This window comes from Deinococcus sp. YIM 134068 (assembly GCF_036543075.1).
In the GTDB taxonomy this organism is placed as follows: Bacteria; Deinococcota; Deinococci; order Deinococcales; family Deinococcaceae; genus Deinococcus; species Deinococcus lichenicola.
In genome coordinates this window covers 1-89258 of sequence record NZ_JAZHPF010000015.1, presented here as the reverse complement: position 1 = coordinate 89258, position 89258 = coordinate 1, and the positions used below count along the sequence as shown (strand labels likewise).

General features: G+C 65.6%; 76 protein-coding genes and 1 pseudogene. 38 read left to right on the top strand and 39 right to left on the bottom strand.

Annotated elements, in window-relative coordinates; translation table 11 throughout:
• From rhaD to V3W47_RS14180, 9 genes are all read left to right on the top strand, one after another.
• Positions 1 to 1538: bifunctional rhamnulose-1-phosphate aldolase/short-chain dehydrogenase (gene rhaD, locus V3W47_RS14220; protein ID WP_331825882.1), on the top strand; the 1538-nt coding region annotated here is incomplete at its 5' end.
• Positions 1528 to 2994: a rhamnulokinase gene (locus V3W47_RS14215; RefSeq protein ID WP_331825881.1), complete on the top strand. Its 1467-nt coding sequence runs from the start codon at positions 1528 to 1530 to the stop codon at positions 2992 to 2994. The genes rhaD and V3W47_RS14215, both read left to right, overlap by 11 nt.
• A gap of 91 nt (positions 2995 to 3085) precedes the next feature.
• Complete coding sequence (locus V3W47_RS14210) at positions 3086 to 3829, top strand: (Fe-S)-binding protein (protein WP_331825880.1); 744 nt, start codon at positions 3086 to 3088, stop codon at positions 3827 to 3829.
• A gap of 67 nt (positions 3830 to 3896) precedes the next feature.
• The gene (locus tag V3W47_RS14205) at positions 3897 to 5399 is read left to right on the top strand and encodes a LutB/LldF family L-lactate oxidation iron-sulfur protein (RefSeq protein WP_331825879.1); all 1503 of its coding nucleotides are present in this window, start codon (positions 3897 to 3899) and stop codon (positions 5397 to 5399) included.
• Complete coding sequence (locus tag V3W47_RS14200) at positions 5396 to 6040, top strand: LutC/YkgG family protein (protein WP_331825878.1); 645 nt, start codon at positions 5396 to 5398, stop codon at positions 6038 to 6040. Before V3W47_RS14205 ends, V3W47_RS14200 begins: the two co-directional genes overlap by 4 nt.
• Entirely contained in the window at positions 6027 to 6851 is an 825-nt protein-coding gene (locus V3W47_RS14195) for a class II aldolase/adducin family protein (protein WP_331825877.1), read from the top strand. The genes V3W47_RS14200 and V3W47_RS14195 overlap by 14 nt, the downstream gene beginning before the upstream one ends.
• A gap of 180 nt (positions 6852 to 7031) precedes the next feature.
• Positions 7032 to 7391 (top strand): helix-turn-helix domain-containing protein, encoded by a 360-nt coding sequence (locus tag V3W47_RS14190; RefSeq protein WP_331825876.1) that lies wholly within the window; start codon positions 7032 to 7034, stop codon positions 7389 to 7391.
• A gap of 37 nt (positions 7392 to 7428) precedes the next feature.
• Positions 7429 to 7974 carry an IS630 family transposase gene (locus tag V3W47_RS14185; RefSeq protein ID WP_331825875.1) on the top strand — a complete coding sequence of 182 codons (546 nt, stop codon included), beginning with the start codon at positions 7429 to 7431 and terminating at the stop codon, positions 7972 to 7974.
• Between the two features lie 285 nt (positions 7975 to 8259).
• Positions 8260 to 9264, top strand: coding sequence for an aldo/keto reductase (locus V3W47_RS14180; RefSeq protein ID WP_331825874.1), 1005 nt, complete (start codon positions 8260 to 8262; stop codon positions 9262 to 9264).
• 404 nt (positions 9265 to 9668) lie between these two features.
• Here V3W47_RS14180 and V3W47_RS14175 read toward each other — a convergent pair whose 3' ends face one another.
• From V3W47_RS14175 to V3W47_RS14140, 8 genes are all read right to left on the bottom strand, one after another.
• Positions 9669 to 10601 (bottom strand): hypothetical protein, encoded by a 933-nt coding sequence (locus V3W47_RS14175; protein ID WP_331825873.1) that lies wholly within the window; start codon positions 10599 to 10601, stop codon positions 9669 to 9671.
• A 74-nt stretch (positions 10602 to 10675) separates the two neighbouring features.
• Positions 10676 to 11638, bottom strand: coding sequence for a threonine/serine dehydratase (locus tag V3W47_RS14170; protein WP_331825872.1), 963 nt, complete (start codon positions 11636 to 11638; stop codon positions 10676 to 10678).
• A gap of 413 nt (positions 11639 to 12051) precedes the next feature.
• A complete protein-coding gene (locus V3W47_RS14165) occupies positions 12052 to 12615 on the bottom strand; it encodes a hypothetical protein (protein WP_331825871.1) in 564 nt (187 codons plus the stop codon).
• The gene (locus V3W47_RS14160; protein ID WP_331825870.1) at positions 12612 to 13847 is read right to left on the bottom strand and encodes an ImmA/IrrE family metallo-endopeptidase; all 1236 of its coding nucleotides are present in this window, start codon (positions 13845 to 13847) and stop codon (positions 12612 to 12614) included. Before V3W47_RS14160 ends, V3W47_RS14165 begins: the two co-directional genes overlap by 4 nt.
• Positions 13844 to 15235 (bottom strand): hypothetical protein, encoded by a 1392-nt coding sequence (locus V3W47_RS14155; protein WP_331825869.1) that lies wholly within the window; start codon positions 15233 to 15235, stop codon positions 13844 to 13846. The genes V3W47_RS14160 and V3W47_RS14155 overlap by 4 nt, the downstream gene beginning before the upstream one ends.
• The gene (locus tag V3W47_RS14150) at positions 15232 to 15867 is read right to left on the bottom strand and encodes a hypothetical protein (RefSeq protein WP_331825868.1); all 636 of its coding nucleotides are present in this window, start codon (positions 15865 to 15867) and stop codon (positions 15232 to 15234) included. Before V3W47_RS14150 ends, V3W47_RS14155 begins: the two co-directional genes overlap by 4 nt.
• Positions 15868 to 17021: 1154 nt before the next feature.
• On the bottom strand, positions 17022 to 18398 hold the full coding sequence (locus V3W47_RS14145; RefSeq protein ID WP_331825867.1) for a J domain-containing protein: 1377 nt from the start codon (positions 18396 to 18398) through the stop codon (positions 17022 to 17024).
• Positions 18399 to 18601: 203 nt separating this feature from the next.
• Positions 18602 to 19210 (bottom strand): hypothetical protein, encoded by a 609-nt coding sequence (locus V3W47_RS14140; protein WP_331825866.1) that lies wholly within the window; start codon positions 19208 to 19210, stop codon positions 18602 to 18604.
• Positions 19211 to 19424: 214 nt separating this feature from the next.
• On the opposite strand from V3W47_RS14140, the gene V3W47_RS14135 reads away from it, so the two are divergent.
• Together V3W47_RS14135 and V3W47_RS14130 are read left to right on the top strand one after the other, a co-directional pair.
• Positions 19425 to 19697 carry a helix-turn-helix transcriptional regulator gene (locus V3W47_RS14135; RefSeq protein WP_331825865.1) on the top strand — a complete coding sequence of 91 codons (273 nt, stop codon included), beginning with the start codon at positions 19425 to 19427 and terminating at the stop codon, positions 19695 to 19697.
• A complete protein-coding gene (locus V3W47_RS14130; RefSeq protein WP_331825864.1) occupies positions 19694 to 19990 on the top strand; it encodes a helix-turn-helix domain-containing protein in 297 nt (98 codons plus the stop codon). Before V3W47_RS14135 ends, V3W47_RS14130 begins: the two co-directional genes overlap by 4 nt.
• A gap of 117 nt (positions 19991 to 20107) precedes the next feature.
• Here the strand turns inward: V3W47_RS14130 and V3W47_RS14125 are convergent, their stop codons facing one another.
• Both V3W47_RS14125 and V3W47_RS14120 read right to left on the bottom strand, forming a co-directional pair.
• Positions 20108 to 21199, bottom strand: coding sequence for a transposase (locus V3W47_RS14125; protein WP_331825863.1), 1092 nt, complete (start codon positions 21197 to 21199; stop codon positions 20108 to 20110).
• 86 nt (positions 21200 to 21285) lie between these two features.
• The gene (locus tag V3W47_RS14120) at positions 21286 to 23475 is read right to left on the bottom strand and encodes a hypothetical protein (protein WP_331825862.1); all 2190 of its coding nucleotides are present in this window, start codon (positions 23473 to 23475) and stop codon (positions 21286 to 21288) included.
• An 881-nt stretch (positions 23476 to 24356) separates the two neighbouring features.
• Here V3W47_RS14120 and V3W47_RS14115 point away from each other — a divergent pair.
• Positions 24357 to 24785: a DUF3006 domain-containing protein gene (locus tag V3W47_RS14115; protein ID WP_331825861.1), complete on the top strand. Its 429-nt coding sequence runs from the start codon at positions 24357 to 24359 to the stop codon at positions 24783 to 24785.
• Positions 24786 to 25089: 304 nt separating this feature from the next.
• On the opposite strand, the gene V3W47_RS14110 is transcribed toward V3W47_RS14115, so the two are convergent.
• Positions 25090 to 25356 carry a hypothetical protein gene (locus V3W47_RS14110; protein ID WP_331825860.1) on the bottom strand — a complete coding sequence of 89 codons (267 nt, stop codon included), beginning with the start codon at positions 25354 to 25356 and terminating at the stop codon, positions 25090 to 25092.
• Between the two features lie 426 nt (positions 25357 to 25782).
• Here V3W47_RS14110 and V3W47_RS14105 point away from each other — a divergent pair, with 426 nt between their 5' ends.
• On the top strand, positions 25783 to 27168 hold the full coding sequence (locus V3W47_RS14105) for a replication initiator protein A (protein WP_331825859.1): 1386 nt from the start codon (positions 25783 to 25785) through the stop codon (positions 27166 to 27168).
• A gap of 22 nt (positions 27169 to 27190) precedes the next feature.
• Entirely contained in the window at positions 27191 to 28021 is an 831-nt protein-coding gene (locus V3W47_RS14100; RefSeq protein WP_331825858.1) for a DUF4238 domain-containing protein, read from the top strand.
• Between the two features lie 418 nt (positions 28022 to 28439).
• Here V3W47_RS14100 and V3W47_RS14095 read toward each other — a convergent pair whose 3' ends face one another.
• Both V3W47_RS14095 and V3W47_RS14090 read right to left on the bottom strand, forming a co-directional pair.
• Positions 28440 to 32210, bottom strand: a complete 3771-nt coding sequence (locus V3W47_RS14095) for an SIR2 family NAD-dependent protein deacylase (protein ID WP_331825857.1) — start codon at positions 32208 to 32210, stop codon at positions 28440 to 28442.
• A gap of 173 nt (positions 32211 to 32383) precedes the next feature.
• Positions 32384 to 34087: a hypothetical protein gene (locus V3W47_RS14090; RefSeq protein ID WP_331825856.1), complete on the bottom strand. Its 1704-nt coding sequence runs from the start codon at positions 34085 to 34087 to the stop codon at positions 32384 to 32386.
• A 142-nt stretch (positions 34088 to 34229) separates the two neighbouring features.
• Between V3W47_RS14090 and V3W47_RS14085 the strand changes: the two genes are divergently transcribed.
• On the top strand, positions 34230 to 35768 hold the full coding sequence (locus tag V3W47_RS14085) for a S1 family peptidase (RefSeq protein ID WP_331825855.1): 1539 nt from the start codon (positions 34230 to 34232) through the stop codon (positions 35766 to 35768).
• 20 nt (positions 35769 to 35788) lie between these two features.
• Here the strand turns inward: V3W47_RS14085 and V3W47_RS14080 are convergent, their stop codons facing one another.
• The 3 genes from V3W47_RS14080 to V3W47_RS14070 form a co-directional block, all read right to left on the bottom strand.
• A complete protein-coding gene (locus tag V3W47_RS14080; RefSeq protein ID WP_331825854.1) occupies positions 35789 to 36574 on the bottom strand; it encodes an IS5 family transposase in 786 nt (261 codons plus the stop codon).
• A 581-nt stretch (positions 36575 to 37155) separates the two neighbouring features.
• Positions 37156 to 38040 (bottom strand): integrase core domain-containing protein, encoded by an 885-nt coding sequence (locus V3W47_RS14075; protein WP_331825853.1) that lies wholly within the window; start codon positions 38038 to 38040, stop codon positions 37156 to 37158.
• Positions 38041 to 38042: 2 nt separating this feature from the next.
• The gene (locus tag V3W47_RS14070; RefSeq protein ID WP_331825852.1) at positions 38043 to 38330 is read right to left on the bottom strand and encodes a transposase; all 288 of its coding nucleotides are present in this window, start codon (positions 38328 to 38330) and stop codon (positions 38043 to 38045) included.
• A gap of 76 nt (positions 38331 to 38406) precedes the next feature.
• Here V3W47_RS14070 and V3W47_RS14065 point away from each other — a divergent pair, with 76 nt between their 5' ends.
• Positions 38407 to 39042: a hypothetical protein gene (locus V3W47_RS14065; protein ID WP_331825851.1), complete on the top strand. Its 636-nt coding sequence runs from the start codon at positions 38407 to 38409 to the stop codon at positions 39040 to 39042.
• 37 nt (positions 39043 to 39079) lie between these two features.
• Positions 39080 to 40033, top strand: a complete 954-nt coding sequence (locus tag V3W47_RS14060) for a tyrosine-type recombinase/integrase (protein WP_331825850.1) — start codon at positions 39080 to 39082, stop codon at positions 40031 to 40033.
• Between the two features lie 107 nt (positions 40034 to 40140).
• Here the strand turns inward: V3W47_RS14060 and V3W47_RS14055 are convergent, their stop codons facing one another.
• Entirely contained in the window at positions 40141 to 41058 is a 918-nt protein-coding gene (locus V3W47_RS14055; RefSeq protein ID WP_331825849.1) for a hypothetical protein, read from the bottom strand.
• 111 nt (positions 41059 to 41169) lie between these two features.
• Positions 41170 to 42870: a type I restriction-modification system subunit M gene (locus V3W47_RS14050; RefSeq protein ID WP_331825848.1), complete on the bottom strand. Its 1701-nt coding sequence runs from the start codon at positions 42868 to 42870 to the stop codon at positions 41170 to 41172.
• A gap of 582 nt (positions 42871 to 43452) precedes the next feature.
• Here V3W47_RS14050 and V3W47_RS14045 point away from each other — a divergent pair.
• Positions 43453 to 44934: an SEFIR domain-containing protein gene (locus tag V3W47_RS14045; protein ID WP_331825847.1), complete on the top strand. Its 1482-nt coding sequence runs from the start codon at positions 43453 to 43455 to the stop codon at positions 44932 to 44934.
• 262 nt (positions 44935 to 45196) lie between these two features.
• On the opposite strand, the gene V3W47_RS14040 is transcribed toward V3W47_RS14045, so the two are convergent.
• From V3W47_RS14040 to V3W47_RS14020, 5 genes are all read right to left on the bottom strand, one after another.
• On the bottom strand, positions 45197 to 48154 hold the full coding sequence (locus V3W47_RS14040; protein ID WP_331825846.1) for a Tn3 family transposase: 2958 nt from the start codon (positions 48152 to 48154) through the stop codon (positions 45197 to 45199).
• Between the two features lie 111 nt (positions 48155 to 48265).
• On the bottom strand, positions 48266 to 48646 hold the full coding sequence (locus tag V3W47_RS14035; protein WP_331825845.1) for an ArsR/SmtB family transcription factor: 381 nt from the start codon (positions 48644 to 48646) through the stop codon (positions 48266 to 48268).
• Positions 48643 to 48897, bottom strand: a complete 255-nt coding sequence (locus V3W47_RS14030; protein WP_331825844.1) for a glutaredoxin family protein — start codon at positions 48895 to 48897, stop codon at positions 48643 to 48645. Before V3W47_RS14030 ends, V3W47_RS14035 begins: the two co-directional genes overlap by 4 nt.
• A gap of 52 nt (positions 48898 to 48949) precedes the next feature.
• Positions 48950 to 49579, bottom strand: coding sequence for a cation efflux transmembrane domain-containing protein (locus V3W47_RS14025; protein WP_331825843.1), 630 nt, complete (start codon positions 49577 to 49579; stop codon positions 48950 to 48952).
• An 80-nt stretch (positions 49580 to 49659) separates the two neighbouring features.
• Entirely contained in the window at positions 49660 to 52044 is a 2385-nt protein-coding gene (locus tag V3W47_RS14020; protein ID WP_331825842.1) for a heavy metal translocating P-type ATPase, read from the bottom strand.
• 117 nt (positions 52045 to 52161) lie between these two features.
• Between V3W47_RS14020 and lnt the strand changes: the two genes are divergently transcribed.
• Positions 52162 to 53559, top strand: coding sequence for an apolipoprotein N-acyltransferase (gene lnt, locus V3W47_RS14015; protein ID WP_331825841.1), 1398 nt, complete (start codon positions 52162 to 52164; stop codon positions 53557 to 53559).
• A gap of 241 nt (positions 53560 to 53800) precedes the next feature.
• Here lnt and V3W47_RS14010 read toward each other — a convergent pair whose 3' ends face one another.
• The 4 genes from V3W47_RS14010 to V3W47_RS13995 form a co-directional block, all read right to left on the bottom strand.
• Entirely contained in the window at positions 53801 to 54529 is a 729-nt protein-coding gene (locus V3W47_RS14010) for a DUF4386 family protein (protein WP_331825840.1), read from the bottom strand.
• Positions 54530 to 54571: 42 nt separating this feature from the next.
• Complete coding sequence (gene lspA, locus V3W47_RS14005; protein WP_331825839.1) at positions 54572 to 55096, bottom strand: signal peptidase II; 525 nt, start codon at positions 55094 to 55096, stop codon at positions 54572 to 54574.
• 121 nt (positions 55097 to 55217) lie between these two features.
• Positions 55218 to 55409: a hypothetical protein gene (locus V3W47_RS14000; RefSeq protein WP_331825838.1), complete on the bottom strand. Its 192-nt coding sequence runs from the start codon at positions 55407 to 55409 to the stop codon at positions 55218 to 55220.
• Positions 55410 to 55700: 291 nt separating this feature from the next.
• Complete coding sequence (locus tag V3W47_RS13995; RefSeq protein WP_331825837.1) at positions 55701 to 58163, bottom strand: heavy metal translocating P-type ATPase; 2463 nt, start codon at positions 58161 to 58163, stop codon at positions 55701 to 55703.
• Between the two features lie 227 nt (positions 58164 to 58390).
• Here V3W47_RS13995 and V3W47_RS13990 point away from each other — a divergent pair, with 227 nt between their 5' ends.
• Positions 58391 to 58813 carry a four-helix bundle copper-binding protein gene (locus V3W47_RS13990; RefSeq protein WP_331825836.1) on the top strand — a complete coding sequence of 141 codons (423 nt, stop codon included), beginning with the start codon at positions 58391 to 58393 and terminating at the stop codon, positions 58811 to 58813.
• A gap of 16 nt (positions 58814 to 58829) precedes the next feature.
• On the opposite strand, the gene V3W47_RS13985 is transcribed toward V3W47_RS13990, so the two are convergent.
• From V3W47_RS13985 to V3W47_RS13975, 3 genes are read right to left on the bottom strand one after another with little or no spacing between them, the layout of a single operon-like run.
• Complete coding sequence (locus tag V3W47_RS13985) at positions 58830 to 59945, bottom strand: sensor histidine kinase (protein WP_331825835.1); 1116 nt, start codon at positions 59943 to 59945, stop codon at positions 58830 to 58832.
• Positions 59946 to 59958: 13 nt separating this feature from the next.
• On the bottom strand, positions 59959 to 60627 hold the full coding sequence (locus tag V3W47_RS13980; RefSeq protein WP_331825834.1) for a winged helix-turn-helix domain-containing protein: 669 nt from the start codon (positions 60625 to 60627) through the stop codon (positions 59959 to 59961).
• Between the two features lie 54 nt (positions 60628 to 60681).
• Entirely contained in the window at positions 60682 to 61257 is a 576-nt protein-coding gene (locus V3W47_RS13975; RefSeq protein WP_331825833.1) for a DUF305 domain-containing protein, read from the bottom strand.
• Positions 61258 to 61508: 251 nt separating this feature from the next.
• Here V3W47_RS13975 and V3W47_RS13970 point away from each other — a divergent pair, with 251 nt between their 5' ends.
• The gene (locus tag V3W47_RS13970) at positions 61509 to 61715 is read left to right on the top strand and encodes a hypothetical protein (RefSeq protein WP_331825832.1); all 207 of its coding nucleotides are present in this window, start codon (positions 61509 to 61511) and stop codon (positions 61713 to 61715) included.
• A gap of 94 nt (positions 61716 to 61809) precedes the next feature.
• Positions 61810 to 62121 (top strand): hypothetical protein, encoded by a 312-nt coding sequence (locus V3W47_RS13965; RefSeq protein ID WP_331825831.1) that lies wholly within the window; start codon positions 61810 to 61812, stop codon positions 62119 to 62121.
• Positions 62122 to 62130: 9 nt separating this feature from the next.
• On the opposite strand, the gene V3W47_RS13960 is transcribed toward V3W47_RS13965, so the two are convergent.
• The 6 genes from V3W47_RS13960 to V3W47_RS13935 form a co-directional block, all read right to left on the bottom strand.
• Positions 62131 to 63309 (bottom strand): MFS transporter, encoded by a 1179-nt coding sequence (locus tag V3W47_RS13960; RefSeq protein ID WP_331825830.1) that lies wholly within the window; start codon positions 63307 to 63309, stop codon positions 62131 to 62133.
• A complete protein-coding gene (gene arsN2 / locus V3W47_RS13955) occupies positions 63309 to 64307 on the bottom strand; it encodes an arsenic resistance N-acetyltransferase ArsN2 (RefSeq protein WP_331825829.1) in 999 nt (332 codons plus the stop codon). Before arsN2 ends, V3W47_RS13960 begins: the two co-directional genes overlap by 1 nt.
• Entirely contained in the window at positions 64301 to 64780 is a 480-nt protein-coding gene (locus V3W47_RS13950) for a MarR family winged helix-turn-helix transcriptional regulator (protein WP_331825828.1), read from the bottom strand. Before V3W47_RS13950 ends, arsN2 begins: the two co-directional genes overlap by 7 nt.
• A gap of 60 nt (positions 64781 to 64840) precedes the next feature.
• On the bottom strand, positions 64841 to 65428 hold the full coding sequence (locus tag V3W47_RS13945; RefSeq protein ID WP_331825884.1) for an MIP/aquaporin family protein: 588 nt from the start codon (positions 65426 to 65428) through the stop codon (positions 64841 to 64843).
• Positions 65429 to 65543: 115 nt separating this feature from the next.
• A complete protein-coding gene (locus V3W47_RS13940) occupies positions 65544 to 66005 on the bottom strand; it encodes an arsenate reductase ArsC (protein ID WP_331825827.1) in 462 nt (153 codons plus the stop codon).
• A 4-nt stretch (positions 66006 to 66009) separates the two neighbouring features.
• Positions 66010 to 66330 (bottom strand): ArsR/SmtB family transcription factor, encoded by a 321-nt coding sequence (locus tag V3W47_RS13935; RefSeq protein WP_331825826.1) that lies wholly within the window; start codon positions 66328 to 66330, stop codon positions 66010 to 66012.
• Positions 66331 to 66626: 296 nt separating this feature from the next.
• On the opposite strand from V3W47_RS13935, the gene V3W47_RS13930 reads away from it, so the two are divergent.
• The 4 genes and pseudogenes from V3W47_RS13930 (at position 66627) to V3W47_RS19710 (ending at position 69829) form a co-directional block, all read left to right on the top strand.
• Positions 66627 to 67193, top strand: a complete 567-nt coding sequence (locus tag V3W47_RS13930) for a recombinase family protein (protein ID WP_331825825.1) — start codon at positions 66627 to 66629, stop codon at positions 67191 to 67193.
• 112 nt (positions 67194 to 67305) lie between these two features.
• Positions 67306 to 68943 (top strand): hypothetical protein, encoded by a 1638-nt coding sequence (locus V3W47_RS13925; protein WP_331825824.1) that lies wholly within the window; start codon positions 67306 to 67308, stop codon positions 68941 to 68943.
• A 100-nt stretch (positions 68944 to 69043) separates the two neighbouring features.
• A pseudogene (locus V3W47_RS13920) lies at positions 69044 to 69316 on the top strand (transposase family protein); the annotation flags it as partial.
• A 195-nt stretch (positions 69317 to 69511) separates the two neighbouring features.
• The gene (locus V3W47_RS19710) at positions 69512 to 69829 is read left to right on the top strand and encodes a transposase (protein WP_442877230.1); all 318 of its coding nucleotides are present in this window, start codon (positions 69512 to 69514) and stop codon (positions 69827 to 69829) included.
• An 18-nt stretch (positions 69830 to 69847) separates the two neighbouring features.
• Here V3W47_RS19710 and V3W47_RS13915 read toward each other — a convergent pair whose 3' ends face one another.
• A complete protein-coding gene (locus tag V3W47_RS13915; protein ID WP_331825823.1) occupies positions 69848 to 70849 on the bottom strand; it encodes an IS110 family RNA-guided transposase in 1002 nt (333 codons plus the stop codon).
• Between the two features lie 237 nt (positions 70850 to 71086).
• On the opposite strand from V3W47_RS13915, the gene V3W47_RS13910 reads away from it, so the two are divergent.
• The 3 genes from V3W47_RS13910 (at position 71087) to V3W47_RS13900 (ending at position 73629) form a co-directional block, all read left to right on the top strand.
• Complete coding sequence (locus V3W47_RS13910) at positions 71087 to 71887, top strand: IS3 family transposase (protein ID WP_331825883.1); 801 nt, start codon at positions 71087 to 71089, stop codon at positions 71885 to 71887.
• Positions 71888 to 71977: 90 nt separating this feature from the next.
• Entirely contained in the window at positions 71978 to 72745 is a 768-nt protein-coding gene (locus tag V3W47_RS13905) for a ParA family protein (protein ID WP_331825822.1), read from the top strand.
• Positions 72742 to 73629, top strand: a complete 888-nt coding sequence (locus V3W47_RS13900) for a ParB/RepB/Spo0J family partition protein (protein ID WP_331825821.1) — start codon at positions 72742 to 72744, stop codon at positions 73627 to 73629. Before V3W47_RS13905 ends, V3W47_RS13900 begins: the two co-directional genes overlap by 4 nt.
• Before the next feature lie 256 nt (positions 73630 to 73885).
• Here V3W47_RS13900 and V3W47_RS13895 read toward each other — a convergent pair whose 3' ends face one another.
• Positions 73886 to 74935, bottom strand: a complete 1050-nt coding sequence (locus tag V3W47_RS13895; RefSeq protein WP_331825820.1) for a nucleotidyl transferase AbiEii/AbiGii toxin family protein — start codon at positions 74933 to 74935, stop codon at positions 73886 to 73888.
• The gene (locus tag V3W47_RS13890) at positions 74932 to 75558 is read right to left on the bottom strand and encodes a DUF6088 family protein (protein ID WP_331825819.1); all 627 of its coding nucleotides are present in this window, start codon (positions 75556 to 75558) and stop codon (positions 74932 to 74934) included. Before V3W47_RS13890 ends, V3W47_RS13895 begins: the two co-directional genes overlap by 4 nt.
• Positions 75559 to 76418: 860 nt before the next feature.
• On the opposite strand from V3W47_RS13890, the gene V3W47_RS13885 reads away from it, so the two are divergent.
• The 9 genes from V3W47_RS13885 to V3W47_RS13845 all read left to right on the top strand — a co-directional run.
• The gene (locus V3W47_RS13885; RefSeq protein ID WP_331825818.1) at positions 76419 to 77606 is read left to right on the top strand and encodes an ROK family transcriptional regulator; all 1188 of its coding nucleotides are present in this window, start codon (positions 76419 to 76421) and stop codon (positions 77604 to 77606) included.
• 69 nt (positions 77607 to 77675) lie between these two features.
• The gene (locus V3W47_RS13880) at positions 77676 to 78896 is read left to right on the top strand and encodes an ABC transporter substrate-binding protein (protein WP_331825817.1); all 1221 of its coding nucleotides are present in this window, start codon (positions 77676 to 77678) and stop codon (positions 78894 to 78896) included.
• A 132-nt stretch (positions 78897 to 79028) separates the two neighbouring features.
• A complete protein-coding gene (locus V3W47_RS13875) occupies positions 79029 to 79994 on the top strand; it encodes a carbohydrate ABC transporter permease (protein ID WP_331825816.1) in 966 nt (321 codons plus the stop codon).
• 13 nt (positions 79995 to 80007) lie between these two features.
• Positions 80008 to 80889 (top strand): carbohydrate ABC transporter permease, encoded by an 882-nt coding sequence (locus V3W47_RS13870; protein WP_331825815.1) that lies wholly within the window; start codon positions 80008 to 80010, stop codon positions 80887 to 80889.
• Between the two features lie 2 nt (positions 80890 to 80891).
• The gene (locus V3W47_RS13865) at positions 80892 to 83252 is read left to right on the top strand and encodes an alpha-L-rhamnosidase-related protein (protein ID WP_331825814.1); all 2361 of its coding nucleotides are present in this window, start codon (positions 80892 to 80894) and stop codon (positions 83250 to 83252) included.
• 439 nt (positions 83253 to 83691) lie between these two features.
• Complete coding sequence (locus tag V3W47_RS13860) at positions 83692 to 84567, top strand: alpha/beta hydrolase (protein WP_331825813.1); 876 nt, start codon at positions 83692 to 83694, stop codon at positions 84565 to 84567.
• Between the two features lie 153 nt (positions 84568 to 84720).
• Positions 84721 to 87318, top strand: coding sequence for a family 78 glycoside hydrolase catalytic domain (locus V3W47_RS13855; protein WP_331825812.1), 2598 nt, complete (start codon positions 84721 to 84723; stop codon positions 87316 to 87318).
• Positions 87319 to 87432: 114 nt separating this feature from the next.
• Entirely contained in the window at positions 87433 to 88425 is a 993-nt protein-coding gene (locus tag V3W47_RS13850) for an alpha/beta hydrolase (protein ID WP_331825811.1), read from the top strand.
• An 86-nt stretch (positions 88426 to 88511) separates the two neighbouring features.
• Positions 88512 to 89258, top strand: a 747-nt coding sequence (locus tag V3W47_RS13845; RefSeq protein WP_331825810.1) for a TIM barrel protein, incomplete at its 3' end; no start/stop codon positions are given.

The window sequence follows — 89258 nt, the reverse complement described above, 5'->3', positions numbered from 1 at the left end:
CGGCGGTGCGGGACAATCCGGGGCTGGAGGCCGTCGTGATGGGCAAACACGGCCTCGTCACCTGGGGCGAGACCTCGAAGGAGAGCTACGAGACGACTCTGCGGATCATCGGGGAGGCGCAGGCGTACCTCGACGCGCACCGAGACGAGCTGCCGTTTGGTGGAGCGGCGGTCGACAGTGTTGAGGCGGCGCAGCGGGATGACCTCCTGACCCGTCTGCTGCCCGTCCTGCGCGGCGCGATGCGCGGCGCTCGGCCGGTGATTCTCAATGTGGACACCAGCCCCGAGGTCATGGAGTTCGTGAACTCGAACGTAGCGGCGGAACTCTCGCAAGTGGGTGCCGCGTGCCCCGACCACCTCGTGCACACCAAGCGCACACCGCTGTTCATCAACTGGCGCTTCGGAGAAGGCGAGGAGGTGCTCCTCCAGAAGGCCAAGGACGCAGTCGAGCAGTTCAAGGGCGAGTACGCCGCGTACTTCGAGGAGAACAAGGGCGAGGGCGACGTGATGTTCACCCCCAGCCCGCGCGTGGTGCTCATCCCCGGCCTGGGGATGGTGAACAGCGGACCCGACGCACAGGGAGCCGACGTGTCCCGACAACTGTACCTGCGTGCCATCCAAGTGATGAAGAGTGCAAGTAGCCTCGGCGGGTTCGTCTCCCTCACCGCCGCCGAGAGTTACGCGGTGGAATACTGGCCGCTGGAACTGTACAAGCTCGCGCAGAAGCCCGCCCCGAAGGTGCTGGAGGGGCACGTCGCCCTGGTGACGGGCGCTGCCAGTGGTATCGGACGTGCTATCGCAAGGCGGCTCGCGGCTGATGGTGCGCACGTCGTCATCGCGGACCTGAACGCGGAAGGTGGGGGGCAGGTCGCGGCGGAGATCGTCGGGGAGCGCGGCTATAAGCGGGCGACTAGCGTGGGCATGAACGTCACCTCAGAAGAGCAGGTGCAGGGTGCCTACACGCACGCCGCCCTGAATTATGGCGGCGTGGACATCGTGGTGAACAACGCGGGCATCGCCTCCAGCGCCCCCATCGAGGAGACCAGTCTGGAGATGTGGAACAAGAACCAGAGCATCCTCTCCACCGGCTACTTCCTCGTGGCGCGCGAGGCGTTCAGGGTCATGAAGGCGCAGGGCACGGGTGGCAACCTCGTCTTCATCGGCTCCAAGAACAGCCTCGCCGCCGGGAAGAACGCCGCCGCGTACAGCGCCGCGAAGGCCGCCGAGATTCACCTCGCCCGCTGCCTGGCGGAGGAGGGTGGGGCGCACGGCATCCGGGTGAACTCGGTCCTGCCCGACAGCGTGCTCTCCGGCTCGGCGATCTGGGACGGCAAGTGGCGGGCCGAGCGGGCGGCGACGTACGGCATCCGGGAGGACCAGCTCGAAGAGTTCTACCGCCAGCGCAACACGCTGAAGGTGAACATCCTGCCCGAGGACATCGCGGAGGCCACGTTCTACTTCGCCACGCCCGCCGCGAGCAAGACCACGGGCGGCATCCTCACCGTGGACGGCGGGGTGCCCATCGCGTATGTCCGCTGAGGTCAAACGTCACGTCGCCATTGACCTGGGCGCGTCCAGTGGGCGGGTCGCGCTGGGGACCATCCGGGACGGGCGGCTGGAGGTCGAAATCCTCCACCGCTTCCCGAACGGTGGGGTGCCCGTGCGCGGCGGGCTGTACTGGGACGTGCTCGGCCTGTGGCGGGAGATTCTGCATGGCCTGCGCCTCGCCTCGCAGCACGGCCCCATCAAGAGCGTCGGCGTGGACTCCTGGGCGGTGGACTACGCCCTGCTGGACGAACATGACCTGCTCCTCGACGGGGTTCACCACTACCGCGACCGGCGCACGGACGGCGTGATGGACGAACTGCTGACGGTCCTCCCCCGCGACGCCGTGTATGAGTTCACGGGCATCCAGTTCCTGCCGTTCAACACCGCGTACCAGCTCGTCGCCCACGAGCGGCAGGCACCGGGCATCCTGGGCCGCGCCCGCTGCCTGCTGATGGTGCCGGACCTGCTGCATTTCTGGCTATCCGGCCGCCGCGCGACCGAACTGACCAATGCCAGTACCACACAGCTCTACGACCCGCGCGAGGGGACCTGGTCCGGGCCAGTCCTGCGCGCCTTCGGCCTGGCTGGCGCACTCCTTCCCGAGATCGTTCCTCCGGGCACGCCCCTGGGGGACATCACGCACGAGACGGGTCTGTCAGGGACACAGGTCGTGGCACCCCCCACCCACGACACCGCCTCCGCCGTGGCCGCCGTGCCCGCAACGGGTGAGGGCTGGGCGTACCTGTCGAGTGGCACGTGGTCCCTCGTGGGCGTCGAGACCCCGACGCCCGTCATCACGCCCCAGGCCCTGACGTACAACCTCACGAACGAGGCCGGAGTGAACGGCACCACCCGGCTCCTGAAGAACGTCATGGGGTTGTGGATCGTGCAGGAGTGCCGCCGCGCCTGGGGTGACCCAGAGTACGCGCAGTTGTACGGCGACGCGGAGGCCGCACCGGCGGAAGGTCCCCTGATCGATCCGGACGATCTCCGTTTCCTGCCGCCCGGCCTCGACATGCCCGAACGGGTCCAGCGGGCCTGCGAGGAGACGGGTCAAGCCATCCCGCGGACACCTGCCGAGATCACCCGTTGTGTTCTGGAGAGCCTCGCCTACCGTACGGCGGAGGTGCTCTCACAGCTTGAGGACGTGACCGGGCAGGCCATCTCCACCCTTCACGTGGTGGGAGGAGGCGCGCAGGTCCGCTTTCTGAACCAGCTCCTCGCGAACGTATCCGGGCGCGTCGTGATAGCCGGGCCGGTCGAGGCGACCCTGATCGGCAACCTGCTCGTGCAGGCGGAAGCGTGCGGCAGTATTCCCGCCGGAAGCTTGCGCAACATCGTCCTGGCGTCCGGGGGCCTGGAGACATTCGAGCCTCTCACGCCCGTTCCTCCCGAACGGCTCGCCCTCTTTCGTCGAGTGGGCCGTTTCCAATCCATGCAGCCCTGAAGAGTCCGTCGATGATTGGGACGGGCAAGTTGGCTTGCGATGTCCGTCCCGGTCCCCTTGATCACCCACGTTAACCGTTCGAGGTTTCCTTGTGCAGATCGACCTGTTCATTACCTGTCTCAATGACGCCATGTTTCCCCGTACTGGCGAGGCGACCGTCAAACTCCTCGAACGCCTGGGGCACACGGTCCGCTTCAACGCGGCGCAGACCTGCTGCGGCCAGATGCACTTTAACTCCGGCTATCAGGAGGACGCTCTGAAGCTCGTCCGCCATTTCGTAGAGACCTTCCGGGACGCGGAAGCCATCGTCGCCCCCAGCGGCTCGTGCGTCGGGATGGTCCGCGACCTGTACCCCCGCGCCGCCGAGTGGGCCGGAGACGAGGCGCTGCTGGAGGAGGTCAACGCCCTCACGCCGCGCGTCTTCGAGCTGAGCGAGTTTCTTGTCAAAGAGTTAGGAGTTGAGGACGTGGGCGCCTACTACCCGCACCGCGTCACCTACCACCAGACCTGCCACGCGATGCGGATTCTGCGGGTCGGGGATGCACCCTTGAGGCTCCTGAAGAACGTGCGCGGCCTGCGGCTGGTCGAGTTGCCCGACGTGGACCAGTGCTGCGGCTTCGGCGGGACCTTCAGCGTGAAGAACGCGGAGACGAGCACGGCGATGTTGGCAGACAAGGTGCAGAGCGTCCTGAGTACACGGGCCGAAGCCTGCACGGCGGGCGACAACTCCTGCCTGATGCACATCGGCGGGGGGCTCTCGCGCCTGCAAGCGGGCACCCGCACCGTCCACCTCGCCGAGATTCTGGCGAGCACCGAACAGGAAGTGTTCGCGTGAGCCCGTCGTTGCCAGGCAGGGCGGCCTGCCCGTTCGGATGTGGGCCGATGTCGCGCGAGGGGTCCTCATGAGCGCGGGCGGGATCATTCCGAGGAAGACCTTTCAGGACGCGGCCCACGAAACCCTCTCCAACGCGCAGATGCGCCGCAACCTCCAGCACGCCACCACGACCATCCGTGACAAGCGGCTGCGGGCCGTCTCTGAACTCCCCGACTGGGAGGAATTGCGGACCCAGGGCGCGGCGGTCAAGGACCACGCCCTCGCTCACCTCGGCGACTATTTGCTGGACCTGGAGGCCGCCGTCCAGAGGGCGGGCGGGCAGGTCCACTGGGCGCGCGACGCGGCGGAAGCTCGGGAGATTATCGGGAGCATCGCTGAGGGCCACGGTGTCCGCGAGGTCATCAAGGTCAAGTCCATCACCACCGACGAGATCGAACTCAACGGTGGCCTCTCGGAGCGCGGCATCCACGCCATCGAGACCGACCTCGCCGAACTGATCGTGCAACTCGCCGAAGACCGCCCCAGCCACATCCTCGTCCCGGCGATCCACCGTAACCGGGCGGAAATCCGGGACCTCTTCCGGCGCAAACTCGGCGCCGACCTCCTCACCGACGAGCCTAAACAGCTTGCCGACGCTGCCCGCCTTTACCTGCGCGAGAAGTTTCTGAGTACGAAGGTCGCCGTCTCGGGCGCCAATTTCGCCATCGCCGAGAGCGGCACGGTCTGCGTCGTGGAGTCCGAGGGCAACGGGCGCATGTGCGTCACGATGCCGGAAGTCCTGATCAGCGTCATGGGCATCGAGAAGGTGCTCCCGACGTGGCAGGACGTGGCGGTGTTCCTCCAACTGTTGCCCCGCTCCTCCACCGCCGAGCGCATGAACCCCTACAACTCCTTCTGGTCTGGCGTGCGGGAAGGCGACGGCCCGCAGGAATTCCACCTCGTCCTCCTCGACAACGGGCGGACGGACGTGCTCGCCGACGAGGTGGGGCGGCAAACGCTGCGCTGCATCCGCTGCTCCGCCTGCCTGAATGTGTGCCCGGTGTACGAGCGCGCGGGCGGCCACGCTTACGGGAGCGTGTACCCCGGTCCCATCGGCGCGATCCTGACGCCGCAACTGCTGCACCTGGAGGACAAGAATGCGAACACTCTTCCCTGGGCCAGCAGCCTGTGTGGCGCGTGCTATGACGCCTGCCCGGTGAAGATCAACATCCCCGAGGTGTTGCTCTACCTGCGTGGGAAGATCACCGAGGAGAAGCCCCTGAATGCGGAGGCCATCGCCTTCAGGACCGCCGCCTGGGTGATGAGCGAGCCGCACCGCTTCGAGGGGGCGATCAAGCTCGCGCGGACAGGGCAGGGGCCGCTCGTGAAGCAGGGCGCCATCCACACTCTGCCGGGGATGCTCGGCGGCTGGACGGACACCCGCGACCTGCCGCCCCTCGCCGCGCAATCCTTCCGCGAGTGGTGGAGGAAACGGCCCGCTCCTCCAACCCGTGAGACCGACGGCGACGCCCAGCTCAGCGAGGGCGAACTCCTCGGCCCGCAGCGCACGGACGACCGGGGGCCGGTGTGAACGGCGGGGCGAAGCTCGACATCCTGACGCGCATCAACCGCACCCATGCCCGGCAACAGGAACCGTTCGCGCGGGTACCCGTCCGTCCCTCGGCCCGTCCCCATGCCGAGGTCGTGGAGCAGTTCGCCGAGTTCGCCGCCGAGTACCGGGCGAATGTCGTGCGGGTGGACGCAGGCAGATTGCCAGAGGCCATCCGGGCCGCTCTCCTCGTGCATGGGAACGAACGGGCGGTGGTTCCGCACGACCTCCCGGAAGAGTGGCTCCCTGCCGGGCTCGCCGTGACCCGGGACATAACCGGAGTGACGGACCTGACACCCTTTCAAGCGGTGATCACGGGTGCGGCGGTCGCAATCGCGGAAAGTGGCACGGTGGTCCTCGACCACGGCCCTGGGCAAGGCAGGCGGGCCCTGACGCTGGTGCCCGACCATCACCTCTGCGTCGTGCGTGAGATGCAGGTCGTGGACAGCTTGCCGGAAGCCGTCGCACGCCTTCGAGAGAGCGTCCTGGCGGGCCAACCCCTCACCTGGATCAGTGGGCCGAGCGCGACCTCGGACATCGAACTCAGCCGCGTGGAGGGTGTGCACGGCCCCCGCGTGCTCGACATTCTCCTCGTGCAGGAGGACACCCATGCCACTTCCTGAACCCTTTCCGGAACTCGACGAACTCATCACTTCCATCGGCGAGGCCGGACACCGTGTGGCCGCGATGGACGCCAGTGAAGGGGGGGCCGGGAACCTCTCGGTCTGCCTCGGCTGGCCGGTCGAGGTGCGCCGCCGCTTCCCCAACGGCGAGGACTTCACCCTGCCGCAACCCGCCCCGAACCTCGCCGGACGGGTCGTGCTCGTCACCGGCTCCGGGCGCAGGTTGCGCGACATCCGCCAGGACCCCGAGGCGAACCTGGCAGCCGTCGTGATGGGTGAGGATGGCCGCACCGCCCGGCTGTACACGTCCCCGAGGCGGCTGTTCGAGCGGGTGACGAGCGAGTTCAACTCGCACCTCGCCGTACACGACGACCAGGTGGGGCGCTCCGGCACGAACTTCCACGCGGTGGTGCACGCTCAGCCGCCGCACCTGACCTACCTAAGCCATATCGCCGCCTACCGGGACATCCGCACCCTCAACGAGAAGCTGCTGCGCTGGCAGCCGGAGACCATCGTGAACCTGCCCGAGGGCGTGGGCGTGCTGCCGTTCATCCTGCCGGGCTCCCCGGCCTTGATGGCCGCGAACATTGAGGCGCTCCGCGAGCACCGGGTGGTGCTGTGGAGCAAGCACGGCGTGATGGCGCGCTCGGACGTGAGCATCACCCGAGCGGTGGACCGGGTGGAGTACGCGGAGACGGCCGCGAAGTACGAGCACCTCGACCTCACGAGTGGGGGAAAAGGCGAGGGCCTTTCCCGGGACGAACTACGTGAAGTGGTGGAGGCCTTTGGCGTGCCCACCAAGCTGATCTGACGAGGAACACGACTCGCCCCTCCGGATAAGAAAGCGCGGCCTGAACGCGCCTCCCCCCTTGACGCACTCAAACTTCTTGATCCCGTCCTAAGGGACGGATAAGCGCGTTATAGCCTCAATCGCCCGAAAACCCCCGTTAGGGCGGAGCGCAGAAAGGTTGCCGGAGGCGTAAGGTGGGGTATGAAGCCGTACTCAGAAGACCTGCGGCAACGTGTGATGGCCCGGTTACAGGCAGGAGATCGGGTCAAGGTGGTGGCGCAGCGGTACAACGTCGATCCCCGAACGGTGGAACGCTGGCGTACACGCCAGCGAGAGGAGGGCCATGTGCGTCCTCACCCCATCCCGGGACGACCCCGCAAACTGGACGCCGCTCAAGAGCAGCGCCTGGCAGAGCAGAGCGACCAACATCCCGACGAGACGTTGGCCCAGCACACCCAGCGGCTGGCACAAGAACAGCAACTTCAGGTGTCACGGCAGACGGTGGGACGACTGTTGTTACGCCAGGGACGGACGAGAAAAAAAGACGCTGTATGCCAGTGAACGCGATGAGGTCGTGCGCCAGGAGTGGCGCACGACCATGCAACAACACCCCGCAGACCAGCTCGTGTTCGTCGATGAAAGCAGTACGCATCTGGCCATGACGCCGCTGTACGCGCGAACACCACGCGGGAAGCGCGCCTATGGTGCGGTTCCCAGAAACAAGGGTGCCAACATCAGTCTGCTGGCCGCCCTGACCCGTCAGGGGATGACGGCGGCCCTGACCGTCCCCGGGGCCGTGGATGGGATAGTCTTCGAGCGCTACATCGAACACGTTCTGCTTCCTGAGTTGTCTCCTGGACAGACGGTGGTGATGGACAATCTCAGCGTGCACAAGAGGGCACGCGTCGCGCAACTCCTGCACGACCACGGCTGCACCCTCCGGTTTCTGCCCACCTCCTCCCCCGACCTGGCCCCCATTGAGGGTGGGTTCAGTAAGGTCAAGACGCTGGTTCGCCGTGACCAACCCAGGACCAGAGAAGCGCTCGACCAATCGATTGGTCGAGCGCTGGCTGCCGTTTCCACGGACGATGCCCAAGGCTGGTTTCAACGCTGTGGCTACCTCCTGACTCGGCAACCCTTATGATCCCCGCCCTAAGAACTCAAATGCTGTCCCAGTCGGCATTTCTATCCACTGTCCCCAAAGAAGCGGTGTGGCGAACCTGGGCGGAGTTCATTCGCCGCACGTCCATACAGCCCAAGCGACCAGAGATTTGCCTTTCAGCCTTGGAACAAGGTGACGCTTCTGGTAGCCTGACTCATCAATCCGTCATATCCCCAACAGAGCGTCGAACACTCAACCTGACCGAACCTTCCAATATTCTCACCATCGACAACGCTTGATCCGTTTCGCACGCGAGGGAAATTATTCATGCAGTACGCCATCCTCGGTTCCAGCGGCATCAGAGTCTCCCGTATCTCGCTCGGCACCGCCACTTTTGGTGTAGCACCGACGGCGGAGCATACCGACCGGCTCATTGGCGAAGCGCTCAACCTCGGTATCAACTTCATCGACACCGCCGACGTCTATGGAAACATGCCTGTCTTCGACCGGCCCGGTGCCCCCGCCGCTGCCGACCGGGAACCCGCCGAACGACTCCTGGGCCGGGCCCTTCGTGGTCGCCGCGACGAGGTGGTGATCGCCACCAAATCCAGTGGAATCGTCGGGCACGGAGTCAACGACCGCGGCTTGTCGCGCCGCCATATCATCCGCCAGGTCGAAACGAGTCTGCGCCGCCTGGAGACCGATTACATCGACCTGTACTACGCCCACGACCCCGACCCGGACACGCCGCTGGAGCAGACCCTCGCGGTGTATGACGATCTCATCCGGCAGGGCAAGATCCGTTACGTCGGCCTGAGCAACCACCCCGCCTGGCAGGTCACGCGTGCCCTGTGGATCGCCGACGATCGTCGCCTGAACGCGCCCGTCGCAGTGCAGGTGAAGTACAACCTCATCGACCGGGCCGCTGAACGCGAACTCGCGCCAGCCTGTGCGCAGTTCGGGCTGTCGATCATCCCCTACGCACCGCTGCACGGCGGCCTGCTCGCTGATCTTGGTGTGCTCAAGCGCGACGTCGTCGGCGACCAGCGGTTCCAGGGAATGGGGTTTCCCGAGTCCGAGATCGCCGTTGCTCGCACGGTAGAGCGGCTCAGCCACGAATGGGGGCACCAGCCGTATCAGGTCTCGCTCGCCTGGCTGCTGTCGCGCCCGGCGGTCGCGTCGGTGATCGTCGGTGCCGAGACTCCGGACGAGCTCCGCGCGAACGCGACCGCGGCCGATGTCCAGCTCGAACCGGCGCAACGCGACGCGCTCACGGCGCTCGTGAACGAACCGGCAGCCTTCGAGCACCGAGCTGGTGACGGGCCGGAATAGCCGCCTGTCGAAGCCCAAGCCGAAAGGTCTGGCCCGCTTGCGGGAAGCCAGGACAACGACGGGCCGGGCCTGCCGGACTTCGTGCCCGGGGTGAAGGGTGTTGAAGTGGGAGGCGTGGGTGTCCCCTGCTGGAGAAGGAGGGACATCGACAGCCCTGACAACTCGAGCCTCACTGAGACGGCGGCTAAATCCTTAACGGGTGTTTCCGGGCGAATGTGGTTATTACCCGATAAGGCTAAGACTCAAGGGCGAATTTCGGATGGACCGTATCTCCTTGACGAATGGTTGATCGTGTCGGCAGACTGTTCCAACGCTGACGCACGCCTTGGCTTGAGGTAGGATGTGGGCAGACGGGGGCCGCGCTGAAAGAGTGCGGCTCCCGTACATTTGGCAGCGGTCCCGGCTCAGCGCGTGCCCGGGAAATCGCCATGTGCCTGAATCGAATCGATCCCGCGGACCAATTGCTGGCGCAAGTTCTCCCGTTCCGAGGGCTCTACCACGGCGAGGCCGTGTTGTGCCAGGGCGAGGTCCACCGTCAGAGCCCACTCCGCCTCCCGGTCGTCAGTCACGTCGACGGCCAGCAGGCTGGGTTGAACGTAGGTGTGCCACCAATCCTCGATGTCCGGTGGGACCTGCTCCGTCAGGACGCCATAGAGGTACCGCCCGGCTACATAACCGAGCACATCGGCGAGGCCCAGAAGAGGCTCCTGCCGCACGTCGGAGAAACTGGGCTGCGTTGTCCGCTTGAAGTGCCCCTGGGCTTGCAGGGCCTGATACACGCCCAGATTCTGGAAGCCGCGGCTGTCATGGTCATCGTCCCACACGATGCCGACGGTACGCTCTCGCTGGAGGGCGGCCCGATAGAGGCGATGCAGCAGCGGGGGAATCAACTGCAGGTAGGGATTGGTCAGCGTGCGCGCCAGACGCTGGGCCGCAGCCTCACCGCGGGTATAGGGACGGAGGGTGTCCACCAGGGCTGTCGGCGTAACTTGGTCCTCAAGCTGCGTCCAGACACACAGGAATTTGACCTCGTGGGTGCGTGTCAACCTCAGGGCCTCGTGCAGCCAGGCCCGGTTGCGTCGCCAATAGTCGGGGTCGCTGGGCCGCAGGATGCGGTAATACCCCTGGCTCTGATACAGCCCTGACGCCTGCACGTCCGGCAGTCCTTCCCCGTGCTCGCGCCGGTATCGGTCGCGGGTGGCCGGGTCGTTCAGCAGCGCATCCCGAATGTTAGCCCGCAGGGCGTCCCATGCGTGGCGCAGGTCCCGCTCCTGCTCGTGGCCCACCAGAGCGGCCCCCAGCAGGAAGATGGGTTCCCGATTGGTCAGGGAACACACACCGCAAGGGTCCTGGCCCGCGCGGTGAGAAGGGCGGTCAGCAGGGCCGGGGACAGGAGGGAACACTACCTCCTTCAGGAGGCCCCCTCCTCCCCTGAGCGCCCAAAGTCCACGGCCGCCGAGTTGCCGCCGCAGAGCAATACCCCCACCCGCTCTCCCGGCCGCGGCTGACACCCTCCCGACAGCAACGCGGCGAAGGCGGCCGCCCCACCCGGCTCGGTGACCAGGCGCGTCACATCCCAAAGGGCTTGCTGCGCCCGCACGATGGCCTCGTCGGGCACCAGCACCACCCGCTCCACATAGGCCTGTGCCAGGGGGAACATCCGTTCTCCCACCCGACGCGGGGCGAGCGAGTCCGCCGCGATACCCCCCGCCTCCGCATCCACCGGCCGCCCAGCCTCCAGCGCGCGGGTGAGGGTCGGCGCCCCCTCCGGTTCGACACCCACCAGCCGGACCCGTCCCGCAGACCACGCGGCGATGCCCCCGATCAACCCACCCCCACCCACGGCCACCAGGAGGGTGTCGAGCCCCGGGGCCTGGTCCTCGAACTCCAGGCCCACCGTCCCCTGCCCGAGCAGCGTCTCCTCCTGGTCGAAGGCGTGGACCGGCTGTCCTCCCGACTGGAGGAGCCATTCCTCGCTGGCGGCGAGGGCGTCCGCGTACCGTTCGCCACCCACCTTCAGCTCGGCCCCGTAAGCCCGAATGCGCGCCACCTTGGCCGGGGAAGCGACCTCGGGCACGAAGATGGTCGCCCTCACCCCCAGTTTCATCGCGGCGTAGGCGACGGCGGCGCCGTGGTTGCCGCCGGACGCGGCGACGACTCCCGCCGGTCCGGGGGGGTGGGCGAGCAGGTTGGCGAAGGCGCCACGGACCTTGAACGACCCCGAATGCTGGAGGTGTTCGAGCTTCAGGACGAGGGGTGCGGGCGGGAGGCCGAAGTCCGCAGCGTCCACCTCGACCACGGGGGTGCGGCGGACGTAGGGCTGGAGCTGCCGAAAAGTGGCGGTAATCCGTTGAGGAGAGAGGGAAGACGACATGCCCGACGCTAACAGCAGGAGGAAGGGGATGAGAGGTGGGCCGATGCTTCGGCCCTCCGACCGCCTGCTGAGGAGCAGCGTTGGCAGCTTCTGAGGCGGCTCAGGGACCATGAGGCGCACTCCACCAGGGACCGGGACCTCGCTGCGGCGCGTTAAGCAGCAGCCTTGGCCCTGAGCAGTCGATCAAAGGAGGACCCAACGGGCAGCTCACTTCCACCGGGGCCCCCTCGTCAGGGTCGTTGTGCTGCTAGAGGTCTCCCTCGATCACCTGGAGAAGTCCTTCCGGGGCTCCTCCGGCCGTGACGCAGAGGAGCCAGAGGATGGAGATCATGTCTGTGCTCTCACCCGGAGGGCGCGGTCCCACTCTCGCGGGCATGCTCGTCAGGTGCTCCCTCGACGGTCCGGAGAACGGGTCAGTCTACCTCACGGCTTGCCAGCCACCAGGCGTACTCCGGATGACGTGGACCGGGGCGATAGCGCCCGCGAACCTCCACGTTATGCAGAGCGGTCCGGATCTCCGGTACCTCCACCGCCGCGACCTCACTCCAAAGGCGCAACAATGAGAGGCTCGTCGTGAAGGACGCGTCGTGTTCGCCCCTCAGCAGCCTAAGCGCGGCCTCGTCGTCAGTCACCACGCCTGCGGGACGAGGTACGGCGGTCAGGGCCACGGCCATCGTCATCGCCTCTCCGTCGTCGACCTGAGCCGCGAAGCGGACGAGTGCGGCGACTGCGGCGCCCCGTGGAGCGCCGGTCTGAAGAACGACGCCCCTCTGGATCATGGGCGAGAGGTCGATGCGTTCCCGTTCCCGTCGACCGTCCGGCTGCGGTGAGAGGATGTACCCGGCTTCTTCCGGATACACCTTCGGCACGACGTGAAAGCGGACCCCCAGCACTCCCGCCACCTCGGCGAGGCGGCCTGAGGCGTACAGGTTGATCAGCGCACACGCGTCGAGGTACCAGTCGGTCTCCCCGGTCACCTGGACCTCACGGCGAGGTCCTCCCCGACCTGCCAGCGCACCCAGCCGACCTCGCCCTCGGCGTTCACGCTGGACTGCCCGCTGGACTGCTCCAGCAGCTCACGCACTTCCAAACGGTCCACCTCCAGCAGGCGGGCCGCGCGCCCCTCGGAGATCAGCCCCCGCTCCAGGGCCTCCAGCGCGAGGAGGGTATACCGCTGCGGGAACTTGGGCGGCGACGGCTCGTCAGGGTTGGCCCCCACCAGGTCCTGTGCCTCGCGCACCTTGAAGCCCTCCAGCTTCAGTCGGTCGAAGGTGCCGACGCCGAGCACGCCAAGTTCCTCCAGGCGGCGCACATAGGCCTCGAAGGACACGTGGAAGTAGAGCGCGAGGTGGACGAGGTCAGCCACCTTGGGTTTGCCGTTGTGGCGCATGTGGTTGCGCAGGTGCCGCAGCACGGCACTGGAGGGCAGCAGCAGTCGACGGGCAAAGGCCTCGGCGAAGCGCTCGCTCTCGGGCAGGCGGCCCGCGCGCAGCACCTGCACGTCCGGGCGCTGGCGTTGGGTCAGGAAGTGCGCGTACTCGTGCGCGAGCGAGAGGCGCTGGCGGTCCGGTGGATGCTTGGCGTTGATGGCGACGCAGCCCCCGAGTTCCTCGGTGTAGCCGAACAGGCCCGCCACCCGCGAGTCGAGGTCCAGAAAGAAGATGCGCAGGCCCACTTCGGTCTCCAGCACCGCCCGCAGGTCGGCGATGGGACTGTCCCCCAGCCCCAGGCGCCGCCGCTCGGCCTCCGCCACCTCGTCAGCCGCCGCCTCCACCCCGATGCCGCGCACGTCGTACTCGCTGGGGTAGTTGCGCGGGAGGGGCGTCTCTAGCGTCTCCTCCAGGTCGAGGTAGTTCTCCGCGTACCCTTGAAGCAGCGCCGCCGCCTGTTCGAGCCGGTCGCCCTCCTCGGGGTTGGCCGTGCCACGCCCCTTGAAGTACGCCTTGAACTGCACGTCGAGGCCACCGGCGGGCGCGCGGCGGCGCAGCAGGTCGTGCAGGTTCGCCCCGTAGAGCTCCGCGAGCGCGACGAGTTCCTCGGGGGTAATTCGACGCTGGCCCTTCTCGATGGCGACGAGGGTCGTGCGGGCCACGCCGAGTGCGTCGGCGGCCTCCTGCTGGGTGCGGCGCGCGGCCTTGCGCGCGTTTTGCAACCGTGCGCCCAGCGCCGTGAGGTCGGTGTTGCCGAGGTCGAAGTCGGGTGCCGTCATGAGGTCCTCTCCCTTCCGGCGTGAGCCCGGTCCTGAAACGTCGCCTGAAAACCACTCCACTCCCGGGCGTACCGCCCGTACAGGGAGAGCAGCTCCGCATCCACCTCGGCCAGAGTGAGACGTTCCGAAGCCGCGATAGCGTGCCGGGCGCGCTCGATCTCCGGGAAGGCGCGCTGGAACGCTCGGGCGGGGTCCGGGGCGTGCACGGCCTCCGAGAGCCGCCGTACCTGGTCGGCCATCAGGGAGGCGGGCAACGTGTCCGTCTCCTGGAAGCTCTCGTGGGGGGCAGCGACGTCGAGGCGGTAGTGCCGGTCTGCTTGGTCAACGTGCGCGAGGCCGCCCGCGAGCAGGGAGAGGCGGCGCAGGAGGCAGGAGGTGCAGGTGCCGCACTGCTTGCGCGCTTCGCGCAGGGGGAAGCTGTCGCACGACACCGTGAGTTCCGCCAGGTAGCCCAGGCCGCGCCGGTTCAGCACCGCACACATCTCCCCCTTCGTGCGCCACAGGGAGGCGTTGACGATGCGGAACTCGGCCCCGAACAGCCTGCTGAACAGGTTGCTCAATCGCAGGAGGGTCTCGGGGTGCATGGCGAGCGTCTGGTCGGCACCGCTCGCGGCGGGCGTGAGGGGCAGGTTGATCGCCCCGACGCCGTTCTCGTACACGTGAAGGGTATTCACCCCGCAGACATGCGCCGTGGCGGCCCCGAAGGCCAGGAACAGCAGGGCACGCGAACGCTGACTCTTCTCCTGCGCCTGCTCCACCCGGTACCAGTCCCCGAGGGCGCGTTTATTCAAGGGGTGCCTGAAGGTAAGTGCCCCATGCCAGTCGAAGTCGGGCATCGCGGCCTGCACCGCCTGCCACTGCTCACGTTGCTTAGCGGTCAGGGCCGGGCTGCTGGTGGCGCGCACCAGGATGCCGCTATCGAAGTTGGGATCGAGGGCCTGGATGACCGCCCCCGCCAGAGAGTCGAGGCCACCGCTGTACAGCCCCACGAACGGGTGGCCGGACGGCGGGGGGTAGAGGCCGCCCTGCGCGCGGACACGGGGGGCACCCGGCACGAAGGTGAGCCGCCAGTCGTCTCCCGTCAGCCAGGCCAGGAAGTCGGCGAGTTCGCTCTCCAGGGCCCGCCAGCGGTCCACCTCCACGACCGGCACCACGAGGTCCAGCACCCGCGCGCCGAAGTGCCCGTGCAGGCGCGGCCGACGGAGCAGGCGGTCGGCGGCGTACACCGCCACCGCCACGTCGAGCAGGTCGTCCACGACACGGGGCACGCCCGGCCGCAGGGTCCACAGGTCCTCCACGCCGACCCGCAGCGCGGCCAGGCGGGTGCGCGAACCGCGCCCAAAGGGCTCGCTGAAGTCGAAGCGGCGCATGGCAGGGGCGCGGCTCACGGCTCGTCCTCGAAGTCGCCGAGGGCATCCAGGTTCAGCGGAGCGTCCTCCTGCAACAGGATGCCCGTGTCGCGCCGTTCCACCTCGGGCTCGGGAACCCGCGTCAGGCGAGCTTCCCAGAAGCCCTGGGCGAACTCGCCCGACAGGCCGTCGAGATAGTCCTGCAACTCCCGGCGGCAGTTCAGCACGGCTTGGCGCCCGCCCTCCTCGCTGCCGAATACCATAACGAGGGTCTTGGGGCTCAGGTGGCCGAAGAAGTTGGCGTCGGCCACCTCCTCCAGGAACCGCCGGGCGAGGGCGCGCGTCACGTCCCCTGGCTCGCAGGTCAGCATGGGATCGCGCAGGTCCGTGAGCACCTGCTGCGCCGCCCGCCAGGCGAGGATGCCGTCTTGGAGATGCTCACGCGGCAACTGCACCCGGCAGGCCTCGCGCTCGTGAAAGGGTCGGGCGGCGATGTCCGCGAGCTGGGCGGCCAAATCCGGGAGTGACCTCACTCCAGCGGCCACGGTGACACAGCGGGACAGATTCGCCGCGATCTGCTGGGCGAGCGCGGCGGGCTCCCTTCTCGCCACCACCAGGGCCGTCTTCCACCTTCCTTGAACTTTGAACCCTACGTTGTCGAGGTCCGGCACGCTGCCCTCCTGAGAGCAGCATACACGATGGTTCTGACATTGTTGGAGTACGAGAACGTTCTTTCTAACCAGAACCTGACATCTTACGAAGGAGCTGCTCGGCGATTTGTGCGTGAACGGCGTCCGGAACCCGCCATAGGTGTCGAGCGCCGCGACAGGCTACTGGCTCCAGGGGGATGACCTGATCGAAGACCCATCCATACGGTCCGGAGAACCAGGGATCGACGCGCGAAGAAGCTACTTCAGTCACACGAGTGAGGGCCACGATGGCCCCGGCGGCCGTGTTCCGGGTCGAGTAGGCTGCCCCGAAGTGAGCCTCAATCCACGCGGCACCACGCTCGTCGAACGTCTTGCCCGCGTGGATGGCGAGGTACTGGCCCAGCACGTGGGGGGGCGGAGGCCAGCCCCGGTTTTCCACGCGCTTGTCGAGGTCACGGACAGCCGTCGCCCAGGGCTGTTGCAGCGTGAGGGCCAGCAGCGGCGACGGGAGAGTGACTGTCACGCCCGCTCACCTCGGGGCGTGATCACAGGGGGAGTGTCAGGTTTGAAGTGCTCGGGTCGGTTCAAGGCAGGGCACTCTAGCGTGCGGTTCGTCCCTCCTCGTGCTGTGACTCCTGTGCGAGGAGGTCCTGAACAGTGTCCGCCAGGGAGCGCGGGCTCTCGCGGCATGCCAGCTCCTCGGGCTGACCATCCTAGTCCTGGCTGTAGGCCCGGCAGTCGAAGGCCCCATCGCTCCACCCCGGGATTAGCAGCACGCCGCCGTCATCGAACAACCCCAGCTTCTGGCCTCGGCGAAAGCGGCGGTGGTCCCGCTCCCCTGAGCGCGACTGACCGCCCCTGTAGGCGACGCAGTTGCCCACCCAATCCACTCGCCACCCCACAGCCCGAACAGGGCCTCGCTCCAGCCCAGCGCAAAGCGGGGTCCACCGCCAAGTCCTCCCGTCTGGAGGAGTCGTACTCCCATCGCAGGAATCGGACGTGCTCGCCGGAAGCAGGTGCATGATGTCCACCGCCTGATTGCCGGACAGCACTCTGTGCGGACTCTCGACGGCGTAAGGAATGGCTCATCCAGCCTGCCGAAGGAGGTTGACCAGGGACACCCACGGGGTGCCTTCCAAGCGAGTGCCAAAGAGTGCCTCCCCTCCCAGCGCCCGTCACCCCATCAGCTCCCGGTAGGCGGCATTGATCTCCTTCATGCGCTGCTCGGCGAGCTGACGAAACTCCTCCCCCAGATGCCCCACCCGGTCGGGGTGGTACTGCTTGACCAGTGCCCGGTACGCCGCCTGAATCTCGTCCGGCGAGGCCGAGGGCCGCACTCCCAGCACCTCGTACGGATCACGCCCACGCCCCGACGCCTCGCGGCCCGCGATGATCTCCAGTGCCTCGTGCAGCCCGTCCGGTGTCCCACGCACACACCAGACCTCCCCGACCTGCTGGTACCGCTGGTCCCGGGCCCGCGCCTGCCACACCACCGGCACGGCGCTCAGTTGCCGCGCTGCCCGCACCACCTGATCATGAATCTCCTGCCAGCTCTTGGCCCGTTCGCCCTGGGGGGTGTCTAGGTCCATATAGTCCAGCCGCGCTTTGATATCTACCGCAAAGCGCGTCCCCGCCGGGGAGGTCAATAGTAGGTCGGCGTCCCCGCCGACCGCCAGCAGCCGGTTGCGCTGGAGCTTCCAGCCCGGCGGCAGGAGTGCTTCCAGTTCATCCGCCGCCTGCGCCTCGACCTGACGCCCGAACTCGGAGGGTGACAGGGGAACAGGTGACGGAGAAGACGCAGAACCGCTCAGGTTCTGGCGCATCTGCGCCCAGTCCTTGAGCTGAGCGGCGAGGTCAGTGGCGCTAGCGATGACGGTGGTCACCCCGTGTTCGGCGGTGGGGGGGTACTCCCCCTGTGCTTTGCGGGGACGCACCACCCACAGCACCTTCTGGCCGTCGCTGGCCACCCCCCAGTCCCGCGAGGCGAGGTCCCGGACGATCTCCTGGGTCACCCCCTGCCAGTGGATGTGGGGACTGCCGTACTGCTGGGTGGCGCGACCGAAGGTCACGCCCACAAAGAAGGTCTGCCCCTGTGGGCTGACCAGCACCCGGGCGTCATGCTGGGCCTGTGAGTCACGGGGCAGGTACGCCTGCCAGCCCACCCCGAGCGCCTCACGCAAGCGGCCCAGCTGAGCGTCGAAGGGCAGGGCACGGCGCTGACTGATCAGGGAAGTCAGGGCGAGTACGGCGACGAGGGGGGAGAGCAGCAGAACCCAGCCACTCTCCGAGACGAGGCTGGTGATCACGAACGGCAGCACCGCCCACCCCAGGGCGAGGAGCCGCTCGGCCTCGGGGAGCAAGCGCAGTGCGGGGAGGAAGAAGGCGAGCGCCAGTCCGAGGGCCAGCCAGGTGTCCAGTTTGAAGATCAGTTCGGCGACGAGGGCGACCGTGAGCGCTGCACTGGCGGCCAGGAGAGGACGGGCCAGCCGGAGACCGGGGGCATAGAACATCCGGTCGCGTCGGGCCCCCAGCCGACCGAGCAGATGTGACACCCGCCCTCCAGGGGAGACATGGTGGGCCGCCATCAGCAGGACTCCGGGGGGAGGAAGCTGGACAGGGCTGGGAACGGCTGAATCAGGACGGGCATGGTTCCCCCAGACAAAGGCAACAGGACGCTCCAGGAACAGGGCATGCACACGGGCGGGACCAGGGGGCGCAAGGGTCCACAGCGGGCGCCGAGGGGTGCACCCCTCGGCTACAGGTCGGGGATCAACTCCTCCAAGCCAAGAGTCAGCAACTCCTGCACGGGGACGACCTGCCGAGTGCTGTCGTCGAGTTGCCCCAGGCGCAGCGTCCGACTCGAGAGCGCCACCGTCAGGGTGATCAGGGAGACGACCTCTGCTTGCACTGCCACGTCGAGCGCGAGGTCGTTGAGCAGACCAAACTGGATCGTGTGTTGCTGGCGTCCCGGCCCCGGCCTCCAGGTCGCGTCAATCTTGACCCCCATGAGGCGCAGCAGCGACTGGTGCAGTTGCTCGTCCGTGAGCCACAGGTTTGGAGCCAGGGCGAGGACGGCCTCCCGCAGAGCCTGACCGGTGCACGTCACCTGTCGGTCGGGTCGGGGATCGCGGTCGTAGAGCATCAGCAGGGCTTGCAGGACGAGGGCATCGGGACCGTGAGGGAGCGTGCGGACCGAGCCACACCGGACCGTTTGGGAGCCATTGTCCTGGACAGTCTGGGACTGCCATGCGTGCAATGGGGTGGGGAGGTGGGGGAGGGCGCTGATGAGGCCGTAAAAGGCAAAGCCTCCCTCGAGGACGATCTGCTGGGCCTTCAACTCTTCGGGGCTGGGTCGACGTGCCATGAACTTTTCTCCTCTCGGGTGCGGCTTGGGGCAGATCGCTCAGCTCAGACCTGCGATAAGTGGAAGAACGTGCCGTGCTCCGCGCCTTCGGAGCCTCGTTTCTCCGACACCGAGGTCTGATGAATTCCTCGTGCTCTGGTTATATCAGGACGGAGATTACAGGGCCGGATTAGATCAAGTCGCACTTGACTTGGAGTCCACCCAGGCTACGGGCGTGACCAGACGGCCCCGCAAGAAGCGTGAAGTCAGCCCCGAAGTCCAGGCCTTCCAGGTCGCCCTCGGCCAGCGGGTCCGTGAACTTCGCAAACCGAAATACAGCCAGGACGAGTTTGCTGCGGAGGTCGATGTGTTCCGCAGTCATATGGGGACCATCGAGCAGGGCAAGAGCGACCTGCGCCTCTCGACGCTGCTGCGGATCGCCGCCGCGCTGGGCATGACGGTGAGCGAGCTGCTCGACCTGTCAGTGAAAGGCGGCGGGTTGGAATGAAGGTTCCCCGCAAACGCCAGATGCCCGACCGCATCCAGGGCGCCGAGGGGAGCAACATCATCGGACCTCGTCTGAAGCAGGCTCGCCGGGCACACCAGCCTCGCTGGTCGGGCAAACAGTTGTGCGACGTGTTGCACGCTGACTATGGACTTCCAATGACTGTGGGAACCTTGAGTAAGATCGAGACCGGTCGGCGCGGCGTGTTGGATTACGAGCTTCGCGCCTTTACCCTTGCCTTGCAGGTGACCAGCGATTGGCTGCTGGGCATCAGCTCGGGAGTGGCGTCTGCCTGAGAACACGCGGCGTACGTCTCCTGCTGGCGTTGTCACTTCCTCAAGGCGTCAGGATGGTTCGGATATTCGAGTCAAGTGCGTCCGCCCAGGGCATCCCCCCCAACTTGTAGGTCTATCTCAAGTCTTGCACCTGGATAGGGTGAGTGAATAGCCGTGCTGGCGCAGGAATTCCTCCTCTTGCCAGACCTGTACAGCAAGTCGCTGAATGACCAGCAGTGGCAGAGCCACCCGGGCAGCGACCTCCGCCGCTTGTTCCAGCGACAGGGCATCGGTGCGGCAGAGCATCGACAAGGTGAACGCGGCAAAGACCAGCAGGACCCAGCGGTCGAGGCCCTGAGCGGTTCGCGTTGCGAACCGCTTCAGCCCAAAGCCGTGCTTCGCCTCTTTGAAAAACGACTCGATAGCCCAGCGTCGTCCCCCCTCCCGGGCGACATGGTCGCCCGGGAGCAGTTGTGACGCCACCGAGAAAAAGGTGCGTTCCCCTCGGTCAACTCGGGCCAGCGTCAGGGTCTCCCACGGCCAGTTGGTAAGGTTCACCCAGCTCCCGTGGTCGCAGTCCTCCACCGTGACGTGACCGGGATGGTCGGTCCGACGGGTGGAACGCACGCCCACCACGAACTCGAAGCCCAGGTCCCGCACGCCCTGGAGAAAGTCGGCCGACTCGAACCCGCTGTCCGCCAGCACCCAGACATCGAAGCGGCGGCTGACTTCTGCGGGAACGGTCGCCAGCAGGTCCAGGGCGAGACGGACGGGGGAAGGGGTTCCCTTCCCCCGGTACACCCGGTAGCCCACGGGGAACTTCAGGTCCCCGTACACCCCGTACAGCACCACCAGATGAATGCCGTAGACCTCGTTATAGACGCGCACGAAGGGCAGGTCGCGTCCCGTTTTCGGGACGCTGGTGAGGTCCACGCACAGCCGCAAGCGAGGGTGATGTTTGTGCTGTGCTGCAAGCAGCAGGGCGTCCCATTGGGCCTGGACCAGGGTCGTCCAGCAGGCGGCGGTGTCCCACTCGTACACATTCAGCAGGCGACTCAGCGCACTGGCACTAACCGTGTGGGCTCGGTGGAGCGCCTTTTTCGTCTTCAGGTCGAGAAAAAGTCCCAGCGCAGCCTGGAGGCTGCGCTTCTGGTAAGGACTGATGGGGATGGAGAGGAGCGCGTCTGCCAGAATAGACGCGCGCTCCCCGCGAAGTTTGAGGTTCCACACACCCTCTTTCTCGCGTCTGGGAGCGCTCTTTCGCTACCTATCCAGGTGCAAGTTCTAAGTCTATAGCTTTATAAGCTGTCTCAGGCTCAAATAATACCGTGAATCCCTGATTGTCTTGCCTTGTTTGATGCCTCGTAGGCTCTACGCAGCTTATTTTTTATTGGATCGACAGAGTAAAATTTCCGTACAGTTTCAACTGTATCAAGCAGCATTACAGCAGCGTGATCGTACTGGCCTCTCTTGGCAAAGTCAGTTGCTATAATGTATCGAAAAGCGTGTAAACCGAACGGCTGCACACCCCGGACAGCGGACGTGTGAGAGGAGAATTCTGATATGTACTCTCTCGTCCAACTCCCCACAAGATGCCGTAAACTTATATCAGTAGTACGTTCTCCTTCCATATTTGTGAATAAAATATTAGATGTAGTCAAAAGAGGTCTGTAATCCCGTATGAAAATATCAAGAAGTTCGAGATGTTCGTTCATCCAAGATAACATCCCTAGTTCTACTTCGACAGAGCTCAATTCCCGCAATTCGGGATTGCTGTACCCATTTTTCAATTCTGCAGTTGGAATGCGCAAGAGCCACTGTCCATCCCTCTTTTGTAAGTGGTCCTTCGTGACATCTTTGGAGCCGTAAGTCAGGAGTGTCCAATTTTTGGTGCGTAGGGGACAGCAGCTTAGAAGGCTCACAAGAAGATGTTTTTGCAGGAGCCACGCATCTTCAAAAGTAGGTGGACCTCCAAGCTTCAAAGACGCTTTGGACTGCTTTAATGCGTCTATGATTGAACTAAGTGGGCTGTCCATGTCAAGCAGCGGCTGTATCCTCTCATGCGGATCGCGCGACGGTTTGACTTGGGGCTTGATGTCTCGTAACGCATTCTTGAGAATATTTCGACTCTGAGTGCATGCTTCTTCCCAGCCCCCCTGCAATTTAATCTGCTGCTGTAAAAGAGTCGGCAAGCGTAACATCAGCTCGGGCTGTTGCCAGATCCACCCAAACTCGGGGCGGAGCAGGCTTTGAGCAAGAGTAAGAGTATTTACTACGCCCTCGTGGTAAATACCAGCTCGTTTGTACATGTAATCGACATAGTCCAAGATAGTTTCGGAGTCTATAATATAAGCAAGAGACAAAGCTTCAGCTGGAATTCCTCTCCCAGAGTATGGAGTAGTAGGATCGTTTCTCAGAACAAGAAATTTGATGTACGATTCTATCGCTCTTCTTCTCATATTGGCTGTAGATAATTTCCATGAACCATCTCGTTTCAAGCCACGGGCGTATAAAGCTGTTTTAAAAGTGATCAAGGAATTCATCTCTTGAAGAAGTATTTTATTCGCATTGTATAATGAGTCTATCTTGAATTCCATCTTAGAATTTCTGGCCCGCTTATAATACTCAGGGAGGTGTTCTTCGTTTCTTACTTTATTCACTGCGGTAGTAAAAATTTCGTATTGTTCTGACGCATTAAGCTCGCTGAAATTTTTGGGTAGCATTAGGTAGACACTTCTTTTAAATCTTGCTTTGGCAGCTTTATCCATCGATTCGTACGTAACGTCAAGCCACCAGGTGGGCTCCACCTTCCTAGAGCTGCGCCTTTTGGAGTGCCTAGTTAATGTACCCGCGGGAAGACGCAGTTCGGATTCCATTCTCTCTAATAAGTTGTGTTGCTCAGCAAACTGCTCTCCTGAAACTAATTTATTCACTTGATCAACAGAAGATTGAAGTAGGTTTGGTAGCTCGCTCAAATCCAATTCGTGAAGAACGATAGTTTGTTTTATTAATTCTCTTAGGTCATCGGTTTGATATAAATTTAAACACATAACATAGTATACTCTTTTGAATGCGCTTAAAATACTCTTTAAATACGATTCCTTACGCGCGTCTAAACCGTCAGGATGGTACTTCGCTGTTTCACGAACATCAAAAATTTTTAGTTCCACAACGCTGCTAAAATCTATTTTCAATAAAAACAAATGCTTTTTGAAGGTGCTGAGGTAGGTTTCAACACTTGATAATTTTAGATCAGGACGTATTTTAATTAGCAGTGATTTGCTCTGTATTATAAGTTGGGCATACGTGACGCCCTGTAATTCAAATATATCAAGTTTATCCAAAATTTCTGATGGTCCTTGTTCTACGGCTTTCACGGATAGACCAAGTTGGTCTGCCAGGACAAAGCGATTGATACGCCGATCAGGAAGATATGGTATCTGGATCGCGTCTGTACTGAGATGATCGAAGTAATGCGTTACCTGATTGATTCGAGCACGTGACACAAACGCCTCCTAAGTGGTCCTTGAGCCAAAACAGGGGCACTGCCAGGTGAGCGCGTGTGGGAGAAAAGAGCGATCCACACGACCATCTGCTGTTTTGGTTCTGGATCAGCCAGTCGTCAAAACATCACTCACTACCACCTACGCTGAGTGCGCTGCAGCCGATGAAATTATCTAATTAGGATAATCGTGTCGTCAAGCCTCTGGTACTGGGCTTGTGACTATGTTTTGAATCTCAGCATTTCTCAGCCCAAATTAAGTCCAAACTGCTTGCTTCAAACTAAAGCAACTTCAGAAATGAGTTACTCACAACACTGCTCTCAAAATGGAACTATATTCGTCAAGAATAATACAGGCGTTCAGCTATCGTCACGCTGGTATAACTCAACGCCTAGTAATACAAGGTCGCTGAACCACCCCAAGCGCACACACGGATGCAGGTATAGGCAGTGCCCTCCTCAGTGCACTGTGATGCCAATGACTACGTAGGATAAGCAGGAGGTCTAAACCTCATGCTCTCTGTTCCCTGTTCCCTGTTCCCGCAGAAGCGAATCGCCAGATTCAATCGTTATAGTACGTCATCCATCAAGGAACCATTGTCTCGGCCATTAAGAAATTCTTGAACATCATATCCGTGAGCCTATCCGACCTCACAGGGCCAACTTGGAATAAGCGAGGAATCAGCATCATTTCGGGGGGACAAGGGATTCAGAAATCCTGCTCGGAGGTCTACTGGCGCCTGAAGCGTTTCGTGCATTGTCCGCTCCCCGACCTCCTCATCGCGCGCTTCGTCAGGCGACCAGATACGTCACAAGCCACTGGGCCTCGAAACCGTGAAGGCAGTGGTCCACGACGGGCGCACCCCGCACGTTACGGTGCCGTCCATGAGCAGCCGGAAGGTCCTGAACGTCCAGTTCGCCAAGTTCCGGGCACAGCATCCCCAGCAGCTCCTCGTCCTAGACCGGGTGCACGAGGAGAACCCGCCCATCAGCAGGGCGGGTCCTGTGCGTTACGGTGCGGCCACGACCTCAGGGACGCCCGAGCCGATGCTCATCGGCGTCCTGAGCGTGGACGCCATCGAAGGCGGCCTCGCCCGTGTCGAACTGGACGACGGTGAGGTCGAGGACTGGCCCCTGGCGAGCCTGCCCAGAGGCGTGCGCGAGGAAGATGTCATGCGGATACACGTACACGTCGAAGGCGGCGACCTCACCGTCGAGATGGACAAGGAAGCGACGCGGGAACTGCGGCAAAGCGTCCAGGCCCAACCCGACGCCTTGAACCTGACCGCACCGGTCGGGGAAATCGATCTGTGAGGCGTCTGCTCGCCTTGCCGCACTGTTCCTCAGTGTGTCTATTCAGACTCCTGACTGGCGGTCGCTGCTTAAATCAGTCCCTGAGGGTATCAGCCAGCAGGCTGCGCTAGAGGCTGACGCTGCGCCACTGCTCCGAAGCACACTCCTCCCTTCCCTAGAATGTCGCCATGCCCCGGCAGAAGCTTCCCACCGCCACGGAGATGGCACACCTCGTGGAAGCGTGGTCCCACCGCGTTCGGGCAGGGGAGCACGCTCCCGGACTTCCTGCGCGAACGCCGGTTCCGACCTCGACCGGTTGAAGGCCCTATACCAGGGATGGGCCGCCGTGGGGTGGGTTGAGGAGCACGGCGAGCAGGTGAGCGCCGAGCACCTCGCCCTCCTGCTCGGCGGCACCCGCGTCCAGGCGGGCAACAGCGCGGACAAGCGCCTGTGGCGGGAGCGCGTCCTGTATGTCACGCCCCTCCAGGCCCACTCCCGCCTGCCCGCCAAGGTCTGGCCGTGGGTGCTGCACGCCGGGGTGGCCGCCGGACACTTCCCGGTCGTGATCACCCCTCCGGCTGCTCCAACGCACCTTTCAACCCGCTGTTCGTCGGTGGGACACCTTTGGGGGGTAGTTGCAAATCTCCTGAACCAGGCGCGTCCTAGACAGCAAAATTTCCTTTTTGAGCTGTTACCTCTCTGCTGGGACACTTCTGGGGGAAACCCCTTCCCCGGGTGGGATACTTTTGGGGGAAGATGACGTCGGTACGTGGGATACTTTTGGGGGAAACCGACTTTTTGTCGTGTGGAACGTTCTTTCTATTTCCTATGGTCAGAACTGCTTCAGTGAGACACCTTTGGGGGAAACTGGGCCATCCCCTGGGATACTTTTGGGGGAAACTGCCCTTCAAGTGGGACACCTTTGGGGGAAGACCGGCGAAAAAGAGCGGCTATAACGAGAAATGCGCCCCCGCCTGTTGTTGTCTTCTTTTATCTTTTAAGCAGTTAAAAACACAACATGAACAGAAAACGCCCCAAGCCGACCGCCCCCCAGATCGAGAGGAATCTCGACCGGCTCGGGCTGTTCAGCATTCAGGCCCGATTGACCGACACACCGAACTGGCAGGCCGCCTTCGTCATCGGGGGCCGCACGGTCCGCGTGCAGGGCGACTCCAGCCGAGGCCGCCCTCACGGTGCGGACGCGGACCTTGTGCTGGGCTTGCAGCAGCTGTTCCTTCAACAGGGGACCTCGGAGGACAACTGGGTCCACACGAGCGCCAACGCCCTGCGCGAGGCCTCGCTGATGACCAAGAACGGCCGGGCCTTTCACCGCATGCGCGAGGGCCTGCTGCGCATCTGGTCCACCGGCTTCATCGTGAGCGAGGGCTGGCGGCGGCCGGACGGCAGTGCGGTGCGCTTCAACGATGCCTTCCGGGTGGTCGATCAGATCCGCTTCTGGGACCAGGAGAGCGTGAATGATCCCCCGGAGCTCGTCCCCGACAGCACCCTCAGCGTGCGCCTCGGTGCCCCCATCGCCGAGAGCCTGCGGGCGGGCTTCATGCACCCCCTGAACCGCACGGTGCTCGAACGCCTCGAACAACCCCCCTCACGGGCCCTCTATCGTCTGTCCGAGGCGCACCGTTACGACGACGAGGGCAGCATCCGCTCCACCCTGATCGTCAACCTGATGGATTGGCGGGCTGCCTGCGGGATCAACAGCACCGACACGGACAAGATCCGCCGCGTCCTCGAACCTGCCCACGAGGAACTGATCGCCAACCACTACCTCCAAGACATCCACATAACCGGCCGCGGGCAGAACACACAGCTGGAGTACGTGTACATGACGGAGGCGGACCCGGACCCGGGGCTGGTGCGGCTGCTGCGCGAGCAGGGGGTCGGTGGGCCCCGTGCGGTGCAACTCGCCCGGGATCACGCGGACCGCATCCACGAAGCCGTGGAGTTCCTGCAACACCGGCGGATGGCTGGGGGCACGCCCATCCGCAACCCGGGAGGCCTGCTGTCCGACTTCCTGGTGAACCGGGAGAAGTACGAATTCGACCCGGGCATCCTGGCGCCCCAGGGTGACCGCACGGTCCAGTCCTCTCTCGCGCTCGAACGCCAGCGGGAAGCCGAACGCCAGGCCGAGCAGGCGGCGGCGGCCAAGCGGGAGGCGCTCTCGCGGCTGCCCCCGGCCGAGCAGTGGCGGGAGGAACGTGGGGCGCTGCTGTTCATGCTGCGCCGGGTGCTGAACGGGGAGGAACTCGCGCTCCTGGAGGCCCAGGCCGTGGCGGGCACGCTCCTGGCGACGGAACTCTCGGGGCAGGCGACCGCGGCGCGGGCGCGCGGGGAGTGGGAGGGGTTCGTCGAGGGATTGCGGCGGCGGCTCCATTCTGGTGGGTGAGAGTCGACGTTAGGCTGACCGGATGCCCAACCGTCAGCAACCTTCAAAGTGGCACCACTACGTTCCCTCAGGGTATCTGGCGAACTTCACGACTTCTATGGGCGGGTTGTACGGGTACAACAAACGCACCGGCAGGTCCTTCCAACACGCCAAACCACGGGACGTAGCCGCCGCGGACCATTTCCATACAGACCCCAGGCGCGAAGACCCGCTGGAGCTTGAGCGTCGACTCGACCGGGAGTTCGAGGCGCCCTTGCTCAGGGTGATCAACCGGGTGCTTGGGCGTGTGCGGCTGGAGCGGGCGGGTTTGCCGCCGCATGGACCGTTGGTCACCGCTGACGAGCAGTTCGAGTTGGCGAAGTTCGTGGCCCTCCAAATGGTCCGGACCCAGAAAACACGGGCCGAGATGGAGCAAGTCGCCCCCAAGTACCGCACCAGTGGCATGACCCTGAACGATGAGGACGTGGGACGTTACGCCCACCTGGGGCTCTTGGAACAGCACATGCAGGACGACTTCGCGTGGTTTGGTGGCACCATCGCCCAGAATCGGCTGACCTTCCTGGTTCCTTTGGATAATCAGGCATTCTGGGTCAGCGACCATCCAACCTTGGTGGGACGCGGCACCGATGACGGGCGGGCGTTCTGGGGCGGGGTTGGCCTGAAGGACGAGCGTCTGGAGCTGTACTTGCCGCTCGCCTGGGATGTCACCGCTGTTTTCGTCGGGAAGCATGTTCGCCGCCTCCCGAGGGTCATTGAAATGCGGGCGGAACAGGTAGAGCAGCGCAACCTGATGACCTTTAAGGCCGCCGACGTGCTGGTGCTGGGGCGTTCCCCCATCGCTCCGGCTCCATAGGATGCGCGCACGATCCTGAAATTGCCTGCTGCGAACCTTGGGGCCCGGGTAGGCCAGGAATCGCGTTGAACCCGAACGTGCTGAGTCGGGAGGCGACAAAGGCGGTGCGCGACACGACTCGGGAGCTTGTGATCGCTTGTCGAGGCCTACCTCCTAACCTGCACTCGCACGTGTTGATCACCCATACCCAGTTGGAGTGGAGCAGGCGCTCCCGTACGCGCACAGTTATCACGAGGGATGTACGTTTGGACGACGTGCTTCCGGTGAGGCTGGCGCTCTACCGCGTCAAGGGGAGAAGCGAGCCTAAAGCGGGCAGCCGTGTGGGGGACCTGTACGAGTTGAGGGTGCCTCCGTGGTTGGTCCAATTGCACTTCGAGCGTCCTCAGGGGTCAGCGCTGGACCCCAAACGGGGGCAACGTCACTTCCAGGGCTCACGTACCTCGGGCAGTGAGTCGCTACGGCCAATCTCCGCCCAGGTCACCAAGGTGGGAGGAGGCTCATCCTGAGCTTGTTGGTAAAGGGCGGCGGCGAGGGCGGAGGCGGCGGCGCGCAGGTCGGCGCGCTCGCTGCGTTGCTCGTTCGTTGGGCCTGTCTCGGGTCGGGGCGCCGTTTCATACGCAAGATGGAAGAGGCTCAGCAGCACTTGCCGCAGTTCCCCCGGCTCAAGGATCATGCCTTGCTTGATCAGATGCGCCACGGCACGTAGGGGGGCGTCCAAATTTGGGGAGGCCCGGTAGATGACCCGGGCCAGCAACGCTCCCCGCAATTCACGGAGGTCTTCATTCAACGCCTCATTGTCTTGGCTGGCGGCAAGCAGGGTACGAGCGGCGCGCTGGGTCACCTCCCTCAACACACCAGGTGCCGCGCCGATAAGCCCATCGACCAGGGCTCGCGCCGCCTCTTGGTCATTAAGGGTGGTCCCACCAGGGGACACAGCAAAGCCGTGGGTTTGGAAATATTGCGCCACCTCATGGATGAACGCCCCGACGGCCTCTCGATGTGTTCCTGCGTGGGGCAAAAGCACTTCTCTGAGAACGTCGAGCAGCGGCGTGGCCGCCCCCCTATCCACCCAGTCCTCAGGAAGGAGCTCCCAGGCCCGAATCATGCCGGGCCACCACGCCTGGAGGCGATCAAGGAGCCTGCGTATGTCTTCGGGCGTCCAGGGCAGGGGGGCCTCTCTCAGACTGATCAGGTCATTGCGCATCCTGGCCTGGGGGTCGGCCTTGCCCAAGTTGACCTCTTGTGCATCCTCCGCCACGGGTTGAAAGGCACCGCCTTCGAGGTACCGTGCTTTTAACAGGGTATCGGGCTCGACGCCCGGGGGATGCGGCAGCTTTAAGAAGGCGAAGCGGTAGAAGGGCGTGTCCCGAGGCAGGCCCTGGTCGTCCCGGTCGCGCCACAGGGTTTGGGCGAAGGCCTGTTGATGCTCCGGGTTGAGGAACCCCAACCTGAAGAGGGCGGCCAGGCGAACGAGCGCGGTGTGTCGCTCAAAACTTGATGTTGCGCCTGCCTGAGCGAGCAGCCGCTGAGGAACGTCCGCTGGCAGGGGCGCCAAATCGGCAGGAAGTTGAACGGAGAAGTGCTGTTCTGAGAAAGGGTCGGGCCAACGTTCACCGAGCGAGATGTTACCTGCCGGAATAGGAAACGCCGCGAGGTTGGGCAAGACGTCGAGCTTTTCCTCATTGGACATCACCCCTACACCGCGGCGCAGCAGGTGGCCGAGGGGCTCGTAGAAGTTGCTGTCCCACTGAATCGCGTGTACGCCAGCCAGGCGTATGGCGAGTTCGACAGCCGCACGGCGTTGCTCAGGGTCGGCGTGCAGCATCAACCGTGAGAGAGCCTCCAGTCCGTGCTGAAGCACTTGATATGAGAAGTGGTGCTCACCGTACCGAATGCGCTCCCGCGCGCGCTCGGCCTCCTCTCCCGCCTGGCTTAGGGCATTCAGGAGCAACCCGATGAGGGTTGAGGCGTCCTCCGGCACCATGTTCGCCACGGTGTCCCGGCTCAGCGACACCTTGAGAGCATCGCCCGCTCCTGCCCGAACCGCGGTGAGGGCGCCAAGGCGGGGCGCGGCCCCACGAAGCAGCGGCACAATCACGGGTGTCAGCTCGCCAGCACCGAAGGTCACCGAGCCGACCCGCAGTGGATAGGCGGCCCACTCAGGTAGGCGCAGCAACCGGAGCGCTGGCTTAGCGTCACGCCCCGTGGCGGACCCACCAATGACGCGGACCCGCTTGACCCAACCGGCGTCGAACTCCCGTTCCTCGGACAGGCTCTCCTGCTGGGCGTTCAACTTCAAAAACGCTTCCGCGGCCTGGGTTTTCAGACGCGTGAGGTCTTCCCAGGGGTCGCAGTCGTACTGACGGAGGGTGCTGAGGCGACCTATGCGACGGTCGTTGGCGGCGACCTCTGCCTCCCACTCCTCGTACCGTTCGATGCCGATGAGGCGCGCCTGGACCATCAACCAGCCCTCCTGGGACAGCAGGCGGTAGTCCGCCTGGCCGGGCACCTGGGCGGCGCGGACGCGATTCAGGGTGCGCTGGTTGAGGTCGCGGGCCGCCTCGATCTCGCCGACCTCTGCTAGGGCCGCGGCCCTCCGGCCCTCCCAGAAGGGGTCGTTGTGTTGCTCGGGCCAGCGGCGCAGGCGCTGGAGTGCGCCCTCGCGGTCAAGTATGGTGATGGCCCAGCGCACGCCTTCCCAATCCCGCCGGGCCTCCCAGTCCGGGTGGCCCTGCACGATGCCCCGCAGGGCCTCCTCCCACTTGAGGAACCGCTCCTCGTGAACGTCCTCGCGTGCCTCGACCAGTTGCGCGAACGCGGCCTCGACCCAGGCCGCCTTCACCTCCAGCCAGGGCAGCACCTCGCCTTTGTCCGAGGGGCTGAACTCCTTCGGAAGGACCACGTTTGAATCGCCGTCCGGTGGCGTGCTGGGATCGGTGCGAGTCAGGATTGTGTCGAGGGCCTTCACGCCAGTCGGTGTAAGCGGCTCACCCGCAAGCGCCAACTGCCACACGCCCTCTCGTGCAATGAGGAGGTCCAGGGGGGCTTCCTGCTCCACAGCCTCCTCGATCAGGACCCGGCCAAACCACCCCCGGGAGGTCAGGTGAAGCGTTTCGCGCTTCTCCACCGGGCAGACTTCCCAACCTGGATAGGCAAGGCGCAGGGCGCGGGCTTGCCGGTAGGCACCGCTCAACGTCCGCTGACCGTCCTCATCCCTCTCGGGCATGACGTGTGGACTGCGAGAAGGAAGCGGCTCATGAGGTAGCCCGTGTGGTTGGGGACGAACAGCGCCGCCCGGCCACCGGCGAAGGTCAGGCGGCTCCCCGTTGGCGAGCGAGCGCAGGAACCACTCGGTCGCCTGCTGGTGACGCCTGCCGCTGTCCTGATCCGCCCTCCAGGGGAACAGCTCGGCCAGATCAACGGGGGTGATGCCGAGTTGTTCCAGGTAGCGGCGCCGTCCGTCCTGAAGATCCAGCACGCCCACGAGGTAGATCCGGGGACGGTGGGGGCCGAGTTCGTCCCGCACCCATCCGGCCCAGCGCAAGAAATTCGGGTCGTCGCCCGAAAAGCCCAGCAGGCACAGGGTGTGCTCCATCATGCCCTGCTGCACGAGGTTCACGAACGGCGCGAAGCGGCGTGGATAACTTCGGAAGTCCTCCTCCGTGAAGATGAAGGGGCGCATAGAGGGAAAGCTGCCGTGCAGTTTCACGATACGCGGCGGGCTAGCGGTCGGTATGTCGTCCGGATTCAGCACAAGGTCGTACTTCCGGCCGTGTACGAGCGCGCGCGTATCCTCCAGCAACGGGTCGTAATTGGTGGTGAACACGTCCGCCCAGGGCAGCTCAAGCAGCAACTGGTGCAGGGGCCCCGGGTGGTACTGCCGCCAGGGGATCAGGCGGGTGATGGCGTCGTTGAGGGTCTCACGCCCGAAGGACGCCTCGTACTCACTTGCCAGGCGTTCCAGGGGCAGGTGGGCCGCCACCGAGGCACCGAGATTCAGGTGTTCGGCCAGCGCCGCACGGTAGTCCTCCAGCAGTGGGAAGCGGGGAGCACTCGGGCTGCTGGGCTGTGCATTCCGGCTAAAGCCCGCACCGATCATCACAGTGGCGCGTCCGGATGCCCCTCCGTCCCATAAACGTGTGCGGATATGTTCAACGAACGCCGCCCCCCGGAAGATGGGAGCGGTCAAGGTCGGCCCCCTATGAGCTGAACACCTGGATAACGGGACGTGGAGGACTCAGGAGTGGAATAAATGATTAGCAGCACGGTCTTGCTGTATTATACGCGCTTCCTTGCAGCTTGCGAGAGCGGGAAAAGTAGAGGTACGGGCATTTACCGGACAGTTCCCTGTAGTCGACCGCGCTAACTCTTTGCCTTGAGCCATTGTGCTTCTACTGAGTCCATAAAGGTCATCAGCTGCTTGCGCCAGACGCTTTCCTCATCAATGTTCCCAAGCCCCTCCAACACGGACTGATCAAAGCCGATGTCTTGGAGTTCGATGACGTCAATCTGCTCCCGCAGCAGGTCGTGCAGGGAACGGCCTGATTGGCGGGCGCCGTCGGCGAACCGCGCGAACTCCTCCAGGCTGAGAGCGATGAAGTTCGGCGTGTGCCCGTGCAGGACATGCCCCTCGCTTCGGCGCCTGGCCCTCCAGGTCACGTTATAACCGTGCAGATGCTCGGCGTGAACGATGACCGTCACGACCCGCGAGGGGTCGACGACGGACAGGTCAGCCCGAAAAGGATCGTACGTTCCGACTCTGGCGTCGAGGAGATCGGCCGCCTTCCAGTCGGCCTTGAGCACAACCTCCGACATGCGGTCGTCCACGTTGGCAAAGGGCTCTATGCCCGCTCCCACGCGGGCCTCGTCGGCGAAGAGCATGGCCTTGCTCTCGACCAGAACCGCGCTTCTGCTCGTCGGCTCAACGACGGTCAGATCGGGACCCCGGGCGGGGTTGCCTGTGCTGGGGCGCCGGTACTCGCGCTCGGGGATCAGGGTGGCGCTCCCGGCAAGCGCCTGACCCACGAACTCCTCCAGGTAGGTCTCCTGGATGTAGCCCAGCGTGGTGCGCAGCCGGTTCTGCTCCGGTCTCGGCCAGTTGAGCATGGCATGGAGTTCGGGCAGGTGTGGGAGGCCCGCCACGAAGGAGTGAGCGTTCGGCACGATGAAGCGCCCTCCTCTCAACCGGACCACCGGGGTCGCTTCCAGGGGCAACACCTGGAAGGTCAGTTCCCCCGAGTTGTACCTGCGCTCCTCCTCGGTTCTCCGCTTCAACATGAGGGGTGGCGCGCTGAAGGTGTTCAACCAAACACGGGCCCGGTGGGGGGTCTCGTCCTTGAGAACCCGCTGGAGGTCCTGGACGGTAAAGAAGGCCCCCATTGGCCGTCCCTCCCGCCTGGCTTGGTCGACAAACCACAGCAGTCTCTCGTGAGGTGCGGCGAAGTTGGGCGTTGCCTGCAACTCCTGAGAGAGGGCCCTGGTTCCCGCCATGTTCATCGAATAGACAGCGCAGGCCACGGCGTACACATCCTCAATCGGCAGACCGGTCCGCTTACCAACCTCGGCAGGAATATCGAGATATTGCCCGCCCGCCCTCTTCGCCAGGAGCGCCGCGTCCCGGTGGGGGATGACGTTGAAAAGCTGCCACTGTTGGGCGGCGCTCCAGAAGAAGTCGGGGTTCTGCAACCGGCCCTGATGACGGAGCATGGGAGCGAACAGGTCTGTCGTCAGGCTTTGCAGAGACATCTTGCTGATGACGTCGCCGGGCAAGTGTGGCGGGGAGAGCACGTCATGCCCGAGCTGGACCGCTTGGCAGATGCCGTCGCCCGAGAGCCGAGGGGACCGGCCTTGATCGGAACCGGCCAGGAGGGCTGCCTGGGTGACGTACTGAAGCACCGGAGCGTTGGCGAACGGGTAGAGGACGTCGAGGTTCGGGTCCCTGATGTGGTGCATCTCGTGCCAGGTAAGCAGGCTCAGCATGCCGAGGGTGTCGGCCGTATCCACTTTGTCGAGGAACCGCTTCAGGCGGAGGAAAGCAACGGTGGGATTGACTTCTTGCTCGGGCACTCGACTCGTACGCCCGGAGACGAGAAAAAGTTGCTTTGGGTGTCGCGCCATATGGACTACGGGGAACCGGACGCGCGGGCAAGCTTCCTCGACGGGTGAGTTCCGGCAACCAGCAGGGCGTCCACCCCGTAGGTTGACCTTGATGTCGAATCTTCCCCAGGTGGTCGAGCAGATTCACTCCGGCGTCGTTCATCTGCAACTGGTGCTTCGGGGCAAGGTCGAGGCCAGCGCGACCGGGTTCATGGTGCAGCGCCACCTGATCACGAACAACCACGTCCTCGCCCCCCTGCGGGCCCAGCGGGACGAACCGGAGGCGCGGGTCGTGGTGCGCTCCAGCAGTCTGGGCAGCCGCGCCACGGCCGCCGCCGTCGAGCTGTCCCTTCCGGCGTTTCTGGCGGGCTTCCAGGAGGGTTCTCCCGAGGAGGACGCCGACTTCGCCGTGCTTTTCCTCTCCGAACTCGCCGCGCAGGAGAGATACCAGTTCACGTTGGGCTCCGGGCAAGGCCGTCGCCTGGGCGAGCGGGTCGTCTTCCTCGGCTACCCACTGACGCACGAGAACCTCTGCGTGCACGAGGGCGTCATCTCGTCCCTGTATGAGCGCAACGGTGTGACCGTGATCCAGCTCGGTGCCAGCGTGAACCCGGGCAATTCCGGTGGCCCCCTCATCGATCCCGAGACCGGCGAGGTCATCGGCATCGTCAGCCGCAAGGCCGACGGCCTGACCAGGGCCATCGAGGACCTGGAGGCCGAGCACGCCTTCCTCCACGGCCACCTCACGGCGCGCCCGATTCCCCAACCCGGGGTGGATCGCCTGATCGCCATGCACGGGTCCTTCATCGCCCTGACCCGGGAACTGCGCCGCTCCGCGAATGTCGGCTTCGGGTATGCCCTCGCGGTGGACCGTCTGGCAGCCTCCTCCTTTCTGATCCATGAGCCGCAGGTCCCTATAGAGCATCAACCTTTTGGGGAGCGGGCTACTCCTGCCCCTGTAGGTGGCCGGCTGCGGCGGGTGGTGCGGAGCGTGCGCCGCGCTTCCACCTGGCTCCGTGTCCGCACGGCGAAACCACGCGCCCTGCTCGCCGAACTCCACCGGGCGTGGCAGGAGGCCTACCTGACGCTCGTCGTCGGCCTCTCGGTGTTCTCCACCTTCTGGCTGGCAGCGATCTCCTACGTCTCGTTCTCCCAGAAGGGCGAGTTGCCCAAGAACATCTTCGTGACCGGGGTGAACGACCTCGCCAACCTGACCTTCCTGGGCCTCGGGGTCTTTGCGGCGCTGCTGTATGGTGCCGGGGCGTTCTACACGGGCGTGGGGGTTCTTCCCCTCGCCCGTGCCCTGGGCCGGGCAGGACGCAGCACTTTTCACGCCGCCTTCTTCGCCCTGCTGACCACCGTTCTGGTCATCGGCACCCGAATCTTCGATGGGGGCAAATTCTTCGATGGGAGCGGCTGGGGTTGGGAAACGCTGCGTGGGTTGGCGTGGCTTGCCTCGGGTGCGAGTGCCCTGACGTTCGTCCTGGCCTTGTGGCATGTCATGGTCGCGTCCCAAAGGGTGGCCACGACGCTCGTCGTCCACGAACGGCAGGGAGAGGTCGGCCCCGGCACTCCAGGTGCAGAAGCTTCGTCTCTCCCGTCCGCGCGGGATACCCCTGCCGTTGAGAGCCGTGGGTTCCGCAAGCCCTAAGAGCGTGTTTGAGAAGGGTCTCAGCAGGGTTCAAGACGGCGAAGCATGAGGCGAATGTTGGCGAGGTAGCACCACGCTTCGGTGGTTTGAGGCCGCCCCTCAAAGTCCCTGGACAGCCGACGAGAACGGGTCAACCAGGCCAGGGAACGTTCCACCACCCAGCGTCTGGGCAAGACCTGAAAGCCGCGTGCGCCCGGTTCCGGGCGCACCACTTCGAGCCTCCAACCACACAGGGCCTTGACCCATCCCACCAAGCCTGCCTGATACCCACGGTCCACCCACACCAGTTCTATCCGAGGAAAGCGAAGCCGTGCGGCGTTCAGCACAAACCGTCCACCGTTGTGATCCTGGACGTTCGCGCTGGTGACCAGGACAAACAGCAGCAGACCCAACGTATCCACCAAGATGTGCCGTTTGCGCCCGATCAGTCGCTTGGCGGCATCCCTTCCTCGTGGCCCGGCTTGTGGGGAGCATCGGACGGATTGTGCGTCCAGGATGGCGGCACTCGGTTCGGCGCTGCGCCCACTGGCGCAGCGCGTCTCGCGCACCAGAACACGGTTGATGGCGGCCCAGGTTCCGTCCCGCTCAAAGCGGCGAAAATACCAGTACACCGTCTGCCACTTCGGAAAGTCATGCGGCAAAGCGCGCCAGGTGTTGCCGTTTTGAAGGGTGTAGAGGATGGCACACATGACCTCGTACAAGTCCACGGCACGGGGCCGCCCTCCGGGTCGGCCCGCAGGCAACAAGAATTCAAGCCGCTTAAACTGCTTCAGGGTCAGGTCGCTCGGGTACGTTTTGCGTTTCACACCTCAAAACTGCCTCAGCGCCTGACCCTTTTCAAACAGGCTCTTAGAGCCCGGAAGAAGGTCAGGAAGTTCTTTCGAGTGCCCACTTCGGCACCAGCGCCAATCCGTCACGAATCGGGATGATGCATCGCCACCGCATCCCCAGTTCCAGCCCTGAGGGAAAGTGCGAACGTTCACGAGCCTTCCGAGTTCCCTGGCTCCACTCTTTCAGAATAGGTTACATAACCGACGTAATCGGTCCTAAACTGACCCCCAGTGGGTAGGGCTCTTCCCGGCCTCAGCCGCTGCTTCGGCTTGATTTAATTGGGAAGTGAAGTTCTACGACGATCTCTGCCGGGACGCACGGCAGTGGCTCATCGCCTTCGACTACGAGGAGGCCACCGGCCTCCCACTGGCCGACGCTGGGCACGTCTACTACCAGCTGATGCACCAAGTACCGAGCGCAGAACCCCGGGATTTCGAGGCCAGTCGGGAGGTCATTCCGACGTTAACTCCAGGCGAGCAGCAGGGCCTCGAAATGCTCCAGCGCGAAGTGGCGGGAGGGCACTCGCTTTTGCCCCGGTACTGCTCCAGGAAATCCTTCAAGCGGCGTTGCGAGACTTCGCCGTCTCCAACAGCTTAGCCCAGGGGCAGGCGTACCCCAGAGCTGAATGAAGTCGGACCTGGTTGTACCAGTCACGGAATCTGACAGCCCCCTCGCGCAATTCCTGCATGGTTGCGAACTCCTCGCGGAAGACGAACTCGTATTTCAGAGTTCGGTTGGTGCGCTCCAAAACGCCCATCCCTCCTTGTTGCGAGACCCTGGCCCGGACCCAGCACCCCACCTCCTGACAGGCAGTCTGAAAGGCCGCCGAGGTGAAATCTGAGCCGCCATCCGTCATGACCAACACCTCCTCACGGAGACCCAGGCCCCGCAACACCTTCAGCCCTATGTGCAGCGCGGTCCCCGCGCTGCCTGCCGCGAGGCTGCGGACGACGGAGACATGGAGCAGCGTGCGGGTCTCCACGTCCAGAACCAGATACGCCCAACAGATGCCATCCCCGAGATTGAACCGGGTGGCATCGACCTGAATACGGCGCCCGCTGGGCCACAACGTCTCGCAGATTGCAGGGACAACCTTCTTCCGGGTCTTTCTTGGAACAGGCGGCTGGAGGCCCAGTTCGCCCAGGGCCAAGCGAATCGTGTGCAGCCCGATCTGCCCAGGAGCAGGCTGCTCCTGGGCAGGTGATGCCGCCATCACCTGATGAAGTCGCCGGTAGCCGTACGTGGGATGTGACAGCGCCACCTGACGAATCCGTTCCAGCCGGGCTTGTTGCCGCTTTTCCCGCCCTGCCTGCTGAGCGGCCTGCTGGCGGGCGTCTCGCAGCTTCCAGGCCGGAACCCCTGCTTCGCGGGCGAAGCAGGCCAAGCTCAGGTACGGATGGTCTCTGCGAAACTCCTCGTAGAGGGTGAGGAGCTGAGCCACACTCAAAGACCCCGTGCTTTTTTTGCAATCTGGAGGGCCAGCTCCTTCTCGCCCACCAAGACTTTGAGACGTTCGTTCTCGCGTTGCAGCTCGGTGTGTCGGTCCCCCTGGCGGTCTCCATCAAGGCGGGCACGGCCCGCCTCGATGAACTGGGCTTTCCAGGTGTGAATCAGGCTCTCGTTGACCGCGTGCTGCCGTGCAGCTTCAGCCACGCTGAGCTGGCCCCCCAGAACTGCCAGGACGATCTGCTCCTTGGTATCCGTCGGCCACTTTTTCCGCTGCTTCCCCATACTTCGCCTCCAGTGTGCCCAACCCTCGCAAATGGGCGGGTGTTTTTGGAAGGATTTCCTAGAGCATTACCCCCGGATGTCCACGACCGTGTGCCGGAAACGGCATGACCCACTGTTCAGTGACTGGCGGATCTCGCATTTCCATCTCGGCACCGAGCTCAACCGTCGGGGCTTCTATACGCGAACGAAGCACACCGCCTTTGCTTACATTGACGGCCAGACGTTTCGGCTGTTGGCTGTCTGGCCGCATGAGCCTCGGCCCTACGAGAACATCCGGCTGCTGAAGATCCTTAAACGGGACTGGCCTCACGTGATGGAGCAATACCGGGCGAAAGGGGTGGACAACCTGTTTCCTGTCCTGCAGAACCCCGAGCATATCCAGCAGATGCGTAGGGGCTTCCTGATGATGTATGACCTTGATGGAGTCGCGTACCATCCGCCCGGGGGCGGAGTGGTGAGCAGCGGTGACTCTGCTGAGGCCGTCATGAAGCACAACAGGATGGCCAACCTCACCACCCAGCTTCAGCACGAATGGGCACGTCAAATGGGCAGCCGTCCTGCCCGCTTTCGTCTCTTGTCCCCGACGACCTATGCCATTCAGGATCGGGAGGGGCGCTTCTGGGAGTTACAGCAGACCTGGTATCACTCCCGCTTTGTGCCGCTGGACCCCCAGATCGGCCGAATCCTCGAAGGGAGATTCAACGGTTCATAGGCGGACGGCCTAAACTCGGAACATGACCCTGGAGCTGATGGCAGCACGTCTGGACCTTGCGGCCCGCTCCGAACGGCTGGCCCGGATGGAGCCGGACGCCCTGCGCCGTGATGCGATCCGCTGGGCCCGGGACGTGGACGAGGAGGGCCTGTGGTCCCTGATCGAAGCCTACCTCGTGAGCCGGGGCAGCCGCGGCGCCCGCGTCAGCAACCATACCCTGGTGAGTTACCGTCAGGGGCTGAGCACCTTTCTCGCGTGGGCGGTTCCGGGAGGCGTTCAGCTCCTGCGTCCGCGACCGAACGACGGCTTCTCCTACGCGCGCCACTTGGAGGTCAGTGGCCTCGCGCCGGGCAGCGTAAAGGTGCGGCTGGCGGCGGCGCGGGCCCTGTTCGCGGCTCTGCGCTGGGCCGGGGCAACGGACGCGGCCCCGCTGACGGACGTGCGGGCGGCCCGCGACCCGGTCCCCGCCTGGGAGAAGCGCAAGCCGTACTCCACCCGCGACATCGCGAGGCTGCTGAAGGTGGCCGACCCGCAGCAGGCCGTGATCGTGCTCCTCGGCGCGCACTGCGGTCTGCGGGTGAGCGAGATGCTGGGCCTGGCCCGGGCCGACCTGCACCTGGACGCGGAACGGCCCTACCTCGTCGTGACGGGCAAGCGGCAAAAACGCCAGGAGGTCCCGGTGAGCCGGAGCACCGAGCGGGCGCTGCGCAGCTGGGTGGAGATGACCCCGAGGCTCGGGCCCCGGGCGCTCAGCCTGCAGACCCGCAAAGGGGTCAGCGACCAGCTCCGCGAGTTGTGCACCCGGGCGGGGGTGAGGTACGACGGGCGGCACGTCCACGGGCTGCGCCATACGGCGGGCACCGAGGTTTACCGCGAGACCCGCGACCTGCTGGAGGTCCGGGACCACCTGCGTCACGCGTCGATGGAGACGAGCTCCATCTATGTGAATCACGCCCGGGCGCAGGAGAAGGCTGTCAACCGGGACTGGTAGGTCAGAACCAGCTCGCGAGTCTTCAATCAGCAGCCGTCTGTGGCCTGAGCAAGAAAAAGGCTCCACCTCGACGATGAGGCTGAGCCCTTTGTGCTGGTTTCGAGACGCTAGTTGGACGCCCTGTCACCGTCCACGCCATCAATGACTTCGACAATAGTGTCGTCCTCGTCCGGGGCCTCAGCCCCAGATACGAAGAAGTGATGGCCTCCGCTGGTCGCCAGGTACTCGCTCAGATGGGTGCGGGCGTCGGCAATGGTCGTGTAGTACTCCCGGAACGCCTTCGATACCCGCTGCGCCTGCTCGGACGTTGGGGCGATCGGAATCTCCACCTCGAGGTAACGCTTGCCGACGTCCTCACGGTTGGTTTGCATGAAGATCACCCGCTTCCACTGGTCGCGCACGATCTTCAGCGTCATGGCCCAGAGCAAGTAGAACGCGTCGAAATTGGCGTTTGGCCCCGGACGCAGGACGATGATCTCCTTGGTCAGGACCACCTGCTCCTGGCCGGGCATGAGGATGCAGAAGTCGCCGATGTTCTTCGAGGTGCGCTCGGGGCACATCAGGTCGAATGGCTTCAAGCCGGACGAGTTGCCCCTCCAGAACTTCTGCGCCACCGACCGAGGGACGCGATTGGTAGGGTTGATGTTCACCAGGCCGGCCCGCAGGTCAGACACCTTGATGTAGGGCACCTCGCCAATGCGTTGGTCTACGGATGGGGAACCGTGACCGCCGATGATCTCGAGGCCGCCTGCGTTCACCAGGTCCTCCAGCGTCCTGGAGACAAAGCCCTCGAACTGGGGGGCTTTCAGTGCCTCCCGGTAGTGGTCGATGAACCGCCGGTCGTGGTACACGGGGACGGCGGACCGCAGGCTCACGCCCTTAGCGTCGACGTACCGAAGGGTCTCGGTGGTGCGGCCGGCGACCAGGGCCTCCATGTCCTCAAGAAGCTGGTCGTTGACAGCATCAACTACGCCACCCGTCTCCGGATCGACGACTTGCAATCGCTTACCGGTGGTAGGATCCACCTTCCCCAAAAGTCGTCCCCCCTTGGTAAGACCACAGGTGGGGGCCGTCGAGACGAGGATGTGCTCATTGGAGAACCAGGACGGTTTGTGTATAGCCATTCCATGTCTCCTTTACTTGTTAGCCTTGGGAGTGCCGTCATCGCCATTGCCGACCTTCTCGAAGATGTAGAAGTTGGTCTTGGCCCGGCAGAACTCCTCAAAAGCTTCCATCGGGATGTTCAGCATGCCGCGCAACTCCAACCGGCCGTGTAGCCACCCGGCCAGCCAGCGGTATGAGTGGCTGAAGAAATAAGTCTCGGGCAAGATGATGCCCACCCGACCACCGACTTGCAGAAGGCGGTGGGCCAACTCCAAGTAGACCAAGCCGATCTCCAGGTCGACGTAGTCGTTCACGCCCTTCATTGCAGCGGCTTTGGAGATCGAGTAGTTCGACTGCCGGCAGTCCGCCGCCTTCACCTTCAGGTCCTCGCCGAACGGTGGGTTGGTAATAACCACGGTGAACTGCTCGTGTACCTTGGGCTTTTCGCCGGGCTTATCGCTGGCACCCAGTGTCTGAGCCAACAGTGGGTACTTCTGCGGCCACTGGTGCAGGCGCACGGCGTCACCAAGCATCGCGTGGGTGGATCCATCGCGCATGGCGACCATGATGGCCCGCGTCAGCTTGACGCCGATATCGTCCTTGTCAATGCCATAGAGCTTGTCGTTGGCCCACTTGACCAGGTTCCAACTCTCGGCCTCGGTCGGGAAGTCGCGATCAGCGACCTGCCGCAGGGCCTCAACCAGGAAGCCGCCGGTACCACAGGCTGGGTCAATCACCTTGTCTCTGGACGTGATCTCCATCGCCATCACACACGGGCGGATCACCCGGAGTGGGGTCAGGAATTGGCCTTCACCGCTCTTAAGTGCCTTGGACCGGAAGATCTGGAAAGCCTTGGACAACAAGTCGACCTTGTCGCCGAGGATCCGGTACGGGGTCAACTCGGCGACCAGGGCGTAGATGGTCTCGTCGCTCAACAGCAGGTCTTCGCGGTCGTTGGGGTTGAAGATCCGCGTGCGCTGGCTGTTGAAGTAGGAGCGGAACTGCTTACGAATCTCCTTGGCGGTCAATGTCACCTTGGTCACTGCGTCGCCGTAGATGCGGAAGTCCACGGGGTCGTTCTGGTTGGCGCTGTGGCTGGCGACGGAATCGCTCTCGAGCTTGACGAACAGCACGTGCGTTACCTCACGAAGCTGGTCCTCAGCCCGCGTGACGTTGGGGTCACCGACGACAACCGTAGCAAGGACACGGCGCAGCGCACCGGAGAGTTCGGCCTCGCTGGGGGTCCGCATCATGTTCCACGTCGGTGGACTCTCCGGCGGCTTGGTCAGATCATCACCGGGGCGCGGAAGGGTGGCGTTCGGCTCCATGACCCAGCCGGAGCTGTGGCTTTTGTATACGGCCAAGGTCTGTTCGCCATTGGTCCAGAAGCCCATCTTGGCCATGGGCTCGTTGCTCAAGTACCGCATCAACTGGGCCCTTCCCCCGTCGATGTCCGGTGCCTTGAACTCGAAGATGACCTGGAGGGCGTGCCACTCGCAGGTGTCGTCGGCGAAAGCCACCAGATCCGCCGAGCCGCAGGTCGAGAACTTCTGGCCGCGTTCGCGCTTGGTCAAGTCGTGCGGCGTGTCCGGAATCTGCCACTCGGGTTTCCACCTCAGACGGTGTTCCTGCCACCCCAGCGCCTTCAAATCCTTGATTACGCGCTGGCGCACAACTTCCTCAGGCTTCAGCCCTACGACCGTCTTGACACCAGCTGCAGCAGCGGTCTTCACAACCGAATTCTCAGCCTTCCTATTCCCCTTAGGCATACTCCTCCTTTCCCAAAAGTCCAAAAAGGAGCTGCTCCTTTTCGGATCAAGTGATTGACGATACCACTGTGGACGAGATAGTGCAACACAGCTCAATCGGCGTCTTAGTGCCTCTGAGCGCCGAGATTTGCCGGAGAAGCCAAACTGCTCTATTAGCTTTAGGAGCAGCTCCTCACTTCAATGTCATCAGAAAATGGGCTGTCGTTCGCATTGAAATCCCTCCGAAACGGGCACAGAGTTCACTGCACTCCTGTAGTCCGCTAGGAGCAGCTTGATCTTGAAGGCTGCGGTAGTGGAGAAAGGCCACCTGTTGAGGGCGGCGGTTGGGGAGGTGAGCGTGCCAGGCTTGATGACCGGGTAATGGCCGGGCGTCTCCGCCTCCCGGCCTGGATGGAGGACTTGGGTTCCAAAGGAATGACGCCAAAACACTGGTCAGCGGGCGAAATGACGGAGTGGTGCCAGGCGGTGACCTTGATTGTGGCGCTTCTGCAGACGGCCATGCGGGTGTCAGGTGGCGGCGGATGAACTTAGCCATAGAATCCAGGGATGACTGCGGTGAGTGGGGACGAAGGGACGCCGATCAAGGCGTTTGTCAGCTACGCCTGGACGAGTGAGGACCATGTGGCCCGGGTGCGGAAGCTGGTGGACTATCTCCGCCACAACGGGGTCGACGCCATCCTCGACCAGTACGCGCTGCAGCCGGGCATGGACACGGACCGCTTCATGGAGCAGGTGGCCCAGCAGCACGTGCAGAAGGTCATCGCCATCTGCGACGCCACCTACGTGCAGAAGGCGAACAGCCGGACTGGCGGGGTGGGCAAGGAGGGCACCATCATGAGCCAGCACGTGTACGACCAGCTTATGACCCAGGGCTCACCGGACGAGCAGCGCCGGCGGTTCGTGGCGGTAATCTTCGGGTTCACAGACGGGAAGCCCCAGCTGCCCGCCATGTTCGGCAGCTCCCTGTACATCGACATGAGCACCGACGAGAAGTACGACGCGAACATCGACCGGCTGCTGCGCTTCCTGCTCGACCAGCCCGAACTGGTCGCCCCACCCGTGGGCAAGGTTCCCGCGCACCTGCAGGGAACGCCGACCGCCGCACCCCCGACCTGGGCGAGAGCACAGGCTTTCCGCCGGGCAGTGGAGGAGGGCCGCCGGGTGGAGCCAACGTTGCGGGCGTACCTGGAGGAACTGCAGGCCGCGGTGGGAGCACTTCCTCCCGCCGTCACCGACCGGCAGTACGACTATCCGAAGGTGCTGGAGGCCGCCGAGGCCTTCCTGCCTGTCCGGAACGAATTCGTCGAACTGATGGACTTGGCCGCCCGCCACGGCGCGCTGAACGCCGACCTCCTTGGAGACTTTTTCGAGGAGGCCGTGAATGGGGTGGTCACCCAGTCCGAGACCTCCAGCCTAAACCGCGCCACCCTGACCGTGACCGAACTGGTCAGGGCGGAGCTGATGCTGTATCTCACTGCACTCTGCATTCGCGAGCGGCAGGAGGACGTGCTCACCGCGCTGACCGACCGGACCTACTTCATTGAGAAACACGGCACGACTCAACCGGACGCGTTCGGGGCGATCTACTACGTCAGCGATGAATTTCGCAACGAATTCAATAGGCTGCGGGCGCAGCGCTACAAATCCCCGGAGGCGGAATGGCTCAGGGAGCGTGCCTCGTTCGCCAAGGTGGACTTTGCCCGCCTGCAGGAAGCGGACCTGATCCTGACCGTCAAGTCCAGACTGCAGCGCCAGGCCTCCGTTCAGCAGACCCCGACCCGCTACACCTCAATGTGGTATGCCCCGACGGCTATTTACTGGGGTCGGCGTGACCGGTTCGACCTCTTTGTCCGGTTCACAAGTCGCCGGGTGCTCCAACGTTGGCTGCCCTACTTCGGCGTGACAACTGCCGCGGAGCTGACGGTGATGATTCGGGCGGCGCTCGGCGACGCCTACGCCAGGATGACGGACGGGTGGGGGTCTCTGGATCATGCGTTGAATGTTGAGGCGCTCGGCACCCTGCCTTGAGGCGGCCCTCCACGCCTTAACCTGAAACGCTTTCGTCAGGACCAGTCAGTCCTGAGTCCGCCCTCCACGAAAGTGAACCCAAGCATGTCACGAACAACACTGATTTCCATGGACCCCAACCCGCAGGGCTGGGCGGAGGGCGTTGCTGCTCTTCACGACATGAATGCCACTTACTTGGGCCTCCGCCAGGGTCGCTGCGCTGGCTCGCAAAAGGGCTAGACAGGAAGGTGCTGGTTCACCTGGCCGCTCTGTTGCGTCGCGCTTAGGCTGCTGCCCGTCCTAAATCCAGCCGGGTAGTCATGTCGAGCCGAAAGATGCCATACGGATTGACGTGCTGGTAGATCAGCGGCGTCAGGCCCCGCCAATCCTCCGCAGTCATCCTTTCCCGCCACTGGTCGTCCTCCAACACGCGCTGAAGCATCAAGGTGTTCACGTACACCAGGCAGTTCTGCACCAGGTGCAGGCACAACATGCTGACTTCCTGATCCTCCAGTCGATTGGTACCGATCTCACCCCCCTTGCCGTAGAACACGAAGTCCGTCGTCGCGTTCCAGTTCTCCACGACGTTCAATCCCTCGTGAATCTCCCGTCGCAGGGCCTCATTCCCCAGGTACTCGCACAGGAAGATCGTCTTGATCACCTTGCCGAGTTCCTTGAGCGCGGCATACACCGGATGCCGGGCATTGGCCTGGGTGAAGCGCCGCAGGATGGACTCGGGGTCTGCGAGCCCCAGGCGAAGTGCGGTCGTGTACTTCACCATCGGCTCGTACTGCTGCTCAATCAGCTCCCACCGGATCGCCCGTTGCGCGGCAACGGGCTTCAACAGGGGAAGCTGTTCCCCCAGCGCGAGGTCCGGCAGGTACAGCTTCTGCCCGGCAATGTCCTTGAGCCGGGGCAACAGGTGAAAGCCCAGCAGGTGGGTAAAGGCGAAGCCGACCTCGCTCTGGCCGTGGGAGTCCACGTACTGCCGCTCCACTTCCATCTCGGTGCAGTGCTTCAGAACGCCCTCGATCATTGCGGCGACTTCCGAGGACGAGCAGGTCTTCAAAAGCGAGTGGATGCAGGTGGCCTTGCGCTCGACGTGCCAGTAGATCATCACGCCCCGGCCCCCGTAGCGCACCGACCACTCGGTGCGCAGGTTGCCGTCCCACGCCCCGAACTTCTTGCTATCCGAGGCACACGCCGTGGTCCCCTCGCCCCACAGGTCAGGACGGCGCGCCGCCAGGATGGCGTTCACGAGCTGGGCGTTGGCGGCCCGCAGGCCCTCGCGGGTGATGTACCGCTTGCGGACATAGCGCAGTTGATCGGGGGTGATGGTGTCGCCGGAGGCAACGCGCTTGAGGCCCGTGTTCGTTCCCAGCCCGAACAGGCACAGCAGGAGGCGCTTCTGCGCCTCCGCCCGGGGAAGAATCTCCCGGGTCAGCACGCTGCGCAGCAGGTCGGTGAAGCCCACGTCCAGGTCAGCCTCCTTGAGCATGTCCAGCAGGCCGGTCCCCGGCCACTGCCGCCCCAGCTCCCCTTTCATCGCCCCCAGGGTGGGCGGCTCGGGCTGCGGGTCCAGCGGCGTCACACCGAAGCGTCCCCCGTCCTTGGAGACGACGCGAACCTTCTCGTTTTTCGGCAGATCCGCATGGAAACGCACCAGGGCGTCATGGAGCCGCCCGCGCAACCCCGTCACGAACTGGGTCGCCTCCTGGGGCTGCTTCAGGGCCGCGAAATGTTCGGTCTTCTGCTGCTCGAAGTCCGCAGGTAGATCGGCGTCCGGGTTGCGGTAGCGGTCGGCGCCTACCACCCAGACCTCCCGGCAACGCAGGGCGTCCCGCAAGGCGTCGAGGACGCAGACCTCGTAGTTCACCCGGTTCAGCCGGACCTCGCCGTCCTCGTTCGTCTCCAGGATGAGGTCCTGCATGTTCCTGGCGATCACGCCCTGCACGGGGATTTCTTCAAAAGTGGAATAGTTGAGCGCCTTGCTGTTCAGGTAGCGTTTGACGAGCGCCAGGGCGTCAATGACAGGCTGGTGTGCTGGATTATTGGAGCGGAACTCCAGAGCGGTGAGCAGCCCCGGGGTCATGCGGCGGTAGTGCTGCTTGTATGAGGACCGGAGGTGCATATGCACCTCCTGGCGGTACGACCCTCTGGCCCGGAACTCCCGCAGCAGGTCGCGCAGACGCTCCTCCCCCACGACGGGAAACAGCACTTCCCGCACCGTCCCTTCGGGGTTGTCCAGTGCCGCTTCCAGCAATCTCTCGAACAGGCGGTCCTTACCGGAGGTCTTCTTGATATTGGCCAGGATGCGTTTCTCGACCCGCCGCTCGGCCCGGGCGCCGATCTTGTGGACGGTATGGATGAGGTGGTCCACTAGTGAGTCCGTGATCTCGCCGAGCCGGAGCTGAACGAACGCGGCGAGCTGGGTCGCCCGGATCGCCTCCGGGTGGGCGCGCAGCTCGCTGGGTGTCTCTACCCCCGTTCGCTCCCGGTACCGCCGCTGCACACCGATAGGCACGCCCTCGAACAGCCCTTTCGGCAGGCCCACAGCGCGCAGTCGCCCCAGCTTGGCGATCTGCTCCTCGACGCTTTCCAATCCTGGCCTGCGGGAGTCGGTGCGCAGCGAATGGATCAGCGAGGTTCGGTCGGCCTCGGGCTCGTTCTCGTCCGCGACGGTGGCCCGCAGTAAGTCGTCCAAAGCCTGGACCCAGCTCGGGTCCAGGCGGGAGAAGACCAGCCCACACAACTTCGTCTCGAAGGTGCGCTCCGCCGAGGCCAGGTGGCGCTCCAGTTGTGCGTGGGTCGGCGGCTCGATTCGTGAATCCCGCAGGTGGTCCAGGGCCAGAGCTTTCAGTTTCAGAAGGTCCTGGCGCTCTTCTCTGGGCAGGGCGTGCTCGCACATCCAGTCCACGAGTGGCGGCACATCCGCTTCCGCGAAGGCCCGGTAGCCGCAGAACTCGCGGATCAGGGCGCGGTGGGTGGAACTGCTGCGCCCCCGCCAATCGTACCGCTCGAATTGCGTGACCTCGACGCCCACTTGACGTGCGACGAACGCCACGGCGGCCTGGGGAACGTCCCTCGTGCGGGCCGGGAATCGGCCCTCGTACTGGAAGGCTTTGAGCATCACCGCGAGGCCAAGGCGATTGGCCTCCTGGCTGCCCGCGAGGAGAGCCTGCTCGATAGGAAGAAGGGTCCAGTCGTCGATCAAGTCCTCAATGGTCCAGTGTTGGTGCACGGAGTCTCCTTGAACGATGACTGTTTAGCTGTTCAACGGGTCACATCAGCAGGAGTGAACACCCTGGGAAAGACACAGGTTGAAAGGGGGCGCCAGTTGCGACCGCCGTCCTCACATGACCCGGGCGTGCGCCAGCATGTCCGCGATCAGCCGCGTGGTGTAATCGTTCGCCAGCCGGTAATACGCGATCCGTCCCACCTTCTTGAAGGTCACCAGGCCCAGTGCCCGCAGGTGGCGAAGCTGGTGACTCATGGTGGACTCGTTGATCCCCGCGATCACCGCCAGGTCGCACACGCACAGCTCCTCCAGCGCCAGCGCCGAGAGGATACGCAGCCGGGTGGGGTCAGACACCACCTTGACCAGGCTGGTCGCGCGCTCAATCAAAGCGTCGTCAGGCAGCCCGGCCTCCACCCGCGCCACCGCCTCCGGGTGGACGCAGTGGACCTCGCAGTCCGCCGCGCGGTCGATCTTGGGTGCGGTCGTGGTCGTCATGCCCCATTCTCCTGCAGGGCCGCCTCCAGCAGGGGGCGCTGGTCGTCAAAGATGCCGTAAAAGGCCTGCTCGCCGATCACGGTCACCGGAGCGATGCGGACGTTGGCCCGGGCCTGCATCTCCGCCAGGGCGGCGGGGTCCTCACGGACGTTCTTCTCAGTGAACGGCACGCCACGGCTTCCCAGGAAGCGTTTGACGGCCTCGCACGACGAGCAGTTGGGGACGGTGTAGACGGTCACGGTCGGGGGCATGGGACACCTCGGAAGGAAAGGAAGTGAGGGAGCAGGGAGGGCGGGTCGGGCATCAAGCCTCCGACCGGGCATCTTCCGCCGCCTCGGCGGCTTCGGACAGGATCTCCCGGCCCCCGTTGGCCGCGATGGCCGACACGATCACGCCGAGCACCAGGTCGGGCAGGTTCGAGTCCAACCACAACACCAGCGCACCGGACAGCACGATGGCGAGGTTCACGAGCGAGTCGTTGCTGGTGAAGATGGCCGACGCCTTGAAATTCACGTCCTCGCCCCGGTGGCGCCTGAGCAGCCGCAAGCAGACCAGGTTCAGCGCCGCGTTGACCGCCGCCATCGTCATCATCGCGGGGCCGATGGGCTCTTCACCCCCGAAGAACCGGCGCAGCACCTCCACGAACAGCAGTACCGCCAGGCCGATCAGGAGCCACCCGGACAGGCGGGCGGCGCGCACCTTGATGGTGGCGGCGCGGCCCACCGCGTAAAGACTGACTCCGTACACCGACGCATCGGCCAGATTGTCGAGGGCCGCGCCGATCACGGCCGTGGACGACGCCCAGACGCCGACACCCGCGCCCGCCAGGGCTTGCCCGAGGTTGATCAACAGGACCAGCCACAGGATCCGGCGGTCCGCCGCCTGGCTGGCGTCGAGGTGGGGTGCGTTGTCGTCTGTCCGGGAATCGCTCATGGGAGTTCACCTTTCTGATGGCCGCCGCTGACGGTGAAGGCGCTGTGGGTTGCGAACGTGGGGCCACTGGAGGGACCCCCTCACGCGCCGGGCTTGAAGCGCAGCAGGCGCAGGGCGTTGGCGGTGACGAGCACCGTGGCGCCGGTGTCGCTGAGGATCGCGGGCCACAACCCGGTGATGCCGAGCAGCGTGGTCACGAGGAAGATCGCCTTGAGTCCCAGGGCGAAGGCGACGTTCTGACGGATGTTGGTCATCACCGCGCGGGAGAGTTGCACCAGCTCCGCGACCCCGGTGACCGAGTGGCGCAGCAGGGCGGCGTCGGCGGTCTCCAGGGCCACGTCGGTGCCCCCGCCCATCGCAATGCCCACGTCACTCTGCGCGAGCGCAGGAGCATCGTTGATGCCGTCCCCGACCATCGCCACCTTGCCGGAGGCTTTCAAGGCGGCGATGCGCTGGAGCTTGTCTTCCGGCAGCAGCTCGGCTTCGACCTCCAGGCCCAGGTCACGTGCGATGGCGTTGCCGGTGCGGACGTTGTCGCCCGTGAGCATGAGGGAACGGACGCCCAGCTCCTTCAGCCGGGCCACCGCCTCTTTCGCGTCCGCTCGCGGCTCATCCCGGATGGCGAGCAAACCGAGCACCTGGCGGCCGTCGAGCAGCACCACCACGGTCTTACCCTGCTCCTCCAGCCGGGCGATCTGCGCCTGCTCGTCAGGGCTCAAGGAGGCCACTTCCACGGCGTAGCGCGGGGACCCCACCGCCAGGGCACGTCCTTGCACCGTGGCAATCACGGCCTTGCCGGAAATGGCTTTGGCGTCCTGAGCAGCCGGGATGGCCTGTCCCTGGGCACGGGCGAGGATCGCCTTGGCGAGCGGGTGCGCGCTGCCGGTCTCCACGGCGGCGGCGAGCAGGACGACCTCGGACTCCGGAACGCGCAGGCCGATCACGTCCGTCACCTGCGGCTTGTTCTCGGTCAGCGTGCCGGTCTTGTCGAAAGCGACCGTCGAGACGCTGCCGATGGTCTCCAGCGCCGCGCCGCCCTTGATCAGCAGGCCACGCCGGGCACCGGCGGAGATCCCGCTGGTGACAGCGGCAGGAACGCTCAGCACCAAGGCGCAGGGGCAAGCGATCAGGAGCAGAGCCACGCCCTTGTAGATCCACTCGTTCCAGGGCTGGCCGAACAGCAGAGGCGGGACGACGGCGAAGAGCAGGGCCACCAGCATCGCCGACGGGGTGTACCAGCGGGAGAAACGGTCGATGAAGCGCGCGGTGGGCGCCTTGCTGCTCTCGGCCTCCTCGACCAGGTGGATGATCCGGGCGATGGTGTTGTCGGAAGCCCCCCGGTCCACCCGGACGGTCAGCACCCCGTCGGTGTTGATGCTGCCCGCGTAGACCGGATCGCCGGGGCGCTTGTGAACCGGGACGCTCTCGCCCGTCACCGGGGAGTCGTCGAGGTTGGAGTCGCCCTCGGTGATGGTGCCGTCCGCCGGGACACGGCCACCCGGTTGCACCCTCACGAACTGGCCGACCTGAAGCCCCTCGACGGGCACCTCGCGGGTCTGACCACCTTCGAGCAGCAGGGCGGTCTTGGGAGCCAACGCCGCGAGCGCCTGAATCCCTGCCCTGGCCCGCCCGGCGGCGACGTTCTCCAGCAGCTCGCCGATGGCGAAGAGGAAGACGACGAGTGCCCCTTCCGCCGCCTCCCCGATGGCGATGGCGCCGATGGCGGCCACGCTGATCAGGGTATTGATGGTGAAGGGCTCCCCCAGGCGGGCACTGGCGACGGCCTTGCGGAGGAGCGGCCAGGTGCCGATGGCGGTCGCGGCCGCGTACGCCCAGAAGGCGAACCCCGGCGCGATCAGGCTGAACAGCAGGGCGAGGACGAGCAGCCCACCCGTGAGCAAGACGTTGCGGCCCTTCCCCGTCTGATACCAGGGCAGTTCCACCCGGGCTGGACGGGGAGCAATCGGAGTGCTCGTGCCGGGCACAGGATTGACCTCGCCCTGCCATTCCGGTGGGTAGCCGATGGAGCGCAGGGTCTGTTCGAGCTGGGCCCTGGGCATCCGGGTCTCGTCGAGCGTTAGGCTGAGCGTCTGGGTGGTGAAGTTGACCTTGGGTTCGCCGACTCCCGGCAGTCGGGCGACCACGCCCTGCACCTTGTTGGCGCAGTCGGCGCAGTCCATGTTGTTCACGAAGTAGCGCAGGGGGACGCTGGAGGTCGTCGCCGGGGCCGCTTCCAGGGTGGGGGGATACCCCAGGGAGCGCAGGGTCTGTTCCAAGCGCTCACGGGGTAACCGGGCCTCGTCCAGGGTGAGGCTCAGCGTCTGGGTGGTGAAGTTGACCTGCGGAGTCTCCACGCCAGGGAGCCGGGTCAGGGCGCTCTGCACCGTGCGGGCGCAGTCGGCGCAGTCCATCCGTTCCACGAAGTAGCGCAGGGAGGTCCCCGGGGTGGAGGGGGCACTTGTCATGCCCTATGATATCTGTATGAATGTACAGATATCAAGCACAGCGGTGTGCCTTTGGTAGGGGAAGGGCTGCTCCTCAGGAGGCCGTGGAACACACGCGTTCGGTCCGGAGGGGCGGTCGTGCTGTCCGTGGTGCTGGGGGCCGCGCTGGCGCTGACGGGCGTGCCGTATGGCTGGAGTGTCCTGACCCCGCTGCCGCTCGCCGCGCTGCTGTGGTGGGTTTGCACTCCGGAGGCCCCGCGCGCGGTCGCCGGGCGGCTGTTCTGGGGCACGACCGCCTTCTTCGCCCTGCACTTGCTGTTCCTGCCGCTCAGCTTCGCGCAGCTCTTCGGCGTGGCGGGCGCGCTGCTCTTCCCGGCGCTGTTCGTGCTTGAAGGAGCTTTTTACGCGCTGCTGGGGCTGGCCGTGGCCCGGCTGTTTCCCACATTCCTGGAGCGGATCTGGGGCCTGGCGTTCGGATGGGTACTGCTAGAGTGGTTGCGGCACCTGGGGCCCTTCGCCTTTCCCTGGGGCACGCTGGGCTACACGGTGCTGCCCACCCCGCTGATCCAGGTGGCCGATCTCGGCGGCGTCCTCCTCGCCAGCCTGCTCATCACGACCCTCGCGGCGGCGCTCGCCAGCCTGGCCCGGCGAGAGGTTCGTCCCCTCGCGCTGGTGCTTCCGGTCTGGGGCCTGGCGCTCGTATACGGGCTGACGCGGCCAGAGGTCACGCCACCGACCCACCGGGCGCTGCTGGTGCAGGGCAACCTCAACCCGCTGGACAAGGTCGCGGGCAGGGCCGACCCGCTGCCGGTCTACGCCCGTCTCAGTTCCACTGCGGCTGGAGACGTCGCCATCTGGCCGGAGACGGCCGTTACGGGGGATGACCTGGCCCGCCTGCCCGCCCGGCCCCTGCTGATCGGCGTCGCCCGCCCGGGTCAGAACCGGGTCGAAGCGTGGGACGGTGACCTGCTGGGGGCCTACGACAAACGGCAGCGGGTGCCGTTCGCCGAGTATTTCCCGCTGCGTGAATCCCTGGCCCCACTGTACGGGCGGGTCTTCCGGGGGCTGGGGCTGCCCGACCTGACCGGCCTCGCGCCAGGTCGCCTCGACCGGCCGCTGACGCTGGGCGGGGTGGCGTACGGGGCGTACGTGTGTTACGAGAGCGTGTTTCCTGGGATTGCCCGCGGCCTGGTACAGGACGGGGCGGCCGTGCTCGTCAACGTGTCCAACGACGGCTGGTTCAATGCGGGGAACGGGGTGGCTCAGCACTTCCAGATGGGCCGGGTGCGGGCCATCGAGACGCGCCGCTTCCTGCTGCGCGCGGGCAACATCGGCGTGACGGCGGTGATCGACCCGCGCGGCCGGGTGACGCAGGCGCTGCCGGTCAAGCAGGCGGGAACGCTTCAGGCGCGCTTTGCCTTGCAGGAAGGGCAGACCTGGTACGTCCGGCTGGGGGACTGGCCGGTGGGGGGATCAGCCCTGGGCCTCTTGGGGTTCGCGTGTGCCCGGTGGAGGGTGAAGAGGACTCCCCGCTGATTTCAATGGATGGGCTTGCCCTCGATCAGCCACCATCCCTGGGCCGCGCCCGGGCTGAGACTCCGCAAGACCCGGTCGTCGTTCCCGGCCGGGTCGTACACCGTGTCCCCTACCTATGGTGGGGTGCCCGATTCGTCCAGCACCACTTCCACCGTGCTCACCGGCTGTAGGTCTTCGGCGCCTTCCGTCAAGCCGTCCACCTTGCTGCGGACACCAGGAAACAGAGCTGAGATGGGAGCTGTCATGCAGGTGGGCGCGGTGTGCCGGTGGGTGCCCAGGTGGCCCCCGCACCACGCAGGAGCGCCGTGCCCAGCCCCAGGTACGCGAGGCTCAGCACCGGCGCGAGGAACGGTTCGAGGTCCGCGATCCCCAGCGGTTTGGTGGCGACCACGACGCCCGCGAGCCCCGCGGTCACCAGGAACCAAGTGCCCAGGATGGCGTTTTGTCGCAGGCGCAGCAGCAGGCCCCCACTCACACCCAGCCACACGCCGAGGAGCAGGTCCGACCCCAAGCGCAGGTGGAGGGCCAGGTCGCCGACCATCCGGCCCATGACCTGCACCGCGTCCCGCGTCTCCCCGGAGGCCTGCACGTAGCTCTGCGCCAGGATGGGCGACGCGGCGGCCAGCACGAGCGGGGCGGCCAGCCCGAAGACCACGCCACCCAGCCCGGCCACGGCCGCGACGCGGGAGATACCTCTGGCCCCACGCCGCAGCCGGTCGTGCAGCGCCAGCGGCGCGGGCAGCAGGGCCAGGGTGGAGAGCAGGGTCAGCCACCACAGGCCGGTGTAGGCGCGGGCGTGCTCGGCCACCCAGGGCAGCAGCCGCGCTTGATCGTCGAACATCTCAACGTCCAGCCCGGCCTGGGCCAGAACGCCGTACACGTAAACCAGGGAGAGCAGGAACAGGGCTCCGGCCAGCAGGGCACCGGACCCGCCCAGTCGGGCGAGCGCGTGATCTCGAAGCGTGGTCAAGGAAGACTCCTTTCTGGAGGGTCCAAATGAGGGCTGGCACGGTCAGGCCTGCCCTGCCTCTCGTCTGGCCTGTCGCGTCCGCTGGTCCTGTCTCCACTGGGTCAGGAGCAGCAGCAGCACCCCGCCCACCACCCAGATGTCCGCGAGGTTGAAGACCGGGAAGTCTCCCTGCCCCAGGGCGCGGGTGACCAGGGACAGGGCGGGCGAGGCGAGCATGTCGGTCACGCGCCCATGGCTTAAGCCGTCGATGGCGTTGCCGAGGGCACCCCCGGCGATCAGGCCGAGGGCCACGGCCTGCCCGGTGGGGGGTGGGCGCCGCAGCAGGAAGACGACCAGACCCAGGCCCACCACCCCGCGCCCCAGGGCGAGGGGCAGAGCAGAGCCGGAGAACAGGCTCCAGGCTGCGCCAGTGTTGTAGGTCAGGGTCAGGTCGAGGATGCCGGGGAGCCAGGGCCGCACCTCACCGGGCAGTTCCGCGCGGGCCCAGGTCTTGAGGGCGAGATCGAGGACAACGCACAGGGTGGTCAGCGCGAGGAGGGCGAGACGGGGCACACCTGACTGTAGCAATGTTGAGAGGAAGTCTGTACAGAAGTACAGGTATAGCGAGAAGGGTTGCTGCCGGGCGCGGTGGTGGGCAAGTACGAGGTCGTGGCGACCTGACCCCGGCACTGGTGTCTGGAGGTTCAAGTCAAGGGGCAGCGGGGCGCAGGACCGCCGCGAGGCGCCTCAACAGTTCTTCCGTGCGCTCGTACCCCAGCCGCAGGTAGACGGTGCCGAAGGTGGTCCAGTCCTGCACGGCCGCCACCTCCTGATCGTTCTCGTGCAGCTTCAGGTGGGGATACGCGCCGTACTCCACGTAGCAGCCGTACTCCTCGGCCACGGCGTCGAGGTGTTGCGTGTTCTCTGTGGTCTAGGTCAGGACGTAGGGCAGCGCGAAGCAGGGCTTGCCACGGCTTCCTCCCATACCGACCAGTTGCAACCCGGCGACGCTTTGCGGTTCCTGGCGCACTTGGGTACCCTGAAGGGACGCCTGACGATCCTAGGCGAGGTCACGGCTGGGCAGTTTCTGTGCGGCGATCCAGGGGCAGGGCGGTAAGTTTGGACATCAGGACGCTCCCTGGTTGAGGTGGAGGGAGGCGGGGTAGCCCCTCCCTGAGTTGTGGTGAGCGCCTCAGGCCGAGGCGGTCACCGGCCGCGTGGGGGCCTGACCGAAGCGCAGTCGGTTGAGCAGCAGGGCATTCACAGTCACGATGACCGTACTCGCGCTCATCAGCAGGGCCGCCCACTCCGGGCGCAGCAGCACGCCGTAGGCGGGGTACAGGACTCCGGCCGCGAAGGGGATGGCAAGCAGGTTGTAGATCGCGGCCCAGAACAGGTTCTGCTTGATCTTGCCCTGGACCCGCCGGGCGAGCGCGATCCCAACCGCCACACTCGTGGGGTCGCTCTTGACCAGCACCACGTCGGCAGTCTCGACCGCCACATCCGTCCCCGCCCCGATGGCGACACCGACCTCGGCCTGCGCGAGTGCTGGGGCGTCATTCACCCCGTCCCCCACCATCGCCACTTTCTGCCCCTGGCCCTGTAACGCCTGCACCTGGGCGGCCTTCTGCTCGGGCAGCACGTCGGCGATCACCGTATCCATGCCGAGCTGCCGGGCCACCGCCTCCGCCGTGCGGCGATTGTCCCCGGTCAGCATCACCGTCTGCACGCCCAAGCGATGGAGTTCGGTCACCGCCACTTTCGCCGACGGCCTGATCCGGTCAGCCACGGCGACCACACCCAGGAGTTGCCCGTCCACCGCCACGAACATCGCTGTCTTGCCGTCCCCGGCCAGGCGCTCGACCCCGGCCTCGCTGCTCCCCATCGACACGCCCTCCTGATCCATCAGCCTGCGGTTGCCGATCAGGACCCGCCGCCCGTCCACCCGTGCTTGCACGCCGCGGCCGGGGATGGAGTCGAAGTCCTGGGCCGGGCTTAGCGTGACGCCCCATTCCTGTGCCCCTCGCACGATGGCTTCCGCGAGCGGGTGCTGGGAGGGCTGGTCGGCGGACGCGGCCAGGCGCAGCAGCTCCGTTTCGTCCACCCCCGGTGCGGGTACCAGATCGGTGAGGGCAGGCTTTCCCTCGGTCAAGGTCCCGGTCTTGTCGAAGATCACGGTGTTCACCCCGGCGGTCGCCTCCAACGCGGTCGCATTCTTGAACAGCACGCCCTCCCGTGCCCCCTTGCCCACGCCCACGGTGATCGCCGTGGGGGTAGCGAGTGCCAACGCATCCGGGCAGGCGATCACCACCGTAGACACGGCGGCCGTCAACGCGAACACTATCCCGGCCCCCAGGAAGAACCAGACCAGAAAGGCGATCAAACCACTGCCCAGGGCCACGAACACCAGGTATTTCCCTGCCCGGTCCGCGAGGCGCTGCGCGGGGGCCTTGCTCGCCTGCGCGTTCTGCACCATCTGCACGATGCGCGAGAGGGCGGTATCCGTTCCTACCGCCGTCGCCCGGAAGTGAAAGGCGCCAGTTTGGTTGACCGTCCCGCCCGTCACCCGGTCTCCGCTTTCTTTGCGGACCGGCACTGGCTCGCCCGTGATCATGCTCTCGTCCACGTAGGACTGGCCGCTCACCACCTCACCGTCCACCGGCACCCGGTCTCCCGGGCGCACCACGATCTCGTCCCCGACCACGACCTGCTCCAGCAGCACCTCAGCTTCCAGACCGTTTCGGACGACCCGCGCCGTGGAGGGAGCTAGCCGCAGCAGCGCCTCGACCGCCCGTCCCGTGGCGAAGCGCGAGCGCATCTCCAGCCAGTGCCCGGCCAGGGAAAAGGTCGTCAGCATGGCGGCAGCCTCGAAGAACACCTCGTCGGTCCGCAAGAAGATCGTGGCCCACAGCGAGTACAGGTACGAGACCAGGATGCCGGTGGCGATCAGGGTCATCATGTTCGCCTCGCCCCGACGCAGAGCCCGCCACGCGGCCGAGATGAACGGCCAGCCACCCCACCAGACCACGGGAGTGGACAGGAGCAACCCGAACCACGCCATGTCCAGGCCGAAGGGTGGGTCAAGGTGAAATCCCAGGCTCTCCCCAATGGGTGAGAACAGCACGATGGGCAGGGTAAGGAGCAGCGACACCACGAAGCGCCGCAGCATGTCCCCCACCATCTCGGCGCCGTGCCCCGCGTGCTCGTCGTGCCCCATCTCGGCGTGAGCCCCGTGTCCCGCCTGGTAGCCGGTGACAGTCTGGGGGTGATGCTCTGCGTGCGGATCGTGAACGGCGCTGGCATGTGCGGCATGGCCCGAGTGCCCCTGCGCCACCGGGTTCCCACCGTGGTGTTCGTGGCCGACCTGGGGGTGACCCGGCTGGGCGGCGGAGGGGCGCTCGTCCTCGCAGTCGCAGGTGTACCCGGCCGCGTGCAGATGCCTTTCCAGTTCCTCCGGCGTCACCGTCCCCGGGTCGTACCCCAGGTGCGCCACGCCGCGTGTGCGGTCGAGGTGGACGCTGGTGACGCCCGGCACCCGGGCCAGATTCTCTTCCAGGTCGGCAAACTCACTGGCGTCGTAGCAGTTCTTGAACGACACCTTCAGGACGCTTCCGCTCCGGCTGTGCCCGTGGTGTCCTGCGTGGTGATGTGTCATCGGTTTCCCCTCTCGCCCCTTGAAGGCCTGTGGGGTCAACGTAGAACTGGGGTGTTCAGCTTCTGTAAAAGTCCGATACGAACGAGGGCTGAGCCTTGAGAGCGCCTTGAGGGTCGGGCAAGCTTGACAAGAGCTGAACAGAGGACTGCCTACGCTGACAGGGCGGTGTCCTTTCCACCGCCCCGCCAACTCGGCCCCAGGCCGCCCTCATTCCCAGGAGACCGACCATGCCGCAGAACACTGCCCGGATGCTGCAAACCCACCCCAACCCCGCCAGCGTCTTCGATCAAGCCGCGCTCGCCGAGTGCATTGACGCCTGCTTTGAGTGCGCCCAGGTGTGTACCTCCTGCGCCGATGCCTGCCTGGGCGAGCAGGGGCATCTGATGCACCTCGTCCACTGCATCCGGCTCAACCTCGACTGCGCCGATGTGTGCGGCACGACCGGGCGGGTCCTGTCCCGCCTGACCCAGCCTGACCAGAACGTGCTGCGCACCCAGCTTCAGGCGTGCCTCGCCGCCTGCCAGGCCTGCGGGAACGAATGCGAGATGCACGCCCGCGACATGAACATGCAGCACTGCGCGGTGTGCGCCAAGTCCTGCCGCCGCTGTGAACAAGCTTGTCAGCACCTCCTGGGGAGCATGAGCGCCTGAAGAGGATGACGCCCTGTCAGGGAGTGCCAGCGACATGGCGAGGCTTGACCACGTGGGCGGCGAGCAGCGTGAAGGTGAAGGTGCTGCCGCCTAGCCCGGACGTGACGGTCAGCGTGCCGCCCATGCGCTCGACCAGCCCCCGGGCGATGGTCAGGCCGACGCCGCTCCCCTCACCCCGGGTCCGGGCCGGGTCCACCCGGTAGAACCGCTCGAAGATGCGGCCCAGATGCTCCCCAGGAATACCGCTCCCGGTGTCGCGGACCCCGAAGGTGACAAGGCCGTTTTCCGCACGGGCAGTCAACGTGACCTGCCCGCCGCCCGGCGTGTGCCGCAGGGCATTCGAGAGCAGGTTCGCCAGGACCTGTGAGGCCCGCTCGTAGTCCGCGGTCACGGCCGGGAGGGATTCGTCCGTTTGCAGGGCCAGGTGGATGCCCCGGTCCTGGGCGGCCCCCTCGAAGCGGTCCAAAGCTGCCCTCAGCAGCTCCCCCGGGCGGAAATCCGTCGGGTGCAGTTCCACGGCGCCCGCCTCCACCCGGGAGACCAGGCTGAGGTCCCGTACCAGGCGTTCCATCGCCGCCGTCTCCCGCACGATGGCCGTCGAAGCGACCTCGGGGGCGAGGACGTGATCTCTCAGGGCTTCGGCGTATCCCCGCAGGGCGGCGAGCGGCGTGCGCAGCTCGTGGGCCACGTTCGAGATGAGTTCTATTCGGCCCTGCTCGACCCGTTCCAACGCCCCCGCCATGCGGTTGTAGTGCCGGGCGAGGTCGGTCAGTTCGTCGTTTCCTTCCTCGGGGAGACGCCGCCGGTACTCGCCCGCAGCGATGGCGTGGCTCCCGTCCCGCAGCAGGGTGACACTCCGCACCACCCGCCGCGCGGAGAACAGGGCCGTCAGGGCGGCCACCAGCAGCGCGAGCGGGAGGGACACCAGCAGGGCCGAGTTGAGAGTACGCCGCATCCCCCGTTCCAGGTCCGGGCGCAGGCTCGCCCCGTCCGGGCCGATCAGCCGCACCATCTGCTCGACGTGGTGACGCACGAAGGCGGGGGCCAGCAATTCGGTCAGGACCAGCATCGCCCCGACCGCGATCAGGATGACCAGCAGGTGCGACAGGAACAGGCGGGGGTAGAGCTTCACGGGGCCTCCTCGCTCAAGTGTCGGTCCTGAATCGGTAACCGACCCCGCGCACCGTCTCGATAAAGCGGGGGCGCTCGGCGTCATCTCCCAGTTTCTTGCGCAGCCCCGTCACATGCACGTCCACCACCCGCTCGGTGCCGGGGAAGTCCTGGCCCCAGACCCGTTCCAGCAATCTCTCCCGGGTCCAGGCCAGGCCGGGGTGGGAGGCGAGCGCGGCCAGCAGGTCGTACTCCAGCTTGGAGAGGTCCAGGGGCTGCCCGTCCAAGGTCGCGGTCCGGGCGCGCAGGTCAAGGTGCAGGCCCCCACTGGTGACGGTCTCCCGGACCCCCACCCGGCGCAGCAGGGCACGAACCCGGGCCACGACCTCGCGCGGGCTGAAGGGTTTGACTACGTAGTCGTCGAGGCCGGTGTCCAGGCCGCGCAGCTTGTCCTCCTCCTCTCCCCGGGCGGTGAGCATTAGGATGGGCAGGTCGAGGCGGGCCGCCCGGGCTTCGCGGGCCAGCTCCAAGCCAGAGACGCCGGGCAGCATCCAGTCGAGGATGGCGAGGTCGGCGCGGGGGAGCAGGGTGCGGGCGTGAATCCCGTCGGCCGCTTCCAGAACGGTGTGCCCTTCCGCCGCGAGGTAGGCGCGCAGGATTTCGAGGATGGCGGGGTCGTCGTCCACGATCAGGACGTGGGGCATCGGGTCTCCAAGAAAGGGCCCCACCGAAGAGGTGGGGCGCGGTGAGATCAGGATTCAGCGCCGCAGGTAGGCCTGGAAGTCGTAGATTTCCCCGGCCTGGGCACGAGTGATGTCACGGGCCAGCTTCAGGACGCTCAGATTCGTGGACTTGCGCAGGGCGAGGTTCGCCATGTCGATGGCGTCCGCGTGGTGCCCGATCATCCCCTGGACGTAGGCGCGGTCCTTGTTGCTGGCGTTCTTCACGCTGCCCACCATGTCACCCGTCATGGACTTCATCATGCCCGCCATCTTGCTGTCCACGCCGCCGTAGCTCTTCAACAGGGTGTTCATCTGGGCGATCTCGCGGTTCTGGTCCTTGATGATGGTGGTCGCCCAGGCCTTGACCTTGGGGTCCTTGGTGCCGAGCACCGCTTGACTCATGCTGACGGCAGCCTGGTGGTGCGGGATCATCATGGAGAGGAAGGCGCGGTCGAAGGCTTTGCCGGTGAGGGCGCTCAAAGCGCTCATATCCATCGGCTGGCTCATGCCGGTCGCGGGGGTGGTCATGTTCATGGTGCTGTGGTCCATCTGGGCGAGGGCTGGGGCGGGTAGGGCGGCCAGGGCCAGCACGGTCAGGAGAGTTCTCCGCATACGCGCAGGCTACGGGGGTGCTGTTAAGCTCGCGTAAAGCAGTGGGGCAGCGGCGCTGCTACGCTGTCGCCCTCGCCCGTGGAGGGGGCTGGTGGCCCTTCGCCAGCCCCACCGGGCGAAGGAGATTCCGCGCCACGGCGGGCATCAGCCCGACCCCCTACTCCTGGGCGTGAAGGGAGCTTCACGCTCCTCTCCCCTTCCTGTCCCGGGACAAACAGAGAGTAGCCTCGTTGCACCTCTGGAGGTGCACCATGACCGGACCCTACGACCGTCCCCCGGCCCCCGCGACCGACCCCACCGACGTGCCCGCCTCCCTGCCCGAGCAGATGCCGGGTGGCGACGACACCGGCCCAATGGTGGACCCGCCCATGAACCCCGATACCCCGGGGATGCCCGAGCCTACGCCGATGGACAACCCGGACACGCCGAGGCTGCCCAGTCCCATGCCCGCGATGTAGGACGGGCACAGCCCGCCGGGGGCCAGGCCGTGAGCGCCTGGCCTCCACTGTTCATCCCAGGAACGTGACGCGGCTCCTTCGGTAGAGTGGCGGGGTGAGCACCTTCACCTTGTGGGGCCGCTGGACCGGCGAAGTGGGCGAACCTGGCCGTGCTTTCCAGGGTGTCGTGGAAGACCCCGGGCATACTGGCCTCCAGCCGGGCGACCCGGTGACGGTGACCTTCGAGCCCGGGGCGGCGCGCGACCACACCTCCCCGCAGGCCCACGGGCGCTCCAGCCTGGAAGGGATGCCCTCGGTCCACTTCGTGCTGGTGAGCTTCACCCGCAAGGATGGCGACCACGACGACCGGGCCGTACAGGACGCCCCGGAACAGCTCTGGGGCGGCGACATCTTCACCGGGTCCTGAAGGCTGGGGTCAAGCCTCGGATGAGAGGGGAACGGCTCGTCGCCCGGGGACGCGCAGCACCCAGACCGCCAGCGCCGCGAGCAGGGTCAGGAGCGTCAGGGACCACCCGTACCCGCCCGAGACGGTGTAGAGCCACCCTGCCAGGAGCGGCGTGCCCGTCTGCGCCAGGTTCACCGGCCGGGCCATCCGCCCGTTCGCCGCCCCGAAGACCTCGGCGGGGTACTGCCGCGCCAGCAACTCGGCACGGGCCAGGGTCAGGGCCCCGCTCGCCAGCCCGAAGGTCACGATGCCCAGCACCGTGAGCGCCAGAACGGCCGGGAAGTGCAGCAGCAGCGCCCCGATCCCCAGCCCTGCGAAGAGCAGCAGGGTCAGCGGCGGGGCCCCCAGCCGGGAGAGCAGCGGCACGAACAGCACCCGGCCCGGGAGGGCGGCCAGGCCCAGCAGGCCGGTGAGCGCCGCCGCGAGGCCAGGGGCGTACCTGGCGGCGAGCAGCAGCGGCGCGAGTTGCAGGCCCACCCCCACCGTCACGATCCGCGCGAGCGTGAAGGCCAGGGTGAGCCGCCGGAAGGAGGCGTCCGGGAGGAAGGCGGGACGAGCGGCGCCCGGCACCGCTCGTCCCGTGGGAGGCAGGACCTGCCAGCTCAGCAGGCCCACCACCACCAACAGCGCCGCGAGGCCAAGGAGTGTCCTGGAGAGGCCACTTGCCCCCAGCAGCGCGGTGGTGAGTGGCACGAAGATCGTGCTCGCCAGCCCGGCCACGAGGGTGATGGTCAGGGTGGCCCGGGTGCGCGTCTCTCCACTCACCCTTTGGCCCAGGACGGTGAAGGCCGCCTCGTAGAAGGTCAGGGCCATCGCCACGCCCGCGAGCAGCCAGCCCAGAACGAAGGGCAGGTAGCCCGACGTGCAGGCCAGGAGCACGAAGGCCAGCCCGCCCAGAACCGCGCCGCCCCCCACCAGCACTCGGCCCCCACGAGCGTCGAGGGCGCGGCCCACCGCTGGGGCGATCAAAGCGGTCACCAGCAGGGCCAGGGTGAAGGCGAGGCCGGTCTGAGTGCGTGTCCACCCCCGTTCGTGTTCGGCGGCGACCGCGAGGAGGGGCTGCGCGTAGTACAGGGCGCCGTAACTGACGGTCGTGAGGACGGCCAGCGTCCACACCAGGGAACGCTGGCCGCGCGTGGACGTGGGCATCAGCCCAGGGAGATCAGGTCAGTCGTGGCCGGGCCACAGCATCCGCTCCCACTCGCGGGCGCACACCCTGCCGCCTCTACCTCTGCCGAGGTGACGGGCTGACCGCAGGCGTCCGAGGCCTTGCACTGCACACCGGGAGTTCGCAAATAAACGATGACTCGCTCGGCCTGGGGCTCGACGTGCGTGACGTGGTACTGCATCGCGGGCGTGACGCTGTTGCCGTACTCGAAGCGGACTTCGGCCTCACCGCGCACGGGGACGCTCTTCGCCACCTGGTCGTAGATGCCCAGGAACTTACGGGTCATCATGAACCCCTCTCCCGCCTCCCGCGCGTTGCCGTCCTTGAGCTGGATGACCGTCTCGCGCCAGGCGTCGGCCCGGCCGCCGCAGTCCATCGCTTCAATCGTAACTGCCTTGACTTCCGTGACGTGGTAGCCGGGGCCGACCAGCAGCTCGCCGTGCAGATGGAACTCCAGGGGGAGCTGCGGCTGGGCGCGCAGGGTGTCCAGCAGCGCAAGGGTAGAGGTTTGGTCCGTGAGGCCGGGGACGGTCTGGGTCATGGCGTTCTCCTTGAGGGGCAGGTGCATGAGGGTGGCGGACTGCGGGCAGGCGTCCTGAAACTCGCGCGAGGCGAGGAGGGCTGTGGGGGCAACCGAGCGGGGTACCTCCGCGAAGCCGAAGCGCGGGAAATAGTCCTCGGCGGTGGCGGTGAGCAGGTAGACCGCCTCCAGTTCTAGGCGCCGGGCCTGATCGAGCACTTCCTCCACGAGTCGGGCGGCAACCCCCTGACCCTGGGCCGATGGCCGGGCGGCGACCGAGCGCAGCAGCCCCACTTGGCCGTGCCGTTCCAGTCCAGCCACCCCAAGGAGAGTGGTGTCTTCCTCGGCCACCCGCATCCCCTCCAAGTGCTCGGCGACCCCGGCCACCGGCAGGTCCAGGGCCGTGAGCAGGGCCTCAATGGCTGGCAGATCGCCGGGTCTTGCTTTCCGGGTCAGCATCCGCAGCCCCCTTCCCCGTCGAGTTCGGCCCCAAGCGCGGCGCTCAGGCCCGTGAGGAGCCGCAACGTCGCCGCCCGGTCGGCTTCCGGTAGACGAGCCAGCACCCGGGTGGACTGCGCGTTGAGCCCCGCGTCGAGGTCCTGAGCAGCCTGGTGTCCAGCATCCGTGAGGCGCAGCAGCAGGGCACGGCGGTCCCCAGGGTGCGGCGTCTTGACGAGCAGCCCCTGTTCCACCAGGTCGTCGGTGCTGCGGCTGAGCCAGGCCTTGTCCAGGTTGAGGGTGCCGGTCAGCGCCCGCAGCGTCTGGTCGCCCTCGCGCTCCAGGGTGGTGAGGATCACGCACTGGGTCGAGGATTGCACGTCGCAGCAGGCGAAGTTGCGCTGCTGCAACTCGGTGAACTGGCGCGTCACCGTCCGCAGGAGCGCCCCCGTCTGCGTCGCCTCTTCCAACCTGTTGAGATTAGCAACGGTCATGGGCTGACTGTAGGGGTCAAGCCTATTGTTGTCAAGATCAACAGTTGTAGACGACAACAATCAATTGGAAGGCGACCTGGTTTTGCCCCGCTGCGGCATGAATTCCTGCGTGCCGTGAGGTCGGGGCTCCAGGGGTTGTGTGGGGCTGAGCAGGTGGTTGGCGGTCACGGCGAGGGCGGCGCCGAGCAGGGGTGCGAGCCAGTACAGCCAGTGGGCCGTCCAGAGGCCGCTCGCCAGCGCCGGGCTGAAGGAACGGGCCGGGTTCATGCTCGCCCCGGTGATAGGCCCACCCATCGCGGCCTCCAGGGCGACGACCCCGCCCACCACCCAGGGCAGCCCCGAGCGCAGCGCGACCAGCAGCAGGAAGAAGGTCAGCACCGCTTCGAGGACGAACGCTTGAATGATGGTGCCCGCCGGGAGCGTCGCCCCCAGGTTGCCCTTGAGTCCAAAAAGGGCCAGCAGCACGAACGCGGCCCCCGTGGCGCCGAGCAGTTGGGCGGCGATATAGGGCAAGACCCTCCCGGGCGGGAAGCGGCCCGCCAGCAGTAGGGCGAAGGTGGCCGCCGGGTTGATGTGCGCCCCACTGATTGGGGCGAGCGCGGCGATCACCGCTGCCACGGTGAGCCCGAATACGGCCGCCACGCCCAGGTGCCCGAGCGCACCTGTCTGGGCCTAGACCACCGCCGCACCCGGGCCGAAGAACACCAGCGCGAAGGTGCCCAGTCCCTCGGCGAAGAGGGCACGCGCGAGGGACACCGCCACGTCAGGCGACGGGGACGGGGGGGCTGTCCGCGTAGGTGGGCGGAACAGGCTGCCCATCTTTCAGGGCCTGCACAAAGGCCTCGAACTGGCGCCTGAGCTGGTCACGCACGGTGCGCCAGCGGTCGAGGCTGCCCCCGCTCGGGTCGGTGAAGGGGTAGTGCAGGCGGTGCGTCTTGCCCGGGTAGACCGGGCACGCCTCCGCCGCCGAGTCACAGACGGTGATCACGTAGTCGAAGTTCTGTGGGTCTGGCACGTCCCGAAGCGTTTTGCTGCTGTGTCCGTCCAGGCTCAGGCCGATCTCCCCCATCACCGTCTTCGCGTCGTCCTTCACCCGGGTCGCCTCGGTCCCCGCCGAGTGCACGTCGAGGTCGAGGCCAGCCACCCGCGCGGCCTCCCGGGTCAGGGCCTCGGCCATCTGCGAGCGGGCGGAATTGTGGGTGCACAGGATTAGGACGCGCTTCACGCCCTCAGCATATGGATTTGTTTTGATGCGTCAAGGCGAGGGGGCCGGTAAAAATCTCGCTGAGCAGTGTGCCACCTAATTGAAAGAGTTGATCTTGCTGCAGGGTGTAGTAGGTGTTCTTGCCGCGTTGCTCGGAGCAGACGAGTTCGGCCTCGCGGAGGATGCCGAGGTGGTAGGAGACCTTGGACTGGGGGAGCCCCAGCAGCGCTTCCAGGTCGCAGACACAACGCTCTCCCCCGGCGAGGTGCCGGACCAACTCGAAGCGGATCTCGTGGGAGAGGGCCTTGAGCTGGTCAAGCACGGTCGCGACCGTGAGCGTCGTCATCCAGACATTGTAGATGTGACACAAACGGCCGCCAAGACGAGCGGGCTCGGGCGCGGCGGCACCAGGTCCGCTGAGCGTTTGCTTTCGCGTGACCACTGATGCGCAGCTGTAGAGCGCTGCTTGTGGATGGGGACCCGCCTGCATCAAGGGGGAAAGTGTGGTGCTGGGGTATACCCCAACTGGACGTCAGAGAAGAACGGTCAGGACTGTCAGAATAGAGTGGGTTTTGAGTTTTCCTGACATCGATTCTACCAAGTCACAGACTTCAACCTGACACTTTCCTTGGAGGACACCCCTTGCCCGATCAACGCATCGGCTACACCCGCGTCAGCTCCCTCGACCAGAACCCTGAACGCCAGCTCGACCAGACCCAGGTCGACCGGGTGTTCACCGATCAGGCCTCCGGCAAGGACGTTCACCGCCCCCAGCTCGGAGCCCTGCTCGCCTTTGCCCGCGAAGGGGACACGGTGGTCGTCCACAGCATGGACCGCCTGGCTCGCAACCTGGACGATCTCCGCCAGCTTGTGAGTGGCCTGACCTGCCGGGGCATCCGGGTGGAGTTCGTCAAGGAGGGATTGACGTTCACGGGTGAGGATGCGCCCATGTCGAATCTGCTGCTGAGCGTCATGGGGGCTTTTGCAGAGTTTGAACGTGCGCTGATTCGGGAACGGCAACGCGAGGGCATCGCCCTCGCCCGCAAGCAAGGGAAATACCGGGGCCGCAAGAAGGCCTTGAGTGCCGAGCAGGTGCAGCAACTTCGGCGCAGGGTGCAGGCTGGAGAATCGAAAGCTGCTCTGGCGCGGGAATTGGGGATCAGTCGGGAGACGCTCTATCAGTACCTGGAACGGCCAGACTGGACCTGAACTTGCCCTCGCTGCGGCAGGCCAGCGCATCGGCTTGAGCGGCCAGGACAGCCACCGTCTTCCTGTCTAGCCCTTTTGCGCGCTGGCGCAGCGACCCTGACGGAGGCCCTACTTGCTGGAGCTCAGCGCCGTCCTCAGCGCCTTAGACGCCACGAAGGGTGAGTTCTGGGCAACACTGACTGCCCCCGCCTTCGCTGGACTCCATGGCGTGTCCTGGCAATTGTTCACACGCCTCACCCTGGAAAGCCAGGCGCAAACGACCCACCTTGCCAAGCCAAGCGTAGGGTTCATGGCGGAATACTTGGTCAAGAACTTGCACAAATTCATGGAGCCGAGCCCGGAGTACCTGGAGTTCCTCAGAACTACGGATGTGCGTGGCGTCAATGGCTTCACAGGAACGCTTTGGCGGCACCAGGTTGGCCTGGATGGGCGCTACGTCTTCCAAAATACTAACCGCACGTATGCCCTCCTCCACCACTACCCCACACTTCATCGCAACACCTGGCAAGCCCGGCATCAGGAAGAGTTCTATCATCTCCCAGACTTCTTCCGTGAGCTCACAGGGGCGAGCGTGTCCACTTTCCTGCTTGCGTGTGAGGCGCTGTACGCCAATTATGTTCGCTTTTTCAACGAGAATTTGCACTTCAATCCGCCGTGGCTGCAAGCGTACTGGCGTGTACCCGAGGAGGGTCGGCCACAGCTTTCCGTCACGGACCTCAAACAGTACCTGAATGAGATCTATCCGTTCCTGTCGGAGATCAGCATCACACGGGAGAAGGCCCTCAACTTCTTGCAGCATCCCAAGTTGAAGCTTCCAGCCGACGAGCTCCCCGGTGTGCTCGACGCCCTGATCTCCAGCCTGGATGACGTCCGTGCCCTGCTCCATGAGGCTCCGTACAACACGGGTCAGAAGTGTTTCATGCCCCTGCCTCTGGAAGTCAAACCGCTCATTGAGCTCCCAGACGGCAAACTCCTTCTCCCAAACCTACGCTCCTTCCTGCGAGCCGTCTCCAGGCTTCCGCACGTCCTGATTCGCAGAGCCCCGGACCGTAAGCGGGCACTGAACGCCTACGGCTGGTCGCTTAAAGCGTATGCCTGCGCGCTCACCGAGGACCGCTTACGCGGAACGGACATGACCGTTGTTGCCGAATTCCCCTACAGCGCCTCTGGCCGCGGAGGCATGCGCTCCGCCGCCGACCCCCTGTTGGCACCCGGCAAGCCCGTGATCCAGGTCGAATACAAAGCCAATCGCATGCATGACGACGCCTTGAGTCGACCCACCGACGATGGCTTGACCCCGCTGTTGAACCTCCTCCAGAAAACCGTCCTGAAGGGCGAAGACAAGCGCAAGGATCTGCCAGAACATCACGGTGCCTGGCGGGCAGCCGATCTGAGCCGCGACCTGACAGTCATGGTGTATGGAGAGAGCGTGCCCGGCGCGGACGCGCAGTTCTACCAGGCCATCGTCCGTGATCCAACTTATGCCGAGTTGAAAGCGAGACTGGGCGAATTCCTGCCACTGTCCATCGAAGACTATGAACGCCACTGTGAAGTTGCTCATGACACCGGCCAAAATATGCATGACTTGTTGATGCGTTCCGCCGAAGAGTTCGTTGGTCGCAGCGACGATGAGTTAAAGCTCACTGCCCATGGCCACCTTGACGATAAGTGGCCCCAGAACGTATTTGTTGATCAATTTCAGGGTCCTCGGTGGGGCAGAGACTCCCACGGACCCGTACAAATTCCCTGACCGTTCTGGGCAATCGGTCGGCCTGGAGACCCGGGTGAGCTAACCTCCCGCCGCATGTTCCAAGAGTTATGACAAGTTGTTGGAGTAGGGTGGCGCAGTACTGAGCGGTCAGAAACTCCCCAGATACCGGTTCCCCATTGCGGTGATCAGGTACGCCGTCTGGCTCTACCATCGGTTCACCCTGAACTACCGGGATATCGAGGAACTGTTGCTCGAACGAGCATTTTCGTCACCCGCCAATCCATTCGAGTCTGGTGTATCAAATTCTGCGACCTCTTCGTGCAGGGCCTCCGTCACCGGGAACCCCAGCGGGGTCAAACACTGGCTGTGGCGGGCTGTTGATGAACACGGCGCTGTGCTGGACGTTTTTCTGACGGGGTAGTACGGCCTCCGGTCAAGCACGGCTTACCACCCGACTCACTTGAACCTGCCAGAACCCTGGAGGGACATACCGCCTACTGTGGTCTGCCCCCCAAAAACTGGACAAAGCTGACTGGAGATCATTGGCTCGCCCCAGAGCTGGGGAAGGGGGCTTCCCCTTCCCTCGGCTGGAAAGCGAGGATGACTTATGAAGCACAAGCGGTTCAGCGAGGAACAGATCATCAAACTGCTCCAAGACGCCAAAAAAGGCGAAAAGCCCACCCTAGAGTTGTGCCGGGAGGCCGGATGCAGTACGGCCTCCTTTTACACCTGGAAGGCGAAATACGGCTACGGCCACGGTCGACGAAGCCCGGCGGCTCCGTCAGCTCGAACGCGAGAACGAGCGCCTCCTCAAGTCGGTCGGTCAGCAGCGCCTGGAGCTGGAGGGCATGAAAGAGATCCTGGCAAAAAAGCGCTGACGGCCCTTGAGCGCCGCGAGGCCGCGCAAGTTCTGGTCCGCAGATAGTGTCTTCCAGCAGGACCGTCAAGAGGTAAGGAACTGGGGTCGTGGGTAGGCTTCCTGATAGGGTTGGCCAGACTTCACGACCGCAAGACCCGTTCGCAATAACTTCCGTCCGAGAGCAATCAGGGCGACCTTCGGCGGCTTCCCCGCAGCTCGCAGGTGGCGGTAGAACTCCCCCATGCGCCCCTTGGAATGCTTGGCACCCGAAGCCGCGAGGTACGCTGTGCGTCGGAGATGGGCGTTGCCGACCTTCGAGATTCGACCACGCCCCTGAACGCTGCTGCCGGACTCGAAGGGGGCCGGTGCAATCCCCGCGTAGGCGGCAATCTGCGTCCCCGTCTCAATAAGGGCAAAACCGTCGGTCTCGGCCAGGACGCTGGCCGCCGTCAGGAAGCCGTACCCGGGGATGGTCATCAACAGGTGAAGGGGTTCGCAAAGAACAGGATTGGGCTCGACCAGCCCGTGCATCGCCGTTTCAAGGGCCTCGACCTGTGTTTTCAGGAACGCCACGCGTTCCTGGATCAGGCCAACCAGTGTGGTGCTCGCTGTCGTTCGGTGGTTCATCGCGTGGAGCCGGTTCTGCTCGGCATTCAGGGTCACCAGCAGCGCGGACCGTTCGCGGATTAACAGCTTGAGTTCCTGAAGAGCGGGACTCAGTGGCGTCCACGCCTTCGGCTGCATCTTCAAACCGTACTGGGCGATGATTTCTGCGTCCATCGCGTCATTTTTCCCACGGCGCAACGTGGAACGGGCGAAATACTTGATGCGTGCTGGGTTCTCGACGCTGACGGTGCAGCTTTGTTTGTGAAGGTGATGCGCGCAGTTTTCCCAGTACACCCCCGTCGCTTCCATGACCACGTGCACCTCAGGCGGGGAAGCACGATGCTTCCCCGCCCAGCGCAGGAGTTGGTCGAAGCCTGTGGCAGTGTTGGGCACCGCCGCCAATGAATGGTGAGCCCCGTCAACCAGGAGGAGATGGGCGAAAACAGTGTCCTTGCCGACATCCAGGCCGAGTACGTGCATCACAAACCTCCCAAGAGGTAGGGTGAAGTCGTCAGGTCAAGCTCGCTCGGAACTGGTTCTTACAGTGCAGGCTTCTGTGCCTTGGATAGTGTTCAGTCTTCGAGCGGAGCGCCCGAACCGGCCAGATCTGCGCTTGGGGCCTTCTGGGGCCTAAAAAAATCTCTGGCTTGTTGGTTCGGGCTGGCCTGACTTCCCATTCTGATCAGGAAGGGCGTCCCGGCCTAAGACGTAAAAAATATCCGACAGCACCGAGCCTGCGAACTGGTGGGGCTGCCCCGCTCGTCGCTGTCCTACCGCCCCCATCCCCGGCATGACGAGCGGCTCCGGGAACGAATCAGAACGCTGGCCCGCGAGCATCCCCGCTGGGGATGCCGTCGTGTCCACGCCACGCTGCGTCGGGAAGACATGCAGGTGAACCGGAAAACCGTCCATCGCCTCTGGAAGAGCGAGTCCCTCGCTCTTCCCACCCGTCGCAAGGTGAGAAAAATCCGCACCGGGCAGCACGTTCCCCTGCGAGCCGAGCAGCCAAATCAGGTGTGGACCTACGACTTTATCTTCGACCAGACGCTGGGAGGCCAAACCCTGAAAATCCTGACGCTCACCGATGAGTTCACCCGCCAATCCCTGGCGTTACGTTGTGGGACAGCTTTCACGTCCGCCGACGTGAAAGCTGTCCTGGTCGAGGTGATGCGAGAACGCGGCGTGCCCGCCTTTATCCGCAGCGACAACGGCCCCGAGTTCATCGCCCACGACCTCAAAGTTTGGCTCGCGGTGCAGGAGGTGGGTACCCGGTACATCGACCCTGGGAAACCCTGGCAAAACGGCGTGGCCGAGAGCTTCCATGCCCGTCTGCGTGACGAGCTGCTGAACGTCGAGGTCTTCCACTCGGCTCGGCACGCCCAGGTGCTGCTGGACGGTTGGCGCAGCTTCTACAACACCGCCCGGCCACACTCTTCGCTCGCATACCTCACCCCCGACGAGTTCGCCCAGCGGTGGGCCCAGCCCACCGCCCCGCCCGTCGTCGTACACTCTCCCTGAGTCGAGTGCTTCGTCCTAAAAACTGGGCCAGTCCAACTGGCCGGTCCTCTCCCCTGCCGCGCCAGTCCGTCTCCGGGGTATCGTCTGCTCATGATCACCCTGACCGTGTTCAATCATGCGGGCGGAGCGGGAAAGACGTCCCTGACCCGCGACGTGGGCTACGAGCTCGCCCGCTCCAGCCTGCGCGTCCTGCTGATCGACCTCGACCCCCAGGCCAATCTCACGACGTGGCTGGGAGTCGAGGACGCCACCCGGGAGGAGACGGTCTACCCCACCGCGGTGGACGGCGCACCTCTCCCCCACCCCCGCGAGGTGCATGGTCTGCACCTCATCCCCTCCCACGTCGGCCTCGCCATCGCCGAGCGGCAGATGAACAACCGGGTGGGCGCTGAGGGTCGCCTGCGCCGGGCGCTCACACAGGTGCACAATCAGTACGACGTGGTCCTGATCGACAGCCCCCCCTCCCTCGGGCACCTCGCCATCCTCGGCGCCCTGGCCGCAGACCGCATGGTCGTCCCGGTGCCCACCCGGAAGAAAGGCCTGGACGCCCTGCCCGGACTGTTCGACGCCTTCGCGGAATACCGGGAGGTGAGGCCGGACCTGACGGTCGCCCTCTACGTCCCGACCTTCTACGACGCCCGCCGCCTGCACGACCGCGAGGCCCTGGCAGAGTTGCAGGCCAAGCTCCGCCCACTCGCCCGCCCGGTGCCCCAGCGGGAGGCCGTGTGGCTCGACAGCACCGCCCAGGGAGCGCCGGTGGGCGTCTACGCGCCGGGCTCCCCGGTCCACGGTGACGTGGTCCGCATGACCGAGGACGTGGCGCAGGCGGCCGGTCTCCGGTACGAGGTGCGGGCATGACGCGCAAGCGCCCGACGCGCGGGCTCTCCGGCCTGCTCGGTGACGTACCTGACCTCACCCGCTCCCCTCAGGCGGAGCAGGCGCTGCCGGTCGCGGACCTGCGCTCCGGCAGCGGCCAGCCCCGCCGGGCTTTCGACGAGGCCAGCCTGGAGGCGCTGGCCGCCAGCATCCGGGAGCAAGGCGTGCTCCAACCCCTGCTCGTGCGTCCGGTGGATGGCGGGCACGAAATCGTGGCGGGCGAGCGGCGCTGGCGGGCCGCCCAGCTCGCCGGGTTGACAGAGGTGCCGGTCATCATCCGCTCCCTCGACGACCATCAGGCCCGGATCGCGGCCCTGGTCGAGAACCTGCAGCGCGAGAACCTGAACGTCATCGACGAGCTGGACGCGAAACTGGCCCTCATCTCGTTGGCGCTGGATCTCACGGTGCAGGAGGTCCGTCCCCGACTGCTGGCCCTGCTTCGGGAAGAGCCGGGGCCGATGCAGGAAACACTCAACACCCTGTTCGCCCCCCTGGGGGAAACCTGGGAGAGCTTCACGCGGAACAAACTCCGCATCCTCAACTGGCCTGAGCCACTCCTGGACGCGGTGCGAGCCGGGTTGCCGTTCACGCTCGCCTCGGTCATCGTCGGTGTCCCAGCTGAACACCACGCCCGTCTGATCGAACTCGCCACCAGCGGAATGAGCCGGGCGGAACTGCGGCAGGAGGTCGAGCAGCTCGGCAAGGCCAGCCGGAAAGGGGAAACCTCCCCAGCCCTAGAAACGGGTCGCAAGCTTGCCAACCGCCATTTCATGAGCCGCCTCTCGCCAGAGGACCGGAAGGCAGTCGAACGCTGGTTAGCAAAGATGCCCCCCGTGCTCCGCGGATCAGCTGAAGAGGGGGGTTGAGTTCGTATTACCGGTAATACACGCGTCTCTCTGAACGAATTTTCTCGGTCAGGCCGGTTCTGAGGAGGGTAAACAGTCTACTGGTTCACTACCTGTTCCAGCGCCTGATCAAGGCATCCCCTCAGGCCGTAAGGCAGGGGAGAGGGGCCACCACCCGCAGCCCGGACAATGTCGGGAGTGAGCGCTCGCGCCACATAGGTGAGTACCTCGACCTGAACGCTTCCGCCAGGCAGCCGGACGCCCGATAACTCACGTTCTACGCGGGGTCCGGCTTGTCGCCGGGGTCACCCTTCGCTTCCCCGCCAAGTTGCTCCTGCATCTGTTGCAACGTCGCCAGAATGTCGGGAAACGGGACGATTTCGACACCGAACATCCCGGAGGCCTCCATCTCCCGGTAGTCCTGTTCGAGAGCCCGCAGCACTTCTCCCTCCGGCACGATCACGGCCCTTCCCGTGCGGCAATCCGCGTAGTCCACGCCCGTCTCGCGGAAGAGGACCGTCTTCGTGGCGATGACGTCGTCCCGCAGGGAGCTGTCCGCGAGTGCGGCGGGGCCGGTCTCCCTCTGCATCAGCACGTGCAGGTCAAGCAGGTGCCGGGAGAAGTGGGTCAGCCGGTGCAGTTTCTGCGGCTGGGCGCAGGCCGCCTGCAGCGCCGTCAGCTTCTCCCAGAAGGTGCGCCGTGCGTCCAGAAGTTCTACCGTGGCCTCGGGCAGCTCGACGGCCGCACGCACCTCGGGGTCCTCGGCGAGGTAGGTGCGGATGGTGCGCTGTTCGCGCGGCTCGATGCGGTTCTTGCCCCCGAACTCCAGCAGGACGCGCCGCTGGATATACCCGGCACCCGCCGGCAGCACGGTCGGATAGTGCAGGGCCAGCTGCAGGGCGGAGGGCTCTCCCTCCGTGACGACCCGCACCCGCCCGTCGAGAGCCGCGGCCTCCTCCACCAGGTGGGGGAGGATCTGGCCTTGCACAAAGGCCTGGGCCTGAAGTCCTAACTCCTCAATGGCCCTGTCCCGCTGGTTGCGCGTCATGGCCGCGAGGTCCGCAGGTGTGCGCCCCGACGCGCCGAGCAGCCCCAGGGTGATGTCGAGGTCCTCGCTGAACCGGGTGATGGCCGCGTAGCCCTTGGACAGGCTGGTCCCGCCCTTGAACGCCATCGGGACCCCGCTGCTGCCCAGCACGAAGGTCTGGGCGAGCGCCCACACGACCCACAGATCCTTCTCCAGGATGACCGGCTCCCGGTTCTGCTGGGCGGCGACCGCCTCCAGGACGTCACGTTGCTCTCCGGGTTCCAACGTCAGCCAGTTCAAGGTCGAGTCCTCCCCGGGTGGGAGGTCCCGCGCGCATGAGTGGTGATCAAATCGGCGAGCCAACCGGGCAGGGTAGGACGCAGTTCGAGCAACCGTTCGAAGGTGGCGGCGTTGAGACGCTCGAGAACGGCGTGACCCTCATCCGCGCGGCGGCGCCCCAGGTGGTGCAGCGCGGCGAGGGCGTCACCCGCAGGTGTGTCCGCCTGGCGCAGCACGTACCTGGGTGCATGTCTGAGGGTGACCTGACGGTGGCCGATCTTCAACGTCTTCTTGCCGCTCACCCCGGCACTGAGGACCGGCGTCACGGGGGTCTGGGTGCTGAGGCCGTACTCGGCGAGCACTTGCGCTCCCGGAGTGGTGACGGGGATCCCACGGGCACGCGCGTAGGTCCTGGCCACCGCGAGCGGGTTGGGCGGAACCTTGCCGACGATCCGACTGCGTTTGGGCTTGACGTACACGCCGCGCGCTACGCGTTCGATGACGCCATCGCGGGTCAACCGGGAGAGCACCTGGTCGATGCTCGCGCGCGTTCCGTAGAGCAACAGTTCCGTCGGTGAGAAGGGCTCCCCCTCGGGCTGCCGCTCCACAAACCGACGCACTTCCGTAGTGGACTGCACCCTCATATGTCAGATATTATTGCAATAATATCTGACATAAGGTACTTGTATTACATTCGATCCTGGAGCCTCACCGACGAAAGAAGCCGAGACGGAATCCTGCTGGTTCACCAAAGCTCGAGGTTCTACGAAAAACAGTCCGCTCGGCACGGTGCTCAGGGTGTCCTTGCCTTAGCAACACATTCACTCGACCCATTGCACGGAATCAACGGAAAAACCACATGCTTGGAGCAAGTTTGGTGTGTTGTCTGGTAAGCAGCGCTTTAGCAGCTTCGTTGTGCAGGGAGAAGAGGCGGCCCCCGAGAGGGGAGGGGAGACCTGGACGCCCGAATTCGCGGTCCGTCCATCATGTCGACGGCGATGCCCTGAACAAGTGCCGGAGAACCCGCTCGTGCTGCGCAGCCACCGGCATCACGCCTCATTGAAAGGAAACCTCCGGCGCGCGCGGCGAGGGTAGCCCATCCTCTTCCCCCACCTGCCTGAAGGCGTGCGCCGAGGAATCGAGGGGACGCTGCTCCGGCACCTGCACTGACTCCGGCTCCTCTCGGAGCTTGCGTTCATGCGTTTCTTCCCAGCCACCCACCTGTGTTCGACGGTGCTTCGGCGTGGGGAGCGCCGCCAGGATACGCCCGAAGTGCCGTGGAATAGGACCGACCAGGGCACTCTCGACTGTGGACCCCACCGCTCTACCAGGAGGCAGCGTCCTCACTGAGAGCCCCTTGTGGGTGAACTCTATTCGAACCCGAGTCTGTTGGAGGTGGCAAAACCCAGGGCTGGTGGACCCTCCGGGCCGGGACTTGACAGGCCACACCGGCTGGACTACTCTCAGTTATCTAGTTACGCTAACTAACTCTCAAGGAGGCGCTATGCGCAGTCTCAAAGCCGACCCTGCGACCGTCCGATCGCAGAACCGCCGCCTGATCCTCGACCTGCTCCGCACTGAAGGACCCCTCAGCCGCATCCAGCTTGCCGAGGCTACCGGCCTGAGCACGGCGTCCATTACCATCGTCACCGCCGAACTCATCGGGGACGGCTGGATCAGCGAGCAGGGGACGACCCAGGCCAGCAGCGGCGGTGGGCGCCGCCCCATCCTCCTGAACATCAACTACGACTCGCACTTCGCCATCGGCATCAAGATTCGCCAGGAGCGCATCGACGCGGGCCTCACCGACCTCTCCACCCGCGTCCTCGCGCACACCACGCTGCCCGTCACCAGCACCGCCCCAGGGGACATCCTCCGCGACCTCCATACCGTCTGCACTCGCCTGCTCGACGAGCGCGGGCTGACCTTCGACCGGCTGCTCGGCATCGGCCTGGCGCTCTCCGGCATCGTCGACTTCACCACCGGCACCGCCGTGCAGACCCCGCAGCTCGGCTGGTTTGACGTCCCCATCGCGGAGATGGCCAGCGCGCATCTCGGGGTGCCTGTGTGGGCCGACAACGACGTCAACGCCTACGCCGTCGCAGAGCACCTCTTCGGCCACGCCAAAAAACACCAGAACGTTCTCGTCGTCACTGCCGGTCGCGGCGTCGGTGCCGCATTCATCCTCGACGGTCAGGTGTTCCGCGGTCGTGGGGGCGGTTCCGGTGAGTTCGGACACAACGTCATCGTCGACGGGGGCCGCCTGTGCACCTGCGGCCAGCACGGCTGCCTCGAGGCGTACACCGCCGAGCCTGCCCTGATCTCGCAGTACGCCGAACACCGTCCGGACCTCGGCGGTATGACCGCCGACCTCATCGCAGAGCACGCCCGTGACGGCAACGAGGACGCACGCGCCCTCCTGCACGACGCCGGCACGCTCCTCGGGCGGCACGTCTCGTACCTCGTGAACACCGTCGATCCGGAACTCATCCTCTTCGGCGGGGAAGCCTCCCGCCTCGGTGAGGCTTACCTCGCCCCCCTGCAAGCCACCATCCGCGACCTGGCCTTCGCCGGTCGTGCCCGGAATCTCCCGTTCATCGTCGATCCCTGGACCGATAACACCTTCACTCCCTGGGTCCGTGGCGCCGCGAGCCTCGCCGTTCAACGCGCCTTCGACCTGGGCATCGTTTAGGAGGCCATGCACCCGACTCGACCGAACTCCCGCCCGAACCTCTCGCCTCCCACTCCCCAGGAGAACCCCATGAAGAAGTGGCTCATCCCGACCCTCGCGCTGTCCGTTGCCGCCCTCGCCCTCGGCCAAGCCCAGCAGGTCACGCTCGAACAGTGGTACCACCAGTACGGTGAGGCGGGCACACAGCAGGCGGTGCAGCGCTACGCGGCGGACTACACCAAGAAGACCCCGAACGTGAAGGTCAACGTCTCCTGGATTCCCGGGAACTACACCCAGAAGCTCAACGCGGCCCTCCTGTCCGGCACCGGCCCGGATCTCTTCGAGGACGCCAGCGACATCTACACCCGCGCCAAGGCCGGGCAGATCGTCCCCCTCGACGACCTGTTCACCGCGCAGGACAAGAAGGACTTCGGCCCGATCCTCGGCACTGTCACGTACAAGGGGAAGATCTACGCCGTCCCGATGATCATGGACACCGTCGTCTTGTACTACCGCAAGAGCGCCCTCGCCAAAGCCGGGGTCAAGCCCCCCACCACCTATGCCGAGTTGCTCGCCGCCTCGAAAAAACTTACCACCGGTGGGCAGAAGGGCCTCTTCATCGGCAACGACGGTGGCGTCGCAGCCCTCGCGACCTGGATGCCCGCCTCGGCAGGCGTGCCGCTTGTCCAGGGCAACAAGGTGACGTTCGACAATTCCCGGACCGTCAAGGCGTACGAGGCGCTGCGCGCACTCAACCAGTCCGGCGTGCTGCTCAAGGGCGCACCGCAGGACTTCTGGGACCCCACGGCGTTCAACCAGGGTCTGACCGCCATGCAGATCAACGGCCTGTGGGCGCTCCCCGCCGTTGAGAAGGCCCTCGGGGACGACTTCGGCGTGCTGCCGTGGCCAAAACTCGACGCGCAGGGCAAGTCGGTGATGCTGTACGGCTCCTGGAACATCGCCGTCAATGCCAAGAGCAAGAACGTCGCCGCCGCCAAGGCCCTGGTGAAGGCCCAGTGGATTCAGAACACCGCCCTTCAGGCCGAGTGGGCGACCGCGTACGGCTTCCACCTCCCCCCGCGCGCGTCCGCGACCCAGGCCGCCGCGAAGCTCTCGAAGGGCAACGCCGCCGAGGTCGTCCGCCTCAACAAGACGTACGGCCAGCTCCTGCCCACGGGCTGGGGTGGGGGCATGCAGACGGCCCTGAACGATGTCGCCGCGCAGGCTGTCAACGGCAACCAGCCCCTCGCGCCGCTCGTCAAGGCCGCCGCCGCCAAAGCGCAAGCGGAACTCACGCAACGCCTCAAGTGACCTTTACAGCTCCGCGCGCGACGACCCCGACCAGTCAATCGGCATCGGCTGAGACCGAAGGCGGCCACCACGATTGATGCGCCCACCCGAGGCCGCGTGCACCGCCGTCTCGGGTGCTTCACAGGAGCTGCCATGCAACGTGACCTGACTCCACCCACTGCGGCCACCCTCCGGCCCGCCCGCCGGCGACGGCCGGGCGGGCGGGACGAACTGGCGTTCTGGACGTTCGTCGGCCCACTCGTCCTCGGCCTCGTCGCCTTTATCCTCGTCCCGATGGGCTGGGGACTCCTGCTGAGCTTCAGCGAGGCCAGGGCCAGCATCGACCTCGGCCGTTGGGTCGGCTGGGAGAACTACCGCACCCTGCTGGCCGACCCCGGATACCTCGGCGCCCTGAAGACCGCGGTGATCTTCGCGGTGTTCATCGTGCCTACCACGTTCTTCCTGTCGCTCGGCCTCGCCATGCTCGTCAACAGCACCCGCATCGGCCGCGCGTTCTTCCGCAGCGTCTTCTTCCTCCCGACCGCCGTGTCGTACGTCGTCGCGAGCCTGATCTGGAAGCTCGGCCTGTTCAGCGGCGTTTCGTTCGGCATCGCCAACAAGGCCCTGCTGGCCCTGGGCCTCGATACCATCGCCTGGACCAGCAGCCTCCCCTGGGTGTGGGTGGCGCTCATCAGCGTGCGGCTGTGGCTCCAGATCGGCTTCAACATGTTGCTGTTCATCGCGGGCCTCAACGAGATTCCCGCGAGCCTTTATGAGGCGGCCAAGATGGAAGGGGCCGAGCGGGGATGGGCAGTGTTCCGCTTCATCACCCTGCCGATGCTGCGCAACACCAGCGTGTTCGTGCTGTTCACCACGGTCGTCGCCGGATTCCAGTCGTTCGACGAGTTCTACAACGTCCTCGGCAGCGTCAACGGCGGTTCTAGCGCCGCCGCGGCCCTGGGGGCACGCCCGCCCCTGTGGTACCTATACGACACGGCGTTCGCCTCGCAGGACTACGGCCAGGCCACCGCGGGCGCGTTCATCCTCACCGCCCTGATCCTCGTCGTCGCCCTCGTCCAGTCGCGCATTGTCGGGCTCGGCCGCGCCACGGACGAGTGAAAGGAGCCGTGCCGTGACTCCATCTACCCCACGTCTGAGCGGGCAGGAGACCGTCACCCCCCGACCCCGGCGGCGCCGTCCGCTCGGCCTACCCAGCCTCATCGCCCTGGGCGTGCTCAGCCTCCTGTTCCTGCTGCCATTCTGGCTCCTGCTGCGCAACGCCTTTATGACCGACGCGCAGATTGTCTCTCAAGAGTTCTCCTGGCTGCCTTCGCCCTGGCACCCCGAGAACGTCTCCGAACTGCTGCGCGACCCGAATGTGAATATTCTCCTGGGTCTACGCAACTCCACCATCGTTTCCGTCACGCAGACGGTCGTCAGCATCCTGATCGCGTCCGCCGCCGGGTACGGCCTCGCCCGCATCCCGTCCGCCGCGCGCGGGTTCGTGCTCGGGCTGGTCCTGCTCACCATGACCGTGCCGGTCGTGACGCTGTTCATCCCACAGTACGTCATCGTCGCCAAGCTCGGCTGGATCAACACGTATCAGGGCCTGATCATTCCCGGGCTGTTCAGCGCGTTCAATACCTTCATGTTCCGGCAGTTCTACCTGGACTTCCCAAAGGAGCTGGAGGAAGCGGGCCGCGTCGACGGGCTTGGCTGGTGGGGCACCTACTGGTACCTGGCGCTCCCGAACTCGCGCGGGATGATCGCGGCGCTTGGGCTGCTGACGTTCATCAGCAGTTGGAACCAGTTTCTGTGGCCGCTGCTCATTGGGCAGAGTGCTGAACGTTGGACCGTCCAGGTCGGCATCTCGTCCCTGCTGACGAGTCAGACCGTCAACCTGCACCTGGTGTTCCTCGCCTCGCTCATCGCGATTCTCCCGCTGCTCCTGATGTTCCTGCTGGGTCAGCGCTGGATCGTCGAGGGCGTCAAGATGAGCGGCTCGAAAGGCTGAACGTGACGATCCCCCCCTCCACGGATTCCCCCCTTCCCCTTCCGCGCCGCCTGTGGTGGCCGTGGGACGAGGTGACCGATCACGTCGTGTTCCGCCGCACCTTCTCCCTGGGCCGCGATGCTCTCGCCACCGTGTCCCTGGTGAGCAGTGGTCCCGTGCGCGTCTGGCTGGGCGAACAGGAACTGACCCTGCGCGGCCAGCCCCTGCCGACCTGGCGCACCACCCGTCACGCCCAAGTGCGGTTGCCTGCGGGCGAGCATTGTCTCGAGGTCGAGGCGCGCGGGGGAGGGCACGGTCAGCCGTTCGTCCTCGCCAGCCTCGACTGGCAGAACGGGGACACTGCTGGGCGCATCGCCACGGACGACACGTGGACGATGACCCGCGACCCCCACGAGGACTGGCGCGCCACGCGGGGGCCGCTGCACCGGCCCGCCTGGGCCTTCGACGGCGTGTGGGGCGAGCCGTGGGGCTTTCCCTGCGACGCGCCCGACGACTTCCTGCGGCTCACCACCGGGTGGCAGACCGTGCGCACCGGGACGCTCGACCGGGTCGTCGCCATGTCCCCCGGCCTTCTCGCACTCGGTGCTGGCGTCGATGCGAGCGACGCGCGCCGCCTCACCTTCCGGCCCGCCCGTCCGGTCCCCGAGCAGGGTCCGGTCCTCGATCCCGTGCGGCGGCACGACCTGTGGCAGTACGCCCGCGAGGCGCACGCCATCGCCACCAACGACTGGCTCGACATCTTCGAGGCGCGCGCCCCGCACGTCGTGCTCGACGTGGGCGAGGAGACCTTCGCGCGCGTGAAGGTGACCTCCCGCACGCCCGGCACCGCCCTGCTGGCCGTCACGACCGGCGAGTCCCTCGGGGAGGTCGAGCACCACGGTCGCCGCCTCACCGACGTCATCACCCTGCGCGAGGGCGAGACGTTCGCGACGTGCCCCACCGGATTCCGGTACGTCAAGCTCGTGGCGCTCGCCTCGGACGGGGACATCGTTCTGGACCCCGTGGAGGTGCAGCACGTCCGCTTCGGCGCAGAGGTTACGGGTGCGTTCGAGTGCAGCGACGACACCATCAACCGCGTCTGGCGGGTGGCGACGCACACGGCGCTGCTGTGCATGCAGAACGAGCTGTGGGACGGTATCAAGCGCGATCAGCGCCCCTGGATGGGCGATCTGCACGTCGAGGCGCTCGTTTCGTATCACCTGCTGAGCGACACGCGTCTCGTCGCGCGCACCCTCGGGGTGCTGGGCGAACTCGGCCCCGCGCCCGCCGAACGGCCCGAGTGGCAGCGGTACCCGGGCCTCAGCGCCGGGTGGAAGACGACCACCGGGGACATCAACGACATCCCCTCGTACACCCTGTGGTGGGTGGTGGGCCTGCACGACTACCACCGCTACACCGGCGACCTCACCCTGATCGAAGAGGTCGCGGGGGCACTGGACGCCACGCTTAAGCACGTCTCGAACTGGACGGACGAGCACGGCCGCTGGCGCTTCCACACCGGCTGGGACCTCGTGGACTGGGCACCCCTCACCGCAGGAGAGCGTGAGCTGTACTGCCACCTGCTGGCTACCCGCGCCCTGCGCGACGGCGCGGCACTGCTCACGCGGCTCGGTCGTCCCGCCACGACGTACGCCACGCTCGCCGGGCGCATGCGGGAGAGTGCCCGCGCCGAACTTCTGCCGCGCCTGCACGAGCACGTCCCACATCACCTCGCTGCCATCTGCATCCTCAGCGGCGTCTTGGACGATGCCGAGGCACAGGCGGTCTTTGGCGCGTCCCTCGCGGACGATCCAAACATGACCATGACGTTCTGGCACCGCTTCAACGACTTACAAGCTGCCGCGCACCTCGGGCAGGTGCAGTGGGGCCTCGATTACCTGCGCCACCACTGGGGCACCATGCTCTCGCTGGGAGCCACCACCTTCTGGGAAGCGTTCGATCCCGCCTGGGTCCACGCGCCCGACCCGCACGCCGTATCGATCATCGCGGGAGAGCACGCGCAGTACGGCGGGTACGGCACCTCGCTGTGCCACGGCTGGTCCGCCGGACCCACCGCCTGGCTGAGTGGCAGCGTCCTGGGCGTGACGCCCGCCGAGGCCGGCTGGCGCACGGCGCATTTCCGCCCGAACCTGGGTGACCTGCGCTGGGCACGGGGCCGCGTTCCCACACCGTTGGGGGACGTGCAGGTGGACCTCCGCGCCGAACCGGAAGGCCTCTTCGCCACGCTGGTCTTGCCGGAGGGCCTGGCCCTTGAGGTCGGGGAGGACGTTCAGGCCACGTGGAGTCTCACGGTGGAGCGCGTAGAACCGAAGGTCGTGCCGGTCTGGTTGACCGGCGCGGTGCTGGGAGAGGGGCGGCCATGAACGGCGGGAGGGGGCGCGCGCAGTATGACGGTGCATCCTTGACGGCTTCGCCACAGGGCAAGGTGCTGGCAGAACGACGGGCGGCCCTCATTCTCGACGGACTCTCTCGGCAGCCCGTCATGCGGGTCACGGACCCCGCCCAGACCCTCGGCGGGCACGACACAACCGTGTGCAGCGACTTAACCTGCTTGCGCTTGAGCGACCCCAAGGCCGTCGCCGATCGACTTGTGCCGCCGGGACGCCTGAGGCGGGTTAAGCGACCGGATGACCTGTGTGCGCTGCTCTCTGCCCATGAAGAGTTGACGATGAGGGCAGGAACGGAGCACCTCGGAGTCCACGAGCTGACCGTCTGCCGGGACCTTGAGCACCTCACGCACTTGCGGCTCATCCGCCGCGACGCCCCCCTCCTTGATCACGCCCCACTTCTCAGGAGTTCCCCGTGATTGACTCGACCCTGCCTGACCGGGCGACGTTCGAATTGCCCCTGTGGCCGAATGGCGCGCCCACGAGCCTCGAGGGCACGCGAGCGGAACGATGGTCCACCACGCCGCCGGGCACCGCCGTCCACTTCAGGTTTGTGCGCAACGTCAGCGCCCCGACCCTCACGGCGTTCCTGCCAGACCCGCAGGTGGCGACCGACACGGCCGTGATCGTCTGCCCCGGCGGGGCCCACCACACGCTCGCCATCGAGCACGAGGGCTACGACGTGGCGCGGTGGTTGGCCGCGCGAGGCGTCGCGGCGTTCGTGCTGAAGTACCGCGTCATCCCGACGCCTGACCTGGATGATGCGTTCGAGAAGCACATCCACGAACTGTTTTCAAGCCACGATGCCATGCGCGACCTGACCCGGGGACACCGGCCACATCTTCTCGCCGACGGGCAGCGGGCTTTGGCCCTCGTGCGGGAGCATGCGAGCGAGTGGGGCGTGGCGGCCGACCGGGTGGGCTTGATGGGCTTCTCCGCGGGAGGCAACGTGACGGTCAACGTCACGTTGCAGCCGGGAACGGGCCCTGGCCCGAACTTCGCTGCACCCATCTATGGGGCGCTGTGGGAGGAGGTCACCGTGCCGGACGACGCACCGCCGCTGTTCCTGGCCTACGCGAACGACGACGACCTCGGCGATGCCGTCGTGAGGCCAAACCTGGAACTGTACGTGGCGTGGCGCGCGGCAGGGCTTCCCGTTGAGCTGCACGTCTATAGCCGGGGCGGGCACGGCTTCGGGCTGCGGCGTCAGGGCCTCCCCAGCGACACCTGGATTGACCACTTCCACGACTGGCTCAGGGTGCAGGGGCTGCTGGAACGGCGCTCCCCCTGAGTCTCGGCGGCCCCTACGAATTGTCCTCTCCCTGCGCCCCCGGCGTCGTCCTGCACAGCTGCCCCGCGCTCCCACTCGCCTGCCCCGAACTCAGAGTTCATCACTCCTTCGGTCCAAAGTCCCACGCCTCATAGCCACAGGAGCCTTCTCAGCATGACCCTCACCCCGATTCGCCTGCGCGTCAACCACAAGGTCGCGCCCCTTGGTCTCGACACCGCCGCTCCACGTCTGAGCTGGTGGGTGACGGGCGAAGGGCAGGGCCGCACGATCACCGCCGCTCAGGTCCTCGTGGCCACCACCCCCAATCACCTCGCGCAGGACGACGGGAATGTGTGGGACAGCGGTCGGCTGGACGGCGTGACCTCACACATCACGTACGCCGGGTCGCCGCTGCCCAGCCGGCAACGCTGCTGCTGGAAGGTCCGCGTGTGGGACGAGGGGGGCCGACCGGGGCCGTGGAGTGACGTCTCGACGTGGGAGATGGGACTTCTCACCCCGGGGGACTGGCAGGCCACCTGGGTCGAGCACGAGGTCTGGAGCCGCGAGGACCGACCCCGCCCGGTGCCCCTGATGCGCCGGACCTTCCGGTTGGACGCCCCCGTCCGTTCGGCACGGCTGTACGTCACGGCACTCGGCTTGTACGAGGCGCGCCTCAACGGGCAGCGGGTTGGTGACGCCCTCCTCGCGCCCGGCTGGACCGACTATCACACGCGTGTGCTGTACCAGACCTATGACGTCACCTCGTTGCTGCAAGAGGGCGACAACGCCCTTGGTGCGGTGCTGGGCGACGGCTGGTACTGCGGGTACGTCGGCTTCCGCAACGAGCGCCGCCACTACGGTCCCCGCCCCCGCTTCCTCGCGCAGCTCGAAGTGCACCTCGACACCGGCGCGCGGGTCGTCGTCACGACCGACGGGTCATGGACCGCCACCACCGGACCGGTCCGCGCATCCGACCTGCTGATGGGCGAAACGTACGACGCCCGCGCCGAGTTGCCCGGCTGGGACCTCGCCGACTACGACGACTCCGCCTGGTCGCCCGTCGTCACGACCCGCTGGCACGGCACCCTGACGGCGGACGCCGGACCGCCCATCCGCGCGCTCGCCACCCTGAAACCCGCACAGGACATCCTCTTTGCGCCGGGCGTGCGGATTTTTGACCTCGGGCAGAACATCGTCGGGTGGGTCCGCGTCCGCGTTCGGGGAGAGGCGGGCGCGCGCGTCACCCTGCGCTTCGCGGAGATGCTCCGGGGTGACGGTGCCCTGTACACCGAGGCGCTCCGCTCCGCCGCCGCCACGGACACCTACGTCTGTAAGGGTGATCCCGAGGAGGTGTTCGAACCCCGCTTCACCTTCCACGGCTTCCGCTTCGTCGAAGTCGTCGGGGACGCGCAGCTCCTCGACCTTCACGGCGTGGTGGTCGGCAGCGACACCCCGCAGGCAGGCACCTTCGCGTGCTCCGACCCGAACCTGAACCAGCTCCAGTCCAATATCGACTGGAGCCGCCGCGGCAACTTCCTGTCCGTGCCCACCGACTGCCCGCAGCGGGACGAACGGCTCGGCTGGCTTGGCGACGCCCAGGTATTCGCACCCACCGCTCTGCTGAATGCCGACTGCGCAGCGTTCTTCTCCAAGTGGATGCAGGACGTGCTCGACGCGCAGAGTCCCGCTGGGGCCTTTCCGGATGTGGCACCCCGCCTCGTGACCGAGCAGGACGGTGCGCCCGGCTGGGGGGACGCGGGCGTGATCGTTCCGTGGACACTGTGGCGGTACGGCGGTGATCTGAGCGTCGCTCAGCGCGCATGGACGGCCATGACGCGCTGGATGACGTACATCGGGGAGGCGAACCCCGAGTTCCTGTGGCTGAGGCGCCGGGGCAACGACTACGGCGATTGGCTCGCGCAGGACGGCGACGACCCAAAGGACGGCTTCGGTAGCCGTACCCCCAAGGACCTCGTGGCGACCGCCTTTTGGGCGCATGACGCGCGGCTCATGGCGGAGATGGCGGCGGCACTGGGAAGGCGGGAGGAGGCGCGGGCGTACAGGGTGCTGTTCGAGCGAATTTGCGTGGCCTTTCAGACGGCGTACCTGGAGGAGAACGGGTGGCTGAGGGGGCGCACGCAGACGGGGCAGACCCTGGCGCTCCGCTTCGGCCTGCTTTCCGAACACCTGAGACCCTCGGCGTTGGCCCGGCTGGTGGACCTCATCGAGGCACGCGGCGACCACCTCACGACGGGGTTCCTGGGGGTGGCGCACCTGCTGCCGGTGCTCGCCGAAGGGGGCCGCGCCGACATCGCCCAGCGGCTGCTGGCGCGGGACACCTTCCCGTCGTGGTTGTTCTCCGTACGGCAGGGCGCGACGACCATTTGGGAGCGTTGGGACGGGTTCACGCACGAGCGGGGCTTCGGTGACCCGAACATGAACTCCTTCAATCACTACTCGCTGGGCAGTGTCGGGCAGTGGCTGTTCGAGGGAACTGGTGGGCTCTTGCCCCTGGAGGCGGGCTTTACACGGGTGAGGATCGCGCCCCAGCCGGGACCCCTGGCGTGGGCGCGGGTCACGCACGACGCGCCCACCGGACACTTCGAGGTGGAGTGGCGCAAGGCGGGAGACACCTTCGAACTGGACGTGGTCCTCCCGGTGGGCGTGACAGCGGAGGTGCTTCTGCCCGAGGAATACCGCTCGGCGGAGACAGTCCAGGTCTTGGGCTCGGGTCGTCACGCCCTGGTGGCCAGGGCGGAGGTGTTGATATGACGCCCTCCACGTGCGCGTCCGGCCCGTTCGCGCGTCGTCGGTGGTTACCCCCGCGCCGAACCCCTGCCGTGGCGACCCGACATGATCTCGTGTTGCTTTCACTTGGAAGGTCCCATGACTAAGATTGCCCGGATCGACCCTGAACTGGTCGGCCCCCTTGGTGGGCTGCCTCCGATGGTCCTCACTCCCGGGGTGCTTCCCCGGCTGCGCGAGGAGCACCAGGCGACGTTCGCGGACCTCAATCGCGCCTCGCTGCCGTCACCGGACGTCCTCGCCGAGGACCGGCTCATCCCGGGACCCCAGGGTGCCCCTGACGTCATGGTCCGCCTCTACCGCCCGGCCAGAGCGGGTGGGCAGCGGCCCGCCCTGCTGTGGATTCACGGCGGGGGGTACATGCTGGGCAGCGTGGCGGGCGATGACCAGTATGTCGGTCCCCTGACGCACGCGGTGGACTGCGTGGTGGTGTCGGTCGAATACCGCCTCGCGCCCGAGGTGCCCTTCCCAGGCCCGTTGGAGGATTGCTACGCCGCCCTGACATGGCTGTACACGCACGCCGAGGCGCTCGGCGTGAATCCGGAGCGGATCGCCATTGGTGGGGGGAGTGCGGGCGGTGGACTCGCGGCCGGCCTGGGGCTGCTGGCCCGCGACCGCGGGGAAGTTCCCGTCTGCTTCGAGGTGTTGATCTACCCCATGCTGGATGACCGCAACACCCGGAGTGCCGAGGAGGTCGGCTCGGATCATCTTCTGTGGGACCGGGCGGGAAACCGATTCGGCTGGCAGTGCTACCTGGGGCGGGAGCCGGGGGGGGAGGACGTGCCATACCAGGCTGCGCCCGCGCGGGCAGAGGACGTCTCCGGCCTGCCGCCGACGTTTATCAGTGTCGGGGAGCTGGATTTGTTCCTGGACGAGAACATCGAGTACGCGCAACGGCTGCTGCGGGCGGGGGTGCCCACCGAATTGCACGTGTATCCGGGGGCGTATCACGGCTTCGACGTGTTCGTCCCAACGGCCAGGGTGTCGCGGCGGGCCAGGGAGGACGTGGTGCGGGCGCTCCGGCACGCGTTGTGGGGGCATGAGGTCGGGCCTGCACCAACTACGCCGGGCTGACGCCGGGAGCATACCCCCTCCCCAAGAATCTCCGCGCCACCCTTGACGCGGCCAACACCTAGCTCATCGTTATGGAGGAGAACAAAGTGCATACCCAGGACCTGTTCGGCACCCTCGACCAGCAAAGAATCGAGACGCCCTCGTGGGGCTACGGCAACTCCGGCACCCGCTTCAAGACCTTCGCCGCGCCGGGGGCCGCCCGTGACGTGTACGAGAAGCTCGACGACGCCGCCGAGGTCCAGCGCCTCACCGGCATCGCGCCCTCCGTCGCCCTGCACATCCCCTGGGACGAGGTGGAGGACTACGGCGAGTTGCGGCAGTACGCGGAGGAGCGCGGCCTGACCCTCGGCGCGATCAACCCCAATGTCTTTCAGGACGACGTGTACAAACTCGGCAGCGTCACCAGCCCCTTCGAGGAAGTGCGCGAGCAGGCCATAGGGCACCTGCTCGACTGCGTGGAGGTGATGCGGCAGACCGGCTCGCGTGACCTCTCCCTCTGGTTCGCGGACGGCACGAACTACGCGGGGCAGGACGACCTGCGGGCGAGGAAACGGCGCGTTCGGGAAGCTTTGCAACGGGTCCACGACGCGTTGCCCGACGGCGCGCGGATGCTCGTGGAATACAAGCTGTTCGAACCCGCCTTCTACGCCACCGACCTCTTCGACTGGGGCGCGGCCTATGCCCACTGCCTCGCCATCGGGGAGAGGGCGCAGGTGCTCGTGGACCTCGGGCACCACGCGCAGGGAGTCAACATCGAGCAGATCGTCGCCTTCCTGCTCGACGAGGGGCGGCTGGGTGGCTTCCACTTCAACGCCCGGCGCTACGCGGACGAC

What these genes read in the sequence shown, in the direction of transcription:
- V3W47_RS14215 (WP_331825881.1), top strand. Translation starts at nt 1,528, where the DNA reads ATGTCCGCTGAGGTCAAACGTCACGTCGCCATTGACCTGGGCGCGTCC.
- V3W47_RS14205 (WP_331825879.1), top strand. Translation starts at nt 3,897, where the DNA reads ATGAGCGCGGGCGGGATCATTCCGAGGAAGACCTTTCAGGACGCGGCC.
- V3W47_RS14195 (WP_331825877.1), top strand. Translation starts at nt 6,027, where the DNA reads ATGCCACTTCCTGAACCCTTTCCGGAACTCGACGAACTCATCACTTCC.
- V3W47_RS14190 (WP_331825876.1), top strand. Translation starts at nt 7,032, where the DNA reads ATGAAGCCGTACTCAGAAGACCTGCGGCAACGTGTGATGGCCCGGTTA.
- V3W47_RS14185 (WP_331825875.1), top strand. Translation starts at nt 7,429, where the DNA reads ATGCAACAACACCCCGCAGACCAGCTCGTGTTCGTCGATGAAAGCAGT.
- V3W47_RS14180 (WP_331825874.1), top strand. Translation starts at nt 8,260, where the DNA reads ATGCAGTACGCCATCCTCGGTTCCAGCGGCATCAGAGTCTCCCGTATC.
- V3W47_RS14170 (WP_331825872.1), bottom strand. Translation starts at nt 11,638, where the DNA reads ATGTCGTCTTCCCTCTCTCCTCAACGGATTACCGCCACTTTTCGGCAG.
- V3W47_RS14160 (WP_331825870.1), bottom strand. Translation starts at nt 13,847, where the DNA reads ATGACGGCACCCGACTTCGACCTCGGCAACACCGACCTCACGGCGCTG.
- V3W47_RS14140 (WP_331825866.1), bottom strand. Translation starts at nt 19,210, where the DNA reads ATGGCACGTCGACCCAGCCCCGAAGAGTTGAAGGCCCAGCAGATCGTC.
- V3W47_RS14130 (WP_331825864.1), top strand. Translation starts at nt 19,694, where the DNA reads ATGAAGGTTCCCCGCAAACGCCAGATGCCCGACCGCATCCAGGGCGCC.
- V3W47_RS14115 (WP_331825861.1), top strand. Translation starts at nt 24,357, where the DNA reads ATGAGCAGCCGGAAGGTCCTGAACGTCCAGTTCGCCAAGTTCCGGGCA.
- V3W47_RS14105 (WP_331825859.1), top strand. Translation starts at nt 25,783, where the DNA reads ATGAACAGAAAACGCCCCAAGCCGACCGCCCCCCAGATCGAGAGGAAT.
- V3W47_RS14100 (WP_331825858.1), top strand. Translation starts at nt 27,191, where the DNA reads ATGCCCAACCGTCAGCAACCTTCAAAGTGGCACCACTACGTTCCCTCA.
- V3W47_RS14085 (WP_331825855.1), top strand. Translation starts at nt 34,230, where the DNA reads ATGTCGAATCTTCCCCAGGTGGTCGAGCAGATTCACTCCGGCGTCGTT.
- V3W47_RS14070 (WP_331825852.1), bottom strand. Translation starts at nt 38,330, where the DNA reads ATGGGGAAGCAGCGGAAAAAGTGGCCGACGGATACCAAGGAGCAGATC.
- V3W47_RS14065 (WP_331825851.1), top strand. Translation starts at nt 38,407, where the DNA reads ATGTCCACGACCGTGTGCCGGAAACGGCATGACCCACTGTTCAGTGAC.
- V3W47_RS14060 (WP_331825850.1), top strand. Translation starts at nt 39,080, where the DNA reads ATGGCAGCACGTCTGGACCTTGCGGCCCGCTCCGAACGGCTGGCCCGG.
- V3W47_RS14045 (WP_331825847.1), top strand. Translation starts at nt 43,453, where the DNA reads ATGACTGCGGTGAGTGGGGACGAAGGGACGCCGATCAAGGCGTTTGTC.
- V3W47_RS14035 (WP_331825845.1), bottom strand. Translation starts at nt 48,646, where the DNA reads ATGACGACCACGACCGCACCCAAGATCGACCGCGCGGCGGACTGCGAG.
- V3W47_RS14030 (WP_331825844.1), bottom strand. Translation starts at nt 48,897, where the DNA reads ATGCCCCCGACCGTGACCGTCTACACCGTCCCCAACTGCTCGTCGTGC.
- V3W47_RS14025 (WP_331825843.1), bottom strand. Translation starts at nt 49,579, where the DNA reads ATGAGCGATTCCCGGACAGACGACAACGCACCCCACCTCGACGCCAGC.
- V3W47_RS14020 (WP_331825842.1), bottom strand. Translation starts at nt 52,044, where the DNA reads ATGACAAGTGCCCCCTCCACCCCGGGGACCTCCCTGCGCTACTTCGTG.
- V3W47_RS13995 (WP_331825837.1), bottom strand. Translation starts at nt 58,163, where the DNA reads ATGACACATCACCACGCAGGACACCACGGGCACAGCCGGAGCGGAAGC.
- V3W47_RS13990 (WP_331825836.1), top strand. Translation starts at nt 58,391, where the DNA reads ATGCCGCAGAACACTGCCCGGATGCTGCAAACCCACCCCAACCCCGCC.
- V3W47_RS13980 (WP_331825834.1), bottom strand. Translation starts at nt 60,627, where the DNA reads ATGCCCCACGTCCTGATCGTGGACGACGACCCCGCCATCCTCGAAATC.
- V3W47_RS13975 (WP_331825833.1), bottom strand. Translation starts at nt 61,257, where the DNA reads ATGCGGAGAACTCTCCTGACCGTGCTGGCCCTGGCCGCCCTACCCGCC.
- V3W47_RS13970 (WP_331825832.1), top strand. Translation starts at nt 61,509, where the DNA reads ATGACCGGACCCTACGACCGTCCCCCGGCCCCCGCGACCGACCCCACC.
- V3W47_RS13960 (WP_331825830.1), bottom strand. Translation starts at nt 63,309, where the DNA reads ATGCCCACGTCCACGCGCGGCCAGCGTTCCCTGGTGTGGACGCTGGCC.
- arsN2 (WP_331825829.1), bottom strand. Translation starts at nt 64,307, where the DNA reads ATGCTGACCCGGAAAGCAAGACCCGGCGATCTGCCAGCCATTGAGGCC.
- V3W47_RS13950 (WP_331825828.1), bottom strand. Translation starts at nt 64,780, where the DNA reads ATGACCGTTGCTAATCTCAACAGGTTGGAAGAGGCGACGCAGACGGGG.
- V3W47_RS13935 (WP_331825826.1), bottom strand. Translation starts at nt 66,330, where the DNA reads ATGACGACGCTCACGGTCGCGACCGTGCTTGACCAGCTCAAGGCCCTC.
- V3W47_RS19710 (WP_442877230.1), top strand. Translation starts at nt 69,512, where the DNA reads ATGAAGCACAAGCGGTTCAGCGAGGAACAGATCATCAAACTGCTCCAA.
- V3W47_RS13915 (WP_331825823.1), bottom strand. Translation starts at nt 70,849, where the DNA reads ATGCACGTACTCGGCCTGGATGTCGGCAAGGACACTGTTTTCGCCCAT.
- V3W47_RS13905 (WP_331825822.1), top strand. Translation starts at nt 71,978, where the DNA reads ATGATCACCCTGACCGTGTTCAATCATGCGGGCGGAGCGGGAAAGACG.
- V3W47_RS13900 (WP_331825821.1), top strand. Translation starts at nt 72,742, where the DNA reads ATGACGCGCAAGCGCCCGACGCGCGGGCTCTCCGGCCTGCTCGGTGAC.
- V3W47_RS13890 (WP_331825819.1), bottom strand. Translation starts at nt 75,558, where the DNA reads ATGAGGGTGCAGTCCACTACGGAAGTGCGTCGGTTTGTGGAGCGGCAG.
- V3W47_RS13885 (WP_331825818.1), top strand. Translation starts at nt 76,419, where the DNA reads ATGCGCAGTCTCAAAGCCGACCCTGCGACCGTCCGATCGCAGAACCGC.
- V3W47_RS13880 (WP_331825817.1), top strand. Translation starts at nt 77,676, where the DNA reads ATGAAGAAGTGGCTCATCCCGACCCTCGCGCTGTCCGTTGCCGCCCTC.
- V3W47_RS13875 (WP_331825816.1), top strand. Translation starts at nt 79,029, where the DNA reads ATGCAACGTGACCTGACTCCACCCACTGCGGCCACCCTCCGGCCCGCC.
- V3W47_RS13855 (WP_331825812.1), top strand. Translation starts at nt 84,721, where the DNA reads ATGACCCTCACCCCGATTCGCCTGCGCGTCAACCACAAGGTCGCGCCC.
- V3W47_RS13850 (WP_331825811.1), top strand. Translation starts at nt 87,433, where the DNA reads ATGACTAAGATTGCCCGGATCGACCCTGAACTGGTCGGCCCCCTTGGT.